This is a genomic window from Cellulosimicrobium cellulans (genome assembly GCF_007679345.1).
In the GTDB taxonomy this organism is placed as follows: Bacteria; Actinomycetota; Actinomycetes; order Actinomycetales; family Cellulomonadaceae; genus Cellulomonas; species Cellulomonas cellulans_A.
In genome coordinates this window covers 57,064-146,557 of record NZ_VEGH01000012.1, presented here as the reverse complement: position 1 = coordinate 146,557, position 89,494 = coordinate 57,064, and the positions used below count along the sequence as shown (strand labels likewise).

The 89,494-nt window shown below is 76.5% G+C and carries 75 protein-coding genes, 2 tRNA genes and 1 pseudogene; 41 read left to right on the top strand and 37 right to left on the bottom strand.

Translation table 11 applies throughout. From position 1 onward, the window contains the following. Nucleotides 1-185: 185 nt before the first annotated feature. A complete protein-coding gene (locus FS882_RS15945) occupies nt 186-1,046 on the bottom strand; it encodes an SDR family NAD(P)-dependent oxidoreductase (protein WP_158374425.1) in 861 nt (286 codons plus the stop codon). A gap of 167 nt (nt 1,047-1,213) precedes the next feature. Between FS882_RS15945 and nhaA the strand changes: the two genes are divergently transcribed. Further along, on the top strand, nt 1,214-2,599 hold the full coding sequence (gene nhaA / locus FS882_RS15940; RefSeq protein ID WP_158374423.1) for a Na+/H+ antiporter NhaA: 1,386 nt from the start codon (nt 1,214-1,216) through the stop codon (nt 2,597-2,599). Between the two features lie 147 nt (nt 2,600-2,746). On the opposite strand, the gene FS882_RS15935 is transcribed toward nhaA, so the two are convergent. The 4 genes from FS882_RS15935 to FS882_RS15920 form a co-directional block, all read right to left on the bottom strand. Beyond that, complete coding sequence (locus FS882_RS15935; RefSeq protein WP_158374421.1) at nt 2,747-3,262, bottom strand: DsbA family protein; 516 nt, start codon at nt 3,260-3,262, stop codon at nt 2,747-2,749. A 67-nt stretch (nt 3,263-3,329) separates the two neighbouring features. Beyond that, nucleotides 3,330-4,361: an NAD-dependent epimerase/dehydratase family protein gene (locus tag FS882_RS15930; RefSeq protein ID WP_158374419.1), complete on the bottom strand. Its 1,032-nt coding sequence runs from the start codon at nt 4,359-4,361 to the stop codon at nt 3,330-3,332. Continuing rightward, entirely contained in the window at nt 4,358-4,882 is a 525-nt protein-coding gene (locus tag FS882_RS15925; RefSeq protein WP_158374417.1) for a hypothetical protein, read from the bottom strand. The genes FS882_RS15930 and FS882_RS15925 overlap by 4 nt, the downstream gene beginning before the upstream one ends. Next, a complete protein-coding gene (locus FS882_RS15920) occupies nt 4,879-5,073 on the bottom strand; it encodes a hypothetical protein (protein ID WP_158374415.1) in 195 nt (64 codons plus the stop codon). The genes FS882_RS15925 and FS882_RS15920 overlap by 4 nt, the downstream gene beginning before the upstream one ends. A 134-nt stretch (nt 5,074-5,207) precedes the next feature. Between FS882_RS15920 and mqo the strand changes: the two genes are divergently transcribed. Together mqo and FS882_RS15910 are read left to right on the top strand one after the other, a co-directional pair. Beyond that, nucleotides 5,208-6,851 carry a malate dehydrogenase (quinone) gene (gene mqo, locus FS882_RS15915; protein ID WP_262348350.1) on the top strand — a complete coding sequence of 548 codons (1,644 nt, stop codon included), beginning with the start codon at nt 5,208-5,210 and terminating at the stop codon, nt 6,849-6,851. Nucleotides 6,852-7,067: 216 nt separating this feature from the next. Then, nucleotides 7,068-7,673 (top strand): flavodoxin family protein, encoded by a 606-nt coding sequence (locus tag FS882_RS15910; RefSeq protein ID WP_158374413.1) that lies wholly within the window; start codon nt 7,068-7,070, stop codon nt 7,671-7,673. Between the two features lie 290 nt (nt 7,674-7,963). Here the strand turns inward: FS882_RS15910 and FS882_RS15905 are convergent, their stop codons facing one another. Beyond that, nucleotides 7,964-9,007 carry a zinc-dependent alcohol dehydrogenase gene (locus FS882_RS15905; protein WP_222848241.1) on the bottom strand — a complete coding sequence of 348 codons (1,044 nt, stop codon included), beginning with the start codon at nt 9,005-9,007 and terminating at the stop codon, nt 7,964-7,966. A gap of 141 nt (nt 9,008-9,148) precedes the next feature. Here FS882_RS15905 and FS882_RS15900 point away from each other — a divergent pair, with 141 nt between their 5' ends. Next, nucleotides 9,149-9,865, top strand: coding sequence for a histidine phosphatase family protein (locus FS882_RS15900; RefSeq protein ID WP_158374410.1), 717 nt, complete (start codon nt 9,149-9,151; stop codon nt 9,863-9,865). Continuing rightward, complete coding sequence (locus FS882_RS15895; RefSeq protein ID WP_158374408.1) at nt 9,858-10,724, top strand: NAD(P)H-hydrate dehydratase; 867 nt, start codon at nt 9,858-9,860, stop codon at nt 10,722-10,724. Before FS882_RS15900 ends, FS882_RS15895 begins: the two co-directional genes overlap by 8 nt. A 168-nt stretch (nt 10,725-10,892) precedes the next feature. Here the strand turns inward: FS882_RS15895 and FS882_RS21645 are convergent. From FS882_RS21645 to FS882_RS15885, 3 genes and pseudogenes are all read right to left on the bottom strand, one after another. Continuing rightward, a pseudogene (locus tag FS882_RS21645) lies at nt 10,893-11,963 on the bottom strand (hypothetical protein); the annotation flags it as partial. Continuing rightward, complete coding sequence (locus tag FS882_RS15890; RefSeq protein ID WP_158374406.1) at nt 11,960-12,625, bottom strand: RNA polymerase sigma factor; 666 nt, start codon at nt 12,623-12,625, stop codon at nt 11,960-11,962. The pseudogene FS882_RS21645 and the gene FS882_RS15890, both read right to left, overlap by 4 nt. A gap of 19 nt (nt 12,626-12,644) precedes the next feature. Beyond that, nucleotides 12,645-13,055, bottom strand: a complete 411-nt coding sequence (locus tag FS882_RS15885) for a peptidase inhibitor family I36 protein (protein ID WP_158374404.1) — start codon at nt 13,053-13,055, stop codon at nt 12,645-12,647. Nucleotides 13,056-13,134: 79 nt separating this feature from the next. On the opposite strand from FS882_RS15885, the gene FS882_RS15880 reads away from it, so the two are divergent. After that, complete coding sequence (locus FS882_RS15880) at nt 13,135-13,617, top strand: NUDIX domain-containing protein (RefSeq protein ID WP_262348349.1); 483 nt, start codon at nt 13,135-13,137, stop codon at nt 13,615-13,617. 19 nt (nt 13,618-13,636) lie between these two features. On the opposite strand, the gene FS882_RS15875 is transcribed toward FS882_RS15880, so the two are convergent. Beyond that, nucleotides 13,637-15,154, bottom strand: coding sequence for a sensor histidine kinase (locus FS882_RS15875; protein ID WP_158374400.1), 1,518 nt, complete (start codon nt 15,152-15,154; stop codon nt 13,637-13,639). Next, nucleotides 15,151-15,804, bottom strand: a complete 654-nt coding sequence (locus FS882_RS15870; RefSeq protein ID WP_158374398.1) for a response regulator transcription factor — start codon at nt 15,802-15,804, stop codon at nt 15,151-15,153. Before FS882_RS15870 ends, FS882_RS15875 begins: the two co-directional genes overlap by 4 nt. A 93-nt stretch (nt 15,805-15,897) precedes the next feature. Between FS882_RS15870 and FS882_RS15865 the strand changes: the two genes are divergently transcribed. The 3 genes from FS882_RS15865 to FS882_RS15855 are packed head-to-tail and all read left to right on the top strand — an operon-like array spanning nt 15,898 to nt 18,996. Continuing rightward, a complete protein-coding gene (locus FS882_RS15865; protein ID WP_158374396.1) occupies nt 15,898-17,136 on the top strand; it encodes a hypothetical protein in 1,239 nt (412 codons plus the stop codon). Beyond that, nucleotides 17,133-18,119, top strand: coding sequence for an ABC transporter ATP-binding protein (locus FS882_RS15860; protein WP_158374394.1), 987 nt, complete (start codon nt 17,133-17,135; stop codon nt 18,117-18,119). The genes FS882_RS15865 and FS882_RS15860 overlap by 4 nt, the downstream gene beginning before the upstream one ends. Beyond that, nucleotides 18,106-18,996 (top strand): ABC transporter permease, encoded by an 891-nt coding sequence (locus FS882_RS15855; RefSeq protein WP_158374392.1) that lies wholly within the window; start codon nt 18,106-18,108, stop codon nt 18,994-18,996. The genes FS882_RS15860 and FS882_RS15855 overlap by 14 nt, the downstream gene beginning before the upstream one ends. Nucleotides 18,997-19,030: 34 nt before the next feature. Here the strand turns inward: FS882_RS15855 and FS882_RS15850 are convergent, their stop codons facing one another. The 5 genes from FS882_RS15850 to FS882_RS15830 form a co-directional block, all read right to left on the bottom strand. Then, nucleotides 19,031-19,417, bottom strand: a complete 387-nt coding sequence (locus tag FS882_RS15850; protein WP_158374390.1) for a DUF1304 domain-containing protein — start codon at nt 19,415-19,417, stop codon at nt 19,031-19,033. A 69-nt stretch (nt 19,418-19,486) separates the two neighbouring features. Beyond that, nucleotides 19,487-21,424 (bottom strand): ABC transporter ATP-binding protein/permease, encoded by a 1,938-nt coding sequence (locus FS882_RS15845; RefSeq protein WP_187365333.1) that lies wholly within the window; start codon nt 21,422-21,424, stop codon nt 19,487-19,489. Then, nucleotides 21,421-22,644 (bottom strand): peptidoglycan-binding domain-containing protein, encoded by a 1,224-nt coding sequence (locus FS882_RS15840; RefSeq protein ID WP_158374386.1) that lies wholly within the window; start codon nt 22,642-22,644, stop codon nt 21,421-21,423. The genes FS882_RS15845 and FS882_RS15840 overlap by 4 nt, the downstream gene beginning before the upstream one ends. A 20-nt stretch (nt 22,645-22,664) precedes the next feature. Beyond that, entirely contained in the window at nt 22,665-23,552 is an 888-nt protein-coding gene (locus tag FS882_RS15835) for a hypothetical protein (RefSeq protein ID WP_158374384.1), read from the bottom strand. A gap of 80 nt (nt 23,553-23,632) precedes the next feature. Beyond that, entirely contained in the window at nt 23,633-24,049 is a 417-nt protein-coding gene (locus FS882_RS15830; protein ID WP_187365332.1) for a peptidase inhibitor family I36 protein, read from the bottom strand. 436 nt (nt 24,050-24,485) lie between these two features. Between FS882_RS15830 and FS882_RS15825 the strand changes: the two genes are divergently transcribed. The 4 genes from FS882_RS15825 (at nt 24,486) to FS882_RS15810 (ending at nt 26,658) form a co-directional block, all read left to right on the top strand. Continuing rightward, complete coding sequence (locus FS882_RS15825) at nt 24,486-24,836, top strand: ArsR/SmtB family transcription factor (RefSeq protein WP_158374380.1); 351 nt, start codon at nt 24,486-24,488, stop codon at nt 24,834-24,836. Continuing rightward, nucleotides 24,833-25,321: an SRPBCC domain-containing protein gene (locus FS882_RS15820; protein WP_158374378.1), complete on the top strand. Its 489-nt coding sequence runs from the start codon at nt 24,833-24,835 to the stop codon at nt 25,319-25,321. Before FS882_RS15825 ends, FS882_RS15820 begins: the two co-directional genes overlap by 4 nt. A gap of 136 nt (nt 25,322-25,457) precedes the next feature. Continuing rightward, the gene (locus FS882_RS15815; protein WP_158374376.1) at nt 25,458-26,201 is read left to right on the top strand and encodes a YoaK family protein; all 744 of its coding nucleotides are present in this window, start codon (nt 25,458-25,460) and stop codon (nt 26,199-26,201) included. 76 nt (nt 26,202-26,277) lie between these two features. Beyond that, nucleotides 26,278-26,658 (top strand): VOC family protein, encoded by a 381-nt coding sequence (locus tag FS882_RS15810; protein WP_158374374.1) that lies wholly within the window; start codon nt 26,278-26,280, stop codon nt 26,656-26,658. A 220-nt stretch (nt 26,659-26,878) separates the two neighbouring features. On the opposite strand, the gene FS882_RS15805 is transcribed toward FS882_RS15810, so the two are convergent. After that, a complete protein-coding gene (locus FS882_RS15805) occupies nt 26,879-27,622 on the bottom strand; it encodes a PadR family transcriptional regulator (protein ID WP_158374372.1) in 744 nt (247 codons plus the stop codon). Nucleotides 27,623-27,899: 277 nt separating this feature from the next. Between FS882_RS15805 and FS882_RS15800 the strand changes: the two genes are divergently transcribed. Continuing rightward, entirely contained in the window at nt 27,900-29,354 is a 1,455-nt protein-coding gene (locus FS882_RS15800; protein WP_158374370.1) for a lipase maturation factor family protein, read from the top strand. Nucleotides 29,355-29,400: 46 nt separating this feature from the next. Here FS882_RS15800 and FS882_RS15795 read toward each other — a convergent pair whose 3' ends face one another. Next, nucleotides 29,401-30,624 (bottom strand): ROK family transcriptional regulator, encoded by a 1,224-nt coding sequence (locus FS882_RS15795; RefSeq protein WP_187365331.1) that lies wholly within the window; start codon nt 30,622-30,624, stop codon nt 29,401-29,403. Nucleotides 30,625-30,683: 59 nt separating this feature from the next. Between FS882_RS15795 and FS882_RS15790 the strand changes: the two genes are divergently transcribed. Beyond that, nucleotides 30,684-31,577 (top strand): LacI family DNA-binding transcriptional regulator, encoded by an 894-nt coding sequence (locus FS882_RS15790; protein WP_158374366.1) that lies wholly within the window; start codon nt 30,684-30,686, stop codon nt 31,575-31,577. Between the two features lie 51 nt (nt 31,578-31,628). On the opposite strand, the gene FS882_RS15785 is transcribed toward FS882_RS15790, so the two are convergent. Together FS882_RS15785 and FS882_RS15780 are read right to left on the bottom strand one after the other, a co-directional pair. Next, complete coding sequence (locus tag FS882_RS15785) at nt 31,629-33,803, bottom strand: alpha-galactosidase (RefSeq protein ID WP_222848240.1); 2,175 nt, start codon at nt 33,801-33,803, stop codon at nt 31,629-31,631. Nucleotides 33,804-33,841: 38 nt separating this feature from the next. Then, nucleotides 33,842-35,146: an ROK family transcriptional regulator gene (locus FS882_RS15780; protein WP_187365330.1), complete on the bottom strand. Its 1,305-nt coding sequence runs from the start codon at nt 35,144-35,146 to the stop codon at nt 33,842-33,844. A 120-nt stretch (nt 35,147-35,266) separates the two neighbouring features. Here FS882_RS15780 and FS882_RS15775 point away from each other — a divergent pair, with 120 nt between their 5' ends. The 11 genes from FS882_RS15775 (at nt 35,267) to FS882_RS15725 (ending at nt 50,856) form a co-directional block, all read left to right on the top strand. After that, nucleotides 35,267-36,982 carry an ABC transporter substrate-binding protein gene (locus tag FS882_RS15775; RefSeq protein WP_158374362.1) on the top strand — a complete coding sequence of 572 codons (1,716 nt, stop codon included), beginning with the start codon at nt 35,267-35,269 and terminating at the stop codon, nt 36,980-36,982. An 89-nt stretch (nt 36,983-37,071) separates the two neighbouring features. Then, nucleotides 37,072-38,061, top strand: a complete 990-nt coding sequence (locus FS882_RS15770) for an ABC transporter permease (protein WP_147794172.1) — start codon at nt 37,072-37,074, stop codon at nt 38,059-38,061. Between the two features lie 12 nt (nt 38,062-38,073). Next, a complete protein-coding gene (locus FS882_RS15765; protein ID WP_262348348.1) occupies nt 38,074-39,084 on the top strand; it encodes an ABC transporter permease in 1,011 nt (336 codons plus the stop codon). After that, a complete protein-coding gene (locus FS882_RS15760) occupies nt 39,084-39,971 on the top strand; it encodes an ABC transporter ATP-binding protein (RefSeq protein WP_158374360.1) in 888 nt (295 codons plus the stop codon). Before FS882_RS15765 ends, FS882_RS15760 begins: the two co-directional genes overlap by 1 nt. Then, nucleotides 39,971-40,906 (top strand): ABC transporter ATP-binding protein, encoded by a 936-nt coding sequence (locus FS882_RS15755; protein ID WP_158374358.1) that lies wholly within the window; start codon nt 39,971-39,973, stop codon nt 40,904-40,906. Before FS882_RS15760 ends, FS882_RS15755 begins: the two co-directional genes overlap by 1 nt. Continuing rightward, complete coding sequence (locus tag FS882_RS15750) at nt 40,899-42,941, top strand: beta-galactosidase (RefSeq protein ID WP_158374355.1); 2,043 nt, start codon at nt 40,899-40,901, stop codon at nt 42,939-42,941. The genes FS882_RS15755 and FS882_RS15750 overlap by 8 nt, the downstream gene beginning before the upstream one ends. A 56-nt stretch (nt 42,942-42,997) precedes the next feature. Then, nucleotides 42,998-45,589 (top strand): glycosyl hydrolase 2 galactose-binding domain-containing protein, encoded by a 2,592-nt coding sequence (locus tag FS882_RS15745; protein ID WP_262348347.1) that lies wholly within the window; start codon nt 42,998-43,000, stop codon nt 45,587-45,589. Next, nucleotides 45,586-47,151: a glycoside hydrolase family 1 protein gene (locus FS882_RS15740; protein ID WP_158374353.1), complete on the top strand. Its 1,566-nt coding sequence runs from the start codon at nt 45,586-45,588 to the stop codon at nt 47,149-47,151. Before FS882_RS15745 ends, FS882_RS15740 begins: the two co-directional genes overlap by 4 nt. A gap of 113 nt (nt 47,152-47,264) precedes the next feature. Next, complete coding sequence (locus tag FS882_RS15735) at nt 47,265-48,845, top strand: Na+/H+ antiporter (RefSeq protein ID WP_158374351.1); 1,581 nt, start codon at nt 47,265-47,267, stop codon at nt 48,843-48,845. Between the two features lie 43 nt (nt 48,846-48,888). Next, nucleotides 48,889-50,436: an ATP-dependent DNA ligase gene (locus FS882_RS15730; RefSeq protein WP_158374348.1), complete on the top strand. Its 1,548-nt coding sequence runs from the start codon at nt 48,889-48,891 to the stop codon at nt 50,434-50,436. A 150-nt stretch (nt 50,437-50,586) separates the two neighbouring features. Further along, on the top strand, nt 50,587-50,856 hold the full coding sequence (locus tag FS882_RS15725) for a hypothetical protein (protein ID WP_158374346.1): 270 nt from the start codon (nt 50,587-50,589) through the stop codon (nt 50,854-50,856). A 209-nt stretch (nt 50,857-51,065) separates the two neighbouring features. Here the strand turns inward: FS882_RS15725 and ligD are convergent, their stop codons facing one another. From ligD to FS882_RS15705, 4 genes are all read right to left on the bottom strand, one after another. Then, nucleotides 51,066-52,718 carry a non-homologous end-joining DNA ligase gene (gene ligD / locus FS882_RS15720; protein WP_262348346.1) on the bottom strand — a complete coding sequence of 551 codons (1,653 nt, stop codon included), beginning with the start codon at nt 52,716-52,718 and terminating at the stop codon, nt 51,066-51,068. A gap of 68 nt (nt 52,719-52,786) precedes the next feature. Continuing rightward, nucleotides 52,787-53,551 (bottom strand): nucleotidyl transferase AbiEii/AbiGii toxin family protein, encoded by a 765-nt coding sequence (locus FS882_RS15715; protein WP_158374344.1) that lies wholly within the window; start codon nt 53,549-53,551, stop codon nt 52,787-52,789. Beyond that, on the bottom strand, nt 53,539-54,150 hold the full coding sequence (locus FS882_RS15710; RefSeq protein WP_158374342.1) for a type IV toxin-antitoxin system AbiEi family antitoxin: 612 nt from the start codon (nt 54,148-54,150) through the stop codon (nt 53,539-53,541). The genes FS882_RS15715 and FS882_RS15710 overlap by 13 nt, the downstream gene beginning before the upstream one ends. Nucleotides 54,151-54,232: 82 nt before the next feature. After that, entirely contained in the window at nt 54,233-55,810 is a 1,578-nt protein-coding gene (locus tag FS882_RS15705; protein WP_187365329.1) for a CYTH and CHAD domain-containing protein, read from the bottom strand. A gap of 193 nt (nt 55,811-56,003) precedes the next feature. Here FS882_RS15705 and FS882_RS15700 point away from each other — a divergent pair, with 193 nt between their 5' ends. The 5 genes from FS882_RS15700 to gap all read left to right on the top strand — a co-directional run bounded on the left by FS882_RS15700 (nt 56,004) and on the right by gap (nt 62,272). Then, entirely contained in the window at nt 56,004-57,629 is a 1,626-nt protein-coding gene (locus tag FS882_RS15700) for a methyl-accepting chemotaxis protein (RefSeq protein WP_158374338.1), read from the top strand. A gap of 119 nt (nt 57,630-57,748) precedes the next feature. Beyond that, on the top strand, nt 57,749-58,897 hold the full coding sequence (locus FS882_RS21090; RefSeq protein WP_187365328.1) for a hypothetical protein: 1,149 nt from the start codon (nt 57,749-57,751) through the stop codon (nt 58,895-58,897). Nucleotides 58,898-59,020: 123 nt separating this feature from the next. Next, complete coding sequence (locus tag FS882_RS15690) at nt 59,021-60,115, top strand: epoxide hydrolase family protein (protein ID WP_158374334.1); 1,095 nt, start codon at nt 59,021-59,023, stop codon at nt 60,113-60,115. Between the two features lie 36 nt (nt 60,116-60,151). Beyond that, nucleotides 60,152-61,108, top strand: coding sequence for a GlxA family transcriptional regulator (locus FS882_RS15685; protein ID WP_158374332.1), 957 nt, complete (start codon nt 60,152-60,154; stop codon nt 61,106-61,108). A 162-nt stretch (nt 61,109-61,270) separates the two neighbouring features. Further along, nucleotides 61,271-62,272 (top strand): type I glyceraldehyde-3-phosphate dehydrogenase, encoded by a 1,002-nt coding sequence (gene gap / locus FS882_RS15680; protein ID WP_158374330.1) that lies wholly within the window; start codon nt 61,271-61,273, stop codon nt 62,270-62,272. Nucleotides 62,273-62,326: 54 nt separating this feature from the next. Here the strand turns inward: gap and FS882_RS15675 are convergent. Then, nucleotides 62,327-62,400, bottom strand: a tRNA-Met gene (locus FS882_RS15675). A 62-nt stretch (nt 62,401-62,462) separates the two neighbouring features. Continuing rightward, the gene (locus tag FS882_RS15670; RefSeq protein ID WP_154728717.1) at nt 62,463-63,032 is read right to left on the bottom strand and encodes a TetR/AcrR family transcriptional regulator; all 570 of its coding nucleotides are present in this window, start codon (nt 63,030-63,032) and stop codon (nt 62,463-62,465) included. A gap of 93 nt (nt 63,033-63,125) precedes the next feature. Between FS882_RS15670 and FS882_RS15665 the strand changes: the two genes are divergently transcribed. After that, complete coding sequence (locus tag FS882_RS15665; protein ID WP_158374328.1) at nt 63,126-64,148, top strand: aldo/keto reductase; 1,023 nt, start codon at nt 63,126-63,128, stop codon at nt 64,146-64,148. A gap of 78 nt (nt 64,149-64,226) precedes the next feature. Here the strand turns inward: FS882_RS15665 and FS882_RS15660 are convergent. Continuing rightward, nucleotides 64,227-64,300, bottom strand: a tRNA-Met gene (locus FS882_RS15660). 165 nt (nt 64,301-64,465) lie between these two features. Next, a complete protein-coding gene (locus FS882_RS15655) occupies nt 64,466-67,399 on the bottom strand; it encodes a UPF0182 family protein (protein ID WP_410053292.1) in 2,934 nt (977 codons plus the stop codon). A gap of 265 nt (nt 67,400-67,664) precedes the next feature. Between FS882_RS15655 and FS882_RS15650 the strand changes: the two genes are divergently transcribed. Further along, on the top strand, nt 67,665-68,237 hold the full coding sequence (locus FS882_RS15650; RefSeq protein WP_158374324.1) for a PPA1309 family protein: 573 nt from the start codon (nt 67,665-67,667) through the stop codon (nt 68,235-68,237). A gap of 51 nt (nt 68,238-68,288) precedes the next feature. On the opposite strand, the gene FS882_RS15645 is transcribed toward FS882_RS15650, so the two are convergent. Continuing rightward, complete coding sequence (locus tag FS882_RS15645) at nt 68,289-69,497, bottom strand: PDZ domain-containing protein (protein WP_316043650.1); 1,209 nt, start codon at nt 69,495-69,497, stop codon at nt 68,289-68,291. 126 nt (nt 69,498-69,623) lie between these two features. Between FS882_RS15645 and FS882_RS15640 the strand changes: the two genes are divergently transcribed. After that, nucleotides 69,624-71,090, top strand: coding sequence for a zinc-dependent metalloprotease (locus FS882_RS15640; RefSeq protein ID WP_158374322.1), 1,467 nt, complete (start codon nt 69,624-69,626; stop codon nt 71,088-71,090). A 20-nt stretch (nt 71,091-71,110) separates the two neighbouring features. On the opposite strand, the gene FS882_RS15635 is transcribed toward FS882_RS15640, so the two are convergent. Next, a complete protein-coding gene (locus tag FS882_RS15635; RefSeq protein WP_262348354.1) occupies nt 71,111-71,722 on the bottom strand; it encodes a M48 family metallopeptidase in 612 nt (203 codons plus the stop codon). Between the two features lie 255 nt (nt 71,723-71,977). On the opposite strand from FS882_RS15635, the gene FS882_RS15630 reads away from it, so the two are divergent. Both FS882_RS15630 and FS882_RS15625 read left to right on the top strand, forming a co-directional pair. Beyond that, the gene (locus tag FS882_RS15630; protein ID WP_147794224.1) at nt 71,978-72,136 is read left to right on the top strand and encodes a DUF5679 domain-containing protein; all 159 of its coding nucleotides are present in this window, start codon (nt 71,978-71,980) and stop codon (nt 72,134-72,136) included. Between the two features lie 85 nt (nt 72,137-72,221). Further along, nucleotides 72,222-73,235: a ThiF family adenylyltransferase gene (locus FS882_RS15625; protein ID WP_187365326.1), complete on the top strand. Its 1,014-nt coding sequence runs from the start codon at nt 72,222-72,224 to the stop codon at nt 73,233-73,235. A gap of 36 nt (nt 73,236-73,271) precedes the next feature. Here the strand turns inward: FS882_RS15625 and FS882_RS15620 are convergent, their stop codons facing one another. From FS882_RS15620 to FS882_RS15610, 3 genes are all read right to left on the bottom strand, one after another. Continuing rightward, nucleotides 73,272-73,619 (bottom strand): WhiB family transcriptional regulator, encoded by a 348-nt coding sequence (locus tag FS882_RS15620; RefSeq protein WP_158374318.1) that lies wholly within the window; start codon nt 73,617-73,619, stop codon nt 73,272-73,274. Between the two features lie 136 nt (nt 73,620-73,755). Then, nucleotides 73,756-73,959, bottom strand: coding sequence for a hypothetical protein (locus tag FS882_RS15615; protein WP_158374315.1), 204 nt, complete (start codon nt 73,957-73,959; stop codon nt 73,756-73,758). A gap of 155 nt (nt 73,960-74,114) precedes the next feature. Continuing rightward, the gene (locus tag FS882_RS15610) at nt 74,115-76,154 is read right to left on the bottom strand and encodes an ATP-dependent helicase (RefSeq protein ID WP_158374313.1); all 2,040 of its coding nucleotides are present in this window, start codon (nt 76,152-76,154) and stop codon (nt 74,115-74,117) included. A gap of 146 nt (nt 76,155-76,300) precedes the next feature. Between FS882_RS15610 and FS882_RS15605 the strand changes: the two genes are divergently transcribed. Further along, a complete protein-coding gene (locus FS882_RS15605; RefSeq protein WP_154731096.1) occupies nt 76,301-76,567 on the top strand; it encodes a mycoredoxin in 267 nt (88 codons plus the stop codon). Nucleotides 76,568-76,617: 50 nt separating this feature from the next. Here the strand turns inward: FS882_RS15605 and nudC are convergent, their stop codons facing one another. Next, nucleotides 76,618-77,799 carry an NAD(+) diphosphatase gene (nudC, locus tag FS882_RS15600; protein WP_158374311.1) on the bottom strand — a complete coding sequence of 394 codons (1,182 nt, stop codon included), beginning with the start codon at nt 77,797-77,799 and terminating at the stop codon, nt 76,618-76,620. Between the two features lie 171 nt (nt 77,800-77,970). Between nudC and FS882_RS15595 the strand changes: the two genes are divergently transcribed. Further along, nucleotides 77,971-78,906: a phosphotransferase gene (locus FS882_RS15595; protein WP_158374309.1), complete on the top strand. Its 936-nt coding sequence runs from the start codon at nt 77,971-77,973 to the stop codon at nt 78,904-78,906. Nucleotides 78,907-78,919: 13 nt separating this feature from the next. Here FS882_RS15595 and FS882_RS15590 read toward each other — a convergent pair whose 3' ends face one another. Further along, complete coding sequence (locus FS882_RS15590; protein WP_262348344.1) at nt 78,920-82,525, bottom strand: ATP-dependent DNA helicase; 3,606 nt, start codon at nt 82,523-82,525, stop codon at nt 78,920-78,922. Further along, a complete protein-coding gene (locus tag FS882_RS15585; RefSeq protein WP_262348343.1) occupies nt 82,522-85,887 on the bottom strand; it encodes an ATP-dependent helicase in 3,366 nt (1,121 codons plus the stop codon). The genes FS882_RS15590 and FS882_RS15585 overlap by 4 nt, the downstream gene beginning before the upstream one ends. Nucleotides 85,888-86,020: 133 nt before the next feature. Between FS882_RS15585 and FS882_RS15580 the strand changes: the two genes are divergently transcribed. After that, a complete protein-coding gene (locus tag FS882_RS15580; RefSeq protein WP_158374305.1) occupies nt 86,021-86,746 on the top strand; it encodes a TetR/AcrR family transcriptional regulator in 726 nt (241 codons plus the stop codon). 42 nt (nt 86,747-86,788) lie between these two features. Then, nucleotides 86,789-87,013: a DUF3107 domain-containing protein gene (locus FS882_RS15575; RefSeq protein ID WP_158374302.1), complete on the top strand. Its 225-nt coding sequence runs from the start codon at nt 86,789-86,791 to the stop codon at nt 87,011-87,013. 136 nt (nt 87,014-87,149) lie between these two features. Here FS882_RS15575 and FS882_RS15570 read toward each other — a convergent pair whose 3' ends face one another. Next, the gene (locus FS882_RS15570; protein ID WP_158374300.1) at nt 87,150-87,899 is read right to left on the bottom strand and encodes a ferritin-like fold-containing protein; all 750 of its coding nucleotides are present in this window, start codon (nt 87,897-87,899) and stop codon (nt 87,150-87,152) included. Between the two features lie 142 nt (nt 87,900-88,041). Here FS882_RS15570 and FS882_RS15565 point away from each other — a divergent pair, with 142 nt between their 5' ends. Continuing rightward, nucleotides 88,042-89,328 carry an MFS transporter gene (locus FS882_RS15565; RefSeq protein WP_187365325.1) on the top strand — a complete coding sequence of 429 codons (1,287 nt, stop codon included), beginning with the start codon at nt 88,042-88,044 and terminating at the stop codon, nt 89,326-89,328. Nucleotides 89,329-89,494: the final 166 nt, after the last annotated feature.

Genomic DNA, 89,494 nt, shown 5'->3' with positions numbered 1-89,494 from the left:
GGCACCCCGGGAGCACCTACCGATGTGCGTTCACTGCGTGACGGCAAGCGGGACGCGCACGGCCGGCGCGCCCGGGGCGGGGGGGGGGGCGGGGGGGGGGGGGGGGGGGGGGGGGGGACCGATGGGGACACCGAGAGGGCGACGGCGGGGCGGGGGCGGGGGCGGGGGCGGGGCGGGGCGGGCCCTCAGGCGACCGGGTCGTCCTCCCCGTACGGGGCCAGGCGCAGCGTGCGCGCGTCCGCCGCCACGATCCGGTCGGCCAGCGCCGTCAGCGACTCCGGGGTGTCCGTCCCCGCGCGGACGAACCGCCCGTGCAGCGCGTCCAGCCGCCCCGAGCCGAAGGCGTCCACCAGCGCCACGGTGGCCTCCACCGGGGTCCACTCGGTGCGCTCGTCGTGCAGCGGCATCGCCTGCGTCATGTCGGTGACCACCACGCCGGGCGCCACGTCGAGCACCGTGACCCCACGGTCGGCGTACTGCGCGTCGAGCATCGTGGTGAGCCGGGCGAGCGCGCCCTTGCTGATCCCGTAGCCCGTGTACACCCGCGACGGCCGGTGGCCCGAGCCCGAGTTGATATTCACCACGCGCCCGGAGCGCCGCGCCAGCATCGCCGGCAGCACCGCGTGCGCGAGCAGCAGCGGGCCGCGCACGTTCGTCTCGATCACCCGCCACACGTCCTCGACGTCGTCGGCCACCAGGTCCACCTCGGCCCGCTCGATCACGCCGGCGTTGTTCACCAGCAGCCCCAGCCCGCCGCGGTCGGCGAACGCCTCCTCGACCCGCGCCACGGCCGCCGCGACGGCCTCGCGGTCCACCACGTCCACCGGCTCGACGACCACCCGGGCGTCCGGGCGCGCCGCCCGGGCCTCCTCGGCCACGGCGTCGAGGTGCGCGCGGGTGCGGCCGACGAGCGCGACGTCCCAGCCGGCCCGGACCAGGCCGAGCGCGAGCCCCCGGCCGATCCCTCGTCCGGCCCCGGTGACCAGCGCGGTCCGCGGGGCGGGGGTCGTGGCGGGCGGGGTGCCGGTGGCGTCGGGGGTCGTCATGCCCCCATCGTCGCGCATCCCGGCCGCCGGCCGCCGCCCGGCGGCCGCCCCCCTGCCGGTCGGCGACCCCGGGTCGGCATACTGACGCTGCCCGCCGCGTTGTCCCACGTCGGGCCCCTCCGGGGATCCCCGTCAGCCGCCCGTCACCGACCGCGAGGGAGCCGCCCGTGGCCACCGACGCCGCCGATCCCGCCCGTGCCGTCCCCGGCCCCCCGCTGCGGGTCCGCCTGCCGTCCGTCAGCCCGTCGGTGCGGGACTTCCTGGCGACCGAGGCCGGCAGCGCCGTGTTCCTGCTCGGCGCGACCGTGCTCGCGCTGGTGTGGGCGAACTCGCCGCTGTCGGGGTCGTACGACGCGCTGTGGTCGACGACGGCCGGGTTCCACCTCGGCTCGTTCGGGCTCGACCTCGACCTGCACCACTGGGTGAACGACGCCGCGATGGCGGTGTTCTTCTGCGTCGTCGGGCTCGAGATCAACCGGGAGATCACCAGCGGCGAGCTGCGCGACCGGCGGACGGTCGCCGTGCCGGCGCTCGGCGCGCTGGGCGGCCTCGCGATTCCCGCCGTCATCTACCTGCTGTTCAACGCGGGCACGGAGGCGGCGCACGGCTGGGGCGTCGTGATGTCGACGGACACGGCGTTCCTGGTCGGGATCCTGGCGCTGTTCGGCCCCGCGTGCCCGGACCGGCTGCGCCTGTTCCTGCTGACGCTCGCGATCGTCGACGACATCGGGGCGATCACCGTGATGGCGGTGTTCTACAACGACGGCGTGGACGCCCTCGCGCTCGGCGTCGCCGGGGCGCTCGTCCTGGTGCTGCTGGTGCTGCGCTGGCTCGGCGTCTGGCGGCTCACGCCGTACGCGCTGGTCGGGATCGCGCTGTGGTTCGCGGTGAACGCCTCGGGCGTGCACGCGACGCTCGCGGGCGTGCTCGTCGGGCTGCTGCTGCCGTCGCGGCCGATGGCGCGGGACCACGTCGACCAGGTGCGGCGCTGGACGCAGGGCCTGGTCGCCGAGCCGACCGCGGACACCGAGCACCTGGCCGAGCTGGCGGCACGCGCGACGGTGCCCGCCGGCGAGCGGCTGCAGCGCCTGCTGCACCCCTGGTCGGCGTTCGTGATCGTCCCGGTGTTCGGCCTGGCCAACGCCGGGGTGCGGCTCGACGCCGAGGCGCTGCGGGCGGCCGCGACGTCGACCGTGACGATCGGCGTCGCCGTCGCCCTGGTCGCCGGCAACACCATCGGCATCACGGGCGCCGCGACGCTCGCGATCCGCACCGGCCTCGGCCGGCTGCCCGGACGGGTCCGCTGGGGCCACCTGGTGGGCGGCGCCGTGCTGGCCGGGATCGGGTTCACGATCTCGCTGTTCATCGCGGAGCTGGCGTTCGAGGGCGAGCTCGTCGAGCAGGCCAAGATCGGCATCCTCGCGGGCTCGCTGATCGCGGCGGTGCTGGGCACGGTCCTGCTGCGGATCCTCGGCGACCGGCTGCCGCTGTGCTCCCCGGACGAGGAGCTCCCCGCGGGCCTGCCGCCGCGGCCCTGGGTCGCCGGGTCCTGATCCCCGGCCGATGGTCGCGGCGCCACCCGGGCGACCGGGTGGCCGCGGGCCGATCGGGTGGGGATGCGGTGCGCCGCCGCCCCGGGGCGGCGGTGCGACGGGCGGCGGCGCGACGGGCGGCGGCGCGGGTCGCGGCGGCGCGGGGCGTCAGCGCGCCGGGGCCGCCGCCGCGACCGCCGCGCGCAGCGCCGGCAGCTCGACCGGCCCGGCGTACCGCTCGCCCTGGACCAGCAGCGTCGGCGTGCCCCGGACCCCGAGCCCCAGGCCGCCGACGTAGTCCGCCTCGACCAGGTCCGCGAACCGCTGCGCACCCTCGCCCGCGACGACCGCCGGGTCCAGCCCGAGGCGCACGCCCGCGGCCCGCAGGTCCGGCTCGGTCAGCCGGTCCTGCTGCGCGAACAGCAGCCGCTGCATCTCCCAGAACAGCCCCTGCTCGGCGGCGGCCTCGGCCGCGAGCGCCGCGATCAGGGCGTGCGGGTGCACCTGGAACAGCGGGAAGTGCCGCCACACGAGCCGCACCCCGCCGTCGGACTCCTCGACCAGGCGCCGGAGGACGGGCTCGGCGGACCGGCAGTACGGGCACTCGAGGTCGCCGTACTCGGTGATCGTGACGGGCGCGGCGGGGTCGCCGAGGACGAGCCGGGGGGCCTGGGCGTCGGGCATGCCCCCAGCATGCCCTGCGCGCGCCCGGTCGCCCGCGACCCACCCCGGGCCGCCCGGGGGCGACCCGTCAGCGCGGCCGCATCGGCGGGCTGGCCGTCCCGGCCCCGCGCGCGATGCCCGCGACCAGCTGCCGCATCGCCTGCACCCCGGTGTACCGCGGGCGGAAGCCGAGCTGCCTCTCCGCGCGGCCCGTGTCGAGCACCGGCGCGGAGGCCCCCATGTCGAACCACCCGGGCCCGACCGGCGCCAGCCGCGCGTGCCACGCCAGCGTGAGGGCCGTCCGCACGGGCGCGTGCGGCACCTCGCGCCAGCGGCCGCGCGACACCACGTCGGCGACGTCGGCGGCGCGGATGATCCCCGGGCCGGCGAGGTTGTACGGCCCGCGCGCCTGCCGGACCACCGCCTCGCGGTACGCGTCGGCCAGGTCGTCGGCGTGCACCGCCTGGAGCCGGAACCCCGCGGGCCACGGCAGCACCGGCAGCCGGCCGTCGAGCACCCCGGCCGGCACGAACGGCCCCAGGAAGTACCGCTTGATCTCGTGGCCGGCGGCGTGCTGGAACACCAGCGCGGGACGCAGCCGCGCGATGGTCAGCGTCGGGTAGCGCAGCTCGGCCTCGTCCAGCAGCCGCTCGACGGCCACCTTGTCGACGCTGTAGTCGGACGAGCGCACCCCGCCGGTGTCCCACTCCTCGTCGCGCGGCTCGTCCGAGTACGACGGGCTGTACGCGCCGACCGAGGACGCCACCACCAGGTGCGGCACGCTCGCCTCGACCACCGCGCCGAGCACCCGGCGCATCCCGTCGACGTTGACGCGGCGGAGCTGGTCGCGGTCGTGGCTCGGCTGGATCAGCCAGGCCAGGTTCACCACCGCGTCGGCCCCCGCGAACACGCGGCGCAGCCGCTCGACGACCGGTCCGTCGGGGCCGCGCTCGCCGATGTCGACCGCGTGCCAGTCCGCGGTGTCGTACGGCGCGGGCGGCGTCCTGCGGGGCGTGCGGCGGGCGACGCCGACCAGCGAGGTGACCGTGGGGTCGTTCCGCAGCCGGCGCAGCACCGCGGTGCCGACGTTGCCGCTGCCCCCGACGACGACGACCCTCACCGGGTCTCCTCCGCCGGCCGGCCCGGCTCGCCGTCCTCCGCGAACGCCTGCTCGCGCGCGACCTGGCCGAGCCGGGTGAGCGTCGCGATCTGCTCGTCGGCCTGGTCCAGCAGCCGCTGCAGGTGCGCGGGGTCGAGGCCGAGGTCGTCGGCCCAGATGTGCAGCGTCTCCCACAGCCCGCGCTTGGCGATGACCGCCCCGCGCATGAGGTCGATCTCCAGCACGGCGGTCAGCGGCGACGGGTCGGAGAGCCGGCCGTTCGGCTTCAGCCGCCCCACCCGCTCGACGGCCGCCAGGCCGACCCGCTTGACCACGGACGGGCGCACGTCGAGCCGGTACGCGGTGTCGCGCAGCCACTCGCGCTCGTCGGTGACCTCCTGCGCGATCCGGGCGAGCGCCGGACCCAGGGGCGTGTCCGCGTAGGCCTCGGCCATCCGGCCGAAGCGCGCGCTGCCGCCCTCCGCCCCGGCGAGGTGGTCGCCGAGGTAGGAGTCGAGCAGCGTGCGGTCGAGGCGCCTCACGGGGTGGCGGCGCCGCCGCCGTCCGCCCCGTCGGCCCGGGGGTTCAGGTTGTCGGGCTCGGCGTCGGTGTCGACGTCGCCCTCGTCGCCGCCGGCGGCCTGCGTCCCGGTGCGCGGGTTGAGCATCTCCGGGTCGGAGTCCGGGTCCTCGGCGGGGTCGTAGCCGTTCTGCGTGGTGTCGTCGGTGCTCATGGGCCCACGCTGGCACCAGCACCCGGACCTCGCACGCCGAACGGCCCCGCTCGGGGCGCCAGGACGATCGTCCCTGGTGCCCGCTGCGTGGATCTGGTGCACGGACCCCCGCTCGCGCTGGTTACCATCGAGTCGTGCCCTCAACTGTCGAGCCGGTCGATGTCGTCCTGGTCGGTGGCGGGATCATGTCCGCCACGCTCGCCACCCTGCTCTCCGAGCTCGAGCCGTCCTGGCGGATCGAGATCGTCGAGCGGCTGGACGGGATCGCCCTGGAGAGCACCGACGCCTGGAACAACGCCGGCACCGGGCACGCCGCGCTCTGCGAGCTGAACTACACGCCCGAGCGGGCCGACGGCTCGATCGACATCGCCAAGGCGGTGACGATCAACGAGCAGTTCGCGCTGTCCTGCCAGCTGTGGGACCACCTGCGCGACGAGGGCCGCCTGCCGGACGACGGCTTCCGGTCCGCCGTGCCGCACCTGACGTTCGTCCGCGGCGCCGCGGACGTCGACTACCTGCGCCGCCGGCACGCCGCGCTGACCGCGCACCCGCGGTTCGCGCACCTCGAGTACTCCGAGGACCCGGCGACCATCGCGTCCTGGGCGCCCCTGGTCATGGCCGACCGCGACCCCGACGAGCCCGTCGCGGCCACCCGGGCCCTCGACGGCCTCGACGTCGACTTCGGCACCCTGGCGCGGCACATGGTCGACGACCTCGTGGCCCGGGGCACCCGCGTCCGGCTGCAGCACGAGGTCCGGCGGATCAGCCGGCGCCGCGGCGGCGGCTGGCGGCTGCACCTGGTGGACCGGGCGTGGAACGCGAGCCCGAAGCGCTCGACGCTCGACGCGCGGTTCGTGTTCATCGGCGCCGGCGGCGGCGCGCTGCGGCTGCTGCAGGCCGCCGGGATCCCCGAGATCAAGGGCTACGGCGGCTTCCCGATCAGCGGCCAGTTCCTGCGCACCACCGACCCGGCGCTCGTCGAGCGGCACCGCGGCAAGGTCTACGGCAAGGCCGCCGTCGGCTCCCCGCCCATGTCGGTGCCGCACCTCGACACCCGCGTGGTCCAGGGCAGCCCGGCGCTGCTGTTCGGCCCGTACGCGGGCTGGAGCATGAAGTTCCTCAAGGCCGGCTCGTGGACCGACCTGGTCCGCACCGTGCGCCCGGGCAACCTGATCCCGCTGGTCGCGGTCGCCGTGCACAACCTCGACCTGCTCAAGTACCTGGTCACCGAGGTGCTCGCGAACCGCGACGCCCGGCTGCGCACGCTGCGCGGCTTCATGCCGACGGCCCGCGAGCGGGACTGGGAGCTCATCACGGCCGGCCAGCGCGTCCAGGTCATCAAGCGCGGCAAGGGCGGTGGCGTGCTGGAGTTCGGCACCGAGCTGATCACCGCCGCCGACGGCTCGATCGCCGGTCTGCTCGGCGCCTCGCCCGGGGCGTCGACCGCGGCGTCGGCGATGCTCGACCTGCTGCGCCGCTGCTTCCCCGACCGGTTCGCCGGCTGGCGGCCGCGGCTCGAGGAGATGATGCCGCAGCTCGCCGAGCGCGCGGGCGGGCGCAGCGTGCCGGGCGGTGGCGAGGCCCCGGACGCGGACCCCGACCTGGAGACCGACGACCCGGCGCGCCCGGGCGCGGCCGGCCCGGGCGCGGGCGACTCCGGCACGGAGGGCGTCGGCCACGAGCCCGGCCCGGAGCCGCGGGACGTGTCCGCGCGGGGGGCGGGCCGTCGCCCGGCCCGCCCGACGCTCCCCCGCCGCCGGGACACCCCGGTCGCCTGACGCCCGCCGGCGCGCCCCGGCTCGACGCACCGACCTCGGCGACCACGTCCGCGCCGAGATAGGTCCGTTCCGCCGAGATGGGCGCTGCGCAGTCCTGTTCGGGCGCGGCGGTCCTATCTCGGCGCGCAGGGGCGGGCGTGGGAGCGCGCGGGCGCGCGGGGCGCGCACGGGGCGCGTGGGGTCGCCGGATCCTGCCTCCGGGGGGAGCGTGGGGGCATGAGAGCCGTCGTCCTGAACTGCACGCTGAAGCCGTCGCCGCAGCCGTCGAACACCGAGCAGCTCGCGCGCGTCGTCGTCGAGGCCCTGGAGGGCCACGGCGTCGAGGTCACGACCATCCGGCTGGCCGACCACGACATCCCGCCCGGCGTCGAGTCGGACCTGGGCGGCACCGACGAGTGGCCCGCGGTCCGCCGCGCGGTGCTCGACGCCGAGATCCTGGTCGTCGCCACCCCCACGTGGGTCGGGCACCCGTCGTCGATCGCCCAGAAGATGCTGGAGCGGATGGACGCGATGATCTCCGAGACCGACGACGCCGGCCGTCCCGTCGCCTACAACCGGGTCGCGGGCGTCGTCGTCACGGGCAACGAGGACGGCGCGCACCACGTGATCTCGGAGATCGCGGGCGGGCTGGTGGACATCGGGTTCACCATCGCGCCGCAGGGCTGGACGTACTGGAACCGCGGGCCGGGGCCGGGGCCGGACTACTCCGGCACCGAGGAGGGCCACGACTGGAGCCGCTCGACCGGGCGGGCGATGGCGCAGAACCTGGTGGGCGTGGCACGCGCGCTGGCGGCGACGCCGCTCGGGCCGCCGGCCTCCTGACCCGGGCCGCGCGACACCCGCCGGGGACTGGCCGGCACCACGGTCCCGCAGGCGCCGCGCACCAGGCGCCCGCACGCGCCGCGCACCGCGGCCCCCGGGAGCCAGGGCTCCCGGGGGCCGGTCGGGTGCGGCGGGAACCGGCCGAGCCGCCCCCTGCGGGCTCGGACGGGCCGCCGCGCGCCGGCCGGTGCCCTCCACACCGGCCGTGCGCGTCACCCGTGTAGTCCGCAGGCAACGCCGATCCGTCACATCGCCGTGGTGTGACCTCGCTCACACGCCGTGACCGGCGGTCACAGCCCCAGGTCGAGCACCACCCGCCCGTCGATCGCGCCGGTCTCCATCCGCGCGAACACGTCGTTCACCGCGTCCAGCGGCCGCAGCTCGTACTTGGTGCGCACGAGTCCCCGGTCGTAGAAGTCGACGGCCTCCCGCATGTCGAGCCGGGTGCCGACGATGGACCCGCGCACGGTCAGCCCGCGCAGCACGGTGTCGAAGATCGACAGCGGGAAGGTGCCCGGCGGCAGCCCGACGAGCGAGACCGTCCCGCCGCGGCGCAGCATCGAGAGCGCCTGCGGGAACGTCGACTCGCTGACGGCGGTCACCAGGGCCGCGTGCGCGCCGCCGACCAGGTCGTGCACGGCCTCGCCCGGGTCGCCGTCGCGGTAGTTCACGACGAGCTCGGCACCGTACTCGAGCGCCGAGGCCCGCTTGGACTCCGAGCCGGTCACCGCGATCACCCGGTAGCCCATCGCGGCCGCGTACTGGATCGCCATGTGCCCGAGCCCGCCGATCCCGGAGACGACGACCCAGTCCCCCGGCTTGGCGTCCGTGACCTTGAGGCCCTTGTAGACCGTGACCCCGGCGCACAGCACCGCGGTCACGCCGGCGGCGTCGACCCCCTCGGGGATGCGCGGCGCGTACCGGGCGTCGACGAGCATGTACTCCGCGAACGAGCCGTCGACGGAGTAGCCCGAGTTCTGCTGGGCAGCGCAGAGCGTCTCCCACCCGCGCAGGCAGTCGGTGCACGTGCCGCAGGCCGTCGCGAGCCAGGCGTTGCCGAGGCGGTCGCCCTCGCGGACGCCGCGCACCTCGGAGCCGACGGCGACGACACGCCCGGCGCCCTCGTGCCCCGGCACGAACGGCGGCACGGGGCGCACGGGCCAGTCACCACGGGCGGCGTGCAGGTCGGTGTGGCAGACGCCGGAGTAGTCGACCTTCACCAGCGCCTCGTGCGGTCCCGGCACCGGCACCGGGCGCTCCTCGACGACCAGCGGAGCACCGAGGTCACGGACGACCGCGGCCTTCATCATCTCGGGCACAGCAGCTCTCCTCATGCCGCGCGTCCACCACCTTGTGAACGCTGTCACGAGAACGTACCGCCGGCCGCCGGTCCCGCGGCAGGGACCGAGGACCCACCGCGAGCGGCACCGGCGCCCCCGGATGCGCGGCGCGTGGCCTGCTGCCACCGTGGGGACATGACCAGCAGACTCGTGCTCGTCCGCCACGGGGAGAGCGAGGGGAACGTCGCCGCGACGCGCGCCGAGCGCACCGGCGCCCAGACCGTCGGCGTGCCGTGGCGCGACGCGGACACCCCGCTCTCGGCCACCGGGGAGGAGCAGGCGCGCGCGCTCGGTGCCCATCTGGCCACGCTGCCGGCCGACGAGGCGCCGGAGGCCCTGTGGTGCTCCCCGTACGTCCGGGCGCGCCGCACGGCGGAGCTCGCGGTCGAGAAGGCCGGGCTCGCGCTGCGCCCGGTCGTCGACGAGCGGCTGCGGGACCGCGAGCTCGGCATCCTCGACGGGCTGACCAGCCACGGCGTGGACGCGCGGTTCCCCGACGAGGCGGCCCGTCGGGACCGGCTCGGCAAGATGTACTTCCGGCCGCCGGGCGGGGAGTCGTGGTCCGACGTCGCCCTGCGGCTCCGCTCGGTCGTCGGCGACATCGAGCGGCGGGAGGCGGGCCGGCGGGTGCTGGTCGTCTGCCACGACGCCGTGATCTGGCTGCTGCGCTACGTGTGCGAGGGCCTGACCGAGGACGAGCTGATGGCGCAGGTCGCCGCGCGCAGCGTCCGCAACGCCTCGGTGACGGTCCTCGTCGGCGGCCCGGACGGCTGGCGGGCCGAGGTCGTCGACGACGTCGCGCACCTGGGCGGCGCCGAGGTCACGGAGCACCCGGGGCAGGGCGATGACTGACGCGCCGCCGCTGACCCCTGCGCTGCTGCGCGGCTGGCCGCTGCCCTCGCGGGACGGCGCCAAGGACGTCCGCGGCGGCGTGCTGGTCGTCGGCGGCGCCCGCCGGACGCCGGGCGCCGCCGCCCTGGCCGGTCTCACCGCGCTGCGGATCGGCGCCGGGAGGCTCACCCTGGCGGTGGCCTCGTCGGTGGCGGCGCCGCTCGCGGTGGCGACGCCGGAGGCCGGCGTGCTGGCGCTGCCCGAGGACGCCGACGGCTCGCCCACCGGCGCGACGCCGCCGCACCTCGCGGCGGAGCTCGAGCGCGCCGACGCGGTCGTCGTCGGGCCGGGGCTGGACGAGCCGGACGGCGCGGCGGCCCTGGTCCGGTCCGTCCTCGACGCCCTCGCGGAGCGGGACGCCGCCGTGCTGCTCGACGCCTTCGCGCTCGGCGTGCTGCCGGGGCTGCGGGACGAGATCACCCTCCCGGAGGGCCGCACCGTCCTGACTCCCAACACCACCGAGGCGGCCCGGCTCCTGGGCGTGGACGAGGTCGACCCGGACGACGCCGCCGCCCGGGTCGCGGACCGGTGGGGCGCCGTCGTCACCTGCGCCGGGACGATCGCGCACCCGGACGGGCGCCGCTGGTCCTCGGCGACCGGCTACGCGGGGCTCGGCACGTCAGGCAGCGGCGACGTGCTCGCCGGGGCGGTCGCCGGGCTCCTCGCCGGGGGCGCTCCCGCCGAGCAGGCCGCCTGCTGGGGCACCGCCGTCCACGGGTCCGCCGGCGACCGTCTGGCTGCCCGCGTCGGCCCGCTGGGCTACCTGGCGCGCGAGCTGGCGGACGAGGTCCCGGCCGTCCTGGTCGAGCTGCAGGCCTGACGGCGGCGCGGCGCCCGGCGCGGACGACGCGGACCCGCTGCCCGCGGACCCGCCGCCCGGCTCCGCCACGTGGTCGGCGCCGACCACGTACCGGAACTGCGTGACCGTCGGCTCGTCGATGCCCGCCGGCTCGGAGAGCAGCGTGATCTCCTCGTGCCCGGACAGCCGCCCGGTGCTCGCGTCGACCAGCAGGACGCGGACCGCCTCGATCCCGGTCTCCGGGCCGCCCGGCACCGCGAGCGCCACCGCGCGCCGCCCGGTCCGGTCGGTCACCTCGCCCGCGAGGGTCACCCCCGGCTCGTCCGCCAGCACGGTCCACAGCGTCGACTCGAAGGACGAGGGCAGCACGTACAGGTCGGACACGATCGCGGCCGACTGGTAGAGGCACCATGCGGCGAAGGTCGTGCCCGGGCCGCAGCCGATCGCCTCGCCGCCCGCCGCCTCGAGCAGCTCGGAGCGCAGCGTCGCGGGGTCGTCCGACATCGCGCTGAACAGGTCCGGGTCGAAGGTGCCCGCGGGCAGCCGGTCCACCGCCGCGTCCGCCGGCGTCGTGTCGATCGCCGCCAGCCGGCCGTCCTCGCCGAGGTGCTGCCCGCGCCACTCCAGCGCGACCGACGAGCCGTCCGGGCTGAGCCACGTCTCCCGCACCAGCGGGTCGACGGTCGAGGTCGGGGCGCCGTCCGCGCCGACGACGGTGCTGAGGTACCAGGCCTGGGACAGCACGTGCTGCACGTCGCCCGCGGGCGCGGGATCGGTCTGCGCCGCGGCGGCACCGGCCAGCTCGAGCAGGGTGTCCCGCGCCGGCTCGCCCGCGCCCGCCGCGAGGTCCGCGGGGGCCACGGGGTACGCCAGCATCGGCGGGGACCCGCTCGCGACCGCGGCGGGCGGGTCGTGCATGGGCAGCAGCGCCAGCACCGTCCCGCCGGCGACCGCCGCCGCGACGCCCGCGGCGGCGGCGACCCAGCGGCGGGCGCGACGCGGGCCACGCAGGGGGACGACCGGGGCCACGGGACCCGCGGGGACGGAGTCCGGGCCGGCGGGGTGATCGACGGGCGGGCGGGCTCCGCGCCCGCCCGCCGCGGCCGGGTCGGTCGCCAGGATCCGGGCCAGGAGGTCCTCGTCCTGCGGGTGCGCCGCGGGGGCAGGGGTCGCGGCACCGTGCGCGGCGAGCAGGGCGCGCAGCGCGTCCGCCTCGGCGAGGGCGTCGCGGAGCGCGGCGTCGCGGTCGTCGTCGGTCATCGGTCCCTCCCCCCGGGTCCTGACGTGTGCGTCGTGCCGTCGTGCGTCGTGGCGCCGTGCGTCGTGGCGCCGTGCGGCGTGGCGTCGTGCGTAGTCCCGTCCAGCGGCGTGCCGTCCGGGGCCGAGCCCTCCAGCGCCGCGGCCAGCCGGGCACGCGCCCGGGACAACCGCGACGTCAGCGCGGTGAGCGAGCAGCCGAGCACCTCGGCGGCCTCGCTCGGCGTGAGCCCTGCCCAGACGGTCAGGGACATCGCCTCGCCCTCGGCCGGGGGCAGCTGCGCGAGCAGCCACCGGGCCAGGTCGTCGCCCGCGAGCCGCTCGGACGGGTCCGCGACCGGCGCCCGGGTGGGCTCGGCCGCCGCGACGCCCACGACCGTGCGCAGCTGCCGGCTGCGCTGCTCGTGCGCGTGCTTGATCTTGTTCCGGGCGATCCCGAACACCCAGGGCCGGAGCGCGTCGCCCGCCCGGGGCGCGTCGGCCCAGCGGCGCCACAGCACCAGGAAGGTCTCGGCGACCACGTCCTCGGCGAGGTCGTCCGGGACCTGGCGGCGGGCGAAGCCGCGGACCTGGGGCGCGAGCAGGCGGTACGCCGCGGCGAACGCCTCGGCGTCGTCGTCCTCCGCGAGGGCGCGGTCCGGCCCCTCGTCGCCCCCTGCCCCCACGCCGTCCCTAGGTCGCTCGTCAGCATGTCGTCGCAGTCATCGTACGGACCGAGGCGCTGCCCACGGACACCGTGGGCGCCTGCGCGCCCGCGTTCCAGCAGGTGGTCGTGCCGGTGCCGCCCGCGCCGGAGTAGGTGCGGACGTCGACGGACATCCGGTTCCACACCGAGCCGGCGTTCGTCACCCCCGTGCTCTGGAGGCCGGTCGTGGCAGTCGACCAGAACGTGCCCGAGTACCCGGTGCCGCTCCACAGGCAGAACCGCCCGGCGGCGCACTGGCTGCTGCTGAACCCGACCACCTCCACCGGGCCCGCGCCGTCGTCGTCCGCCGCGCCGGCGGGCGGCGCGAGCGCGGACAGCGCGAGGACGGCGGCACAGACGAGGGCGGCCCGGACGCGGCGGGCGAGAGTGAGGTTCACATGGGGTGTCATCCCGCCGTCGTCCGAGCCCGTCACGTTTCGTTGGTGTGAGATGCCTCACAGTGCCCGCTCCGTGGCAGAGTCGTCCCCCGTGACCGACCGCTACGCCCCCGACGACCACCTGGGCCGCCGCTCGCTGCTCGTCGCCGCCGCCTACGTGCTGCTGCTGCGCGGGGACGAGGTGCTCCTGCAGCTGCGGAACGGCACCGGCTACATGGACGGCCGGTGGGCCACGCTCGCCGGGCACGTCGACCCCGGGGAGTCGGTGCACGAGGCGGCCGTGCGCGAGGCCGCGGAGGAGGCGGGCGTCCGGCTCGACCCGGCGGACCTCGAGCCCGTGACGACGCTGCACCGGTTCGAGCGCGGCGGACCGCAGGTGGAGCAGCGGTGCGACTGGTTCTTCGTGGCGCGCCGGTGGTCGGGCGACCCGGCCGTGGCGGAGCCGGACAAGGCCGCCGAGATGCGCTGGTTCCCGCTCGGCGCGCTGCCGGACCTCGTCGTCCCGCACGAGCGGCTGGTCCTGGACGGGGTCCGCGACGGCGGCCTGCCGGCGGTCGTCTCGCTGCCTTCCTGAGCCGGCGGGTCCGCGCCGCCTACGCTCTCCGGCCTGCCCCGCCGGGGTCGTCGAGGGGCGCGCGGGACGCCGTGGGCGGCGCACCCTCCTCGGCGGGCCCCGCCCCACCGCGCGCCACGGGCAGCCGCAGCTCGGCCCGCAGCCCCGGCGCGCCGTCCGCGCGGTCACCCAGGACCACGTCGCCGCCGTGCTCCCGCGCCACCTCGCGCGCGATCGCCAGGCCGAGGCCGCTCCCGCCGCCCGGTCGCGCCCGCGCCGCGTCCAGACGCACGAACCGGGCGAACGCCCGCTCGCGGTCGGCCGCCGGGACGCCCGGCCCGTCGTCGACGACGTCGACCAGTCCGTCGGCGACCTCGACCCGCACGGACGTCGCCGCGTGCGCGAGCGCGTTCTCCACCAGGTTGCGCACCACCCGCCCGAGCGCCGCAGCGTCCCCGTGCGCCCTGCCCGCGCCGGTCACGTCGACCCGCACACCACCGGCCGGTCCCGCGCCGGGCCCGACTCCCCCGACGGGCCCGGCTCCCCCGCCCGCGCCGGCCACGGCGAGCGCCACCGCCTCGCGCGCCGCGTCCCCCAGGTCGACCGCCGCGTCCGGCACCGGGCGGGACCCGAGCCGCGCGAGCAGCAGCAGGTCGTCGACGAGCTCCTGCATCCGCCGCACCTGCGCGCCGAGCCCGTCGACCAGCTCGCCCGGCTCGTAGGCCGCCGGGTGCGTGGCCGCCACCTCCAGCTGGGCCCGGAGCGCCGCCAGCGGTGTCCGCAGCTCGTGGGCGGCGTCCCCGACGAACGCCCGCTGCCGCCCGGCCGCCTCCTCGAGCCGGTCGAGCATCTCGTTCAGCGTCCGGGCCAGCGCGCCCACCTCGTCGTCCGTACCCGGGTCCGGCAGCGACCCCGGACCGCCCGCCCGCGCCACCTGCGCCGCGGCCGCGCGCAGCCGCTCGACCGGGCGCAGCGCCCGCCCGAGCGCGACCCAGATCGCACCCGCGAACAGCGCGGTCAGCACCGGCACGACGCCCGCGAGCGCCAGGCGCAGCGCCCGCACCAGGCCCTCGACCTCGGCCACCGGGACCGTCGCGACGACCACCGTCCCGCCCGGTGCACCCGCGGGGACGACGGCTGCCACCCGGGCCGCGGCGTCGTACGCGGACGCCTCGGTGCCCTCGACCACGCCGCCGCCGGACGCGCGCGCCGCCCGGGCCCGCAGGTCCGCCAGCGCGTCGCCGCCGAGCACCGGGAGGGTCCGGCTCGCGGTCGGCGAGGTGGCCACGACCCGGCCCTCGCCGTCGAGCACCTGGACGATCTCACCCGGCTCGGCCACCGGCAGCGCGTCGGGCACCTGGTCGCTGGCCACCAGCGCCGCCACCGTCCCGGCCCGCGCGCGCACCACGTCGTCGAGCGCGGCCACCCGCCCGCGGGACAGCACCGTGCTCAGCACCACCGCCCCCACGACCAGCGCCACGCACAGCAGTCCCGCGGTCAGCACGGTGAGCCGCGCGCGCAGCGACCACCGGGCGCGGCGCGCCGGCGGTGCGCTCACCCCGCGACCCGGTAGCCCGCGCCCCGCACCGTCGCGATCGCCTCCCGGCCGAGCTTGCGCCGCAGGTAGCCGACGTACACCTCGACCACGTTGCCGTCCTCGCCCGGGCCGTCCCAGACGTGGTCCCGCAGCTCGACCTTGCCCACGACCCGGTCGGCGTGCCGCATGAGGTACTCGAGCAGCGCGAGCTCGCGTGCCGTCAGCTCGACCGGCTCCCCGGCGCGGGTCACCGTGCGCGCCGCCGGGTCGAGCACCAGGTCGCCGACGACCAGCACGGCGGGCCGCACCTGCGGCGGGCGGCGCAGCAGCGCACGGACCCGGGCGACCAGCACGACGAACGAGAACGGCTTCGTCAGGTAGTCGTCCGCGCCGACGTCCAGGCCGTCCGCGACGTCGTGCTCGCCGTCCTTCGCGCTCAGCAGCAGCACCGGCGTGGTGACGCCCGCGGCGCGCAGGTCGGTGACGACGTCGTAGCCGTTGCGACGCGGCAGCATGACGTCGAGCACGATCGCGTCGAAGTCGCGGTCGGTGGCCAGGCGCAGCCCCTCGGCCCCGTCGTACGCCACGTCGACCGCGAACCCCTCGGCCGTCAGCCCGCGGCGCAGGGCGTCCACCAGCCCGCGCTCGTCGTCCACCACCAGCACCCGCACCCCCGCAGCATCGCACTGCGGGCGGCGCGGGGCGGCCCCGCGCGCGCCGGCGTTCTCAGCCCCGCCTCAGGGCCGGTGCCGCACAGTGGACGCATGGCCGACACCGAGCGCCCCCGCCGCCCCCTCTCCCCCCGCGCCCGCTGGGCGGTGCCCGGGGTCGTCGCCGTGGCGGTGGCCGCCGCGGTCGGCGTCCCGGCGCTCGCCTCCCCGGGCGACGCCGACCTCCCCCAGGTCACCGCCCAGGACCTGCTGAGCCGGGTGGCCGCGGCCGAGCCGACGCCCGTGCAGGGCACCGTCGTCTACACCGCGCGCCTGGGCCTGCCCGAGCTGCCCGCGGAGATGACCGGCGCCGACCCGCTCAACCTGCTCGGTGGCTCCTCGACGCTGCGGCTCTGGTCCGACGGCGCCGAGCGCTCCCGCGTCTCGCTGCTCGGCGCGACCTCCGAGTACTCGGTCGTGCACGACGGCGCGCAGGCGTGGACCTACTCCTCCACCGACGACGCGGTCACCCACTACACGCTCGACCCCGCCGACGTGGCCCGATACCAGGCGCTCGCCGACCGGGCCGCCGCGGCCCCCGGCGCCGACCTGCCGACCCCCGAGGCGGCCGCGGCTCAGGTGCTGGCGCTCGCCGAGCAGGACGCGGACGTCACGGTCGACAGCCCGACGACGGTCGCCGGGCGGGACGCCTACCAGCTGGTCGTCAGCCCCACCGACGACGGCACCCTGGTGTCCCGGGTCGTGGTCGCGGTGGACGCCGCCACCGCGCAGCCCCTGCGGGTGCAGGCCTGGTCGACCTCCGACGGGGCGGCCCCCTCGCTCGAGGTCGGCTTCACCGACGTGGTCTTCACCGCGCCGGACGACTCCGTGCTGGCGTTCTCCGCGCCGGCCGGCGCCACCACCGAGGAGGTCGTCGTGCCGCTGCCGGAGACGCCTGCGCTGCCGGACGGCGCCGACCCGGCCGCCGTCCCCGCGCTGCCGGACGGCGTCGCGGTCGCCGGCTCGGGGTGGTCGACGGTCGTCACGCTGAGCGACGTCGACGTCGCGGGCCTGGTCGGCGGCGACGCCGCGTCGCTGGCCACCGTGCCCGGCGCGGACCGGGTGCTCGGCTCCGAGGAGGCGCAGGACCTGGTGCAGCAGTTCGTGCCCAGCGACGACGAGGGCAACCCCGGGCGCCCCTCGCTCGACACCACCGCCCTGTACGACCAGCTCACCACCGCGGTCCCCGAGGGCCGGCTGCTGAGCTCGACCCTGCTGTCGGTGCTGATCACGGACGACGGCCGGGTGCTGGTCGGCTCCGTGCCGGCCGACGCGCTGCGCGCCGCGGCATGAGCGAGGCGCACCACGACGGCGACCTGGCCGTCCGGACCGCGGGCCTGACCAAGCGGTTCCGGTCCGGCCAGGTCGCGGTCGACGGCCTGGACCTGGCCGTGCCCCGCGGTGCGGTGTACGGGTTCCTCGGGCCCAACGGGTCCGGCAAGACGACCACCATCCGGATGCTGCTCGGCCTCGCGCACCCGACCGCCGGGCGCGCGTGGCTGCTCGGCGCCGCGATGCCCGAGGAGGCGGCGCGCGTGCTGCCCCGGGTCGGCGCCCTGGTCGAGGGGCCGGCCTTCCACCCGTACCTGACCGGCCGGGCGAACCTCGCCCGGCTCGACGCCGGCGACGCGACCGCGGACCCGCGCACCAGCCGGCGGCGCGCCGACGCGGCGCTCGACCGGGTGGGCCTCGGCGCGGCGGCCACCAAGCCGTACCGGCAGTACTCCCTGGGCATGAAGCAGCGGCTGGGCCTCGCCGCCGCGCTGCTGCAGCCCCGCGACCTGCTGGTGCTGGACGAGCCGACCAACGGCCTCGACCCGCAGGGCACCCGCGAGGTGCGGCACCTGGTCCGCGAGCTCGCGGACGGCGGCGCGACCGTGCTCGTGTCGTCGCACCTGCTCGCCGAGATCGAGCAGGTCTGCACCCACGTCGGGATCATGAGCCGCGGGCGGCTGCTGCTGCAGGGCGAGCGCGCCGCGCTCACCGACCGCGAGGGCGCCCGGCTCGCCGTGACCACGCGGTCCGGCCAGGCCGACACCGCCGCGGAGGTGCTCCGCGGCCTGGGGCTCGCGGAGGTGGCGCGCGACGACCGGGCGCTCCCCGGCGGGGCGGGCACGGCCCGGCTCACCGCCGCGCTCGGGCCCACGCCGCCGGAGAAGGTCTCGGCCGCGCTGGTGCACGCGGGCGTCGACCTGGTCGGCCTGGCCGTCGACCGCCCGAGCCTCGAGCAGGTGTTCGTCGAGCTGACCGGGGAGGGCTTCGATGTCGCGCGCTGAGGTGCTGGACGGCCCCGGCGGCTCCCCCGCTCCGGCGCCGGTCGCCGCGCCCGCCCCCGTCGCGTTCGCCCGGCTGCTGCGGTCGGAGCTGCGCCTCGTGCTGGGCCGGCGACGGAACCTCGTGCTGCTCGCCGGCCTCGCGCTGGTGCCGGTCGTCATCGGGACGGTGCTGCTGGTCACCCGGGACAGCGCGCTGTCCGGCCAGGGGCCCGCGTTCCTCGCCCAGGTGACCGGCAACGGCCTGTTCCTGGTCGTCGCCGCGCTGTTCCTGTGCCTGCCGTTCCTGCTGCCGCTGTGCATCGGCATCGCGTCCGGCGACGCGGTCGCGGGCGAGGCGTCGGCCGGCACGCTGCGCTACCTGCTCGTCGTGCCCGTCCCCCGGGGCCGGCTGCTCGCCGTCAAGGCGCTCGCCGCGCTGACCTTCGCCGCGGCGGCGGTGCTCGCCGTGGCGGTGACCGGGCTGCTCGTCGGGGCGGCGTTCTTCGGCGTGCACGACGTGGTGCTGCTGTCCGGGAGCACCGTGCCCGTCGGCGAGGGCGTCCTGCGGGTCGCCGGGATCGTCGCCTACGTCGGGCTGTCGCTGACCGGGCTGGTCGCCGTCGGGCTGTTCTTCTCGACGCTCACCGAGGTGCCGGTCGGGGCGATGGCCGCGACCGTCGTCGTGTCCGTGGTGTCCACGGTCCTCGACTCGCTGCCGCAGCTCTCGGCCATCCACCCGGGGCTGCTCACGCACCACTGGTTCGACTTCGCCGAGTTCCTGCGGGTGCAGGTCGACTGGGGTGTGGTCGGGTCCGGGCTGGCGGTGCAGGCGGCCTGGGTGGCGGTGTTCGGGGCGCTCGCGTGGGCCCGGTTCACCACCGCGGACGTGACGTCCTAGGCCGGCCGGCCCCGGCCCCGGCCCCGGCCCCGGCTCAGGCGAGCAGGCCGGCCAGCGTCGCGACCACCGCGAGCAGCGGGAACGCCCCCTGTGTCGCGGCCGCCCGCGCCTTGTCCGGCGAGGAGAGCACCAGCACCAGCGCCGCGGCGAGCATCGAGCCGGTGCCCGCCAGCACCAGGGCGGCGCCGACCGACGTCGCGCCGGTCGCCGTGGCGACCACGCCGGCCGCCGCGACCACCGCCAGGAACAGGTTGTAGAAGCCCTGGTTGAACGCGAGCTCCCGCGTGGCCTCGGCGCCCTCGGGCGTCGTGCCGAACACGGCCCGGGTCCGGGGCGAGGTCCACGTCAGCGACTCGAGCGTGAAGATGTACACGTGCACCAGGGCCGCGAGCGCGGCGAGCACCAGTCCGGCGGCGATCATGCGGGCCAGTCTGCCCTGCCCCCGGCCGGGCCGGGTCGTTTACGGGTCCGCGCGAGCGGGCGCGCCCCCTCAGCTGCGCAGCGCGTCGCTCGGCTGGATCCGTCGAGCACGGACGGACGCCGCGACACCGCCGACGACGCCGACGGCGATCCCTCCCGCGACGGCGAGCGGGACGTGGCCGAGATCGAGGACGGGCGTCCACCGTCGCACGATCGTGATCACCAGGAGCGCGACGACGCCCGTCGCCGCCCCGACGACGCCCCCCATCGCCCCGACGAGCGCGGCCTCGCTCATGACGAGACCGCTGATCTGGTGGGCCTGGGCCCCGATGGCACGCCGCATGCCGAACTCCCGGGAGCGCTCGAGCACGGACATCGTCATCGCACTGGTCAGGGAGACCACCGATGCGAGGACCGCGACACCCGTCAGCACGAGGAGGATCGTGCGGACGTCGCCCTCCACCTGCCCCCGGAGGGTCGCGGGGTCCGGCGGGATGCTGACCGTGAACGACTCCGGTGCCTGTGGCCGGAGGATGAGCGGAGCCTGGCTCGCGACCTGCCCCGCCGCGCCGGCGGCGGTGAGGAGGTAGACCTCGTCGGCGTTCGGCGTGCGCAGGGTCGCCGCGACGTCCACCGTCGTGATGACCGCCTGCGCGACGTTGGTGACGCGGATACCGCTCTCGACGATCCCGCGGACGACGAACGGGCGTCCGTCCAGCAGCACCTGCGGCCGCGCGCTCAGCGGGCCGAGGCCGAGGTCGATCCTGAGGATGCGCCCGAGCAGGACCTCGTCGTCGCCGAGCGCGGCGGGCACATCACCCGCCCACCGCACGTCCAGCTCGGCGGCCGGCACGATGTCCTCCGTCGCGCCCATCAGGAAGGCGTCGGCCGGCGGTGAGCGACCACCGGGAAGCGCGACCGAGACCGACTCGTTGCGGGTGAGCAGCGCACCGAAGTCGACTCCCGGCAACGCCCCGAGCGTCGCGACGGACTCCGGCGACACCCCGCCCGTGGTGCCGTCGATCACCACAGGAGCGTCGGGCTCCGGGTCCGGGACGGAGCGTTCGAGGGCGACGGCACGGTTGAGCTGGGCGTCGAACCGCTCGGACACCTGAGCCTGCGCGGACTCGGACAACCCGATCGTGGTGAGCGCCAGCGCGACACCGACGGCGACCGAGGCCGCGAGCGTCGCCGTGCGTCCCCACCGGGACCGGACCGAGGCGGCCGCGTCGCGGACGATCGCGAGCGGGGAGAGCCGTGGACGGCGCGAAGGTGCGTCGGCGGCGGTCGGCGCGGCGACGCGGTCCGCGCCCTCGCGCGCCGCCCGAGCGATCCCGGGAGGACCGGCGACGATCCGGCCGTCCCGCACCAGCAGACGGCGCGGCGCTCCGGCCGCGATCTCGGCCGAGTGCGTGACGAGGACGACCGTGGTGCCGGCCTCGTTCAGCTCCTGCAGCAGGGCGAGGATGGTCCCGCTGGTCTCCGTGTCCAGGTTCCCGGTCGGCTCGTCGGCCACGATGACGCCCGAGCCGACGGAGAGCGCCCGTGCGATCGCGACCCGTTGGCGCTGCCCCCCGGACAGCTCGTTCGCGCGGCGGTGCGCCGTGTCCGCGAGGCCGACGCGGTCCAGCGCGTCGAGGGCGCGGCGCCGGCGTTCGTCCGCGGGCAGGCCCGCGTAGAACATGCCGAGCTCGACGTTGTCCACCACGGTGCGGCGGTCCATCAGGTGGAAGCCCTGGAAGACGAACCCGAAGGCCTCGCCCCGCACGCGGGCCCGCTCGCGCTCGTCCAGCTCGGCGGTGTCGCGGCCGTCGATCAGGAACTGCCCGCCCGTGGGGGTGTCGAGCAGCGCGAGCACGTTCAGCAACGTCGACTTCCCGCTGCCCGACGGGCCCTCGATCACGACGAACTCGCCCGGGCCGATGTCCAGGTCGACGCCGCGCAGCGCGTGCACGGGCTGCACGCCCGGGTAGGTCTTCGTGACGCCGGCCAGGCTGAAGGTGGTCACTCCACCTTCACCTCGTCCCCCTCGGACAGCCCGCCGGTCGCGGTCGGCTCGATGGCGCTGGTGCCACCCAGCCGGCCGAGCTCGCGCACCGCGATCTCCTCGAAGGACCCGTCCGCGGCGCGGCGCAGGACCACCCACGAGCCGTCCGCGCGGGGGACGACCGCGCGCGAGGGGACCCGGAGCGCCTGGTCGGCGACGGCCGTCACCGTGATCACGGTCAGCACGTTCGCGTCCAGCCACGCCTCGTCGATCGCCTCCGTGACGAGCGGGACCGCGACCTCGGCCGAGGCGTCCTCCCCGCCGACCGTGACGGCGGGGACGGGGCCCAGGGTTCCGTCCATCGTGGTTCCGTCCGCACCGGTGAGGACGACCGGCATCCCCTCGGCGAGCACGGGCAGGACCGTCACGGCGATCTTCGCTCGTGCGACGACCTGCCCCTGACCGAAGGTCAGGGCGGAGTTCTCGGGGGTCAGCACGGTGCCCACCGCTGGGACGTCTCCCGTGACGACCGGCAGCGACCCCAGCACGATGAGCTCGCTCCGGGGAACCACCACCACCTGTCGGGTGGCGGCCGGCGCCGCTGCGCCCTCGTCGGCGGGCGGCTCCCCCGGTCCGCCCTCCGGGTCCTCCTCGGACGAGGGACCAGCCGGCACCGCGGCCGCCACGCTCTGCGCTCCGGTCGCCGTCGTGCCATCGGACGGCGCGGCCTCCTCACGCAGGACGACCTCGTGACCGATCGCGCGGTACAGCTGCCGCACGGCCCAGGCGGTCTGGGGGCCGAACTGCCCGACACCACCGGTCCGGTAGCCGCAGCTGATCAGGAACCGCTGCAGCTGCTCCACGTCGGGACCCGTGTCCCCCTCGGCCATGTCCCGGTAGTACGGGAACGCACCGGTCGTGGCGATGACCGGGCGGCCGTTGACCTCGAGGACTGCCGCCCCCGGTCGCAGGTCCGAGCCGGGGGGCACGCGGTTCGCGGTCACGACGCTCTGCTCGGCGCCGGCCAGCGCCACCTCGACGCTGCTCGCCGACTCGCGCACGATCTCCGAGCGGGCGGTGACCTGCTCCGTGAGCTCGCCGACTGTCACCGTGGCCAGGATGTCCGACGGCTTCGGAGGCTCCGCGCGGGCCGCGACCTGCGCCGGGGACTGGAGCCTCTCCGCGGCGAACCAGCCGCCGACGAGTCCGCCGACGAGCGTGCCCGCGACCACGAGGGACATGACGGTGCGTCGAGCGCCCGTCAACTCTGCCCAGCCTCACGCAGGATCCTGTCGGCCTTCTCCTCGTAGGCCGCCTTCTCGTCGAGCAGATTGGTCAGGGCCCCCTCGTTCTCGCGCACGACGGAGACCTGGCGATCCCATTCGGCGTCGTAGAGCGCCTGGGCGTATCCCGAGCTCTCCTGGCACTCGGCGTCGAAGGTCGCGATCCGGATCTCCTCGGCCCTCTGCTCGGCCGTCTGCTCGGGGGCCGCACCGTCGAAGGTCGCGTCGTACGGGACTCCGGTGTAGGCCTCCACCATCGCCGGCGTGGGTGTCCCGCCCCCGTCGGCGTTCGGACCGGCGGGGAGGTCGGAGAACCCCAGCGGCCGCATGCACTGCACCCAGCGCTCGGCCGCCTCGAGGACCTCCGGGGCGTTCTTGGCTCCACTCCAGGTGGACACCGTCAGGCCGGAGACGAAGTTGTTGATCCGCTGGGCGGGGAACTGCTCACGGGCATCTCTCAGGCACTCCTCGTACTGGTCCTGCTCTTCCGCCGACCAGTGCGTCGACTCCGCCGCAGCCGCCCGCAGCACGTCGGCGTTCGGGTCAGGCGCCCCGCTGTAGCCCCACTGCTTCGCCACCTCGACGTTGAACAGGCGCCGCCCGCTCACGGACGCGGTCTCGGACCGCTTGGTCACGTCGACGGGCGGACGCCGGTACACGAATCCGCGCTCTCGCATGCACGGCTCGATGAAGACGTCGACCGCGGAGTCGAGCTGCTCCGCCACCACGTAGGCGTCGAGCGGCATCACCCACATCACGCGGTTCTTCTCGACGAGGATGCTCGGTCCTTGCGCCGCGTCGGGGCTGCTCGCGGAGCACCCCACCAGGCCGACCGCGACGAGCACGGTGACGGCGGAATGGACCACTGGTCTAGGCACGCTCATTCAGGCACTCCCTACCAGGCGCCGCGGGGTGCGTGAACGGCACCCCGCGGCGCGGAGACGAATTACCGGCAGGCCGCGCCGAAAGACACGAACTTGGCCGAGCTGAGCTTGTCGTTGAAACCCCCGGGGGCATTCCCCGACGAGTCGCTGAGGTTGCCGTCCCCCGTGCCCTTGGCGAGCGTGAAGGAAGGGCCCGCGTACAGAGTGTCCAGGTAGAACGACGCGGAGGACACCGTCCCGCGGTTCGAGACCGACGACGCGCTGTCGTTCGCGTTGATCGTCGTGCCCGCGTAGTTCGACAGGCGGAAGTCGTGGTGGCACGAGTGGAACTTCACGTGCGCGGTGCCGGACGTACCCGTCACGTAGTTCGCGTCCCGCCAGATGCAGGCGTACGTGGACGGGCAGTCACCCGCGGCGGCCGAGGCGGCGCCTGCGAGGCCGACCGATCCCACCAGCGCGATGAACGCCGCGGCAGCCACCCGCAACACCTTCTCCAGAAGTGGACGTGCGTGAGTCATGAATCTCTTCCTTCGTCGTCGTCCGTCGATCCCCGGACTGGATGCCCCCACGATCCGGACGCTAGCAGGGAGCATTTGCCGCGCGCAGGCATTTGCGAGAAGAGGGCCGCGGCATCCCGGAACTCGGGGCGCGAGGGGACACCTGACACCAGGTCATTTTCTGCGCGATTGCAACGCGCGTCCTGTTTTGCGGCATCTGTGACCAAATCGTCCCCCTGGAGCGCCGCGCGCGTGGCAATCTGCCCGGCTTGAGCCCGTTTCGACCCACGGGGCGCTGCCTCCACCGAGTCCGAGATGTCATGGTTTGCCACGACTTGAACCACCTGCTCGCGACCGGGGCGAGCGCGCACCGAGCCGCGCTTGTGATCTGCGCCACATCCGAGTAACGTACAACCACATGGTTGTACGTCAGCTCGACCCCGACGAGGTGGACCGGGTGTTCGCCGCGCTGGCCGACGCCACCCGCCGTGACATCGTCACGCGGGTGCTGCGCCGGGAGGCGTCGGTGACCGCCCTCGCGCGCTCCTACGACATGAGCTTCGCCGCCGTGCAGAAGCACGTGGCGGTGCTGGAGCGCGCGCACCTCGTGACCAAGCAGCGGCACGGCCGCGAGCAGGTCGTCCACGCCGACGTCGCGACCATCCGGGCGGCCGCACGGCTGCTCGACCGGTACGAGGAGATCTGGCGCGGCCGCATCGACCGCATGGCGGAGATCCTCGACGACACGCGAGAAGGGGACGCCTCATGACCGTCGTCGACACCATCAAGGACACCGACGCGCTGACGCTCACCGTGGTGACCGAGCTCGACGCCCCGCCCGAGCGGGTGTGGCGGCTGTGGTCCGAGGGCGACCAGCTCTCCCGCTGGTGGGGCCCTCCGGGGTGGCCGGCGACGTTCCCCGCGCACGACCTCACCCCCGGCGCCGAGTCGCGGTACTGGATGACCGGGCCGGACGGGACGCGGGCGCACGGCTGGTGGCGCGTGCTCGCCGTCGACCCCCCGCGCTCGATCGAGATCCAGGACGGGTTCTCCGACGCCGACGGCAACCCGGACGACGCCATGCCCGCCGCCATGATGCGCACCGAGCTCACGCCCGTCGACGGCGGGACGCGCATGACCATCACCACGCAGTTCCCGGACGCCGAGGCGATGGCCCAGGTGATCGCGATGGGGATGGAGGAGGGCATGCGCGAGGCCGTGGGGCAGATCCCGGCGCTGCTCGCGGAGGGCTGAGCCGCGGGGGCGGTGCGGGCCGACCAGGGCCGATGGTCCCGTCAAGTCATGGGACGACCAGGCGCATACTGGGGAACGTGAGCGGCGTGACCCGGCAGCGACCGACCCGCACCACCCCCGAGGGGCGGCGCGAGCCGTGAGGGTCCGCACCCGCCCCGAGCACCCCGCGACCGGGGCCGCGCTCGCCGTCGTCGGCGGCTTCCTCGACGCCTACACGTTCGTGGCGCACGGCGGCGTGTTCGCCAACGCCCAGACCGGCAACGTCGTGTTCGTGGCGATCCACGCCGCCGAGGGCCGGTGGGCCCAGGCCGCGGGCTACCTGCCGATCCTCGGCGCGTTCGTGCTGGGCCTGGTCGCGGCGGAGTGGCTGGCGGCGCACCGCCGGCTGCCCGGGCTCGACGACCCGACGCGCGTGGTGCTGCTCGCCGAGATCGCCGTGCTGGTCGCGGTCGCGGGCCTGCCGCGCTCCGTGCCGACGCTCGTGACGACCATGGCGGTGGCGTTCGTCGCCGCGCTGCAGGTCACGACATTCCGACTCGTCCGGGACACCACCTACAGCACGACGATGACCACCGGGAACCTGCGCACCCTCGTGACCGCGGCCTACGAGTGGCTCAGCGGTTACGACCGCACCCAGCGCGTGGTCGCGCAGCGACTGGCCCTGATCGTGCTGGCGTTCGCCGGCGGCGCCGGGATCGGCGCGGTGGCGAGCGCCCCGGGCGCGCTGGGCACGCGCGCGACGCTGCTCGCCGCGGCGGTGCTGGCCGTGGTGCTGGCCGCGATCGAGACGCACACCCGGCGGACGGCGGGCGGCGGCGCGGCGGGTGCTCCGGGCGTCGCGCGCCCGGTGCCCGTGGGCGTCGGCACCGACGGCGACTGACCGGGACAGACCCGCGGTACTGGTGGTCGGGGTGGTGGGAGCGCTACCGTCCGTCGGGACATCGAGGAGGATGCCCGTGCACCGCAGCCGGATCTCGACCCTGCTCATCGACGCCCCGCACGCCGAGGCCGCCGCAGCGGCCCGGTTCTGGTCCGCCGCCACCGGCGTGGCCTCGTGGTCGGTGCCGGACGAGGAGCAGTTCACCCACCTCGAGGACCCCGTCCCCGGGCTGGTCGCCGCCGTGCAGTCGATCGGCGGCCCGGCGCGGTACCACCTCGACATGGAGACCGACGACGTCGCCGCCGAGACCGCGCGGCTGCTCGACCTCGGCGCGGTCGAGGTCGGCGGCTGGCTGGACTGCCGCACGCTGCGCGTACCGGGCGGGCACCTGCTGTGCGTGATCCCGGTGCACAGCGACCCGGCGGACTTCGCCGAGCAGGCGCACGTCTGGCCCTGACCCGCCCGCGCTCGTGCGTCGGGGTCGCCTCCCACCGGCGGCGAGTGGATCCGTTCGAGCCGACACGCCCCGGCGTGTCGGCTCGAACGGATCCACTCCGGCTGCCGGGCGAGCCCGAGAGGTGCTGGTGGAGCCCGACGACCCGGCCAGGACCGGTGGGCCGGGTGGGCCGGGTGGGCCGGGCGGCCGGGCACGAGCGCGGTGGGCGCCGTGCCCGCCGTCAGGCGGTCGGGCCCTCCGGGGCCCGGGCGTCCGGGGCCAAGGCGCCCGGGGCCGGCGCCGGGTCATCGCCCGCCAGCACGCGGTACACCGACCGGCGCGCCTCGGCGAGGATCTCGCCCGCGCGCACCCGCTGCGCCTCGGTCCCGCCGCGCCCCACGGCCCGGACGGCCTCGAGCAGCGGCCCGACCTCGGCGCGCAGGTCCACGCCCTGCTCGGCGTCGCCGGCCGCGAACGGGTCCGGCCAGGACGCACCGTCCCGCTCGACGAGGGCGCGTCCCTCCTCGGTCAGCGTGGCGAGCTTGCGGCCCGCGGAGGCGGTGAGCGTCACGACGCCCTCGTCCTCCAGGAGGTTCAGGGTCGGGTAGACGGCGCCGGGGCTCGGGCGCCACCGGCCGTCGCTGCGCTCCGCGATCGCCTCCATCAGCTGGTACCCGTGCATCGGCTGCTCGGCCAGCAGCAGCAGGATCGCGTTGCGGACGTCGCCGCGCGGTCGCCGGCCGCGCCGGCCGCCGGGACCGAACCCGCCGGGGCCGAAACCGCCCGGGCCGAACCCGCCGGGACCCCCGGGGCCGAAGCCCCCACCGGGACCGAACCCCGCGCCCGGGCCGAAGCCGCGCGGCCCGTGGCCGCCGAACCCCCGCCCGCGCCCGCGGTGCCCCTCGTGCGACCCGTGCGGGCCGCGACCGGACCGCTCGTCGCGGCCCTCGCTCTCGAACTCGTCTGATGTGTCGTTGTATCGCATGACGCTAACGATATATCGCTACTGCTCTTGCGTGAACCCCCCGCCTCACGACGATCTCCTCCCCTCCGCGCGGCGTGCTCCGCCGACTCTCCGAACTCGGACTGCCGCGAGAGGACGGAACACAGTCCGGAAGTGCAGAGTCGGCGGGCGGCGCCCGCAGCTCTCGGCTCTGCCGGGAGCCCGGACGACAGCTGAGAGTTGCCATCTCGGCGAGGGGGGCGAGGCTGGGAGGCCGGGGGGCGAGGGCGGGGCGAGGCGGCGCGGACGGGGGTGGGCGATGGAGTGGTTCGGCGCGGAGGGGTACACGATCGCCCGGGCGGTCGCGCAGCGCGGGGTGGCCGCCGTCTACGTGCTCGCGTTCGTGAACGTGCTGCGCCAGTTCCGCCCGCTGCTCGGCGAGCACGGCCTGCTCCCCGTCCCGGCGTTCACCGAGCGGGTGCCGTTCCGGGCCGCACCGAGCCTGTTCGCCTGGCGGTACTCCGACCGGCTGCTCGTCGGCCTCGGCTGGGTCGGGCTCCTGGTCGCCGCGGTGCTGGTCGCCGGGCTGCCGCAGCAGGGGCCGCCGTGGCTGCCGCTGCTCGCCTTCGCCGTGCTGTGGGTGCTGTACCTGTCGGTGGTGAACGTCGGGCAGACGTTCTACGGGTTCGGGTGGGAGTCGCTGCTGCTGGAGGCCGGGTTCCTCGTGGCGTTCCTGGGCTCGGACGACGTCGCCCCGCCGTGGACCGTCCTCGCGCTGCTGTGGTGGCTGGTGTTCCGGCTCGAGCTCGGCGCCGGGCTCATCAAGTGGCGCGGCGACCCCGCCTGGCGCGACCTGACGGCGCTGTACTACCACCACGAGACCCAGCCGATGCCAGGCCCCGCGAGCCGGCTGTTCCACCTGCTCCCCCGCCCGCTGCACCGCGTCGAGGTCGCCGCGAACCACGTCGCGCAGCTGGTGGTGCCGTTCGGGCTGCTGGTCCCGGGCCCGGTGGCGAGCACGGCGGCGGCGATCATGATCGTGACGCAGCTCTGGCTGGTGCTGTCCGGCAACTTCGCCTGGCTGAACTGGCTGACCATCGTGCTGGCGGCCTCGGCGGTCGACGACCGGTCCTGGGCCGCGGTCCTCGGGCTGGTCGGCGTCGACGTCCGCACCGGCGCGCCGCCGGCCGATCCACCGCCGTGGTTCGTCGCGGTCGTGCTCGCCGTCACCGCGCTGTGCGTCGTGCTGTCGTTCTGGCCGGCGCGCAACCTGGTGTCCCGGAACCAGCGGATGAACGCGTCGTTCAACCCGTTCCACCTGGTCAACGCCTACGGCGCGTTCGGCACGATCACGCGTCGGCGCACCGAGGTGGTGGTGGAGGGCACCCGGGACGAGGACCCCGGCGACGCGACGTGGCTCGAGTACGGGTTCCGCGGCAAGCCCGGCGACGTCCGGCGGCTGCCGCGGCAGTACGCGCCGTACCACCTGCGGCTCGACTGGCTGATGTGGTTCCTCGCGCTCGGGTCGGCGGCGCAGCTGCGCTGGTTCGTGCCGTTCCTCGGGAAGCTGCTGGAGGCCGACCGGCCGACGCTGCGGCTGCTGGCGCACGACCCGTTCCACGGCGAGCGCCCCCGGTGGGTGCGGGCCCGGATGTACGGGTACCGGTTCGCCACGCTGGCGGAGCACCGGGCCACCGGCGACCGGTGGGTGCGCGCGGACCAGGGGCTGCTGGTCGACGCCGTCAGCCTGGAGCTGCTGACCCGGCGGCGCTGACCCGGCACCGCCCACCGCCTCCCGACCCGGCACGGCGCCCGGCGCGTCACCCCCGCCGCGGCGCCAGGTCCTCCTGCAGCACCAGCGCCGCGGCCCCCACCGCCGCCGCGTCCGCGACGTGCGCCGCGAGCGCCACCCGCACCCCGTGCCGGTCGGCCGCGTGCAGCTCGGCCCGCAGCCGCCGCTCGACGACCTGCGCGTAGAGCGACCCCGCCGTGCTGAACGCGGGCCCGGCCAGCACCACCGAGTCGACGTCCAGCAGGTTCGCGGCGGTCACGGCGGCGTCCGCCAGGTACTCCGCGGAGTCTTCGACGAGCTCGAGCGCGAGCGGGTCGCCCTGGACGGCGGCGGTGGCCAGCGCCCCGAAGTCGGTGATCGGGTCGCCGTCCGCGCTGAGCCGCGCCGTGGTCGTGCGACCCGCGGCCACCGCCTCGCGGGCCCGCCGGGCGACCGCGTGCGGCGCGGCGAGCTCCTCGAGCGTCGGCCCGGGCTCGTGCCCGGCGCGGTGCAGGTGCATCCGGCCCAGCGGCCCCGGGTTCCCGCTGGCGCCGCGGTGCACGGTGCCGCCGACGACGACGCCCGCGCCGATCCCGGCACCCATGTAGAGCGTGCAGTGCGCGACCGACCCGGCGGTGCGGCCGGCCCAGTACTCGCCGACGGCCGCGGCGGTGGCGTCGTTGTCCAGCACCACCGGCAGGCCGACGGCCCCCGCGAGACCGGCCCGCACCGGGAAGCCCTGCCACCGGTGCAGCGAGCGGGAGACCGTGATGGCGCCCGCGTCGAGGTCCAGGGTGCCCGGGACCGCGAGGCCCACGCCGGCGACCCGGTCCCGCCCGATGCCGGCTGCCCGGAGCAGCACGTCGATCTCCCCCGCGATGCCGATGACGACCGCGTCGGGGTCCTCCTCGCGCGCGCCGCGCACCCGGGTCCGGGCCACGACGGCGCCGCGCGCGTCGATGAGCACGACGACCAGCCAGTCCGCGCCGAGCTGCACGCCCACCGCGCACCGGGCCAGAGGGTCGAGCGTGAGCATCACGCGCGGCTTGCCGCCGGTCCACTCGCGCGCGCCGCTCTCGCGGAGCAGCCCCTGGTCGAGCAGCGCTCGCACCGCGTGCGAGATCGCCGCCTGGGTCAGCCCGGTCAGCTCCGCGAGCTCGACCCGGCTGATCGGCCCGCGGGTGCGGACCAGGTCGAGCACCCGGGAGCGCGTGGTCGACGGCGCGCGGCCGCCCCGCCGCCCGGCGCCCTGCCCGACCTCGACGCCGTCCATGCCGCTCAGCATGGCACGGCGGCACACCCCCGCCGCGCGCGGCGTGCGATGCTGCGCGCATGACGACGCCGACGCCGCCCGACCGGCGGCCGGGCAGCGGCGTCCGCGTGGGGCTGGCGCTGCTGCCGGCCGACGACGACGGCGCGCTGGAGCCCTTCTACACGGACCTGCTGGCGGGCATGGAGGAGGAGCTCGACGCGCACGGCGCGAGCGTGTTCGTGCACGTCGTGCCGGACCTGGACGCGGAGCTGGTGGCCTACCGCCGCTGGGCCCGGGACGGGCTCGTCGACGCCGTGGTGATCTCCGACCTGGTGGCCGACGACCCCCGCGAGCAGGTCTGCCGGGACCTCGGGCTGCCGTCCGTGCTGCTCGGCGGCGAGCCCGGCGACGGCCGGTGGGTCGTCGACTACGACAACGACGACGCGATGCGCACCGCGGTCGCGTTCCTGGCGGACCTCGGCCACCGCCGGGTGGGGTGGGTGTCCGGCCCGGAGCGCTACCGGCACACCCGGGTGCGCGCCGCGGCGTTCCACGAGGCCGCGGCCGCCGCCGGGATCGCGGTGGTGCGCCGGGAGGGCGACTACGGCGCGGCGAGCGGCGCCCTGCGCACCGCCGAGCTGCTCGCGCTGCCCGAGCCGCCCACGGCGATCGTGTACGACAACGACCTGATGCCGCTGGCCGGCCTGCGCGAGGCGGCGCGGCTCGGCGTGCGGGTCCCGCAGGACCTGTCGGTGCTGGCCTGGGACGACTCGGCGAACGTGCGCATCTCGCACCCGCCGCTGTCCGTGGTGAGCCGCGACGTGCACGAGCTCGGCGCGCTCACGGCCGAGGTGCTGCTGCGCGCGGTCGCGGGCGGCCTGCCCGCGACGACCCGCACCCCGGGCGTGCGGGTCGTCGCGCGCGGCTCGACGGCGCCGCCGCCCGGCGGTGCGCCGGTCCCGCCGCCCGGCTGAGCGGAGGCGGCGCGACACCGGCCCGCCGCCCCCGCCCGCCGCGTCGCCGCCTCAGACCGCCGTGGCGTGCAGCACCAGCGCCTGCGCCGGCCACAGCGCGGGGATCTGCAGCCCGACCTCGCCGAGCACCCGGCCCGGCAGGGTCACCTCGCCCGCGGCCAGCCACGGGGGCGTGATCCAGCCCCAGCGTGCGGCGCCCACCTCGTCGCGGACCCGCACCCGGTACCGCACGTCGGGGCGCAGCCCGTGCAACCGGACCGGCTCCGGCCGGGCGTCCTCCAGCGCGGCGACGGTCGCGACCGTCCACACCCCCGCCGACCCGTCGGGCGCCACCGCGCCGACCACCCGGAGCGCCGGGTCCCGCACGTCCGCGTGCACGGCGGTCCCGGTGTGGATCAGCGGCCGCAGCTCCCGGTACAGCCCCGCGAACCGGGTGAGCACCTCGACCTCCTCGTCCGAGCAGGACAGCACGTCCCACTCGAAGCCGGCGGAGCCCATCAGGCTCGTCCCCAGCCGGTACGGCAGATCGAGCGTCCGGCCCGAGCTGTGCGAGGTCGGGGGCCCGACGTGCGCCCCGACGAGCTCCGGCGGCAGCAGCAGCCCGGTCCACCGCTGGATGTCCTGCCGCTCGACGGCGTCGTTGGAGTCGGACGCCCACACCCGGTCGGCGACCTCGAGGACGCCGAGGTCGCTGCGCGCGCCGCCCGAGGAGCAGGACTCGATCTCCAGACCCGGGTGCCGCGCCTTCAGCTCCGCCATCAGGCCCAGGACCGCCCGGGTCTGCGCGTCGACGCCGGGCCGGCCGTCGTGCCGGGCGTCGACCAGGTCGCGGTTGTGGTCCCACTTGATGAAGTCGATCCCGAGCTCCGCCACCAGGGCCGAGACCTGACCCAGGACGTGCTCCCGCGCCTCCGGCCGGGCCAGGTCGAGCACGTACTGGGTGCGGTACGACAGCCCCTCGGGGTCCGGGACGCGGTCGGCGGCGTGCAGCAGCCAGTCGGGGTGCGCCCGCGCCAGGTCGGAGTCGAGGCTGACCATCTCGGGCTCGAACCAGAGGCCGAACTGCATGCCGAGCGCGTGCACGCGCTCCGCGAGCGGCCCGAGCCCGTCCGGCCACACGGTCCGGTCGACCACCCAGTCCCCGAGCCCGCGGGTGTCGTCGCGGCGCGCGAGGAACCAGCCGTCGTCCAGCACGAACCGCTCGACCCCGATCTGCGCCGCCCGCTCCGCGAGCCGGAGCACCGTCGCCGGGTCGTGGTCGAAGTAGACCGCCTCCCAGGTGTTGAGCACGAGGGGCCGCTCCGTGCGGGGGTGCTGCGGGCGCGCGCGCAGGAAGGTGTGGAACCGCGCGGACACGCCGTCGAGGCCCGCGCCGGACCACGCGAACCACGCCGTCGGCGCCGCGAACGCCTCCCCCGGCGCGAGCACGACCTCGCCCGCCCGGAGCAGCTCGCCCGCGCCGAGCAGCGTCGGCTGGTCGGGCAGCCGGTCGGTGCGGTACGTGGCGTCCGCGGGCCACGCGAGGTGCACGGACCAGACCTCGCCGTCCCGGTCGCGCGGCGCCGCGGCCGACAGGGCCAGCAGCCACGGGTGGTCGTGGCCCGGGCGGCCGCGCCGGGTCTGCCGCGCCAGGGACCCGCGCGGCAGCGGGCCGGTCGCCGGCACCTTCTCCCGGGTCCACCGGCCGGCGAACGTGGTGACCACGTCCGCGCGGGTGGGCACCGACAGCACCGCCTCCAGGGCCTGCACCTCGACGGGACCGGGCGCGTCCGGCGCCACCTCCAGCCGGTGGTCGACCCCGAGCAGCCCGCCGGGCTCCAGGTGCAGCCGCGAGCGCAGCACCAGCCCGGCGGCGGCGTCGCGGGCGACGACCTCGACCGCGTGGCCGTCCGCGTCCGCGGCGGGCGGCTCGGCCCGCCACCGCGGGGTGAGCGGCACGCCGTCGCGCACGAGCTGCAGCCCCGGGCGACCCGGCCAGCCGTCGGTGTCCTGCGGCAGCAGCGACGGGTGCGCGGCGGCGTCGAGCGTGCCCGGGGGGGTCTGCCGGTCCGCGGCGGCCCGCAGCCCGGCGAGGTCCGCCGGGGCCAGCGGCCCGAGGTCGGCGCCCCAGTGCTGCACCTCGGGCAGACCGTCGCGCGGGTGGGCCAGGACGACGGCGACGCCGTCGCGGCGCAGCAGGGTCCAGGACGCCGGGTCGGGCGCGGGGGTGGGGGTCGGGTCGGTCACGGGCTCTCCTTCGAGTCGGACGGTCGGGTCGGACGGGTCTACACGGGGACGGCGGGGACGGCGGACGCGGCAGGCGCACGAGTCGCGGCGGACGCGGCGGACGCACCGGTCGCGGCGGGAGCACCGACCGCGCCGATCGCGCCCGGCGCCGCTGCCGCCCCCGGCCGCCCGAGCGGCGACCGCAGCACCACCAGCGCCCCACCCACCGCCGCGGACACCCGCACGTCGCGGGACAGCTGCACCCGCACGGGCCGCAGCAGCCGCGCGAGCGCCCCGGCCTCGACCACCGCCTGCACCCCCGCGACGTACAGCGGCCCGGCGACGCCGAAGGCGGGCCCGGCGAGCACCACGGTATCGAGGTCGAACAGGTTCATCAGCGTCACGGCCGCGGTGCCGAGGTGCCGGGCGGACGCCGCCAGCAGCGCCGCGCACGCCGCGTCGCCCGCGACCGCGGCCCGCGCCACCCGCTGGAAGTCGGCGAGCACCGCGTCGGGCCCACCGGTCAGCCCGAGCCGGCTCGCCGTCGCACGGTCCCGCAGCGCGCCGGCGACCACCGCCCCGGGGCCCGCGAGCGCCTCGACGCACCCCCGGTTGCCGCACGCGCACGCGGGTCCCGCGGGGTCGACCGGGACGTGCCCGATCTCGACGGGGTTGGCGGTGCCACCGCGGTACACCTCCGAGCCGGCGATCACGCCCCCGCCCACACCGGTCGCCATGTAGAGCACGCCGAAGGTGTCGACGTCGAGGGCCCCGACCCACTGCTCGCCCACGGCGGCGGCGGTCGCGTCGTTCTCCAGCAGCACCGGCAGCCCGAGCAGCCGGGAGAGCGTCCCGGTGAGCGGGTAGTCCCGCCACTCGGGCGTGGGCTGCCCGGTGAGCACGGCGCCGGCCGCGCGGTCCTGGGGCCCGTGGGTGACCAGCCCGACGCCGAGCACCCGGTCGCGCGGGATGCCGGCCCCCGCGAGCAGCAGGTCGATGTGCCGGGCGAGAACCGGCAGGGTGTCGTCGGGCGCGCCCCGGCCCACGCCGCGGACGCCGGCGGACGCGACCCGCCGCCCCGCGAAGTCGGTGACCACGACGCTGCTCGCGCACCGGTCGAGCTGCACGCCCACGGCGAACCAGGCCCCGGCGTCCAGCTCCAGCAGCCGCCGGGGCGAGCCGACGCCACCGGTGACCCGGCCGACCTCGTGCACGAGGCCCTCGGCCATGAGGTCCCGCACGACGTGCGTGATGGTGGCCGCGGTGAGCCCGGACCGGTCGGCGAGCTCGACCCTGCTGACCGTTCCCCGCGTGCGGATCAGGTCGAGGACGAGCGCCCCGGTCGCGGCACGAGGTGCTCGCATGTCCCGACCATATCTTGACATGCTTAATTTAAGCACGTAACGATATGCCTGCGTTTCCCCGGGCCGCGACGACGCGGCCACGACCAGACCGTCGGCCGCGACGGGTGGAAAGGACCAGCGATGTTCCTCAGGTCAGCACGCACGCACCGGCGCCGCGCCCGCCGCGTCGTCCCCCTCGTCGCCGGCGCCGCGACGCTCGCCCTCCTCGCCGCGTGCAGCGGCGGCGACGGCGGCGGCTCGGGCAGCACCGGCGCCTCCGGCGACGGCACGACGCTCGTCGCCTACACCGGCCAGTCCGGCGACTACCAGGTCAACTTCAACCCGTTCTCGCCCTCGCGCATCGGCGGGCTGGGCGCGATCTACGAGCAGCTGTTCTTCATCAACAAGGCCGCCGAGTCCGACCCGGTGCCGCTGCTCGGCACCGAGTACACCTGGAACGACGACGGCACCGAGCTGCAGGTCACGCTCCGCGACGACGTCACCTGGAGCGACGGCGAGCCGTTCACCGCCGACGACGTGGTGTTCACCTACGACCTGCTCGCGAGCACCCCGGCCATCAACAACGTCGGCTACGCGGGCACCGCGACCGCGACCGACGACACCCACGTGACCTTCGCGTTCGAGGCGCCCGCGTTCGTGCAGGGCCCGGACGTGCTGTCCGGGGTGCCGATCGTCCCCGAGCACCTGTGGGCCGACGTCGACCCGACCGCCGACGTCGTCGAGAACCCGGTCGGCACCGGGGCGTACGTGCTCGGCGACTTCAAGCCGCAGGCCTTCACCTACACCGCGAACCCCGACTACTGGGGCGGCGAGCCGGCCGTGAAGACGATCCGGTTCCTGTCCCTGTCCGGCAACACCGCGGGCGCCGACGGCATCGCGAACGGCACCATCGACTGGCAGACCGGCCCGGTGCCGGACATCCAGAACGTCGCCGAGAACTTCCCCGGGTACGACACGCTGACCGCCGCGCAGAACCAGATGGTGCTCGCGACCTGCTCCAGCGTCGAGCTCGGCTGCTCCGGCCCGCAGACCGACCCGGCCGTCCGGCACGCGCTGTACCTGGCGATGGACCGGACCCAGCTCAACCAGCTCGCGTTCGAGGAGACCGCCTCCGAGATCTCGCCGACGTTCGCGCTGACCTCCACGCAGGAGGCCACCATCTCGGCCGACGTCGAGGAGCCGGTCGCCCCCGAGAAGGCCGACCCCGAGGGCGCCGCCGCGGTGCTCGAGGCCGCCGGCTGGGCCAAGGGCTCCGACGGCATCTACGCCAAGGACGGCGAGCGCCTCACCGTGACGGTCGAGGTCGTCACCGGCTGGACCGACTACATCACCGCGGTGCAGACCATCGCGCAGCAGGCCAAGGCCGCCGGCATCGACGTGCAGACCGCGCAGTCGTCGTGGAACGAGTGGACCGAGCGCCGCACGCAGGGCAACTTCCAGCTCGCGATCGACTCGCTGTGGCAGGGCCCGGCACCCGACCCGTACTACCTGTACACGTACTTCTTCTCGTCGGCGACGGGCGCCCCGGTCGGCGAGGCGGCGGGCAACAACTACTCCCGGTACGCGAACCCGGACGTGGACGCCGCGCTCGAGTCCCTGAAGACCATGCCGCTGGACGACGCCGAGGCCCGGCAGCCGTACTTCGACACCATCCAGGCCGCGGTCGTCGAGGACATGCCGTACATCCCGATCCTCACCGGCGGCACCACGAGCGAGTGGAACGTCGGCGGGTTCACCGGCTGGCCCACCGAGGACGACATGTACGCCTTCCCGGCGGTGTGGTCCGCGTTCGACGCCGCGGAGATCTTCAAGCGCCTGGAGCCGGCGGCCGGCTGAGGCGACCCGGGCCGGGCGGCCCGCGCCACCCGCGCAGCCGCCCGGCCCGGTCCCGCCCCGGTCTCCCCCGCCGTCGGAAGGGTCGCGACGTGAACTACGTCCTGCGCAAGCTCGGCTTCTACGCGGTCGCCCTGTGGGCCGCCGTCACCCTGAACTTCCTCATCCCCCGCCTGCTCCCGGGCAACCCGGTCGACATCCTGCTGGCCAAGCTCCAGCAGCGCGGCGGCACGGTCACCCCGGAGACGCGGGAGGCGTACTCCGCCCTGCTGGGCGGCGACACCACCGACTCCCTGCTGCAGCAGTACGGCACGTACCTGTCGAACCTGCTGCACGGCGACCTCGGCGTCTCGGTCACCTACTTCCCGACGCCGGTGAGCGAGGTCATCGGCACGTCGATGCCGTGGACCGTGGTCCTGGTCGGCATCGCCACGGTGCTCGCGGCGACCATCGGCGTGCTGCTCGGCGCGTTCGTCGGCTGGCGGCCCGGCACCTGGCTGGACTCGGCGGTGCCGCTCACCACGCTGCTCGCCGCGGTGCCGTACTTCTGGCTCGCGCTCGTGCTGGTGTACCTGCTGTCCCGGGTGCTCGGCTGGTTCCCGTCGCAGGGCGGCTACGACGTGGTGCTCGACCCCGGCTGGTCGCCGGAGTTCATCGGCTCGGCGATCGAGTACGGCTTCGTCCCCGCGCTGACCATCGTGGTCGCGTCGATCGGCGGCTGGCTGCTCGGGATGCGCAACATGATGGTCTCCACGCTGTCCGAGGACTACGTGCTCACCGCGCGGGCCAAGGGCCTGCCGCACGGGCAGGTGATGCGGAACTACGCGGCGCGCAACGCCGTGCTGCCGTCGGTCGCCGGGTTCGCCATCTCGCTCGGCTTCGTCGTCTCCGGGTCCGTGGTCACCGAGCAGGTGTTCTCCTACCCCGGCATCGGGTCCCGGCTGCTCGCCGCGGTCACCAACAACGACTACGCGCTCATGCAGGGCGTGTTCCTGTTCATCACCCTGGCCGTGCTCGGCGCGAACCTCGTCGTCGACCTGCTGTACGGCCTCATCGACCCGCGCACCCGCGCGAAGGGCTGAGGGGAGCCGGCGATGACGAACATCGGACCGGACGTGCAGGTGGCCGTCGAGGGGCCCGGCGGGCCCGTCGAGACCACCCCGACCACCACCACGCCCGAGCCCCGCCCCGCGGGGACCCGCGCCCGCCCCGCGTGGCGGATGCTGCTGCCGACCATGACCCCGTGGCTCGCCACCGGCCTGGTGCTGATCGCCGGGGTGGTGCTGCTCGGCGTGGTCGGCCCGTACCTGGTCGGCGACCCCGACGCGATCAGCGACGTCGGCCTGGCCCCGCCGTCGGCGGAGCACTGGCTCGGCACCACCCAGACGGGCCAGGACGTGCTGGCCCAGCTGGCGCACGCGACCCGCGGCTCGCTGCAGATCGGCCTCATGGTCGGCGTGCTCGCCACGCTGCTGTCGGCGTTCTTCGGGATCTACGGCGCCTACCTGGGCGGCGCGGCGGACGAGGGGTTCTCCCTGCTGTCGAACGTGTTCCTGGTGATCCCGGGCCTGCCGCTGGTGATCGTGATCTCGGGCTTCGTGCCGCGGGAGAGCCGCGGGCTGTGGACCATCGCGGTGGTGCTCGCCCTGACGTCGTGGGCGGCCTCGGCCCGGGTGCTGCGCGCCCAGACCCTGTCGGTGCGCTCGCGCGACTACGTGGCCGCGTCCCGGCTGTCGGGCGAGAAGCCGTGGCGGGTCATCGGCGTGGAGATCCTGCCGAACCTGCTCCCGGTGCTCGCGTCGCAGTTCGTGTACGCGGTGATCGCGGCGATCCTCGGCGAGGCGGGCCTGTCGTTCCTCGGCCTCGGCGCCTCGAACGCCTCGACCCTCGGCACGATGCTGTTCTACGCGCAGAACGGCTTCGCTCTCCCGCTCGGCGCCTGGTGGTGGTTCGTCCCGCCCGGCCTCGTGATCGCGCTGTTCGGCATGGGGCTGTCCCTGGTCAACTTCTCGATCGACGAGATCATCAACCCGCGCCTGAAGAACGCCCGCACCGCCCGCCGCCGCGCGAAGGCGGCCGCCCGCGTCGCCAGGAAGGCCGCCTGATGACCACGCTCACCGACCGGGTGCCGCACGCCGCGGCGCCCGCGCGCCGCCCCGTCCTCACCGTCACCGACCTCACTGTCGTCTACGACGTCGAGGAGCCCGTCACCGCCGTGAAGGGCGCGAGCCTGCAGCTCGGCCGCGGCGAGATCCTCGGCCTGGCCGGCGAGTCCGGCTGCGGCAAGACGACCCTGGCGTACGCGATCAACCGGCTGCACCAGCCGCCGGCCCGGATCGCGTCCGGCTCGGTCGTGTTCCACGACCGGGACGGCGGCGACGTCGACCTGCTCGGCCTCGACGACGAGCCGCTGCGCCGGTTCCGCTGGTCGCAGCTGTCGATGGTGTTCCAGGGCGCGATGAACTCGCTCAACCCGGTCCGCACGATCGGGTCGCAGCTCGACGACACCCTGCGGGCGCACTCCTCGATGTCGCGGACCCAGCGCAGGGCGCGGTCCGCCGAGGTGCTGACCCGGGTCGGCGTCGACCCCGGCCGGCTGCGGTCCTACCCGCACGAGCTGTCCGGCGGGATGCGGCAGCGGGTGATGATCGCGATGGCCATGCTGCTCGAGCCGCAGATCATGATCATGGACGAGCCGACCACCGCCCTCGACGTCGTGGTGCAGCGGGAGATCCTGCGCGAGATCGTCCGGCTCCGGGACGAGCTCGACTTCGCCGTCGTGTTCATCACCCACGACCTGCCGCTGCTGCTGGAGATCAGCGACCGGATCGCGGTGATGCTCGCCGGCGAGATCGTCGAGCTGGAGACCGCGACGCGGCTGCACCGCTCCCCCGCCCACCCGTACACCCGCCGGCTGCTCGGGTCGTTCCCGAGCCTGTCCGGCGAGCGCGGCGCGTTCATCCGCGACGGCGTCGACCCCGAGGAGGCCTGATGACCAGCGTGCACGTCACCAACCTGACGAAGGACTACGCCCTGCGCTCCGGCCTGCGCCGCAGCACCCTGCGCGCGGTCGACCGGGTGTCGTTCGACCTGGTGCCCCGGCGCACCGTCGCCCTGGTCGGCGAGTCGGGCTCCGGGAAGTCGACGATCGCCAAGCTGCTCACCCGGATGGAGAAGCCGACCGCCGGGCGGATCGACGTGCAGCTCGACGACCGGACGCCTGTGATGGGCTCGGTGTACCAGCGGCACGTGCAGATGGTGTTCCAGGACCCGTTCGCCTCGCTGAACCCGTTCCACTCCGTCGAGCACCACGTCGCCCGGCCGCTGCGGATCCACCGCCGCACCCACGACGCGGCGTCCACCCACGCCCGGGTGCTGGAGATGCTGGAGCGGGTCAACCTGCACCCCGCCGAGGACATGGCCGCGCGCCGCCCGCACGAGCTGTCCGGCGGGCAGCGGCAGCGCGTCGCGATCGCCCGGGCGCTCGCCCCGGGCGCGCAGGTGCTGATCGCCGACGAGCCGGTGTCGATGCTCGACGTGTCGATCCGGCTCGGCGTGCTCAACCTGCTCGGCCGGCTGCAGCGGGAGGACAACCTCGCGGTCCTGTACATCACGCACGACCTGGCGACCGCGCGGCACTTCTCCGACGAGATCCTGGTGCTCTACCGCGGCCGGGTGGTGGAGCGCGGGCCGGCGGACGCCGTGATCCTCGACCCGCACCACGACTACACGAAGCTGCTCGCGATGGCCGCGCCCGACCCGGACCGGGTCGGCAGCGTCGGGCGCGAGGGCGACACCGCCGTGACGCGCGACGGCATCGACAACTCCGTCTGCTACGACCACGGGCTCGGCGCCTGGGTGCCGATCGACGAGGCGGAGGCGGCCGCGCGCGCCGCGACCGCGGACGGGGTGCGGGCCGGTGCCTGAGTTCGTCAGCGCGGTCGTCCCGCCGCCGCCCGCCGTCGCACCTCCGCCGGTCCACCTGGTCGACGGCCTGGCGTTCGGCGGCGACTACAACCCCGAGCAGTGGCCCCGCGCGGTCTGGGACGAGGACGTCGCCCTGATGCGCGAGGCCGGCGTGAACCTGGTGACCCTCGGGGTGTTCTCCTGGGGCCTGGTCGAGACCGCCGACGGCGTCTTCGACTGGACCTGGTTCGACGAGGTGGTCGCGCTGCTGCACGCCCACGGCATCGCGATCGACCTCGCCACGCCGACCGCCGCGCCGCCGTCCTGGCTGCACACCGCGCACCCCGAGGTGCTGCCGTACGACGCCGACCTGTACCAGCAGCCGCCCGGCGGCCGGCTGGCGTGGTGCCCGAGCAGCGCGGTGTTCCGGCGGTACGCCCTGCGGTACGTCGAGGCGCTGGCGGAGCGGTACGGCCGGCACCCCGCCGTGCGGCTGTGGCACGTGAGCAACGAGCTCGGCGGCGGCAACGCGCGGTGCTACTGCGACGTGTCGGCCGCGGCGTTCCGGGACTGGCTGCGCGCGCGGTACGGGTCCCTGGACGCGGTGAACGCGGCGTGGGGCACGGCGCAGTGGGGGCACCGGTTCGGCGCGTGGGACGAGATCCTGCCGCCGCGCGGGAAGCACGGTGCCCCGAACCCCGGGCTCTACCTCGACTACGAGCGGTACTCCTCGGACGCGCTGCTCGCGCACTACCTCGCCGAGAAGGAGGTGCTCGAGCGGCACTCCGACGCCCCCGTCACGACGAACATGATGGTCGGCCCCGGCGCGCAGGTCGTCGACTACGCGTCCTGGGCCCCGCACACCGCCGTGGTGGCGAACGACCACTACACGCTGGTGGACGACCCGGACCGGGAGCAGGACCTCGCGTTCGCCGGGGACCGGATGCGCGGCATGTCCGCGGGGCGTCGGCCGTGGCTGCTCATGGAGCACTCCACCGGGGCGCCGTCCTGGCAGCAGCGCAACCGCGCCAAGGATCCCGGCGAGATCGCCCGCAACGCCCTGGCCCACGTCGCGCGCGGCTCCGACGGCGCGCTGTTCTTCCAGTGGCGTGCCTCGACCGCCGGGGCCGAGCAGTTCCACTCGGCGATGGTGCCGCACTCGGGGACCCGGTCCCGGATCTGGCGGGAGGTCGTCGCGCTGGGGCGCGACCTGCGGGCCCTCGCGGAGGTGCAGGGCACCGTGGTCGAGCCCGCCCGCGCCGCGATGGTCGTCGACGACCCGGCCGGCTGGGCGCTGCAGCACGGACTGACCCCGCACCGGGCGCTGCGGTACGGGCGCGAGCTGCGCACCTGGCACCGCGCCCTGTGGGAGCGGCAGGTGCTCTGCGACGTCGTGCCGCCCGGGACCGATCTGGCCGGCTACGACCTGGTGCTGGTGCCGACGCTGCAGGTGCTGTCCGACGCGGAGGCGGACCGGCTGCGCGCCGTGCCGGAACGCGGCGGGACGCTGCTGGTCACCTACCTGTCCGGCGTCTGCGAGCCGACCGGCCGAGTCCGGCCCGGGCTGGGCGCCCTGCAGGACGTGCTCGGCGCGTGGACCGACGAGTTCTACCCGCTGCAGGCCGGCGAGCGCGTCCGGCTGGACGACGGCACCGAGGTCGCGGACTGGACCGAGCGGGTCGAGCTCGACGGCGCCGAGGCGGTCGTCCGGTACGCGGCGTCGTCGCTGGCGGGCGGCCCGGCGGTGACCCGCCGCTCCGTCGGCGACGGCGGGGCCGCCTGGTACGTCGGGGCGGCGCTGCCCCGCGCGGCCGTCGACCGGGTCGCCGCCCTGCTCGTCGAGGAGGCCGGGCTCCCGCGCACCGCCGAGGCCGACCCCGGCGTCGAGGCGGTCCGCCGCGTCGGCGCCGGGTCCTCCTACCTGTTCCTGCTCAACCACACCGACGCGGACCGCAAGGCCACCGCGTCCGGGACCGACCTGCTGACCGGCGCGGAGGTCGGGCCCGTCACCACCGTGCCGGCGGGCGGCGTGCGCGTCGTCCGCGAGCGCCGCTGACACCTGCGACACCCCTGCGCCACCCTGAGCCACCCCTGCGACACCCGGGAGCACCCGTGCAGCACCACACCCTCGCCGACGGCTGGACCGTCACCGCCACCGCCGGCCCCGTGCCCGACGCCGTCCTCGCCGCGGGCGCCCTCGCCGCCGAGGTGCCCGGCTCCGTGCACACCGACCTCCTGGCCGCCGGCCTCATCCCGGACCCGTACCTGGACGCGCACGAGGAGTCCGTGCGCTGGTTCCACGGCACGGACTGGCGGTACGAGCGGGCGCTCGCGCTGGAGCCCGCCGCGGACGGCGAGCGGGTCGACCTCGTGCTGGAGGGCGTCGACACCGTGGGCACCGTGGCGCTCGGCGGGCGGGTGCTCGGGACGACCGCGAACATGCACCGGTCGTACCGGTACGACGTCCGGGACCTGGCGGACGGGGCCCCGCGCGCCCTGACCGTCGACCTGCGGTCCGCCACCGCGTACGCCGACGAGGTGCGGGACGCCCTGGGCGACCGCCCCTCGGCGTACAGCCCGGTGCCGTACAACTTCGTCCGCAAGATGGCCTGCTCGTTCGGCTGGGACTGGGGGCCGGACCTGCGCACCGCCGGGCTGTGGAAGCCGGTGCGGGTCGAGCGCTGGTCGGTGGCCCGCCTCGCCCGGGTGCGGCCGCTGGTCACGCTCGACGCGGACGGCACCGGCCGGGTGGTGGTGCACGTGGACGTGGAGCGGTCGGGGCTGGTGCCGGACGCCGCGCTGACCGTCCGGGCGGCGGCGCTGGGGGTGTCGGCCTCCGTGACCGTGCCGGCGGGCGACTCCGCGGCGGCCGTCGAGCTCGCGGTCCCGGACGCCCCGGTGTGGTGGCCGGTCGGGCACGGCGAGCAGCCGCTGGTCGACCTGGACGTCACGCTCACGGCGGCCGACGGCGGCGACGGCGCGGCGCTGGACACCTGGCGCCGGCGGGTCGGCTTCCGGTCCGTCACCCTCGACACCGCCGACGACGAGCACGGCACCCGGTTCACGCTCGTGGTCAACGGCCGCCCGGTCGCCGTGCGCGGGGCGAACTGGATCCCCGACGACCACTTCCTGACCCGGATCACGCGCGAGCGCCTGGCGCGCCGGCTCGACCAGGCGGCCGACGCGCACCTCAACCTGCTGCGGGTCTGGGGCGGCGGGATCTACGAGTCCGAGGACTTCTACGAGGCGTGCGACGAGCGCGGCCTGCTGGTCTGGCAGGACTTCCTGCTCGCCTGCGCGGCGTACCCGGAGGAGGAGCCGCTGCGCTCCGAGATCGAGGCGGAGGCGCGGGAGAACGTCGTCCGGCTGATGCCGCACCCGTCGCTGGTGCTGTGGAACGGCGGCAACGAGAACGTCTGGGGCCACGAGGACTGGGGCTGGAAGGCGCAGCTCGGGGAGGCGACCTGGGGCCGGTGGTACGCCGAGGAGCTGTTCCCCGCCGTGCTGGCGGAGCTCGACCCGACCCGCCCGTACGCCACCAACAGCCCGTTCACCCCGCGCCGCGACCCCGAGGACGTGCACCCCAACGACCCCGACCGCGGCACGCACCACCAGTGGGAGGTGTGGAACCGGGTCGACTACACGGTCTACCGCTCGGAGATCCCGCGGTTCTGCTCGGAGTTCGGGTTCCAGGGCCCGCCGGCCTGGCGCACGCTCGTCGACTGGGTGCACGCCGTCGACGGCGGCCCGCTCGCCGACGCCCGCCTGCCGCAGGAGGACCCGGTGTTCCTCGTGCACCAGAAGGCCGAGGACGGCAACGGCAAGCTCGACCGCGGCATGGCCCCGCACCTCGGCGTCCCGCGCGACTTCGCCGACTGGCACTGGGCGGCCCAGCTCAACCAGGCCCGCGCCGTCCGGCACGCGGTCGAGCACTACCGCGCCTGGTGGCCGCGCACCGCGGGCTGGATCGTCTGGCAGCTCAACGACTGCTGGCCGGTGACGTCCTGGGCCGCCGTCGACTCCGCCGAGCGGCCCAAGCCGCTCTGGTACGCGCTGCGCGCCGCCGGCGCCCCGCGCACGCTGTTCCTCGCCGAGCGCGACGGCGGCGTCGTGCTGGTCGCGACCAACGACACCGACGAGCCCTGGGCCGGCACCGCGCACCTGCGCCGGGAGACGCTCGGCGGCGTGACGGCCGCGGCGGCGGGCGTGCCTGTGGCGGTCGAGCCGCGGTCGGTGGCGGTCGTGCCGCTGCCGGCGGACCTCGCCACGCCCCGCGACCCGGCGGGCGAGGTGCTGGCGGCGCGGCTGCCGGACGGCGGCTCCGAGCGGCGGGCGACGCACACCTTCGTGGAGGACGTCGACCTGCGGCTCGACCCGGGGGCGGTGCGGGCCACCGCGGCGCGCGAGCCCGGCGGCTACCGGGTCGAGGTCGTCGCCCGGTCCTACGCGGCCGACGTCACGCTGCACGCCGACCGGCTCGCGGCGGACGCGCTCGTCGACGACGCGCTGGTCACGCTGCTGGCGGGCGAGCGGGCGACGTTCCACGTGACGACGGACGCCGTGCTCGACCTGGCCGACCTGACGTCCGCGCCGGTGCTGCGGTCGGCGAACGACCTGCGGGGCGTGCCGCTCGCCGGCGTGCCGCTCGCGGGCGAGCCCGACCGCGAGGCCGACCTCGAGGCCGACCTCGAGGCGGCCCGGTGAGCGGCGCGCGCCGGTTCCCCGACGGGTTCGTCTGGGGCGCGGCCACGGCCGCGTACCAGGTGGAGGGCGCGACGGACGCGGACGGCCGCGGCCCGTCGATCTGGGACACCTTCTCCCGGACGCCCGGCGCCGTGCTCGGCGGCCACACCGGCGACCTCGGCACCGACCACTACCGCCGGTTCGCGGACGACGTCGCGCTGATGGCCGACCTCGGGCTCGGTGCCTACCGGTTCTCGGTCGCGTGGCCCCGCGTGCAGCCGACCGGGCGGGGGCCGGCGAACCCCGCCGGGCTGGACTTCTACCGGCGGCTGGCCGACACCCTGCTGGCGCACGGCATCGACCCGGTCGTCACGCTCTACCACTGGGACCTGCCCCAGGCGCTGGAGGACGCCGGCGGCTGGCCCGCGCGGGACACCGCCTGGCGGTTCGCCGACTACGCGGGCCTCGTCGCGGGCGCGCTCGGCGACCGCGTCGCGCTGTGGACCACGCTCAACGAGCCGTGGTGCTCCGCCTACCTCGGGTACGCGTCCGGCGAGCACGCCCCGGGCGTGCAGGACCCCGCCCGGGCGCTGGCCGCGGTGCACACGCTCAACCTCGCGCACGGGCTCGGCGCCCGCGCGGTGCGCGCCGCCGCGGGTGACGCGGCGCCGGTGTCGATCACGCTGAACCTCCAGGTGAACCGGGCCTCGTCGGCGGCGCCCGCGGACGCGGCGGCGAAGGCGCGGCTGGACCGGGTGGCGAACGAGGTGTTCCTCGGGCCGCTGCTCGACGGCGCGTACCCGGAGGAGGTCGTCGCGGAGACCGCGCACCTCACCGACTGGTCGTTCGTGCGCGACGGGGACCTGGAGCTGATCCGGACACGGCTGGACGCGCTCGGGGTGAACTACTACACGACCGCGCTGGTCGGCGCGGACACGGCCGGGACCGGGCCGGCGCCCGGGACCGGGGACGCCGCGGCCGGGGAGGCCGACGTGCAGGCGGCCTCGCCCGCGGGCGCGACCCGGCCGCCCGCCAACCTCGTCGAGGGTGTCCGCTGGCGGCACCAGCCGGGCCCGCGGACCGCGATGGGCTGGGTGGTCGACCCGTCGGGGCTGACCGAGCTGCTGGTCGACCTGCACCGCCGCCGCCCGGACCTCCCGCTGCACGTCACCGAGAACGGGGCGGCCTACCCCGACGTCGTCGCGCCGGACGGGGGCGTGCACGACGCCGACCGGGTGGCCTACCTGCACGCGCACGTCGAGGCGGTCGGCGCGGCGCTGGACGCCGGGGCGGACGTCCGGGGCTACTTCGCGTGGTCGCTGCTGGACAACTTCGAGTGGGCGTACGGGTACGAGCGCCGGTTCGGGATCGTGCACGTCGACTACGCGACGATGGCGCGCACCGTGAAGGACTCGGGGCACTGGTACCGGCGGCTCGCGACCACGGGCGTGCTGCCGCCCGTGGGCGGCGCGGCGCCCGCGGTGGCCGTCGGGGCGGGCGCGGGCGCAGGTGTCGGCGCCGGGGCGGGAGCCGGGGCCGCGGGAGCCGGGGCCGGCGCGGGAGCCGGGGCCGGGGCCGGCTGAGCCGTTCCCTCTTGCCGGGTCCCTCTTGCCGGGTCGGGGCGGCGCGAGCATCCTCGTGCCGTCCCGCCCGGCCGCCCCCTCGACGACCGGCCGCCCGCGCCGCAGGAGGCACCGTGCTCACGCTGGAGCTCATCGTCGTCGTGCTGCTCGCGCTCCTGGCCGGAACGGCCCTCGGGCGCCGGCTCGGCGTCGCGCCGCCGCTGGTCCTGCTCGTGCTCGGGATCGGCCTCGGGTTCCTCCCCGCGTTCCGCGGGCTCACCGTGCCGCCGGAGCTGGTGCTGCTGGTGGTGCTGCCCGCGCTGCTCTACTGGGAGAGCCTGACGACGTCGCTGCGCGAGATCCGCGCGAACCTGCGGGTGATCGTGCTGTCCAGCGTGCTGCTCGTGGTGGTCACCGCGGGTGTGGTCGCCGTCGTGCTGCACGCCCTCGGGATGCCGTGGGGCCCGGCGTGGATCCTCGGCGGCGTGCTCGCACCCACCGACGCCACCGCCGTCGCCGGCGTCGCCCGCGGCATGCCGCGCCGCACCCTCACCACCCTGCGCGCGGAGAGCCTGGTCAACGACGGCACCGCTCTGGTCATCTACGCGATCGCGGTGCACGCCGTCGCCGAGCCGGTCACGGGCGGCTACCTGGCGGGGCGGTTCACGATCTCCTACCTCGGCGGCGCGGCCGCGGGGGTGGTGGTGTGGTGGCTGGCGGTCCAGCTGCGCGAGCGGATGCACGAGGCGATCCAGCAGAGCGTGATCAGCGTGCTGACCCCGTTCGCCGCGTTCCTCCTCGCCGAGCTCGTGGAGGCGTCCGGCGTCCTCGCCGTGGTCGTCGCCGGCCTGCTCATCAGCCAGAGCGGGCCGCGCCTCATCCCCGCCGCCGCCCGGGTGCAGTCGCAGTCGTTCTGGGCGGTCGTCAGCCACGTGCTCAACGGCGCGCTGTTCGTGCTGGTCGGCATGCAGCTCGTCACCGCCGCCGACGGCCTGACCTCCGCGCGGCTCGCCGAGGCCGTGGGCTGGACCGCCGCCGCGTTCGGCGCGGTGATCGGCGCCCGGATGCTGTGGTTCCACACCACGCCCTACGTCGTCCGCGCGCTCGACCGCCGCCCGGTGCAGCGCACCCGGCGCGTGTCCTGGCGGCACCGGATGCCCGGGGCCTGGGCGGGGTTCCGCGGGGCGGTGTCGCTGGCCGCGGCGCTGGGCGTGCCCGAGACCACGGGGGACGGTGCACCGTTCCCCGGGCGGGACGTCATCATCTTCATCACCGGCGGCGTGATCCTGGCGACGCTGCTGGTCCAGGGGCTCACGCTGCCGGCCGTCGTCCGCTGGGCCCGGCTCCCCGTCGACGACGGCATCGAGAGCGAGCGGCACCACGCGGAGAAGGTCGCGACCCGCGCCGCGCTGGACGCCCTCCCGGTCGAGGCGGCGCGGCTCGGGCTGAACGGCAAGGTCGTCACCAAGCTCGAGGCGGAGTACCGGATGCACGCGGAGGCGCTGGCGGAGGCCGGCGACGGGCCCGCCGACGACGGCCGCCCGCGCGAGGCCGACTTCGACGCGCTCCGGCTGGCGGTGCTCGCGCACAAGCGCGCAGCGGTGGTGCGGCTGCGCGACGAGCGGACGATCGACGACATCGTGCTGCGCGAGGTGCAGGCCCAGCTCGACGCGGAGGAGGTCCGGCTCACCCGGGGCGCCCTGTCCCCGGAGTGAGCCGGGCTCGCGGGTGTCGGTGGTCGGCGGCAGGATGACGGACGTGCTGCTCGCCGACGTCGCCGCCACCAGCGCGGGCCTGGCCGCGACCCGCTCGCGCCTCGCCAAGCGGGCGCTGCTCGTCGACCTGCTGCGCCGCACCGGCCCGGACGAGGTGCCCGTCGTCGCGCGGTACCTCGCGGGCGAGCTCCGGCAGCGCCGCACCGGTCTGGGCTGGCGGTCCCTGCGCGACCTGCCGCCGCCCGCGGCCGAGCCGTCCCTCGACGTCCTCGCCGTGGACGCGACCTTCGAGCGCATGGCCGGGCTGTCCGGCCCGGGCTCCGCCGGCGCGCGGTCCGCGCTCGCGGCGGAGCTGTTCGGCGCGGCCACCGCCGACGAGCAGCGGTTCCTCGCGGGCCTCGTCGCCGGCGAGGTGCGCCAGGGCGCGCTCGACGCGCTGCTGCTGGACGCGGTCGCCGAGGCCGCGGGCGTGCCGGTGGCGGCCGTCCGGCGGGCCGCGATGCTGGCGGGGGCGAGCGAGCCGGTCGCCGAGGCGGCCCTCGCGGCACCGACCCCCGAGGCGGCGCGGGCCGCCCTGGACGCGTTCGGCCTGGCGGTCGGCCGCCCGGTGCGGCCGATGCTCGCCGCCTCCGCGCCCGACGTCCCCGCGGCGGTCGCCGGCTTCGACGGCCGCGCGGTCGTCGTCGACGCCAAGCTCGACGGCATCCGGATCCAGGTGCACCGCGACGGCGACGAGGTGCACGTCTACACCCGCAGCCTCGACGACATCACCGCCCGGGTGCCCGAGGTCGTCGAGGTCGCCCGCGCCCTCCCGGTCCGCGCGGTCGTCCTGGACGGCGAGGCGCTGGCCCTCGGACCCGACGGTCGCCCGCGCCCGTTCCAGGAGACCGCCGCGCGCAGCGCCACCCGGGACGCCGAGCTGGCCGCGACCACCGCCCTGCGGCCGTACTTCTTCGACGTCCTGCACCGCGACGGCGTCGACCTGCTCGACGCGCCGCTGACCGACCGGCTGGCCGTGCTCGACGCGATCGCCCCGGACCACGCCGTCGAGCGGGTCGTCACCGCGGACCCCGACGTCGCGCAGGAGGCGTTCGCCGGCTGGGTCGCCGCCGGGCAGGAGGGCGTGATCGTCAAGGACGCCGCCGCGCCCTACGAGGCGGGCCGGCGCGGTGGCGCCTGGGTCAAGGTCAAGCCGCGGCACACGCTCGACCTGGTCGTGCTGGCCGTCGAGCGCGGCTCCGGCCGCAGGGTCGGCTCCCTGTCCAACATCCACCTCGGCGCGCGGGACGGCGACGGCGGGTTCGTCATGCTCGGCAAGACGTTCAAGGGCATGACGGACGAGATGCTCGCCTGGCAGACCGCGCGGTTCCGGGAGCTCGAGGTCGCCGACGACGGCTGGACCGTGACGCTGCGGCCCGAGCAGGTGGTGGAGATCGCGTTCGACGGCGTGCAGCGGTCCACCCGGTACCCCGGCGGGCTGGCGCTGCGGTTCGCGCGGGTCCTGCGGTACCGCGACGACAAGCCCGCGGCGGAGGCGGACACGATCGACACGGTGCGGGCGCTGGCGGCACCGGCGGGTGCCGCGGGCTGACGCCGGCGCGGGTCGGGCCCGACCTCACCCGGGAACCGGGACCCAGGTCCCTTCCGCACCCCGCCGCACCGAGGCGGCCCGTCGCGCGGACGGGTGATCCATCCGCAGGTCAGCGGGCTCGTCGGGGTCGGCGCACGAGAGGATGGACCCGTGGACCACCACCCCCGGTCCACGGGCCGCGAGGACGCGACCGCCTCCCCCGCGGCGACCCAGCCGGTGGCGCGACCCGCCACCCAGACCGTGCAGGAGGACCCCGTGCACCCCGACCTGTTCCTCGTCGTGTACCGCCAGCAGGAGCGCGAGCTCGAGCACCGGCTCGAGCACCGGCGCTCGCAGGCCGCCCGGGGCGACGACCCCGGACGCCGGCCGCGGCACCGCCGCCCGCTCGCGGCCCTCGCTGCGGCCCGCCGCCGGCACTGACCCGCCGCCCCCGACCCGCCGGTCCCGCCCCGGCCCGCACCGCCGCGGCCCGGGCGCCGAGGTCGTCACCCCCGCACGAGGTCGTCACTCACGAGTGGCGACCTCGTCGCGTTCCGCCGAGCTCGGCGCCCCGGCCTGCCCGCGGACGGCATTCGCGACGGCCGGCGCACCCCTGCGGGGCGGCCGCGCGTCCCCCGGACGCCCCGCGCTCACGCCAGCCGCGGCAGCACCTGTCCCGGCCCGAGCAGCGCCCGGAACGGGTCCCCCCGCTCCGCCACGCGGTCGAGCACCGTGCGGATCGTGAACGCGTCCGGCCGCAGCCACGGCTCGTCGAGCTCGTCCCAGGTGATCGGCGCCGACACCGGCGCCCCCGCCCGGGCGCGCGGGCTGTACGGCGCCACCAGCGTCTTGTTGATCGCGTTCTGCGTGTAGTCGAGCCGCGCCTGCCCGCCGCGGGCCTTGACCTCCCACTTCCAGCTCACCAGGTCGGGCACCACCGCGCCGACGGTCCGCGACACCCGTTCGACCCACGCGCGGGTGTCGTCGAACGACGGGCCGGTCGCGATCGGGATCCAGATCTGGATGCCGCGCTGCCCGGTCACCTTCGGCACCGCGCGCACGCCGAGGTGCTCGAACGCGTCGCGGTGCAGCCGGGCGAGCAGCAGCACGTCCTCCCACGCGGTGGACGGCCCCGGGTCGAGGTCGACCAGCGCGTACGTCGGGCTCCGGGGCGCGTCGGTGCGCGACGTCCAGGCGTGCCACTCCAGCGCCCCGAAGTTCGCCGCCCAGATCAGCGCCGCCGGCTCGTCGACGACGAGGTAGGTGCGGCTGTCGCCGGAGTCGGCCTCGGGGTTGTCCCAGCGGGGCAACCAGTCCGGCGCGTGCGTCGGCAGCTCCTTGTGCCAGAAGCCCGCGGTGCCGGCGCCCTGCGGGAACCGGTGCATGTTGAGCGCGCGGCCGTGCAGGTACGGCAGCACCACCGGCGCGATCCGCGCGGCGTACCGGAGCAGCTCGCGCTTCGTCACGGGCTCCCCCCCGTCGCGCGCCGGGAACAGCACCTTGTCGAGGTTGGTCACCTTGAGCCGCCGGCCGTGCACGTCCCAGGTCCCGCCGTTCGGCCCGAGGTCGTCGAGCGCGGCCAGCTCGTCGTCGGTCGGCGGGTCCACCTGCGGGGCGCGCAGGTCGACGGACGCCTCCGCCGCCGGGAGGTCGGAGCGCCACAGCCGGTCCGGGTCGGCCTTCACCTCGTCGTTGGTCCGGCCGCTCAGCACCGACCGCGGGTGGTCCTCCGCGTCCCAGCCCTTCACCGCGTGCTCGTCGTGCTTGTGGACGAGGATCCACTGCTCCTTGCCGTCCGCCCCCGGCCCGCCGCGGCGCACCAGCACCAGCCGGCCGCGCAGCTTCTCGCCGTGCACGTCGGCGTGCAGCTCGCCCGCGGCGATCGTCGCGGCCGGGTCGTCCGTGCCGTGCGGCTCCCAGGTGCCGCGGTCCCACACGATGACGTCCCCGCCGCCGTACTCGCCCGCGGGGATCACGCCCTCGAAGTCCTCGTACTCCAGCGGGTGGTCCTCCACGTGCACGGCCATCCGCCGCGCGTCCGGGTCGAGCGTCGGACCCCGCGGCACCGCCCAGGACACCAGGACCCCGTCGACCTCGAACCGCACGTCGTAGTGGAGCCGCCGGGCGCGGTGCCGCTGCACCACGAACCGCCGGGGCGCGCCGGGCGCCGTCGGTGCGGGCGTCGCGGCCCCCGCAGGCTCGGCGGTGCGGTCGAAGTCGCGCATCGACCGGTACGTCTCGAGCCCGCGCGCGGGCGCGGTGCCCCCGCCCGCCGACGTCCCGCGGCGGCGCCGCTCCGGCACGCCGACCACCCCTTCCTCAGCTCGTCCGCTCCGGGCCAGCCTGGCGGAACGGGGCGCGGCGCGCGCGCTCAGCCGGCCGCGAAGGCTCGGTCCCAGGCAGATCGGACGGCATCGAGCGCCGCCTCGGGCCCCAGGTCGAGGCGTGTCTGGTGCGCCAGGTCCGTCCGCCACCGGTCCGGGTCAGGGGGCATCGCGAAGACCCACGGACCGGGCGCACCGCCGAACGGGCCGAACCGCCGGAACAGCGCCGCGGCCTTGCGGTCGACTCTGCCCTGCGCGGCGAGCCGCGCCAGGTCCCAGAGATCGCGCGACGCCCCGCGGTCGATCCACGCCGCGAGCTTCGCCGCCGCGAAGGCCGGCGCTGTCAAGGTCCGGAGCCGCGTCGGCGCCACGTCCGAGTACCGCTGCTCGATGTCGCGGACCTCGGTCGGCCACGGGTAGCCGGCGCCGTCGAGCAGCTGCACGCGGATGCTCGCGCCGGTGGGGACGGAGAGCAGGGCCGCTCGTGATCCGCCCGCCTCGGCCAACGGCGGCGACCACGTCACTCGGCCGTGCGAACGGAGCAGCGCGCGTCCCACCGCCGCCGTCACGAGGCGGGCCGCCTCGCCGCGGCCGGACCGCGCGAGGAGGTCGATGTCCTCGCTCAACCTCCCGTCGGGCAGGAACGTGCGGGACAGAGCGGTGCCGCCGAAGAACGTGATGGTGTCCGGGTCCAGCGCGCCGAGAGCCGCGAGGACGTGGGAGATGAGGTGGTCGCGGTCGACCTGGACCTGATCTGCCCCGAACCGCACCGCGACGGCGCTCAGCTCGGCGACCAGCGTCACGACACCCACCGCCGCACCCGGTCGAGCGCCGCACCCGCACGCGTCCGGGTGGCGAGGTCAGCCAGGACGGCCTGGTCCGCGAGCGGCGACAGCGCCCTGGCCACCGCGACGTGCTCCGGATCGGCCGTGGCGGGGCGGGCCAGGTCGAGCAGCGTCTGCTCCGGCGTCGTGACCAGGACCGCTCCGAGGTCGAGCACGACGCGTTCGGCGTCGAGCGTCGCGACCGATCGCCGCACGAACCGGACCTCCGCGTCGCGGTCGGCCAGGCGCAGGGGACGACGGGCCGCGGTCACCGCCACCCAGGCGGTACCGAGCGCCCGCGGCACGGCGCCGTGCACGCGGGCGGCCGTCAGTCCCATCAGGACGGGCTCGTCCACCTCGGCCGGGGTGCGCGCGACCGCTGCGGCCGCCGCCTCGAGCGACGGACGCCAGGTGGCGGGGTCCGCGTCCAGCGGCACACCGCAGTAGTACCCGTAGGCGAGGCGGTGCAGCCAGCCGCGGCGCTCGAGGTCCTGCACCCCCGCACGCGGGTTCGTGTAGAACGGCGCGAGGTCGGAAGGACGGACCGTGCGCGAGGGCGCAGCGGCGACTGCGCGGAGCACATCCATCTGGCCTCCCGGAATCACGTGTGCTCAGAGTAGTGCCCGACACTACTCTCGACACACACTCCGGCGGCCCCGTCCGCGCGCCTCAGCCGAGCCAGCGGCGCAGCCTCTTCTTCCCCGCGGCGCGGGCCACGGCACCCGCAGCGCGCTCCGTCTCCCGCCCGCGCGCCTCCTCCAGGGCGTGCAGCCGGCCGTACAGGAACGCCACCTCGGTGCTCGGCGCGTGCCGGGCGAGCTCCCGCAGCCGCGCCCGGGCGACGACGGAGTCGTGATGTTCGCCGAGCACCTCCTGCAGGTCCTCCATCCGACGCGCGTACCGGTCGGCGTCCGCGCCGAGCACCCCGGCGACCGACTCCCCGGCGTAGCGCGCGGCCTTGGCGGCCTTGCGGGCGTCGTGCAGCGCGTCGTCCCGGCGGCGGCCCTCCGGCACCCGGCGTGCGCGACGCAGCCGGCGGCGCACCTTCCGGTCCCGGCGCGCGACCTGCCCGGGCAGCACCCGGCGTGCGCGGCGCCGGCCCTCGTCGGAGTACCGGGGCTCGGCGACGAACGCCGCCACGTCCCGCAGGAGCCGGCGGTACCGGTCGCCGTCGAGCTCGCGCAGCAGCGTGTCGAGCGCGTCCTGCGCCGCCCGGCCGAGCTCGGCGTCCGCGGCGACCGCCGCCGCGTGCGTCCCGGTGCCGACCGCCTCCTCGGCCCCAGGTCCTTCGACCGCGGACCGCACCCGCTCGCGCAGCACCTCCGCGTCCCGGGCCCGACCGAGCACGTCCGCCAGCCAGCCGAGCTCGTCCCGCAGCGGCCGCACGGTGCCGGGCGCGAACAGCCGCCCGAACGTCCGCAGCGCGGTGCGCACCCGGCGGGCGGCCACCCGCATCTGGTGCACCCCACCCGGCGCCCCGAGCCGGACCCGCAGGTCCTGCCCCCGGAGCCGGTCGAGCTGGTCGGACACGTAGCCGACGACGACGTCCCCCGCGGGCGACTTCGTCGTCAGCCGCGGCCGTCCCGGCGCGCGCCCGCCGGCCGGGCCCAGCACCCGATCGAGCTTCGAGCGCTCCGCGGCGGGCCGGAGCCCGAGCGCGCCCAGCCGCTCCTCGACCACGTCCAGCAGGTCCCCGGCGCCCTCGACCAGCTCGACCTCGACCTCGCGCCACTCCTCGGGCGCCCCGACCACGTCGCCCGTCGAGCCTGACGGCCGGACCCGCCGCGCCGTCACCCGGTCGTCGACGAGCTCGAGCAGCACCCGGCCGGTCGCGTCCGCGAGCCGGTGCACCGCCCGGGAGGTCCGCACCTCTGCGACCGGGCGCAGCGTCGACCCGAGCGTCGCCGCGTGCACCAGGGCGCGCAGCGGCGCGGGGACCGTGCGCACGGCCCGCCCGGGCGGCAGCCGCACCTCGGAACGCTCGTCCGGGCCGGCCGGGACCTTGAGGTGCCACCCGGCGTCCTCGCCGCCGGTCCGCCGGCGCAGGGTCAGCCCCGCGGCGGACAGCCGCAGGTCGGCGGTGTCGAAGTAGGTCGCCACCAGCTCGACGGCGTCGTCGCTCGCGGCGACGGGCGTGCCGCCGTCGGGCAGCCCGGGGGCCCCGGCCAGGAGCTCGGTCAGCGCCGGGAGCTCGACGTCCGGGCCGGTGGCGTACTTCCGCTCGATCTCGCGATGCACGTCGGCCATGGCACCCGTTGTATCCCGGGTGGCTCCTCGCGGCGACCGCGGGCCGTCCGGGTGAACCGCCACGGTCGCGGCGCAGGTCGACGGGTCCGTCCCCGTCACCCGGGACCTCCGGCCCCTCCCCCGGCGCGCCCCGTGGCCGATCGGACCGGCCCAGGGGGCACTTCCGCCCGTCGCACGAGGACAAGGCGCAGACATGAGCACGACCACACCCACCCGCCGCACGACGACCGGCTCGTGGTTCCGCGACCGCGGGGTGCGCACCCGCATCCTGGCCGCGGTGCTGCTGGCCTCGCTGGTCGGCGCGGTCGTCGGCGTGATGGGCATCGCGGCCCTCGCACGTACCGACGACGCCGCGCGGTCGCTGTACCGGGACAACTTCATGGGGCTGCAGTACGCCGCCCAGGCCCGGCGCGCCACGGTCGAGATGCGGTTCGCCCTCGCCAACCACGTGATCGCCCAGGAGACGGCGGACAAGGACGCGGCCGAGCAGAAGATCGCGGCGGCCGAGGCCGAGGTCCGGGACGCCGTCGCCGCCTACCAGGGGCTCGACCTCGACGCGGACGCGCGCGCGGAGCTCGACGCGTTCGTCACGGCTCTCGACGCGTACACCACCCTGCGCGACGACAAGATGCTCTCCGCCAGCCGGGCGCACGACACCGCGTTGTACGTGTCGATCCGGGACGGCGAGGCCCAGTCGATCATCGACCAGATGGGCGACAGCATGACGCAGCTCGTCACCGGCGAGGAGGACGGCGCGGCCGCGGCTGCCGCCGCCGCGCAGCGCGGCTTCGAGTCCAACCGCACGCAGGTGCTCGTCCTGCTCGTGGTGGGGACCGCGCTCGCCGTCGCCGTGGGCGTGCTCGTCGCCCGGTCGATCGTCCGCGGCCTGGGCCGGGTCCGCTCGGTCGCGGAAGGGCTGCAGCGCGGCGACCTGACCGTCCGCGCCGGCCTCGCCACGCGGGACGAGGTCGGGGCCGTGGGGACCGCCCTCGACTCCGCTGTGGCGAACCTGCGCGACGTCATCGGCACCATCGACGCGTCGTCGGGCTCCCTCGCGTCCGCAGCGGAGCAGATGTCCGCGACCACCGGCCAGATCGCGGCGGCAGCCGAGGAGACGTCGGCCCAGGCGGGGGTGGTCGCCGCCGCCGCCGAGCAGGTGTCCCGCAACGTCCAGACCGTCGCCGCCGGGTCGGAGGAGATGGGGGCGTCCATCCAGGAGATCGCCCGCAACGCCACCCTGGCCGCCGAGGTCGCGAACCGCGCCGTCGCCACCGTCGGCGACACCACGACCACGATGGGCCGGCTGGGCGAGTCCAGCAAGGAGATCGGCAACGTCGTCAAGCTCATCACCTCGATCGCCGAGCAGACGAACCTGCTGGCGCTCAACGCCACGATCGAGGCGGCCCGTGCGGGCGAGGCGGGCAAGGGATTCGCGGTGGTGGCGGGCGAGGTCAAGGAGCTGGCGCAGGAGACGGCGAGGGCGACCGACGAGATCGCGCGCCGCGTCGACTCGATCCAGGGCGACGCCGACGGCGCCGTCGCCGCGATCGACCAGATCAGCGCGATCATCGCCCAGATCAACGACTACCAGATGACCATCTCCAGCGCCGTCGAGCAGCAGACGTCGACCACCGCGGAGATGAACCGCAGCGTGTCCGAGGCCGCGACGGGGTCGACGGAGATCGCCTCGACCATCTCCGGGGTGGCGGAGGCGGCGGGCACAACCACCCAGGGCGTGTCCGACTCCCAGCAAGCGGTCGTGTCACTGGCGCAGATGTCCGCTGAGCTGAAGGACGTGGTCGGGCGCTTCACCGTCTGACGGCGTCGGCCCGATCCTTGCCTGCGGCAAACGAGTGAACCACCTCCGGGTGAGGGCCAGCACAGCCGATGCTCAGGAAGAACCCAGCGCAGCGATGCTGCCCGAGCAGGAGACGAGACGTGAGCACCGACGACCCCACCCCCACCCCCGCGGGACCGCCCGCACCCGAGCCGGGGTTCCCGGCGCCCGGTGCGCCGGCCGCCCCGAGCACGGCGCACCCGGCCCCGCCTGCGCCCTACCCCGCGCCGCCGGCCTCCGGGCCGCCCGCCGGCAGCCCGTACGGTGCCGCGCCCGGCGGGCTCGGCGCGCCCGTCCCCCCGGGCGCGTCCGGAGGTGGCAAGGGGTTCGCGATCACGGCGCTCGTCCTCGCCCTCGTGGCGCTCGTGCTGAGCTGGGTGCCGATCGTCAACAACCTCGCCGCCGTGCTGGCGGTCGTCGGCGTCGTCTTCGGCGTCATCGCCCTGGTCGGCGCGGTGCGGAAGGCGCGACCCGGCAAGGCGATGGCGATCAGCGCGATCGCCGTCGCGGTCGTGGCCTTCGTCGTCGTGATCGTCACGCAGATCGCCTACACGCGCGTGATCGACGACGTGGTGGACGACCTGAACGACAGCGTCGCGGAGCTCGAGCAGGACACCGGCGCGGGTGACGCGGCCGGCGACCCGGCGGCCGCGGACGCCGACGCGGAGGCACCGGCCGACGCATCCGCCGCGCAGGACCTCGCTGTCCTCGACGTCGCCTTCGGCCAGAACACGTACGACCCCACGACCTGGTGGTACGTGGCGGTCGTGGACAACCCGAACGCCGAGCACGTCTTCCCGTTCGCGGGCTTCACCGTCGAGGCGGTCGGGGCCGACGGCACGATCCTCGACTCCGCCCCCGACTACGTGGACCTGCTGCCCGGCCAGACAGCCCTGACCGGCGTGTTCCTGTCCGTGGGCGACGCCCCGGTGGACCACCTCGAGGTGCGCGGGCCGCAGGCGTCCGAGGCGGTGCACGAGAGCGACCTCGGCACGTTCGCCGTCGCGGACGTCGCCGCCGCGTCGGACGAGTGGTCCACCACCGTCGGGGGCACGCTGACCAGCGCGTTCCAGGAGGACCAGGAGCTGGTCAGCGTGGTCGTCGTGGCGACGGCGCCGGACGGCACCATCCTCGGCGCCCAGTCCACCTACGTCGACCGGCTGCCGGCCGGCGGCCAGGCGCGGTTCGAGGCGGTGTTCCTCTCGCCGCTGCCCGCCGACACGGCGTACACGGCGTTCCCCCGCCTCTGAGCGGACCCGGGCGGCGGGCGAGGCCCGCCGCCCGGCGCGGAGGACGGCGCCGTGTCGGACCCTGGTGCCAGGTTGGGTGGCGACCGCACGCTGGACGGCACCACGACCGACGAGGGGACACGCATGCGCGAGCACGCCTTCGTCCGGGTCACCCCGGACGCGCTCGACGACCTGACCGACCGGCTGGCCCGGACCCGCACCGTCCGGACGCCCGCCCTGGGCCGGCCGCTCGGGGTCGACCCCGACGTGCTGGCCGACCTCCTCGCGCACTGGCGCACCGGGTTCGACTGGCGCGCCCAGGAGGACCGCATCGCCGCCCAGCCCTGGTACGAGACTGATGAGGCGACGGTCCCGGTGCGCGCGATCGTCCGCCGCGGTTCGCCCGACGCCCCGGTCGTGGTCCTCCTGCACGGCTGGCCGGACTCGGTGCTCCGGTTCGAGCGGGTGCTGCCCGAGCTGGCGGACGTGACCGTGGTCGTCCCGGCGCTGCCCGGGTTCCCGTTCGCAGCGCCGGTCGACGGCGGCGGGCTCTCCGCGGTCGCGATGGCCGACGCCGTCGCGGGGGCGCTGCGCGAGCTCCGGTTCGACCGCTACGTGGTGTCGGCGGGCGACGTCGGGTGCGACGTCGCCGAGGCGCTCGCCGCCCGTCACCCCGAGGCGGTGACCGCGCTGCACCTCACCGACGTCTCCCAGTACCACTTCCTGGTCGACCTGCCCGAGGACCTGAGCGAGGAGGAGCGGGCGTACGTGGCCTACGGGCACCGGTGGCAGGCGGAGCAGGGCGGCTACATGCACGAGCAGGCCACCCGGCCCGGCACCCTCACGGCGGGGCTCGGCGACTCCCCCGCGGGACTGGCGGCGTGGATCGTCGAGAAGCTGGTCGCCTGGACCGACTCGGACGGCGACCTGGCGCGGGCGTTCACGCCGGACGAGGCGCTGACCTGGGTCAGCGCGTACTGGTTCACCGGCTCGATCGGGACGTCGTTCGCCCCGTACGCCGCCGGCGGCGCCAAGGACTGGCCGCGCATTCAGGCACCCACCGTGTTCACCGTGTTCGCGCACGACCTCGTCAACGCCCCCCGGCGGTTCGCGGAGCGGTTCTTCGCGGTCGCGGACTGGCGCGAGCACGCCCACGGCGGGCACTTCGCCGCCTGGGAGCGGCCGGCCGACTACGTCTGGGGAGTGCGTCGCGCGCTCGAGCTCCGTCGGCGGGACTGAGGACGGGCCGGCCCGGACGCGCCCTACGCTGGCGCCGTGGCCGCCACCCGCCTCCGCCGCGTCGCCGTGCTCGTGCTCGAGGGCGCCAAGCCGCTGGACGTCGGCATCCCCGCGCAGGTGTTCACCAACCGGCCGAGCATGCCGTACGAGGTCCGCGTCTGCGGTCCCGCGCCCGGCCTGGTCCGCGGCGGCGACGGGTTGTCGTACCACGTCGCCGACGGGCTCGACGCGCTGGCGTGGGCCGACGTCGTGTTCATCCCGGGGTACCGGCACCCCGACCGGGAGGACCCGCCGCCCGCCGTCGTCGCCGCGCTCGTGGCCGCCCACCACCGCGGCGCCGACCTGGCCGCGATCTCCACCGGTGCGTTCGCCCTCGCCGCCACCGGCCTGCTCGACGGGCGCCGCGCCACCACGCACTGGCACTACACCCGCGCCTTCGCGAACCGCTACCCGCGCGTCACCGTCGACGAGAACGTGCTGTTCGTCGACGAGGGCCAGGTCCTCACCTCCGCGGGTGCGGCGTCGGGGATCGACCTGTGCCTGCACCTCATCCGGCGCGACCTCGGCGTCGCGCCCTCGAACCACGCCGCGCGCCGCCTCGTCGCCGCGCCGTACCGCTCCGGCGGCCAGGCGCAGTACGTGCCGCGCAGCGTCCCGGAGCCGCTCGGTGAGCGGTTCGCCGCGACCCGGGAGTGGGCGCTGCACCGGCTCGACGAACCGCTGACCCTGGAGGCGCTCGCCCGGCACGCCGCAGTGTCGCCGCGCACGTTCTCCCGCCGGTTCGTGCAGGACTCGGGGTACACGCCGATGGAGTGGGTGCTGCGGGCCCGGGTGGACGTGGCACGCGAGCTGCTGGAGCGCTCGCAGCGGTCGGTCGAGCAGATCGCGGTGGACGTCGGTCTGGGGACGGGGGCGAACCTGCGGCGGCACTTCCAGCGCGTGCTCGGCACGACGCCGAGCGAGTACCGGCGCACGTTCGCGCGGGGCGAGTAGCCCGCCGCGCCGCCGAACCTCCGCCGTCCCGCCAGGCGCCAGACGACGGGTGCCGACGCTGGCGAGATCCGTGCGGACCATGGCGCGCGCGCCGCTGTCCGGGGAGCGCCGTCCCGCCGAGGCTGGAGGCGTCCCGAACGCACAGACCCACCGGAGGTACCCATGACCCGCGTCGCCATCAACGGCTTCGGACGCATCGGCCGCAACGTCCTGCGCGCGATCCTCGAGCGCGGTAGCGACCTGGAGGTCGTGGCCGTCAACGACCTCACCGAGCCGGCCGCCCTGGCCCGGCTGCTGGCCTTCGACTCGACGGCCGGGCGGCTCGGGCGGCCCGTGTCCGTGGACGGCGACCACCTCGTGGTCGACGGCCGCCGCATCGCCGTCCTCGCCGAGCGCGAGCCCGCCCGGCTCCCGTGGGCGGAGCTCGGGGTCGACGTCGTGCTCGAGTCGACCGGTCGGTTCGCGAGCGCCGCCGCCCGCGGCCACCTCGACGCCGGGGCGCGCGCCGTGCTGGTCGGGGCGCCGTCCGACGGCGCGGACGTCACCATCGCCTACGGCGTGAACACCGACGCCTACGACCCGGCCGTGCACACCGTCATCTCCAACGCCTCGTGCACGACGAACGCCCTCGCGCCGCTGGCCCTGGTGCTCGACGACCTCGCCGGGATCGAGCACGCGTTCATGACCACGGTGCACGCCTACACGCAGGAGCAGAACCTGCAGGACGGGCCCCACCGCGACCCCCGCCGCGCGCGGGCGGCCGCCGTCAACATCACCCCGACGACGACGGGCGCCGCCAAGGCGATCGGCCTGGTGCTGCCGCAGCTCGACGGCCGGCTGTCCGGCGACTCGATCCGCGTGCCGGTCCCGGTGGGCTCGATCGTCGAGCTCAACGCGACCGTCGCCCGGGACGTCACCCGCGAGGACGTGCTGGCCGCGTACCGTGCCGCGGCCGCGGGTCCGCTCGCCGGGGTGCTGGAGTACTCGGAGGACTTCCTGGTCTCGTCCGACATCGTCGGGAACCCGGCGTCGTCGGTGTTCGACTCGCACCTGACGCGGGTCGAGGGGAAGCACGTGAAGGTCGTCGCCTGGTACGACAACGAGTGGGGGTTCTCGAACCGCGTGGTCGACACGCTCGAGCTGATCGGGCGGTCGCAGGACTGAGCCACGGGGACGACGAAGGCCCGGACCAGCCGGTCCGGGCCTTCGTCATCTGCGTAGCGGGGACAGGATTTGAACCTGCGACCTCTGGGTTATGAGCCCAGCGAGCTACCGAGCTGCTCCACCCCGCGTCGGTGCCCCCACCCTACGCGACCCGGGCGCCGGGACCTAGTCGGCTCGGGGCACACCCCCGCTAACCCCGCACCCGCAGGCCGTCGACGAGCAGGCGCACCATCGGGTTCGGCGAGCCGTCCGCCGACGGCGCGCGGTGGCTCAGGTCGCCGATCGCCTGGAGGAGGTCGAGCGCGTCGACGTCGGGCCGGACCTCGCCGCTGGCCACGGCGGCCTCGAGGAGGGAGCGCAGGGCCGGCCCGAGGGTCGCCTCCAGGTAGGCGGGCAGCGCGTCGAACGCCGGGTCCCCGGAGCGGAGGGCCGCCGCGAGCCCCTGCTTGGTCGCGACGAACTGCGTGAACCGCGCGATCCACTGGTCCAGCGCCTCGCCGGGCGGGTACCGGCGCCGCAGCTCCTCGGCGGCCGCGGCGGTCGCGTCGATCTCCGTGGTGAAGACCGCGGTCACGAGGTCCGCCCGCGTGGGGTAGTGCCGGTAGAGGGTGCCGACGCCGACCCCGGCCTCGGCGGCCACCTCCCGCGCCGGTGCGTCGACCCCCGAGCGCTCGAACACGGCCCGGGCGGCGACGAGCAGGGCGTCGGCGTTCTGCCGGGCGTCGGCGCGCAGGGGCCGGGAGCTGGCGGACGAGGTCATGGCTCACCTCACTAGACAAACGGAACAGCGTTCCGTATGGTCGACGACATCGAAGCGGAACGGTGTTCCGCCACCAGCATACGGGAGGCACGCATGCAGTACCGCACCCTCGGGCGCACCGGCATCAAGGTGACGCCCTACGCGCTCGGCGCGATGATGCTCGGCTCGCTGGGCAACCCCGACCGCCGGGAAGGCGTCCGGATCATCCACCGCGCGCTCGACGCCGGGATCAACTTCGTGGACACCGCCGACCGCTACGGCGACTCGGAGGAGGTCGTCGGCGAGGCGCTGCAGGGGCGTCGCGACCAGGTCGTCCTCGCGACGAAGTTCCACGGCCCGGTCGACGACGACGTGAACCACCGGGGCGCCTCGCGGCGCTGGATCGTGCAGGCCGTGGAGCGCTCGCTGCGGAACCTGCGCACCGACCACATCGACCTCTACCAGCTGCACCGCCCCGACCCCGACACGGACATCGAGGAGACGCTCTCCGCCCTCACCGACCTCGTGCGGCAGGGCAAGGTCCGGGCGATCGGCTCCTCGTCCATGCGCGGCTCGGAGATCGTCGAGGCGCAGTGGGCCGCCGAGCGCCGCGGGTTCGAGCGGTTCCGCAGCGAGCAGCCGAACTACTCGGTCCTGGACCGCGAGATCGAGCGCGAGATCCTCCCCGTCGCGCAGCGCTACGGCATGGGCACCCTCGTGTACAGCCCGCTCGCCGGCGGCGCGCTGACCGGCAGGTACCGGGCCGGGCAGGCCAACGACACGTTCCGGGCGAGCACCGGCATGCGCCACTTCCGCGACGAGCGGCGCCTGGCCGCGGTGGAGCAGCTGCTCACGCTGTCGGACGAGGTCGGGATCCCGCTGCCGCACCTCGCGATGGCGTTCGCGATCGCGCACCCGGGGGTGACGTCCGCGATCATCGGACCCCGGACCCTGGAGCAGCTCGAGAACACGCTCGCCGGCGCCGACGTCGTGCTGACCGACGAGATCCTCGACCGGATCGACGCGATCGTGCCGCCCGGCGAGAGCATCGGCGCGATGGACATGGTCTACCGCGGTCCGGAGGTCGCCGACCCCGCCCTCCGGCGACGTCCGGGCGCCGAGCGCGCAGCCGGCTAGGCGTCGCTCGCCCCGCACAGCACGAAGGCCCGGACCGTGTGGTCCGGGCCTTCGTCGCCGATCTGCATCGGCACTGCGTAGCGGGGGCAGGATTTGAACCTGCGACCTCTGGGTTATGAGCCCAGCGAGCTACCGAGCTGCTCCACCCCGCGTCGGTGATCACTACGTTACGCCAGGGTGACGGGCGATCCAAATCCACCCGCCGTGCCCTCGGTCACACCCGCCGTGCCGGCCCGCCCCCGCGCCGGGCGCGCGGCGGGCCGGCTCCCCCGCGAGGGAACCGGCCCGCCGTGGTGCGCGCCCGGGGCGCCCGGGGCTCAGCCGCCCGAGCCGCCCAGCTCCGCGTCGGCCGCCGCGGCGTCCTCCAGGGCCTCCTGGAGCCGGGCCTGCGCCTCGCCGTAGGCGGCGAAGTCGCCGCCGGCCAGCGCGGCCTGCCCGTCCTGGTACGCCTGGGTGGCCCGGTCGATGGCCTGCGTCAGCCGGGTCTGGGCGTCGGCGGCGCCGGCGCCCGTGCCCCCGGTGGGCGCGGGCGTCGGCGTGGCGGCGCCGTCACCGGTGTCCCCGGTGTCCCCGCCGGTGTCGTCCCCGGTGGTCGGCGGCGTGATCTCGTTGCCGGCGTCGCCCGCGGACGTGCCGTCGTCACCGCCGAACACCTGGTCCAGCGCCTCGTCGAGGGTGCTGGCGAACCCGATCTCGTCGCCGAACGACACCAGCACGCGCTGCAGGAGCGGGAACTGCGTGCCGCTCGCCGCCTGGACGTAGACGGGCTGCACGTAGAGCAGGCCGCCGCCGACGGGGAGCGTGAGCAGGTTGCCGCGGATGACCTGGGAGTCGCCTCGCGCGAGGATGTTCAGCTCGTTCGACACGTCCGGGTTGGACGAGAAGTTGTTGTTCATCTGGTTCGGGCCCGGGACCGTGGAGTCGCGTGGCAGCTCCAGGAGCCGGATCTTGCCGTAGCCCTCCGCGGGTTCCCCCTCGGTCGACCCGGCCTCCGCGTCGACCGCGATGTACCCCGTGAGGACGTCACGGGCGTTGCCGCCGGCCGGCACGTACGTCGACATCAGGGAGAACGTCGCCGCGTCCTGCGTCGGCATCTCCAGCGTCAGGTAGTACGGCGGCTGCGCGACGCTCTGGCCCGAGGCCGTCGGGTCGTTCGGGGTGCGCCACGCGTCGTTGCCCGAGAAGAACTGGCCCGGGTCGGTCACGTGGTACGTGCCGAGCAGGGTCCGCTGCACCTTGAACAGGTCCTCGGGGTACCGGATGTGGCTCATCAGCTCGGAGCTGATCGCGGACACGGGCTCGAGCGAGGTGTCGAAGACGTTGCTCCACGCCTGCAGGACCGGGTCCTGGTCGTCCCACGCGTACAGGGTGACCGTCCCGTCGTAGGCGTCGACCGTCGCCTTGACCGAGTTGCGGATGTAGTTGACCTTCTCCGGCTGCAGGGCCGCGATCGTCGTCGACGTCTCGGTGAGCGAGTCCACCGTGGCGTCCTCGAGCGACTGCGCCGCCGCGTACGGGTACTGGTTCGACGTCGTGTAGCCGTCGACGATCCACTTGACCCGGCCGTCGACGACCGCGGGGTACACCCGGCCGTCGAGGGTGAGGTACGGCGCGACCTTCTGGACGCGGTCGACCGGGTCGCGGTCGTAGAGGATCTGCGACTCGGCGGTCACGCGGTCGGAGAACAGGATCTGCTCGGAGCCGAACTTGATCGAGTAGAGCAGCTTGTTCCAGAACGTCCCGATCTCCGGGCCGGCGGAGACCTCGTCGGTCGGGAACGAGGTGTTCACCGCACCGCCGGACTCGTCGTCCGGGTAGTCGAGCTCCCACTCGGAGCCCTCGGGGGCGCCGACGATCGAGTAGCTCGGCGAGCTCTGGCCGAAGTAGATCCGCGGCTCGTACTCGCCCATCTCGCCGGTGGACGGGATGCCGCCCTCCCAGAACTCGGGGGCCCCGCTCGACGTCGTGGTGTTGCCGTACGCCGCGACGACGCCGAACCCGTGGGTGTAGACGGTCGCGTCGTTCGTCCAGTTGCGGCGCTGGGCGTCCAGACCGTCGAGGTCGAGCTCGCGGACCGCGATCACGGTGTCGCGGCTCTCGTCCGCGACGTCGTACCGGTCCACCGACAGGGTGTCGGGGAACGAGTAGAAGCCACGGATCTGCTCGAGCTGGCGGAACGAGTCCGACACCACCTGCGGGTCGAGCAGGCGGATGGAGGCGGTCGTCTCCGCGTCCTCGCGCAGGGCGCCCGGCTCGGCGGTGACGTTCGCGTTGTAGTCGCTCGTCTCCACGTCCTCGAGGCCGTACGCCGCGAGCGTCGCGTCGATGTTCCGCTGGATGAACGGCGCCTCGGCGTCCTGCTGGTTCGGGTTCACCTGGAACCGCTGGACGACCGCCGGGTAGATGCCACCGATGGCGATCGCGCTGACGATCATCAGGCCCACGCCGATGGCCGGCAGCCGCCAGGTGCCGCGCAGGGCGGTGACGACGAACATGACGGCGACCAGCAGCGCCACACCCGCGAGGATGCTCTTGGAGGGGATGACCGCGTTGACGTCCGTGAACGAGGCGCCGGCGAACCGGTCGCCCTCCTGGGTCAGGATCGAGTAGCGGTCGAGGAAGTAGTTGGCCGCGATCAGCACCATGAGGACGGCCGCGATCACGGACAGGTGCACACGGGCGGCGCGGGTCATCCGCGGGGTGCCGGCGGAGCCGCCGACCCGGAACCCGCCGTACAGGTAGTGCGTCGCGACGGCGGCGATGCCGGCCAGCACCGTCACGGCCATGAGGAAGCTGACGACGAACCGCATGCCCGGCAGCTGGAACATGTAGAACGACAGGTCCATCCCCCACTGGGGGTCCTCACGTCCGACCGGCGTGCTGTTCATCCAGAGCTGGACGGAGCTCCACTGCTGGGAGGCCGCGATGCCCGCGAACAGCCCGAGCACGGCGGGCCCGGCGACGAGCACGACGCGGCGCAGCGGCTCGACGGCCTCGCGGTAGGCGTCGAGGCTGGCCTGCTCCTGGTTGGACGGCGCGTACACCGGCCGGGTGCGGTAGCCGATCGCGAGGCTGGAGAACACCGCGCCGCCCATGACGAGCAGGCCGGCGAGGAACAGCGCCCCGCGGGTCAGCCACTGGGTCCAGAGCACCTGGGAGAAGCCCAGCTGGTCGAACCACAGGACCTCGGTCCAGAGCTGGGCGAGCAGCAGCACGGCCACCACGACCAGGGCGAGCACCACGACGGTGATCGCGAGCGGGCTCGGCCGGCGGCGGCCGGGGGCGCCCCTCGGTGGCCGGGGCGGGCGTGGCCCCCGGGGCTGTCGGGCGGACGGGTTGGCGAAGGTCACGGCCTTGAGGTCCTCGTCGTCGGGTACGGATCGCGCGTGGACGCGTCGGGCAGGGCCCGGCGCTCACGCAGGTCACAACGCGCCCGGCGGCCTCAAGGTTCCCACAGCGGCCGCCCCCCGCACCGCGCCCCTGCGCGCGTGCCCGGCCGGCGCCGCGGGTGCGAGGATGGCGACCGTGACGCAGACCCCGGACACCCCCGCCAGCACCCCCGCCCAGCGCGCGCTCGCCGCGGCGGTCGTGGAGATCGAGCGGCACGTCGCCACGGGCGGCTGGGACGGCCCGGTGCGGGTGTTCGCCCTGGTCCGGACGCAGGCCGCCCTGGACGCCGAGCCCGCGCTCGCCTCGCAGCTGCCGCCCGACGTGCTGGCCGCCGCGGCCGCCGACCCGGACCACCTGACCTCGGTCGAGCAGGAGGGCCTGCCCGCGAGCGACGACCTGGAGGGGCTGCTCGGCGCGATCGCGTGGCCGGAGGGGGTCGACGGCGCGGCGCTGACCGTCGAGCGGATCGTGCTGCCGCCGGAGGCCGAGGAGGGTCTGCCGGATGACCCGGACGCCGCGCTGGACGCGCTGCTCGCGCACCCCCAGCGGCAGGACGTGCGCCTCGCGGTGGGCGTGCTCCGCGGGGGGCCGTCGTGGTGCGCGGTCCGGCAGCGGTCCGACGACCGGGACGACGCCGTCGGGCAGGGCGAGGACGTCGTGCCGGGCCTGGTCGAGGGGCTGCGGGCGACGTTCGCCTGACGGCGCGCGCGACCCGCAGGGGGCGGCCCGGCCCCAGGTCGCCCGCCGGCGTCAGCCCGCGTCCGCCGCCGTGCAGGTCGGCAGGTCGCCCGCGTCGCCGGCGCCGATCGCCTCGACCGCCTCGCGGGCCTCGTGCAGGGTCGACACCTTGACCACCGTCAGCCCGTCGGGCACGTTCCCCACGACCTCGTCGCAGTTGTCCGCCGGCGCGAGGAACCAGTCCGCCCCGTCACGCAGCGCGCCGGCCATCTTCTGCCGGATGCCGCCGATCGGCCCGACGGCGCCGTTGAGGTCCATCGTGCCGGTGCCCGCGATGACCTGGCCGGCGGCCTCGTCCTCGGGCGTCAGCTTGTCGATGATCCCGAGCGCGAACATCGTGCCGGCGCTGGAGCCGCCGATCTGGTCGATCCGGATGGAGACGTCGACCGGCGGGTCGAACGTCGGGTCGATGTAGACGCCGAGCTGGCTGCCGTCGTCGTCCTCGCGCGCGCCGGTCACCACGTCGAGGTCGACCTCGGCGCCGTCCCGCAGCACGCCGAGCGTGACCGTCGTGCCCGGGTCCGTCTCGTCCAGAAGGTCGATGAGCTGGCCGTACGACGTCAGCGGGGTGCCGTCGTAGGACAGCAGCACGTCCCCGGGATCCACCACGCCGACCGCCCCGGTGCCCGCGACGGCCTCGTGCACGGTCAGCGTGACCGGCACCGTGTACCCCAGCTCCTCGAGCGCGGCGACCGTGGCGTTCTCCTGGGAGGACACCATCTGCGCCTCGTTCTGCTCGTCCAGCTGCTCCTGGGTGGCGTCCTGCGGGAACACCGACTCGACGGGCAGCACCCGCCGGGACGGGCTGAGCCAGCCCTGCAGCACGCCGAGCACGCTCGACGGGTACCCCGGGCCGCCCGTGGTCGACACGGTGGTGAGGCGCAGCTCCCCGGTGGAGTCGTAGGTCTCGGCGCCGTCGATCGTGATGAGCGCCTGGTCGTCGTGCGTGCCGAGGGTGTCCAGCGTCGGCCCGGGCGAGTTCACCGCGTACGGTACCGGCATCAGCAGCAGCACGACCAGCAGCACCGCGGTCAGCAGCACGCCGCCGGACACCAGCGCGGCGCGGCGCGTCACCGGCGGCGCGGGCTCGGTCGGGTCGGTGGGGTCGGCCGGGACCGCGGGCGACGCGCCGTCCGGCGGCAGGCCGGGGCCGCCGAGCGGGGCGGCCCCGCCGGCGGGCGACGCGGCGGGGTCCGAGGGGCTTCCGGGCTGGGCGGGCACCGGACGATCATGCCGCACGCACCCGTGAGGGTCGCGTGCGCCCTCAGCGAACCGGACGTGATGGCCTGGTCCGCGTGCGCGGGGGTGTGGTTACGGTGGCACCACGACGAGCCCGGGAGCACCGAGATGACCGACGACCCCACCGCGCGCCAGCCCGGCGAGCCCTCCGACGGCGCCGCCTGGGAGCAGATGCTGCGCCAGATGTTCGGCCCGGGCGCGGACGAGGCGCTGCGCCAGATGCGCGAGCAGGGCCTCGACCCCGCGGAGATGGCCCGCGCCTCCGGCCTGCCCGACGACCCGATGCTGATGAACCAGGTGATCGCCCAGGTCCAGCGGATGCTGTCGTCGAGCGGCGACGGGCCCGTCAACTGGGACGTCGCCCACGACATGGCCCGGCAGGTCGCGGTGACCGGCGGCGACCCGACCCTGAGCCCGGCGGAGGCCCGCCAGGCCACCGAGGCGCTCGGCGTCGCGGAGCTGTGGCTCGACGCGGCCACCGACCTGCCGCCCGCCGGCGGGCACGTGCGCGCGCTGTCCCGCTCGGAGTGGGTCGAGCAGACCCTGCCGACCTGGCGCACCCTGACCGAGCCGGTCGCGACGTCGATGTCGACCGCGCTGGCCGCCACGCTCGCCGACCAGCTGCCCGAGGGCATGGACCTGCCGCCCGGCCTCGGCGTCGGCGGACTCGACCCCGCCGCGATGATGCGCCAGCTCGGCGCGCTCGTGTTCGGGATGCAGGTCGGCCAGGCGGCCGGCTCGCTGTCCCGCGAGGTGTTCGGCCTGACCGACGCCGGCCTGCCGCTGGTCGCCGAGCCCGCCACCGCCCTCGTGCCGCGGAACATCGCCGACTTCGCCGACGGGCTGGAGATCCCGCTCGAGGAGGTGCGGCTGTTCCTCGCGCTCCGCGAGGCGGCGCACGCGCGGCTGTTCACGCACGTCACCTGGCTGCGCGGCCACCTGCTGGCGGCCGTCGACGCCTATGCCCGCGGCATCACCATCGACGTCGAGAGCCTCGAGGAGTCGGTGCGGGCCATCGACCCCACGGACCCGACCGCGCTGCAGGGCGCCCTGTCCTCCGGCGTGTTCGCCCCGCAGACGACGCCCGAGCAGCGCGCCGTGCTCGCCCGGCTGGAGACCGCGCTCGCGCTGGTGGAGGGCTGGGTGGACGAGGTGGTCGCGACCGCCGCGCTCCCCCACCTGCCGCACGGCGTCGCGCTGCGCGAGATGATCCGCCGCCGCCGCGCCGCCGGCGGGCCCGCGGAGCAGACGTTCGCCACCCTCGTCGGCCTGGAGCTGCGGCCCCGCCGGTCCCGGGACGCGGCCGCGCTGTGGGCACGCATCGCCCGTGAGCAGGGCCCCGAGGCGCGCGACGCCGTCTGGGACCACCCGGACCTGCTGCCCACCGCCGAGGACCTCGACGACCCGGCCGGGTACGCCGGCCGCCGCGCCGCCGCGGAGGGCGAGCACGCGGACCTCGACCGGGCGCTGGCGGAGATCCTGGGCGACGGCGACGGCGACGGCGACGGCGGCCCGGCCGGCGGGCCGGACGAGCCGTCCGGCGGCCGGCCGGCCGACGACGACCCGTCCCGCTGAGCCGTCCGGCCCCGGGGCGGTCAGTCCGCCTCGGGGTCGGCCGCGTCCTCCTCGGCGGCCACCTCGGGCGCCGTGTCGTCGTCCGGCCCGGGCGCGCGCTCCGCGAACGAGTAGCCCTCGAGGAACCCCCGCGCCCGCTCGGTGCGGGGGTACGCCTCGAGCTCGGCCCAGAACTCCGGCCCGTGCCCGGCGTGCAGCAGGTGAGCGAGCTCGTGCAGCAGCACGTAGTCGGTGACCCACGCGGGCATCCCGCGCAGCCGGTCGGACAGCCGGATGCTGCCGTCCGCGACGGTGCAGGACCCCCAGCGCCGGCCCTGGTTGCCGGACCACCGCACGCTCGACGGCACGGCGCGCCCACCGAGGTAGCGCTGGCTCAGCTCCGCGGCGCGGCGGACCAGCTGGTCGTCGGACGGCCGGCGGCGCTGCTCCTGGGTGGCGAGCCGGTCGAGCATCCGGCGCACCCACTCGCGCTCCTGCGCCCGGGTGAACCGGGCGGGGATGGCGACGATCGTCCGGCCGCCCTCGCGGTACGCGGTGACGGTGCGGGACCGGCGGCGCGACCGGCGCACCTCGACGGGGCCGAGCCGTGGGTCGCCGTCGGCGCCGGGCGGGGAGCCGGTCGGGGGACCGATCGCGGCGCTCGCCTCCGCGGCGGGGCGCGCGTCCGGCGCGGCGGCCGCGGGCGCGGGCGAGCGCACCGGGTCGACCGGCGTCCGGGGGTGCTCCCGCGACGGCTGCACGTCCAGCACCGTAGCGGTTCGGGCCGCTGATCTGGGGCAACTGCCGCACGACGGGCGGACGGAACCCTCCCGCGGCCGCCGCACGGCGTGGATACTGGCCCGGGCGCCAGGAACCCGGCGTCGCCGAACCGATGCGAGGAGACAGACATGGCCGAGACCTACGCCGGCGAGTTCTACTGCGTGAAGTGCAAGGAGAAGCGCCAGGCCGAGGGCGAGGTCGTCGTCTCCGAGTCCGGTCGCCGGATGGCCAAGGCCACCTGCCCGGTCTGCAGCACCAAGCTGAACCGGATCCTCGGCAAGGCCTGAGCAGAACCCGACCTGTGGACGACGGCGTCCGCCCCCGCCCGGGGTGCCACGGTGGTGGTACTCGACGGGACGGGGGTGGGGCACCGTGCAGCTCCGGCAGGGACTCCGCGTGCTGCGGCGCGCGACCGACGAGGTCCAGGTGGGCCTCGACCCGCGGTGGGCGGTCCGTGTCGCGGGACTGAGCCCCGGCCGGGTCGACCGGCTGCTGCGGGCGGGCGACCGCCGCGTCGACGACGTCCTGCCCGCCGCCGCGCTCGACGCGCTGGCGACCGCCGGGCTGCTCCGGCCGGCGGGGGCGCGTCCGCGTCGGGTGCGGCCCGACCTGCGGCCCGAGGCCCTCGCGCACGGCCTCGCCCGGCAGGACGGGGACGGTGCCGGGGCCGTCCGCCGGCGGGCGCGCTCGACGGTCGCAGTCGTCGGTCTCGGTCGCGCCGGGGCGGTGGCGGCAGGGACGCTCGCCGTCGCGGGCGTGGGGTCGCTGGTGCTCGTCGACCCCCGCGCGGCGCGGCCCGGGCGGGCGGCGGGCACCGAACCGGGCGACGGCGTCCCCGCGGCGGACCGCGCGACCGCCGTCGCCGAGACCCTCCGCGGCGTGGCCCCGCGGGTGCGGGTGCGGACGGCGCCCGGCACCGCCGGGCTGCTCGCCGACCCGCCCGACGTGGTGGTCACGGCCGCCGCGGACGTCCCCGACCCGGCGACCGCCCTGACCCTGCTCGGGGCGGACCTGCCGCACCTGCCCGTCGCGACCCGCGAGGCGGACGCGCTGGTGGGACCGTTCGTCCGCCCGACCCGGCCGGGAGACGACCCGCTCCCCTGCGTGCGCTGCCTCGACCTGCACCGGGCCGCGACGGACCCGGCGTGGCCGGTCGTGCTCGCGCAGCTCGCGGGTCCCCGGTCCGGCGACGCCGCCGCCGAGCCCCCGGCCGCGCTCGCCGCGGTCGCGGGCGGGTTGGCCGCGGCGGAGGTGCTGGCGCACCTGGACGGCGGGACGCCGCGGACCCTGGGCGCGCAGTACGAGATCCCGGTGCCGTCCGTCGCACCCCGGCTGCGCCGGTGGGCGGCGCACCCGGAGTGCGGGTGCGCCGCCCTGGGCGGTTGAGGCCCGGTCCGTCGACCGGTACCGGGCCCGACGCGGTCAGGCCGCCGGGGTGGCGTCCTTGCGCGGCCGGCCGCGGCCGCGCTTGACGGCGACCACCTGGCCGGCGACGAACACCTCGCCGCCCCACACGCCCCACGGCTCCTGCCGCTCGACGGCGCCGGCGAGGCAGCCCTCGAGCAGCGGGCAGGTGCGGCAGAGCGCCTTGGCCTGCTCGACCTCGGCCGTCCGCTCGGCGAACCAGAGCTCGGGGTCGTTGGACCGGCACGGGATGAGCCCCGCGACCAGGGCGTCGAACTGCGCATCGGTGACGGCGGGCGTCGAGGCGGGCGGCCAGGGACCGGATCCGCCCTGGTTGACCGTGTCGAGCAGCGTCGTGAGCCGCACGATGTCCTCCTGATGACTTGCGGGTTGAGCGAGGTGGCGGTGGATCCGCAGCTGCCTCGCCCCCCTGCAGGTGCCGGGGAAGACGAAGGCCGCGGAATCCGGTGGACTCCACGGCCTGGACGGGCTGGTCATCGACTCAGATGACCGGTCCTCCTGGGGCGGAGTCGGAGCGGGACGAGAGATCGCGCGCACGCAGCCGGAGACCGGTGCCGCCGAAGCCACGGATGCCCGTGCCCGGGGCGGCCGGGGACACAGCGGTCCCCTGGTGCTTGTCCGAGGTGGGTGCCAGGAACGGCAGCGCGATCGCGCCGACACGGAACGCGTCGTTCATGTTCTTCACAGCACCACACCTCCTTCTCGTCATCGGGCCGCCGCCGCTTCGCGCAGCACGGCCTCCCAGCAGGACTCGTTCACCGTAGAGGGGCCGTCGCCGACCGCACAACCGAATTACCGAGAGATTTTCGACGAGTTCTCCCCGGTCCCCCGAACGGCCGATCAGCCGGCCGCCGCCGCCTCGCCCGCCGCGGGCCGGCGACCGGCCACGATCGCCAGCAGGTCGGGGCCGTACCGGTCGATCTTGGCCGGCCCGATCCCCTGGACGCGGGCCAGCTCGGGGACGCTCGCCGGGCGCAGCTCGGCGATGGCGGACAGGGTCGCGTCGCCCAGCACGGTGTACGCGGGCTTGGACGTCGACCGCGCCAGGTCGGCCCGCCAGGCGTGCAGGGCCGCCAGCAGCTCGCCGTCGACCTCCCCGGTGAGCCGAGGGACGGCGCGCGCCCGCCCGTCGCCGAACCGGGCGCGGCCCTCCTGCGGCCACAGGCCGTCGAGGAACCGCGACCGCCGCCGGGTCGCCCGGCCGCCCGGGGTGCGGGACCGGCCGTAGGACAGCTCGAGGTGCTGCCGGGCGCGGGTGATGCCGACGTAGAGCAGCCGGCGCTCCTCCGCGAGGTCGGCGGCGGTGTCGGCGGACGCCCACGGCACGAGGCCCTCGCTCAGGCCGGCGAGGAACACCGCGTCCCACTCCAGGCCCTTGGCCGCGTGCAGCGACGCGAGCGTGACGCCCTCGACGGTCGGCGCGTGCTGGGCGGCGGCGCGCTCGTCCAGGTCGGCGATCAGGTCCTGGACCGTCGCGCGGCCGCCGGCGCGCTCGGCGGCCGCGGCCAGGTCGTCCGCGAGGGTCACCAGCGCGTGCAGCGTGTCCCAGCGCTCGCGCGAGGCGCCGCGGGCCGCGGGCGGCTCGTCCGTCCAGCCGGCCGAGCGCAGCGCGTCCCGCACGGTCTCGGTCATCGGCACGTCGGCCTCGGCCGCCACCGCGGCGCCGCGCAGCCGGACGATCGCGTCGCGGACCTCCTTGCGCTGGAAGAAGCGCTCGCCGCCCCGGAGCACGTAGCCGATCCCCTGGTGCGCGAGCGCCTGCTCGAACGCCTCGGACTGCGCGTTGGTCCGGTACAGCACGGCGATCTCGCTGGGGCGGGTGCCCGCCGCGATCAGCCGGCCGATCCGGGTGGCGACCCCGGCGGCCTCCGCCTCGTCGTCGTCGTAGACCGCGAACCGCACCGGACCGGCCGACGGGCGCTGCGCGATCAGCTCGAGCGGCTCCCACCGCCCGCCCCGGTCCTTCGGCGCGCGGCGCAGCACCTCGTTGGCCAGGCCGACGACCTGCGGGGTCGACCGGTAGTCGCGCACCAGGCGGACCACCTGGGCCCCGGGGTGCTCGGCGGTGAACCGGGTCAGGTAGTGCGGCGTCGCGCCCGCGAACGAGTAGATGGTCTGGCTCGGGTCGCCGACCACGCACAGCTCGTCCCGGCCGCCGAGCCACTGGTCGAGGAGGAACTTCTGCAGCGGGGAGATGTCCTGGTACTCGTCGACGACGAACCGGCGGTACTGGTGCCGGATCTCGTCCGCGACGGCGCGGTTCTCGACCAGCATCCCGGACAGCAGCCAGAGGATGTCCTCCATGTCCATGACGCCGCGCGCGTCCTTGGCGTCCTCGTACGCCGTGATGAGGCGGGCGACGACGTGGTGGTCGTGGCCCGCGGGGGCGGGCCGGTCGGCGGCCGCGGCGGCGCGGACGTAGTCCTCGGCGCTGATGCGGGACACCTTGGCCCACTCGATCTCCGACGCGAGGTCCCGGACCGACACCCGGTCGACGGACAGCCCGAGCCGGTGGCAGGCGTCCGCGACGACCGGGGCCTTCTGGGCCAGCACCTGCGGCGAGGGGCCCCCGACCACCTTCGGCCAGAAGTACCGGAGCTGGCGCAGCGCGGCCGAGTGGAACGTGCGCGCCTGCACGCCCGCGACGCCGAGGTCGCGGAGCCGGGTGCGCATCTCCCCCGCCGCGCGGGCGGTGAACGTCACCGCGAGCACGCTGGTCGGGGCGTAGACGCCGGTGCGCACCCCGTAGGCGATCCGGTGGGTGATCGCGCGGGTCTTGCCGGTCCCGGCGCCGGCCAGGACGCACACCGGCCCGGTGAGTGCGCGCGCGACCTCCCGCTGGTCCGGGTCGAGGGCGTCGAGGAGGTCGTCGGCAGGCATCGCCGACGATCCTCGCACCTCCCGCCGACACGCCGGCACCGTCGTCCCCAGGGGTGCGTGGGCGCGGTCCCGGACGCGTCCGGGATGATCCTGCGGGCGCCGGGCGTTCTCCCGGTGACGCGACACCGACGATGCGAAGGCAGACGATGACGACCACGCAGGACCTGCCCGCCGAGGGCACCGTGACGATGTACTCGACGACCTGGTGCGGCTACTGCCGCCGCCTGAAGACGCAGCTCGACTCCGCGGGCATCGCGTACACCGAGGTCGACATCGAGCAGACGCCGGACGCCGCCGCGTTCGTCGAGCAGGTGAACGGCGGCAACCAGACCGTCCCGACCGTGCTGTTCCCGGACGGCTCCGCGGCCACGAACCCGTCGCTGGTGCAGGTCCGCGAGCGCCTCGGCGCCTGACCGCCGCCGCGCTCGCGCGGCACCCGGACCGAGGGCCCGCCCGGCACCGCTCAGCGCGTGCCGGGCGGGCCCTCGTCCACGGGGGCGGGGGCGGCGCGCCGGCCCTGCCGCCGGGTCGCCGGGGGCTGCGGCGTCGGCTGCTCGGCCGCGGGCTGCTCGGTGGCCGACGCCCCGTCCGCGGTCCCGGCCGGTGCCGCCCCGGCTCCCGGCGCGACCTGGTCGGCCGGCGGCACGGCGCCCCGGCTCCAGCCGTCGCGCAGCGGGTCGGTCGGCAGCGGCCCGCCGTACCAGTCCTCGATCAGCGCCCGCGCGATCGACGTCCCCGGCGGCAGCACGACCGAGCCCTGCTCGACCTCGGCGCGCAGCGTGTCCCGGTCGAACCAGCGCGCCGCGCGCAGCTCGTCGCCGTCGACGGTGATGTCCGTGGACAGCGCGCGGGCCCGGAAGCCCAGCATGAGGGAGGCCGGGAACGGCCACGGCTGGCTCCCCCGGTACTCGACCTCGCCGACCACGACCGAGGTCTCCTCGCGCGCCTCGCGGCGGATGGCGTGCTCGACCGACTCCCCCGGCTCCACGAACCCGGCGAGCGTCGAGAACCGGTGCCTCGGCCACGCGGAGGAGTTGGCCAGCAGCAGCCGGTCCGCCTCGTCGACGACCGCCATGATCACCGCGGCGTCGGTGCGCGGGTAGTGGTCCGACCCGTCGACGGGGCACCGGCGCACCCAACCGCTGGACACCGGCTGCGTCTCCGCGCCGCAGCGCGGGCAGCGGGGGTACCGGACGTGCCACTCGTACAGCGCCACCGCCGCCGTCGCCAGGCCGGCGTCCCGGGCCGACAGCTCGCCGCCGACCTCGCGCAGCGCCGTCCACTCGTCGCCCGCGGGCAGCGCAGACGGCGCCCCCTCCGGCACGTGGTGCGCCAGGTAGGCCGGGCCGTCCGGGCGGCTCTCCCCCGGGGCGACGCCGGGCAGGCGGTCGGCGTCGTCGTAGCCGAGGAACGCCCACCGCTCGGCGAGCGAGGAGCTCGGCGCCCGCAGCGCCGCCTCCTGCGGCGTGTACAGGGCCAGCGCCGGGCGGCGGCCGCGGCGGCGGGTCACGACCCGGCCGCCGGACACCAGCAGCACCCGGGTCGTGGCGTCGTCGAGCAGCGCGGGCAGCAGGTCCTCGTCACCGCGGAGGTCCGCGGCCCGGTCCGTGACCGTCCGCGACAGAGGGAGGTCGGAGGCGAACACGTCGCCACCGTACGCGTCGCGGGCGCCCGTCGCAGGCGGCGCCCGGACGGCGGCCGTGCGACGCGCGCCACGTCCGGCGGCGGGACGGGGGTGGGCCCGGGCAACGGCGTGGTGACACGCCCGGCGGCCCGCGGACCGGCCCGGGGCCCGCCGGGGTCCTACCCTGGGACGGTGCGTTCTCCCCTTGCTCTCGCCGCTCTCGCGACCGTCGCCGTCCCGGGCTTCGACGCCCGCGAGGTGCGCGCCGCCGCGGCCGCGGGGGACGACGACGTCGCCCTCGTGACCGACGGGCAGCGGCGGCACTGGGTGGTCCGCGCGCCCCGGAGCGCCGCCGCGGGCGCGGCCCTCGAGGCCGAGCTGGTGCTGCTGAGCGCGCTGGGTGATCAGGTGGACGCCGGAAGGCTGCCGTTCGACGTGCCGCGGGTCGCCGGCGCCGCGCCGCTCGAGGAGGGCGGCCGCGTGGTCGTGCACCGCGAGCTGCCGGGTCGCCCGGTCGACCTGGAGCGGGTCGCCCCCGGGCCCGGGATCGCCGCCTCGCTCGGCCGGTCGATCGCCGCGCTGCACGAGCTGCCCGTCGCGATCGTCGAGGACGCGGGCCTGCCCGCCTACGACGCGGCCGCGTACCGCGCGCGCCGGCTCGCGGAGGTGGACGAGGCCGCGCGCACCGGCCGGGTGCCCGCCACGCTGCTGCGGCGGTGGGAGGAGCGGCTCGAGGACGTCGCGATGTGGAAGTTCGCACCCGTCGTCGTGCACGGGGACCTGTCGGCGGACCACGTGCTGGTCGCGGACGGCGCCGTGACCGGCGTGACCTCCTGGGGCGAGGCCAAGGTCGCCGACCCCGCCGACGACCTGGCGTGGCTGCTCGTCGCCGCGCCGCAGGACTCGGTCGACTCGATCATGGAGGCGTACCAGCTCCGCCGCACCGAGCTCACCGACCCGCACCTCGCCGACCGGGCGCTGCTCGCCGGCGAGCTCGCGCTCGCGCGCTGGCTGCTCTACGGCGTGCGGTCGGGCGACGACGAGGTGGTCGCGGACGCGGTGCAGATGCTCGACGAGCTGGACGAGCAGACCCGCGAGGAGGCGGAGCCGGGCGCGGCCGAGCTCTGACGCCCGGCGCGGGTCAGGCCTCCGTGGCCGCCAGGAGCAGGCGCTCGATCTCGTCCGCGCCCAGCAGGCGCTCGGGACGGACCGTGCGGCCCGCGCCGACGTAGCAGAACGCCGCGCTGACCCGGTCGAGCGGCGTCCCCGTCCACCGGGACCACGCCAGCCGGTAGACGGCGAGCTGCAGCTCCCGCACCGCCGTGGCGGCCGGGTCGGTCGGCGGCGCGCCCGTCTTCCAGTCGACCACGACCACCGCGTCCCGCTCCCCCGGCCGGTCCGGGTCGCGGAACACGGCGTCGATCCGGGAGCGCAGCACGTAGCCCGCCACGGTGGTCTCGACGTCGACCTCGACCGCGACCGGGTCCAGCGCGGCCCAGGGGGTGGCGAGGAACGCGGCGCGCAGGGCGGCCTCGTCGGCGTCGACCGGCACGGAGTCGTCGTCGGCCCCGGGCAGGTCGTCCAGGTCGACCAGCGCGGGTGAGCCGAAGAACCCCTCGACCCAGGCGTGGAACTGGGTGCCGCGCCGCGCCTGCGGGGAGGGCCGGTTGGGCACCGGGCGGCGCAGCGCGCGGGCGAACTCGCCGCTGTCGGCGGCCAGCCGGACGACGGCCGACGCGGACAGGTGCGCGGGCAGCTCGACCTCGGGCCGCGGCCGCGCCTCCAGCGCGCGCTCCGCGAGCAGCAGGTCGACCGTGCGGTCCCAGCCGGACCGCCGCGCCGCCGCCGTGCCGCCCGCCGCGCGCTCGGCCCGCGCCGCGCGCACCGCCGCCGCGCCGGCCTCGACCGCCGCCCGCCGCACCGCCCCGCCCTCGGCCTCGCCGCCGAACGGGTCGGCGGGCCACACCGCGCCCGCCGCCTCCTGCGTCCGCGGGTTCTCGGTGCCCTCCTCGGGCAGGTCCGCCCAGCCGGCGACCCGCGCCAGCCCCGCGTCGACCACCTCGGTGAGGAACAGCGACGGCGGGCGCACGCGCGACCCGTCGCCCCACCAGGCGCCGGTGAGCAGCAGCGAGGCCCGCGCGCGGGTGAACGCCACGTAGGCGAGCCGGCGCTCCTCGGCGACCTGGTGGTCGCCCGCGTCCAGCAGGAACTGCTTGCGCCGCTCCTCCAGGTCCTTCGGGTCCGCCGCCCCGGCGTAGGCGAGCTCGGGCAGGTCGTGCCGGTCGCCGCGCAGCGGGTACGGCAGCTCGCCGAGGCCGGTCAGCCACGCGGAGTCGGTCGGGCCGTTCGGGCCCTGGGTGTGGGTCGCGGGCAGCCCGCCGTCGACCAGGCCGGCCACGGCGACCGCGTCCCACTCCAGCCCCTTCGCCGCGTGCACCGTGATGAGCTGGACGGCGTCCGGGTCGGGCTCGGCGACCGGCATGTCGAGGCCGTGCTCGTGCGCGTCGGCCGACTCCAGCCAGGCGAGGAAGCCGCCGAGCGTCGGGTCGTCGGTCGCGTCGGCGTACCGCACGGCGACCTCGCGGAACGCGTCGAGGTGCGCGCGCGCCCGGCCCGGCGCGACGCCCGCCCGGGCGGCCACCTCGATGTCCAGGCCCCACAGCCGCTCGGCGTGCGCGACGAGCTCCGGCAGGGACAGGTAGGTGTGCTGCCGGACGGCGCGCAGCACCTCGCCGACGGCGGTGACCCGCGCCAGGCCGGTCGGGGTCAGGGCGCGGCCGGCGGGGCTGGTCCAGCCCGGCGGGGGCGGGGAGTCGACCGCGTCGACGATGCTGCGCTCGTCCACGACGTCGGCCACGACCGGGGCCGGCTCGGCGGTGCCGTCGCCGGGGACGCCCGCGGACGGCGCCCCGTCGATCGCGACCCCGTCGCCGGGGACGCCCGCGGACGGCGCCCCGTCGCCGACGAGCGGACCGCCCGCGAGCCCGCCGCCCGCGCCGGACGTCCCGCCGGAGCTCGACCGTGACCCGCCGGACCCGCCGGACCCGCCGCCGCCGGCGAGGCCGTCGCCGCCGTCCACCGCCGACGCCGCGCGCTCCCGCGCGACCGCCGCCGCCGCCCGCGCGTCGAGCCCCCGCGCCAGGTGCGCCGACCAGTCCGCGAGCGCGTGCAGGTCCGCCGCGCCGAGCATGGTCCGGGCGCCGGTCAGCAACCGCATGAGCGCGTCGCCCCGCGAGGGGTCGTGCGCCGCCTGCAGGAGCGCCACCACGTCGACCACCTCGGGGGTGGCGAGCAGCCCGCCGAGCCCGACGACCTCCACCGGCAGCCCGGCCGCCCGCAGCGCGCGGTGCAGCACCGGGAACTGCGCGCGCTTGCGGCACAGCACCGCCGCGGTCACCCGCCCGCCACCGGGCGCGGGTGCGCCGCCGTCGACGCCCGGCCCGCCCTCGGGGCGCCAGCGCGCCGCGACGAACTCGGCGACGGCCTGCGCCTCCTCCTCCAGCGTGGGCGCCAGGTGGGCGATCACCTCGCCGGCGCCGGCGCCGGGTCGCGCGCCGAGGGTCGGCAGGGCGACGCGCGCCTTCTCGGGCCGGCGCAGCGGCCCGGCGACGTGGTTCGCGGCGTCGAGCACCGCGACGTCGTTCCGCCAGGACGTCGACAGGGCGTAGACCGCGGCGGGCCGCCGGTCGCCGTCCGCGGCCACGTCGGGGAAGTCGGTCGGGAACCGCTCGAGGCCGCCCGCGCTCGCGCCGCGCCAGCCGTAGATGGACTGGTGCGGGTCGCCGACCGCGGTGACGGGGTGGCCGCCGCCGAACAGCTGGGACAGCAGCACGAGCTGCGCGTACGACGTGTCCTGGTACTCGTCGAGCAGCACGACCCGGAACCGGGCCCGCTCGCCCGCGCCGACCTCGGGCACGTCCCGGGCCAGGCGCGCGGCGATGGCGACCTGGTCGCCGAAGTCGAGCGCGTCCGCGGCCCGCTTGCGCTCCCGGTACGCCGCGACGAGGTCGAGCACCCGCTGCCGCTCGCGCAGCGACCCGACGAGCTCCCGGACCTTGGCGTACGGCTGCCGCGGCGGCGTGCCGGGCGGGGTGGCCTCGACGGCCTCGACGATCGCCTCGATGCCGCGGCGCGCCTCGTCGGCCCCGATCAGGTGCTCGTCGAGCGCCCCGGACAGCGTCAGCACGGCCTCGACCACGGTGGAGACCGCGGCGGAGGAGTCGAGGTCGGCCGTCCAGGACTCCACGACCTCGCTGGCGAGCTGCCACTGCGCGGCCTCGCCCAGCAGCCGGGCGGACGGCTCGACGCCGATCCGCAGGCCGTGGTCGCCGACCAGCGACGCCGCGTACGCGTTGTAGGTCGAGATGGTCGGCCGGGCGACGGTGAGCAGCGCGGCACCGCCGTCGGCCGCGTCCTCCGCGGCGGACAGGCCGGGCAGGTGCACGCCCTCCGCCGCCGCGGCGCGCGCGAGGTGCCGCAGCCGACGGCGCACGCGCTCGGCGAGCTCGCCGGCGGCCTTGCGGGTGAACGTGAGACCGAGGACCTCCTCGGGCGCGACCAGGCCGTTCGCGAGCAGCCACACCACGCGGGCGGACATGGTCTCGGTCTTCCCGGAGCCGGCGCCGGCCACCACGAGCGCGGGGCTCAGCGGGGACTCGATGACGGCGACCTGCTCGTCGGTCGGCGGGTCGCGGCGGAGCAGCCGGGCGATGTCCTGCGCCGACAGGGTGGCGGCGAGCACGCTCACGCGACCACCTGCCCGCCCTCGTCGCGCAGCGGGCAGGACCGGCGCACCGGGCACCGGTCGCACAGCGGGTTCGCGGTCGCGGCGAACGACGAGGCGGCCATCCGCTCCGCCACCTCCTCGATGTGCGTCCTGGCCCAGGACGGGTCGTCCGGCGCGTCCGGTCCGAGCGCGGGCTGCTCGCGCAGCGCGGCCTTGTTCTTGTTGACGTCGGAGACGAACACCAGCTGCGCCCCGGCGCTGGTCGCGCCCGGGGGGAGCCCCTCGACGGCGCCGGCGTCGACCGCGAGCTGGTACGCGCCGAGCTGCGGGTTGGTCGTCGCCTCCTGCGCCGACGGGGCGGTGCGGCCGGTCTTGAGGTCGACGACCCGGACGGGCAGGGGCGCGCCCTCGCCGGACCCGGCGGCCTCCCCGGACCCGGCGGCCGGCTCCGCCCGCTCGACCCGGTCCAGCGTCCCCCGCACCACGGCCCGGTCCAGCTCGAGCTCGAACCGCGCCTCGATCGCCAGCGGCTCGCCCGCCCGCTCCAGGTAGTCCGCGAGCCGGTCCACCATCGCCTCCGCGCGGCGGCGCTCCAGCGTCGCCGGCCAGCCGTGCCCCAGCCCGAGCTCCGGCCACCGCCGGTCGAGCTCCGCGAGCAGCGCCTCCCGGCCGCCCCGGGGGTGCGTCTGCGCGAGCGCGTGCACCAGCGTGCCGAGCGACTGCCGGGCGCTGCTCGGCGCGGTGCCACCGGCGGCCTCGAGCGCCCAGCGCAGGGTGCACGTCCCGGCCGTCTCGATGCGCGACGGCGACACCGGCACCCGCTCCCCCGCGGCCCACAGCGGGTCGTCGCTCGACGGGTCGGCGAGGCCGTGCCACTCGGCGGGGTCGGCGCCGGGCACGCCCTCGTCGGCCAGGCGCGCGAGCACCGCCGCGGCCTCGGCGTCCGGGGTGCCTGCGCGCGCCGACTGCTCCAGCCGCCCCCGGAGCTGCGCCACGAGCCCGCGCAGGTCCAGCGGCGCGGGGGCGACGGTGCGGCGGGGGTCGTCGTCCTCGTCGTTCGGCTCGACCAGGTCGAGGAACGGCGACGGCTGGTCGTCCTCGTCGGACACGGCGGTCACCAGCAGCACCCGGCGGGCCCGGGAGACGGCCACGTGGAACGACCGGAGCTCGTCGGCCAGCACGGCGGCGCGTGCGGCCGCACCCGCCTCCGCGGCGGTGTGCGCGTCGGCGCGACCGGCGTCCCGGCCCGCCAGCACGTCGACCAGCGCCTGCGAGCCGAGCAGCGAGTCGCGCAGCCGCAGGTCGGGCCACACGCCCTCCTGCACACCCGCGACCGCGACGACGTCCCACTCCCGCCCGGCGGCGCCCGCCGGGGTCAGTACGGACACCGCGTCCCGGCGGGCGCGCGCGGCGATCGTGTCGGACGGCAGCTCCTGCGCCTCGACCCACTCGAGGAACGCGGCGGCGCGGGCCTGCGGCATCCGGTCGACGAACGTCTCCGCCGCGCGGAACAGCGCGAGCACGGCGTCGAGGTCCCGGTCCGCGCGCGCCCCGCCCGGCCCGCCGGCGAGCGCCGACCGCCGCCACGGCTCCGCCAGCCCGGACGCGTCCCAGATCGCCCACAGCACGCCCTGCGCGTCCGCGCCCGGCACCGCGGCGGCGGCCCGGCCCTCCGCGAGGACCGTGGCGATCCGGGCGACCGGCCGGCGCACCACCGGCTGGAGCCCCGCGGCGAGCGCCGGGGACCCCAGCACCTCCACCAGCAGCTCGTCGCTCGCCCGGCCGCCGCCCAGGGCGACCTCCTCCGCCCGCAGGCTCCGGCGCAGCCGGCGCAGGCCCACCGCGTCCAGGCCGCCCAGCGGCGAGCAGCACAGCCGCGCGGCCAGCTCGGCGTCCAGCGCCGCACCGCCCGCGTCCGGGCCCAGCGCCACCCGCAGCGCGTCGAGCAGCGGGCGCACGGCGGGCTCGTCGCGCAGCGGCACGTCGCTGCCCACCACCGCGACCGGCACCTGCGCGGAGCCGAGCGCGCGGCGCAGCGCCGTCACCTGGCCGCCGGTGCGGGCGATCACCGCCATCTCGGCCCACGGGGTGCCGTCCTCGAGGTGCGCGCGGCGCAGGGCGTGCGCCACCCAGGCGGCCTCCTGCGCGGGGCTGGGCAGCACGGCGGCGCGGACGACGTCGCGCGCGACCGCGGCCTCCCCGCCCTGCGTCGGCACCCCGGGAGCCGCGGGGGTCGACCCGGCGCCGGGAGCCGGGAGCGCGCGCCGGTGCGCGGCCCCGCCCACGACCGCGACCCGCTCGGCGACCCGGGCCGCCACCCCGCGCAGCTCCGGCCCGTGCCGCCGGACGACGTCGAGCACCAGCCGCGTCGCCCCGAGCTCCCCCGGGCCGGTCCCGGCCACGTCCGCCCGCCCGACGAGCGCCGGCGTCGCCCCGCGGAACGTCTGCACCGCCGCGTCCGGGTCGGCGAGCAGCAGCAGCCGCGCCCCGTCGTCCTGCAGCACCCGCAGCAGCCGCGCGGTCGCCTCGGTCGCCTCCTGGTAGTCGTCGACCACCACCAGCCGCCACCGCGGGCGCGGCCCGGGCAGCTCGGCCTCCCAGGTGCGCAGCACGTGGGCCGCCTCCTCGACGACGACGGCCGGGTCGTACCGCGCGCCGGCGTCGGGCGTGCCCGCCCGCAGCGTCGTCACGTCGACGTACTCCCGGTACAGCGCCGCGGCGGCCACCCACTCGGGCCGGCCGTGCCGCTCGCCGAGCAGCGCCAGGTCCTCCGGCTCGACGCCGCGCTCGGCCGCGCGCATGAGGAGGTCGCGCAGCTCCCCGCGGAAGGCGCGCAGGGTCAGCGACTCCTCCGGCACGCCGTCCGGCCAGCGCAGCGGCACGCCCTCCCCCGCGGCGTGGCCCGCGAGCAGCTCGGCCAGCGCGAGGTCCTGCTCGGGACCGGAGATCAGGGTCGGCGCCGGGTCGCCCAGCAGCGCCGCGCGCGCCCGCAGCACCGCGAACGCGGCCGAGGCCGCCGTGCGCACCATCGCCTGGCCGGTGGTGCGCCGCACCCGGGCGCCGATCCGGTCGCGCAGCTCGGCCGCCGCCCGGCGGCCCGCGGCGAGCACCAGGACCTCGTCCGGCGACGGCAGGTCCGGCGAGGGGAACAGCCCGTCGTCGTCCGCCGCCAGCGCCGCCGCCACCGCCTCGACCGCCAGCAGGGTCTTGCCCGTGCCGGCGGCGCCCACGACCAGCAGCGCGGGGTCGGCGCCCGCCACCACCCGGTCCACGACGGCCCGCTGGTCCGCGCCGAGCCGGACCGGCGCCGGCACGTCCGCGAGCGCGGGGCGCACGAGGCGCAGCCCGGCCGCGGGGGGCGGTCCGGCGGGGGTCGGGGTCACGGCCCCGATCCCATCACACGCCACCGACACCCGGGCCCGTCCGCCGGGCGCGTCGGCACCGCCCGCGCGACCCCCTCGCCCGCGCCCGCGGACACCCCGCTGAGCGCCCCCGGGCCGTGGCTATCATCGCCCGATGGACCAGCCCCCGACCGGCCGAGGACGCCCGGCGCGCATGCCCCGCGCGCTCCGCCGCGCGCAGGTCCTGGCGATCGCGCAGGAGCTGTTCACCTCCGAGGGCTTCCACCACGTCTCGATGGACGACATCGCCGACCGCGCCGAGGTCAGCAAGCCGGTGCTGTACAGGCACTTCCCGTCGAAGCTCGACCTCTACCTCACCGTCGTCGACGCGCGCGGGGACGAGCTGCTGTCCGCCGTCGACGCGGCGGCGGCGATGCACCCGCCCGGCGAGGTCCGCCCGCACGACGCCCGCGCCATCCTCACCGGGGTCGTGCGCGCGTACGTCGACTTCGTGGACGGCGCCGGGGAGTCCTCCGCCCTGCTGTTCGAGTCGGACGTCCGGCACGACCTCGAGGTCCGCGCCCGGGTCGAGCGGGCCACCGCGGCCATCACCCGCCGCCTGCAGTCGGTGCTCGCCGAGGTCGCGGGCGTCCCGCCGGAGACGGCGGCGCTGCTCGCGCCGTCCGTCGCCGCGATGGCCCAGGCGGCCGCGACCCGGCGGCTCCGCGCCCCGGACGGCAGCTCCGCGCGCGACACCGCCACGCTGGTCGCGCGGCTCGCGTGGGGCGGCGTCGCCGGCTTCGTCCCGGAGGGCGCCGAGCCCGGTCCCGGACCGCAGGACGTGTCCACCCAGGGCGAACGCGGGCCCCTCGACGGTCCGGCGGACGCCCGCCCGGCCTAGGATGACCGGGCAGCGACACCACGGACGAGGAGACGACGAAGCGTGGACATCACGATCGGTGTGCAGAACCTTCCCCGCGAGCTGGTGATCGAGTCGGACCAGACGGCCGACGAGGTCACCACCGCCGTCACCGAGGCCCTCAACGGCAAGCCGGTGCTCGAGCTGACCGACAACCGGGGCCGGCGGGTCATCGTGCCGTCCGCCTCGATCGGCTACGTCGAGATCGGCACGGAGTCGAAGGGCCGCGTCGGCTTCGGCGCGATCTGAGCCGCACCCGCAGACGCGACGACGCCCCGCACCGGTGATCCGGTGCGGGGCGTCGTCGTGCGGGGGGTGCCCGCCGGGCCGGCAGGGGCCGTGCCTCCGGCGGGCGCCGGGCCGTCCGGCGTCGGGCCGGCGGGCGTCAGGCCGTCAGGCCGAGGCGGGACATCCGACGGGTGTGCTCCGCCGTGAGCTCGCCGAACAGCTTCGCGGGGGCGGCGCCGTCGGCCTCGGCCGCGGCGGCGGGCGCCTCCGGTGCGGGCGCGGCGGCCGGCTCCTGGGACGCGGCGCGCGCCTCCGCCTCGCGGCGGGTGACCAGGCGGCCCAGGCCGGGGTGCGCGGACATCGCCTGCTGCACGACGCCGAGCGCCTCGCCGACCAGCCGGCGGCCCCACAGCGCGAGCCGGGACACCAGCACCTCGTCGTGCGCGCCGGCGGCCTCGAGCTCGCCGACGGCGAGGTTCGCGTGCGCGGCGTCGTCCAGCACCTCGAGCAGCAGCGCGCGCGACCGGTCGTCGACGGCGGACGCGGCGATGCGGCAGAAGTCGTCGGACACCCCGTCGGCGACGTAGGAGCGGAGCAGCCGCTCCCACCACGTGCTCGGCTGGGTGCGCGAGTCGAAGTCCTCGAGCAGCCGGGCGTAGGCGCCCAGGCAGCGCTCGGGCTCGCCGCCGAGCTCCACCACGCGGGCGAGCACCCGGTCCCGGCGGTCGACCGCGGCGGCGGCCAGCCGGCTGAGCTCGAGCTGCTGGGCGGTGCTGGGGGCGACGCGCGCGTCCTCGGCGAGCCGGTTGAACGCGACGTGCTGCAGGTGGGCGACCAGCCCGAGCAGCTCGACGGTGTCGGCGGCCTCAGGGGCCTGCTGCTGGGTGTCGTGAGCGACCTCGGTCATCCGCCCAGGGTAGCGCTGCCACCCCGGCCGGCTCTCGTCGGGCCCCTGAGCCGCGGGTAGGATGGGTGCAGCTGAGGGACACCGGACGCGACCTGGAGGCGGGGAGGCGCGTCGCCCGTCTCGTGCACCCGGAGGGTCCCTCGTGTCCGCCCTGAACGCCTACGCGCGCCTGTTCCGCCTGGCCGGCCCGGCCTACGTCGTCGTCGCCTTCCTCGGCCGCCTGCCCATGGCGATGGCCCAGCTCGGCACCCTGCTGCTCGTCTCCACCGCCACCGGCACGTACGGCCTCGGCGGGCTGGCCGCGGGGGCGCTCGCCGTCGCGAACGCCGTGGGCGCGCCGGTCGCCGGCGGGCTCGCCGACCGGTTCGGCCAGCGCCCCGTCGTGCTCGTCCAGTCGCTGGCGGGCGCGGCGTCGCTCGCCGCGCTGACCCTGCTGGCGCACGCCGGGGCGGGCGGGGCCGCGCTGGTGGCGGTCGCCGCGGTCACCGGCCTCGCCCTGCCGCAGGTCGGCCCGCTCGCCCGCGTGCGGTGGCGGCCGATCACCGCCGGCACGGGCCACGAGCAGCGCCGGCTGGTCGACGCGGCCTTCTCCTACGAGGGCGCCGTCGACGAGGCCTCGTTCGCGATCGGCCCGGCGCTGGTCGGCGTCGTCGCCGTGTGGCTGTCCCCCGCCGGCGCGCTGGTCACCGCCGCCGTGCTGCTCGCCGTGTTCGGCACCGCGTTCGCGCTGCACCCCACGGCGCGCCGCACCGCGACCGGGCCGCACGCGCGCCCGGCCGGCCGCCTGCTGACCCCGGCCTTCGCGGTGCTGGTCGTCGCCCAGGCCGCGGTCGGCGTGCTGTTCGGCGCCACCCAGACCGGCACCACCGTCCTCGCCACCCAGGCGGGCCAGCCGGGGCTGGCGGGCCTGATCCACGCGGTGCTCGGCGTCGGCAGCGCCGCGGCCGGCATCGGCACCGCCTTCATCCCGGCCCGGATCGGGCACGAGCGCCGGGTGCTGGTGGCCGCCTGCGCGCTGGTCGCGCTGTCCTGGCCGCTGCTGCTGGTCGACTCGCTGCCCGCGCTCACCGCCGCCGTCGCCGTGCTGGGCTTCGCGGTCGCGCCGTACATGATCGGCGTGTTCTCCCTCGGCGAGCGCGTCGTCCCCGCCGGGCGGACCGGCGCCGCGATGACGGCCCTCGCGTCGGCGACCGGCGTCGGCTACGCGCTCGGGTCGAGCATCGCCGGACGCCTGGCGGACGCCTCCGGGCACACCGCCGCGTTCGCGGTCACCGTGGCGACGACCGTGGTCGCGCTGCTGGTGGCGGCGACGCAGCAGCGGCGGCTGGCGGCCGCGGTGCGCGCCGCCGTGCCCGCCGCGGAGCCGGGCGGGGACGTCCCCGGCGACGCCGTCGCGGAGCCCGCGGCGCCCGCGGGCGTCGGCGGCTGACGCCACCGGCCCCGCCCACCTCCGGGCCGCCGAGCCGCCCCACCGCGTCGCCGGGCCGCCCCGCAGCCACGCCGGGCCGCCCCAACGCGCCGCCCGCGCCGCCGCCTCCCAACGGTGCGGGCGGCCCTGCGCGTATCATCGGGCGTGTTCATCGGTTGCCCGGTCG

Excerpts from the sequence above, each read along its gene's own strand:
- FS882_RS15840 (WP_158374386.1), bottom strand. The coding sequence starts at position 22,644 with ATGTCCCTCGTGGTCGCGGGCACGCTCGTCGGCGGACTCGTCGGCGGC.
- FS882_RS15795 (WP_187365331.1), bottom strand. The coding sequence starts at position 30,624 with ATGGACGGCGTCGAGGTCGGGCAGGGCGCCGGGCGGCGGGGCGGCCGC.
- FS882_RS15650 (WP_158374324.1), top strand. The coding sequence starts at position 67,665 with ATGGCGACCGTGACGCAGACCCCGGACACCCCCGCCAGCACCCCCGCC.
- FS882_RS15800 (WP_158374370.1), top strand. The coding sequence starts at position 27,900 with ATGGAGTGGTTCGGCGCGGAGGGGTACACGATCGCCCGGGCGGTCGCG.
- FS882_RS15905 (WP_222848241.1), bottom strand. The coding sequence starts at position 9,007 with ATGAGGAGAGCTGCTGTGCCCGAGATGATGAAGGCCGCGGTCGTCCGT.
- FS882_RS15855 (WP_158374392.1), top strand. The coding sequence starts at position 18,106 with ATGTCGCGCGCTGAGGTGCTGGACGGCCCCGGCGGCTCCCCCGCTCCG.
- gap (WP_158374330.1), top strand. The coding sequence starts at position 61,271 with ATGACCCGCGTCGCCATCAACGGCTTCGGACGCATCGGCCGCAACGTC.
- FS882_RS15920 (WP_158374415.1), bottom strand. The coding sequence starts at position 5,073 with ATGAGCACCGACGACACCACGCAGAACGGCTACGACCCCGCCGAGGAC.
- FS882_RS15895 (WP_158374408.1), top strand. The coding sequence starts at position 9,858 with ATGACTGACGCGCCGCCGCTGACCCCTGCGCTGCTGCGCGGCTGGCCG.
- FS882_RS15640 (WP_158374322.1), top strand. The coding sequence starts at position 69,624 with ATGACCGACGACCCCACCGCGCGCCAGCCCGGCGAGCCCTCCGACGGC.
- FS882_RS15805 (WP_158374372.1), bottom strand. The coding sequence starts at position 27,622 with ATGCGATACAACGACACATCAGACGAGTTCGAGAGCGAGGGCCGCGAC.
- FS882_RS15780 (WP_187365330.1), bottom strand. The coding sequence starts at position 35,146 with ATGCGAGCACCTCGTGCCGCGACCGGGGCGCTCGTCCTCGACCTGATC.
- FS882_RS15945 (WP_158374425.1), bottom strand. The coding sequence starts at position 1,046 with ATGACGACCCCCGACGCCACCGGCACCCCGCCCGCCACGACCCCCGCC.
- FS882_RS15900 (WP_158374410.1), top strand. The coding sequence starts at position 9,149 with ATGACCAGCAGACTCGTGCTCGTCCGCCACGGGGAGAGCGAGGGGAAC.
- FS882_RS15885 (WP_158374404.1), bottom strand. The coding sequence starts at position 13,055 with ATGACACCCCATGTGAACCTCACTCTCGCCCGCCGCGTCCGGGCCGCC.
- FS882_RS15825 (WP_158374380.1), top strand. The coding sequence starts at position 24,486 with ATGGTTGTACGTCAGCTCGACCCCGACGAGGTGGACCGGGTGTTCGCC.
- FS882_RS15775 (WP_158374362.1), top strand. The coding sequence starts at position 35,267 with ATGTTCCTCAGGTCAGCACGCACGCACCGGCGCCGCGCCCGCCGCGTC.
- FS882_RS15710 (WP_158374342.1), bottom strand. The coding sequence starts at position 54,150 with ATGGATGTGCTCCGCGCAGTCGCCGCTGCGCCCTCGCGCACGGTCCGT.
- FS882_RS15755 (WP_158374358.1), top strand. The coding sequence starts at position 39,971 with ATGACCAGCGTGCACGTCACCAACCTGACGAAGGACTACGCCCTGCGC.
- FS882_RS15580 (WP_158374305.1), top strand. The coding sequence starts at position 86,021 with ATGGACCAGCCCCCGACCGGCCGAGGACGCCCGGCGCGCATGCCCCGC.
- FS882_RS15865 (WP_158374396.1), top strand. The coding sequence starts at position 15,898 with ATGGCCGACACCGAGCGCCCCCGCCGCCCCCTCTCCCCCCGCGCCCGC.
- FS882_RS15860 (WP_158374394.1), top strand. The coding sequence starts at position 17,133 with ATGAGCGAGGCGCACCACGACGGCGACCTGGCCGTCCGGACCGCGGGC.
- FS882_RS15610 (WP_158374313.1), bottom strand. The coding sequence starts at position 76,154 with ATGCCTGCCGACGACCTCCTCGACGCCCTCGACCCGGACCAGCGGGAG.
- FS882_RS15765 (WP_262348348.1), top strand. The coding sequence starts at position 38,074 with ATGACGAACATCGGACCGGACGTGCAGGTGGCCGTCGAGGGGCCCGGC.
- FS882_RS15605 (WP_154731096.1), top strand. The coding sequence starts at position 76,301 with ATGACGACCACGCAGGACCTGCCCGCCGAGGGCACCGTGACGATGTAC.
- FS882_RS15570 (WP_158374300.1), bottom strand. The coding sequence starts at position 87,899 with ATGACCGAGGTCGCTCACGACACCCAGCAGCAGGCCCCTGAGGCCGCC.
- FS882_RS15760 (WP_158374360.1), top strand. The coding sequence starts at position 39,084 with ATGACCACGCTCACCGACCGGGTGCCGCACGCCGCGGCGCCCGCGCGC.
- FS882_RS15820 (WP_158374378.1), top strand. The coding sequence starts at position 24,833 with ATGACCGTCGTCGACACCATCAAGGACACCGACGCGCTGACGCTCACC.
- FS882_RS15670 (WP_154728717.1), bottom strand. The coding sequence starts at position 63,032 with ATGACCTCGTCCGCCAGCTCCCGGCCCCTGCGCGCCGACGCCCGGCAG.
- FS882_RS15910 (WP_158374413.1), top strand. The coding sequence starts at position 7,068 with ATGAGAGCCGTCGTCCTGAACTGCACGCTGAAGCCGTCGCCGCAGCCG.
- FS882_RS15665 (WP_158374328.1), top strand. The coding sequence starts at position 63,126 with ATGCAGTACCGCACCCTCGGGCGCACCGGCATCAAGGTGACGCCCTAC.
- FS882_RS15790 (WP_158374366.1), top strand. The coding sequence starts at position 30,684 with ATGACGACGCCGACGCCGCCCGACCGGCGGCCGGGCAGCGGCGTCCGC.
- FS882_RS15630 (WP_147794224.1), top strand. The coding sequence starts at position 71,978 with ATGGCCGAGACCTACGCCGGCGAGTTCTACTGCGTGAAGTGCAAGGAG.
- FS882_RS15705 (WP_187365329.1), bottom strand. The coding sequence starts at position 55,810 with ATGGCCGACGTGCATCGCGAGATCGAGCGGAAGTACGCCACCGGCCCG.
- FS882_RS15935 (WP_158374421.1), bottom strand. The coding sequence starts at position 3,262 with ATGCCCGACGCCCAGGCCCCCCGGCTCGTCCTCGGCGACCCCGCCGCG.
- FS882_RS15690 (WP_158374334.1), top strand. The coding sequence starts at position 59,021 with ATGCGCGAGCACGCCTTCGTCCGGGTCACCCCGGACGCGCTCGACGAC.
- FS882_RS15700 (WP_158374338.1), top strand. The coding sequence starts at position 56,004 with ATGAGCACGACCACACCCACCCGCCGCACGACGACCGGCTCGTGGTTC.
- FS882_RS15850 (WP_158374390.1), bottom strand. The coding sequence starts at position 19,417 with ATGATCGCCGCCGGACTGGTGCTCGCCGCGCTCGCGGCCCTGGTGCAC.